Here is a 115343-nt window from a genome sequence, read left to right on the forward strand (position 1 = left end):
AAACGTTACCTAACTGCGACATTCGCTGCTGTAGGGGAGTTGGTTCACTTTCTACTCCTTGTAACATGGCGGCGATTTTACCGATTTCCGTATCCATTCCCGTCTTGGTAATCGCCACTTTCCCCCGTCCTTGTACTACTTCTGTACCCTGATAGACGAGGTTAATGCGATCGCCTAAAGAGGCATCTTCCGGTAAAACCTTCTGTGCTTGTTTATTCACCGATTCCGCTTCCCCCGTCAGGGCAGCTTCCCGGATTTGCAGATTTTGTGCTTCTAATAATCTGCCATCGGCGGCAATTTGTACCCCCGCTTCCAGTAACATGATATCCCCGGGGACAAGTTCCTTGGCCGCCACTTCAAAGGTGCTACCATTACGGATAACCCGGACTTTCGGCGAGGATAACTGCTTAAGGGCGGCTAAAGCCTTTTCTGCCCTGCTTTCCTGTAAATATCCTAAAATACCGTTTAAAATAACAATTGTAAAAATAGCGATCGCATCTTTGGGAAATTCCGCTTTTTTCAGGTCCAAAACCGCCGAAACCACCGCCACGGCAATCAGCATCACTAACATAATGTTAGTAAACTGTTCCCAAAGAATCATTAACGGGCTACGTCCCCCCGTTTCTTTTAGTTCATTTAACCCAAAAATATCCTTTCTTTTGACAATTTCAGCCTCGATTAAGCCGGTTTCCCCATTGGTTCTCAGTATTTCTAGGGTTTGTTCGCCAGTTAAATTATGCCAAGCACGATTATTCTCTATCTCCGAGACTTGGGGGGACGTAGTGGGAAAAGTCATAGCGATCGATTGAAGAGGGTGTATGCGTAAACTCAAAAGGTAAGCGAATTAAGCTAATTACATATCACAATATCAGTTATCAGTTATCAGTGACCAGTAATCAGTTATCAGTGACCAGTTATCAGTTATCAGTGACCAGTTATCAGTCAGCAGTTATCAAGGAAGTGGGGAAGTGGGGAAATGGGGAAGCTGTCTCATCACCCTATCACCCCAAAACCCCATCACCCCAAAACCCTATCACCCTATCACCCTATCTCCTCCTGCCACCTGCCGACCGCCTTCTCGATAAGCTGAAAAAAATGTAACGAAATGTGAAGTATAATAGCGAATGTGATAAAGACAAGACATTAGAGAGTAGATAGGAAACGATGCGAGTTGCGATCGCTGGTGCGGGACTAGCCGGATTATCTTGTGCGAAATACCTTGTCGATGCGGGACATACGCCCATCGTACTGGAACGTCGCGATGTATTAGGGGGAAAAATTGCCGCTTGGAAAGATGCCGATGGGGACTGGTACGAAACCGGTTTACATATCTTCTTTGGCGCTTATCCCAATATGCTGCAATTATTCCAAGAATTAGGCATAGAAGATCGCCTACAGTGGAAAGAACACTCGATGATCTTCAATCAGCCGGAAAAACCAGGGACCTATTCGCGGTTTGACTTCCCCGATATTCCCGCCCCAATTAACGGTATTGTTGCCATTCTTCGCAATAATGATATGTTAACTTGGGAGGAAAAAATTAAATTTGGACTCGGTTTAATTCCTGCCATTGTTAAAGGCCAAAGTTACGTCGAGGAGATGGATAAATATTCTTGGTCGGAATGGTTAGAGAAACAAAACATCCCCCCAGGGTAGAAAAAGAAGTATTTATCGCTATGTCGAAAGCCCTAAACTTTATCGATCCTAACGAGATTTCCGCCACGATTCTACTAACAGCCCTCAACCGCTTTTTACAGGAGAAAAACGGCTCAAAAATGGCTTTTCTCGACGGTTCACCCACGGAAAGACTCTGCCAACCTTTAGTCGATTACATCACCGCTAGAGGTGGCGAAGTGCGCTTAAATGCCCCTTTAAAAGAGATTCTCTTAAATGAAGATGGCACGGTTAAAGCCTTCTTAATGCGCGGTTTAGACGGGGCGAAAGATTATCTTTTTGAAGCCGATCTTTATGTGTCTGCGATGCCTGTAGATCCTTTAAAAGTTTTACTACCTAAACCTTGGCAAGAAGATAAATTCTTTCAAAAATTAGAAGGATTAGAAGGAGTTCCCGTCATTAATCTACACCTCTGGTTTGATCGCAAACTAACCGACATCGATCATTTATTATTCTCCCGTTCGCCCTTACTCAGTGTTTATGCTGACATGAGCAACACCTGTAAAGAATACGCTAACCCCGATCGCTCGATGTTAGAATTAGTTCTCGCTCCCGCTCAGGATTGGATTAGCAAATCCGATGAAGAAATTATCGCCGCCACGATGAAAGAATTAGAAAAACTCTTTCCTCAACATTTTACTGGCGATAATCCCAGTCAATTGTTAAAATATCATCTGGTGAAAACTCCTCGATCGGTTTATAAAGCCATCCCTGGCCGACAAGCTTATCGACCTTCTCAAAAAACTCCGATCGAGAATTTTTATCTCGCCGGTGACTATACCATGCAAAAATATTTAGGAAGCATGGAAGGAGCCGTTTTATCGGGGAAATTAGCGGCAGCAGTGATCAGCAAAGATCACCCCGCAGCACCGCTAAACCTGAATAAAACCCAATCTACACCAGTGTCCAGCGCTCGTTAATTCTCTGGCTAGGGACTAATGACGAAAATGGCCTTGAGTGAGACAATGCTATATCATTAGCCACAGTTCGCCGTTAATCTAAGTCAATCATTCCGCCCCAGCAGAATGCTCCAATTGCCAAAACCGACCCACCCCACCAAACCCCTCGTCTCCCTTGCGGAGTCCTACGAACTCTGTCGCCGGATTACAGAGAAGTATTCCAAAACGTTTTATCTCGGTACTCTCCTGATGCCGAAAGCAAAACGTCAAGCGATCTGGGCAATTTATGTCTGGTGTCGTCGTACCGATGAACTGGTCGATGGACCCCAAGCCCGGTTAACTACACCTGAAACCCTTGATTTATGGGAAAAACAGCTAGAAACAGTCTTTTCTGGGGTTGCCCTTGAGGATGCCGATGTCGCTCTCGTGGATACTCTAGAAAAGTTCCCCATGGATATCCAACCCTTTCGGGATATGATCGCTGGGCAACAGATGGATCTCTATCGCAGTCGTTATCAAACCTTTGATGAACTAAAACTGTACTGCTATCGGGTGGCGGGAACGGTGGGGTTAATGTCCAGCGCGGTCTTAGGATTGGAAGATGGCGATCGCTCGGCTCCTTGGCGACGCAATCAAAGCGTTTATATTCCCCAAGAAGAAGCGATCGATCTCGGTATTGCCAATCAATTAACCAATATTTTGCGGGATGTGGGGGAAGATGTCCATCGTGGGCGGATTTATCTACCTTTAGAGGATTTAGAGCGTTTTAACTACAGCGAAGATGATTTACTCAAAGGGGTTAATGATGACCGTTGGAAGGCGTTAATGCGCTTCCAAATTGAGCGGGCCCGTTATTACTATGATTCTGCCGAAAGGGGGATTCGCGCCCTTAATCCCGATTCCCGTTGGCCGGTTTGGGCGGCTTTACTGCTTTATCAAGGCATTTTAGACGTAATTGAAGCAAATAACTACGATGTCTTCGCCCGTCGTGCCTTCGTGCCTTTAGCCAAGAAAATGCTCTATTTACCCGTAGCTTGGCTGCGATCGCAGGCGTTGTAAAAATGCGACGGGTTTTGTCGCTTACCGACTCCACCCGTCGAGTCTTAACTAGGGTTGGCTTTTTCAGCGCGATTTAGGAGTCACCAACCAGAAAGGTCCGGTTTCCGTGCAGGGAACATCTCGATCGGTTTCGTAAACCACAAGGCTATCTTGGCGATCCAAAACCAGGGCTTCTCCTAGACGGACGTAGGATATAAATGGGCCAAGATAGCGGACAACAGGCTCATCGCTACAGGACGGCAATACCCGATCGTTAAAATACTCCCACCCCACATCCTCGACGCTTTCATAGTAGCGGATGCTGAGATCATCGATCGCTTTCCCCGGAAAACGTTCTCGGATAGCTGACCGGAGAAATTCTGGCAGCGGTCGATCGGGCGATAATAATGTGGCAGATTTCATGGCCTTTCCCCCTAAAACTAAAGGAAGCGGGAAACTCTGACAAATGCCTCCCCTATCGTGACTATTCACTTCCGCTCCCCACCCCGCCAATTTTTTACTAGGGATGGAAGCCAGCGCAGGGAGTCCCTTTGTATTTATTGTAACAAATTTCCCCGCAAAGGTTCAGGGCGATACCGTCAGAACAGTTTTTCTTGATTTTTCGTTACAAAGATTGACAAATTTATCCTTTTATTTCAGCGATAATAAGTAGGTAGGTATTAAAAACTTTCAGACACCCCCCTTATCAAGGGGGGCAGGGGGGATCCCCCCGCCTATCGGCACCCCCCTTATTAAGGGGGGCAGGGGGGATCGAACCTAAAATCCATTTTCAATTTAATTATAACCAGCTACTTAATAATTACCCGGCGACAAGCCAGAAAAAATAGTGGAAACAGGGAAAGACGGACGAGGCTGGGGCTAACTAACTAGCAATAATGATAGCGAGAAAAGAAGTGGTTTAGTAGTGCCGAATTCTCGTTCCCGATCATTTAGGAGGTAGGAAAGATGACAATTTATGTCACCCGCGAGGGAGATAAACTGGTGGCCGATTCCCCACTGGAATTGGTGGAAAAATTACAACAATGTCAGGGGAGAATGACGGAAACAAGACAGGACTTCATGACTCGGATGGCTGCACAGATGGTAGCCAGCCAAGGCGTTACTGTTCCCATCACCGATCCGGAGAATTTTATCGCCGAGCTAATCCACAACGATTTTCTGAGCGTGGTGGACAGTATTGATGGCTGAAAGTCGGCCGGGGAATTGGCGGCAAAACTTAGCCACTAGGGTTCCTAACACTCAACCCCACTACCCTAGGTCAAAAAGCAAAATTTCCGAGTCTTCTAGAGATTGAATAGCCAAGGAAGTTTCCTCGCTAATTGCCGCTCCATCCCCCGCTTGTAAATGCACGCTATTTAGGGTTATTTGCCCTCTAGCCACCTGTAACCAGGCATAACGACTGGGAGCTAAGGGATGAGTCAGGGACTGGCCTGGGGGCAGAATTCCCGAGTAGAGATTAACGTCTTGATGGACTTTAACCGCATTATCGGCACCGGTGGGAGAGGCGATTAATTGTAAGGTATGGGGAGAAAATGCGATCGCTTTTTGTTCATAACTGGGTTCTAGATTTTTTTGGTCGGGAATAATCCAAATTTGCAGAAGATGGAGGGGATTAGTGGCAGAATGATTAAATTCACTGTGTTTTATCCCTGTTCCCGCGCTCATCCGTTGAATTTCACCGTGTCGAATCACGGAACCTGTGCCGAGACTGTCTTGGTGTTCTAGTTCTCCCTCCAAAACATAGGTTAAAATCTCCATATCCTGGTGTCCGTGGGTGTGAAATCCTTTTCCCCCAATCACTTTATCCTCATTAATAACTCTTAGACTCCTAAAATTAATCTGTTGGGGATCATAATATTGGGCAAAAGAAAAAGTATGATAGGTATCCAACCAACCATAGTTAGCGTGGCCTCTTTCCTCCGCTTTGCGTATAGTAATCATCGGTTTTCCTCTTTTTTATTTCTATATTCCTAGTCTATAAAATATTGCCAAAAATGATAAGTAGGCACTAAAAGTCAGATAGTTACCTTGGAGTAATCATTATGGCAATGTTATTAAATTTTATGGATTTTGACTGGGATCCCCCTGCCCCCCTTGATAAGGGGGGTGCCGATAGGCGGGGGGATCCCCCCTGCCCCCCTTGATAAGGGGGGTGCCGATAGGCGGGGGGATCCCCCCTGCCCCCTTGATAAGGGGGGTGCCGATAGGCGGGGGATCCCCCCTGCCCCCTTGATAAGGGGGGTGTCTGACAATTTTTAACACCTACCTACTTAATAATTCTGATTCCTGTCAAGCTAAGGCTATTTTAAAAGCAATTATTCGTAGGAGTCTTGCCAGACAAAGCGGCTCTTCTAGGTTCTGTGTGATAAGTTTAACTTACTATAGAAGCGATCAATCTTTGTGTCCTTTGTGTCTTTGTGGTTCCTTCCACTCGCTCGTCAGCAGGACTGTATCTTAGAATACATTTTACCCACCAAACCTAAGAGAGCCTCCCTTTTCTGTCAGAGGAGGGATAGGAAGTGTAGATAGTCAGGGTAAGCGTATTTTAACAATCCTTGACAAAATAAACCTAGAGGGCGATTTGGGTATATTTGGGTAGAATTTGCCCTCTCAATTGTTAAGCAACAATCGACCAAATAGGTCGAGTTTGTAACTATTCTGATTGACTGCTATCATTTGAAATGCCTACACAGCAAGGGGCTGACAAAATTGGCGAATTGTCAACAGCGTTTGAGCTGCGCTTACCTGGGTAAATAGTGTAATAAAACTTAATAAATTATCCTGATTATAGATTACTGATGTTCTCGATTCTCTTCCTTTCGGATGACTTGACAAGAAAAATTCTTATTGTACAATTCGGGAAAGAATGTAGTTACTCGAAGGAGTTTCAGTCAAATGATTAATACTCGGTTAAAACCCGTCACTACGGGTCTCATTGGTGCTGTAGGTTTGGGGGTTGCTTTATTAGGGATGCCAGAAGCGGTGAAAGCTGCAACAGTAGTGGCAGGAACAGATTATCTTAGTTCACCTGCAGGCTCTAACTTTGTGACTATTGGTGGACTGGGAACAATCCAATTAAAAGGACTACCCTTTGGTCCTGGTAACACTGATACTACTGTTGAACGGCAAGCTGACTGTGTTTTTAATGCGGGTACTTGTAATATTCCTATTGAGATGACCAATCTCTCTTTAATAAGCATTGACCCGGTAGCTATTAATGGTCAGTTAGTTGATCTGTTTGTTAAGATTGCCCCCGGAAGCAGGTCAACTGGGATAATGACAATCAATCAGGATCATACATTTAGCTCTGTTTTAAACTTAGATTGGCAAGTTCTAGCTGCTCCAGTAGGTAGTGGGATGCAAAATGCTACATGTGTGGCTGAAATTGCTGCATTGCCTGGGTTTGAAGCTGACTGTTCTTTGCTTACCCCAGATCAATTAACGGCTAGTGGAAGTTGGGGATCAACACCTCCTCCTGGTGCTGTAATTGTCAAAGGACCGGTCGGTGATCAAACAGCGAATCTTCATACAAATCTGGGTGCTGATCAGATGGACTTTTTCTTGATAGGTGATGTTGAACACAATCACAGAGACTATGCTGCTAACCATACAGTGAGACAAGCAAAGGTTCCCGAACCTTCAGCTGTATTAGGCTTAATTGCGGTAGGTTTAAGCTCAATAGTCGGATTTAAAGGCAAAAAAGAGCCAAAATAAGCCTTCGATCGCTTCTTTTTTACCAAGAAAAAGCCCCCAATTGGGGGCTGAGGAAGAATGTAGTTACTTCTTGGAGTATAGCAAATCATGTCGAGAATTGGCAAATATAGCTCGATTTTTGTTTATTATCGCGGGAAAAACGCCTAACTGTAGCATTTGGGCAGATTACTTCATAAGTTGCAGTTCAGCTGGCTTGATCGAGATTTCAGGTCAAACTTAAGCCAAATCTCGCCAATCTATCCCTAAATCTTGTAACTTCCGAGCCATCTTTTCTGCCACTTCTTCAGGGGTGGGAACAAGTTTACCTTCAGGGGTAAAAAAGCGTAATTGGCTGTCATGAACCCCTAAAAATAATTCTAACTGTTGACTCCATAACCAGCCCTGTTCATTCGCTGCAATTTCTTCGTATTTTCCTACCATCAACTGAAAACCCTTAAATTCTAAACTATTGGGATCAAACCAAAAATAGTTAGGAGTCCGGAAAGTTTCCTGATAAATTTCTTTCTTGAGACCTCGATCGGTTTCTGCCGTTGAATCAGACAAAATCTCGATGATGACATGGGGATATTTCCCATCTTCTTCCCACACTACCCAACTTTTACGCGGTTTTCTTGCTACTCCCAAAACCACAAAAAAATCAGGACCTCTAAAATATTCTGATTTTCGTTGATTGGGACTGTAATAAATAGTCAGATTACCAGCCACAAAAAAATCATTTCTGTCTTGCCAATACCATTCTAAGCATTTTAGGAGCAGAATCATCTGTTGTAAATGCAAATAGGACTCCATAGGGGGTTCATCACTCAGTAAATCACTTTTGGGAAAGATAATTTCCTTTAACTCATCTTCAACAATAACCATGACAACCACTCAATTATTTAATCTTCCCTATTTTAGCTCTTCAGTAGAGCGTTCTACGGTTTCTTATCAACCTAACCGTTTAGCAGGATTACGACGCTTTGCTATAGCGATTACCTTTCTCAATATTTTAGGTCATACTGTCCTCGGATTTGAACAATCTTGGGCGCAACCTCTGGTGGCTTTAGCAACAGGTTACAGCGTAGAATTATTATTAGAAAGCGTTGATGCCGGGGTAAATGGCTTTAAACCTAGATATTTAGGAAGTATCGGTCAGTTTGTCGATTTTCTGCTTTCTGCCCATATTACCTCATTAGCGATCGCTATGTTACTCTATGCTAATGAGCGTTTATTTCCGATTATGTTTGCAGTAGCGGTGGCTATCGGATCTAAAGCAATTTTTCGGTTACAAGTGGCAGATAAAACCCGTCATTTTCTCAATCCTTCTAATTTTGGTATTAGCGTTACCTTACTCTTATTTCCTTGGATTGGCATCGCGCCGCCCTATCAGTTTACCGAGAATTTAAGCGGTTGGGCAGATTGGATTTTACCCGTCTTAATTGTTTGTACGGGAACGTTTTTAAATGCCCGTTTTACTCGTAAACTGCCTTTAATTGCGGGATGGTTAGGGGCTTTTATCTTACAAGCAATCCTCAGAAGTGCTATCTTTCAGACACCGTTAATCCCCGCCCTATTACCCATGACAGGGGTGGCTTTTGTCCTCTTTACTTTCTATATGGTGACGGATCCGGGAACAACACCAATTAACCCCCGTGAGCAGATAATTTTCGGGGCATCTGTAGCCGTTGCTTATGGCATTTTGATGTCCTTTCACATTGTTTTTGGGATGTTTTTCGGATTGACACTGGTGTGTTGTTTCAGAGGGTTGATATTAGCGGTTGAACCCTTAAAAGCAAAATTACCCCTAGTACAGGCTTCCGGCATTTTATCAACTCCTTAACAAGCAGTAGGCTTGTACTAGCAAAAAACTCGTGGGTGCAAGTTTCTGGCACTCCCTACAGTAACATTCTCCTGGTCATTGACTATGAAAGCTTCTCCTCAAATTGCTATTGTTGGTATGGCTTGTCTTTATCCTGATGCCGATTCTCCACAGGAATTATGGGAAAATGTCCTGTCTCAGCGTCGCGCATTTCGTCGCTTTCCCTCAGAGCGATTATCGTTAAGTGACTACTATTCTCCCGATAAAAGCGCCCCCGATGTCATTTATTCGACTCAAGCTGCCGTTATTGAGGGCTATGAATTCGATCGCATTGCTTATAAAGTGGTGGGAAGTACCTTCCGTTCGGCTGATTTAGCCCACTGGTTAGCGTTAGATATTGCGTCTCAGGCGTTGAATGATGCGGGATTTCCCGACGGAAAGGGGTTAAATAAAGAAACAACCGGGGTTTTACTGGGAAATACCCTCACAGGCGAGTTATCGCGGGCTAATACCTTAAGATTGCGTTGGCCCTATGTGCGTCATAGGGTAGAAGAACAATTATTAAAACAAGGATTATCAGACAAAGAACGGCAAATTTTCTTAAATGAATTAGAAAATCGCTTTAAAGAACCCTTTGAACCGATTGGAGAGGAGTCTTTAGCGGGAAATCTCTCGAATACGATAGCGGGGAGAATTTGCAATTATTTTGACTTAAAAGGGGGTGGATATATCGTTGATGGGGCTTGTAGTTCCTCTTTACTGGCAGTAGCGAATGGTTGTTCGGCTTTAGTCGCTGAAGATTTAGATATCGCTTTAGTCGGGGGTGTGGATATTAGTATGGACCCTTTTGAGTTGGTGGGTTTTGCCAAAACGGGGGCCTTAGCCTCTGGGGAGATGAAAGTGTATGATCAAGGGTCTAATGGGTTTATTCCGGGGGAAGGATGCGGTTTTTTGGTGTTAATGCGTCATGGGGATGCCCTAGCGCAAAATAAACGGATTTATGCTGTTATTCAGGGTTGGGGGATTTCTTCCGATGGCAAAGGCGGAATTACTCGCCCAGAAGTGGAAGGACAGTTATTGGCTTTAAATCGCGCCTATAAACGGGCTGAATTTACGGGAGATACTATAGCTTATTTTGAAGGCCATGGTACGGGAACGGCGGTGGGTGATGGAACCGAATTAGAGGTTTTATCTCGTATTCATCCAGATACGGTAAATAAAGCCGTTATTGGTTCAATTAAAGCGAATATTGGTCATACTAAGGCAGCAGCGGGGATAGCAGGGTTAATTAAAGCGACTATGGCGGTTCATCGTCAAATTTTACCACCAGTGACAGGATGCGATCGCCCTCAGGCTCGGTTAACCGAAGACAAGGCAAGGTTACAGGTATTAAAAGAGGGGCAAATCTGGCCAAATTCCTTACCTTTACGGGCAGGAGTGAGTGCCATGGGTTTTGGGGGCATTAACAGTCATATTATCATCGAGGGATTAAGTCAGATTCGTCGTCACACTTTAACGCCGCAGGAACAAAAATTAATCCATTCTCCCCAAGATGCGGAGTTATTCCTATTGAGTGCAAATAGTCAAGAAGACTTACAAGCACAGGTTAATCGGTTATTAAATATTGTTCCTCGCATATCCCAGTCAGAAATGACGGATCTTGCCGTTGAATTAGCGAAAAAGGTCAATCCTCATTTACCCTATCGTCTGGCCATTATTGCATCTTCCCCCGATAGCTTAACCAATCACCTTGTAGGAGCGCAAGCGTTGCGCTCGTTGATCCCCGCCGGTCAAAATTTAGATAATATCTTTACCAATAACGAAAAACAGATCAATAAAATAGGTTTTCTCTTTCCGGGGCAATCCGCACCAGTTTATCTTCATGGGGGACTCTGGGAAAGACGTTTTCCTGTGATTAAACAATTATATAACAAGGCTCAGTTGGCCAAGGGTAAGGATAACACGGTGACGAATATTGCTCAACCGGCGATCGTTACGGCTTGCCTAGGGGGGTTACAACTCCTAGAAAACTTAAATATTAAAGCAGATTTAGCCATAGGACACAGTTTAGGGGAATTATGCGCTTTATTTTGGGCAAATGCCTATGATAAGACTCAATTAATTAATCTAGCTAAAATTCGCGGTCAAGCAATGGCACAACTGGGCCACCCAACAGGTAAAATGGCCAGCATTAACGCCGATGCAGAAACGGTTAAAAGTTTATTAAATGGACGTATCGTTGAGATTGCGGGATTAAATTCACCCTATCAGACAATAATCTCAGGAGAGGAATTAGGGATTAAGGATGTTGTTGAAAAAGCCCAAAATAAAGGTATTAAAACCGTTTATTTGCCTGTCTCCCATGCCTTCCATTCTCCCCTAGTGGCCCGGGCTGTGCAACCCTTAGAAGATTATTTACAAACTTATCCCTTAAATTCCCTGGAAAAAACGGTTATTTCTACCGTAACGGGCGAAAAATTGCCATTAAATACCGACTGGCGCTCGCTTTTGTTAGAACAAATCACCTCACCCGTGCGCTTCATCGATGCAGTCAAGTCAGCAGAGAAAGAGGTTGATTTATTCATTGAAGTGGGTTCTGGTTCCATATTAAGCCGTTTAGTGGCAGATATAACGGATATTCCCGTAATTTCTCTCGATAGCAGCAGTGAGTCTTTACAAGGGTTATTGAAAACGGTTGCAGTGATGTTTGTTAATGGTGTCAAGGTTAACTATCAAGGGTTATTTGAAGATAGATTTAGTCGTCCCTTTAATTTAGACTATCAACCCCATTTTATTGCCAATCCATGTGAGATCAAGGCAAAGGGCAAAAGTCAACAGGCAAAAGTAGAAAATATTGATCTTTTATTGCCTAATCATAGCCAAAAACTCAAACCTGAAACCTCAAACCTGAAACCTCAAACCTCAAAAATTGAAGTTATTCGTCAATTGGTGGCACAAAAAACAGAATTACCCCTAGAAACCATTGAAAATCATCATCGCTTGTTGGCGGATCTGCACCTTAATTCTATCAGTGTCAGTCAATTAGTGATCGAAGCAGCGCGTCAGTTAGACTTATCTCCTCCCCATTCACCGACAGATTATGCGAATGCAACTATTCAGGATCTAGCAGCAGCTTTAGAAGAATTAGGCAAAAATAATCCCCAAATTCCTCAAGAATCAATCCCTATGGGTGTTGATAATTGGGTGCGTGCGTTTACGGTTGAATTAATCGAAAAACCGTTAATTAAATCAGATAAAAAGCAAATAAATCGAGAAAAAGCAGGAAATTGGCATATTATCGCCCATGCTGATCATCCTTTATTACCTAACTTATCTGTTTTACAACCCACCTTAAAGCATGAGCAGAAAAAAGGGATCATTATTTGTTTAAAACCCTATCCTGATGAATCAGAAATCGATTTGCTTTTAAAAGGGGCAAAATTATCTATAAAAGAGAAAAAACCCTTGATTTTGATTCAACAAGGAGGAGGATATGCGTCCTTTGCGAGAACTTTTTATCTAGAAAATCGTCAAATTCCTACCTGTGTGATTGATATTCCTTTTCATCATCCCAATGCAGTTAATATCATTCTCTCAGAAATCACTGCAACCGATAGCTATACAGAAGTTTATTATGATGAAAACGGAAAACGGTTTGTTCGTCAATTAAACTTGTTAGGGTTAGAAAAAGATACCGATAACCCTAAGCAGAAAAAAGCCCTAAAAAGTTCAAATAAAAGCAAAATCAAGGAGCTTCTTTTGGTGACGGGAGGAGGGAGAGGTATTGCCTCAGAATGTGCCTTATCCTTAGCTAAAGAAAGTAAAGCCACCTTAGCGATTTTAGGACGTTCTCAACCTGAAGATAACCGAGAATTAGCCGAAAATTTAGCAAGAATGAAGTCTGCAAACATCCAAGTCCATTATTATTCTTGTGATGTCAGTGATGCTGAGTCAGTTCAGCAAACTATCGCCGAAATTAAGACAAATTTAGGAGAAATTACGGGAATTTTACACGGTGCGGGGGTTAATACACCGAAATTAATTCAACATCTCGAACCAGAAGATTTTATAGCAACTTTAGCTCCAAAAGTCAAGGGTTTGCAACATATCTTAACGGAAATTAACCCCGATTCTCTCAACTATTTAATCACCTTCGGTTCAATTATTGCCGAGACTGGATTGAAAGGAGAAGCAGACTATGGGTTAGCCAATGAATGGTTAGGGAATATTGTAGCGGAATTTAGTCGAAAATACCCTAATTGTCGCTGTTTAAACCTAGAATGGTCGGTTTGGTCCGGTATTGGCATGGGAGAACGTTTAGGAACAGTTGAAAAGCTAAGAAATGAAGGTATTACCCCTATTTCTCCCGATATTGGCATTAAATACTTACATTTACTTTTAAATCAATCCCTACCCACTGCCTCTGTTATCATCGCCGGGCGTTTTGGTGAACCTCCGACTTTAAGCTTAAAACCGCAAGAATTATCTTTTTTACGCTTTTTAGAGACAAAGAAAGTTCATTACACGGGAATTGAACTGATTACTGAAGCAGAATTATCCTTAGACAATGATCCTTATTTACAAGATCATGTTTATCAAGGAGAATACATTTTCCCCGGTGTCTTGGGGTTAGAAGCGATCGCGCAGGTGGCCACTGCATTACTCCCCACCTTAGCAAGGAAGGAGGATCAAACCCTTAACAAGGGGGAAAACCAAGATCCCCCTTCCGTCCCCCTTAACAAGGGGGAAACTGGAGGATTAAGGTTTGAATCGGTTAAATTTAACCGTCCGATCGTGGTTTCTGCCGATAAACCATTAAAGATACAAATTGCTACCTTAATCACCGATTCTGGAAAGGTTAAGGCCGTTATTCGCTGTGCCAATACAGGGTTTAGTATCGATCATTTTGAAGCCATCATCAGCCATTCTTCTGTGGGGGCGCCAGACTGTCGCCCATTGATCCCCCCTGTCCCCCTTAAAGAAGGAAAAAATAACCCTCAAATTAACCCAGATACGGACTTATATGGTCATTTATTGTTCCATAAAGCAAGATTTCAACGAATTAAGGGTTATTCTCATCTCAAAGCAACCGAATGTATTGCAGAAATTAACATTGAGCCAAAAACTGCTTGGTTTAGTCGTTATTTACCTCAATCCCTGATTTTAGGCGATGCAGGGGCAAGAGATGCCGTTATCCATGCTTTACAAGCTTGTGTTCCCCATGCCACTATTTTACCCACTGGCATAGAACGCTTAACGGTATATTCTGTCAATTTAGGCGAAAATCAGTTTGTTTCAGCCAAAGAAAGACTGCATCAAGGAGATACCTTTGTCTATGATCTTGAGGTATTCAATAACGATGGCAATCTCTTAGAAGTGTGGCAAGGATTGGAATTAAAGGTGATTAAACACAGAAATCCTCAAGATCCCTGGATTCCAGCCCTTTTACCCTGTTATTTAGAACGAAAGATCAAGGAGATGATGCCTAATGTCGATTTAACTTTAATTCTCGATCGGGATGCAACGGTAGAAAGACGAGTCAGAAGCGATCGCAGTTTAGGGATGTTAACCTCATCCCCTAGTGTAATTCAGCGTCGGGGGGATGGCAAGCCCGAATTAAGCGATAACGAGACGGTTTCGGTATCTCATGCCGAAGATTTAACCCTTGTGCTTAAGGGTGCGTCAGGATGCGATCTGGAACCGATTATCCCCCGTGATGTGCAGATGTGGCGCGATTTATTGGGGGAAAATTCCTTTAATTTAGCGGAGGTAATTAGTCAAGAGAATCATGAGGATTTTAATATGGCAGCGACTCGCATTTGGTCTGCTAAAGAAAGTATTAAGAAAGCGGGTTTGAGTCTCGATATCCCGTTAACTTTATCGTCTTTCTCTCAACAATTAACCCCTTTATCCCCTATTTTGTGGTTATCTTCAGGAAAGGATTTAATCATCACTTTACCTGTTTCTTTCCGAGAAATCAAGACAGCTTTCATCTTGGCAATATTTGTCCAAACAGTTCAGAAAAAATCGGACTTACTTCAGACAGAACCAGCAAAGGTTTTCTGATAAAACTTATCCAGTTTTACCCTTTTTTAAACCACAGGAGAACCAAATCATGACCACAGTTCGACAAATTCCCAACCAAAGAAACCCTATTCAACCGATTTCAAATATCATCCGTTCTTTCGTTTATGCGATGAATGGACGCTGGCATAAATTGGGGATGCAAATCTTTATGATAGTGACTATTGCCCACATCTCAGAACATATTATTCAAGCTTATCAATTGTGGGGTTTAGGATGGCCGAGACCGGAGTGTTTAGGGTTATTAGGACTCTGGAAACCTTGGTTAATGCGCTCGGAATGGCTACACTATGGACACGCTCTTTTTATGTTATTAGGGTTAGCTATTTTTCGTCCTTCTTTTCATGGAAAAGCTCGTATTTGGTGGGATTTGGCCTTAGGATTACAATTCTATCATCATTTTGAACACGCTTTACTCTTAGGACAAGCTGTTATTGGTCAAAACTTATGGGATTCTCGCGTTCCTATTAGTATCGGACAAATTTGGTTTCCTCGGTTAGAACTGCATCTTTTCTATAACTTAATGGTTCTAATTCCCATGATGATTGCCATGTATTATCATCGTTTTCCACCTATGAATGAGGGGAGATTAGTTTAAATTTGAGTCAAAGTCAAAGAAAGTATTAGGAAAATGGGGGTAAATGAGTATTTACCCTATTCCTCTAGTTAATTGTGCTGAAAAGTTGTCTCTAGTCCTTAAAAAAGGCATGATTGCTCTCCTCCTCGTATTAATTAAGATAAAGAGTCATTAACTAGCTGTTGAAATTCCTCCAATGAATTAATAGTAATACTGGGAACAAAAAGACTCTCTAAGACAGACACATCCTCAATTTGGTTAATCGTTTCAATCAGGGAATTAGGAATCTCCCCAAAACGACTTTGTAAAGCTAAAATAATATACTTTTGGCTAGTTAATTTAGCTCCTGATTTAGCTCCTTCTTCGAGAGCCATTTCTTCTATGGTGCTTAAAAAAGGCATGATTGCTCTCCTCCTCGTATTAATTAAGATAAAGAGTCATTAACTAACTGTTGAAATTCCTCCAATGAATTAATAGTAATACTGGGAACAAAAAGACTCTCTAAGACAGACACATCCTCAATTTGGTTAATCGTTTCAATTAGGGAATTAGGAATCTCCCCAAAACGACTTTGTAAAGCCAAAATGATATGTTTTTGGTTAGTTAATTTAGCTCCTGATTTAGCTCCTTCTTCGAGAGCCATTTCTTCTATGGTGCTTAAAAAAGGCATTTTGTTTTCCTCCTCGTATTGACTGAGTTTTGTTTTAAAGTTAAGTTGAAGTTGCGGGGGTAAGGTCATCATTTTATCAATGAATTTCCCTAGATTGATAATCTCAAACTTGGTTAATCCCCTTTGATATAAACCTCTGACTAAGTTCCACTTCCATTGTTCACGCTCCCTGAGATTATTAGTCGTAGCCTTAGTTTTTAGGTGTGCCATGACTATTATAGCCCAAATATTCTCACTTTGTTCTAAGTCTTCCCATTGATAATCCAATAATTTGACCATTAAAAAATCGACTCTCACTTGACTTCCCCCTAACCCATATTGATAAAAATCCGGTCGCCAAGACCTACTTTCATCCCCTAAAATAGCTAAACTAATAACGGGTTTATGGTACAAATCAAAGGCTCGATAATTATAAATAAACATTCGTTGAGGGAATTTTAGATCATATTGACTTTGGACTTCAATATGAATTAAAAGCCAGATTTCCTGATTATCTAATAACCAAACTTTCAATAATTTATCAGCATAGCGTTGCTCAGTTTCCGCAGCTGCCGTAATTTTTTCTAATTCTTTATCAAGGGAAATAGGGGTTTGATTCCAGTCAATTTCTTGATAAATATTGGGATAAAAGAAGCTTAAGAACTCTGCCAAATAAGTGCTAATCGCTTCTTTCCATGTTTTGTCGTAATTAGCTGTCACCTCAGCCATGCCTTTCCCGCCTAATTGCTATATAATAAATAATATCCTAATCTTTCAAAAACAATGGACAATTCTAACCCTACTCCTATCCCCTGCGAAAATAGTGATACTTCTTCCTTAGGACTTTTTGCTATTGGTGGACTGGGATTAACCCAACTTAGCAAAAAACGTTAATAAACTTAACCTAGGGTGGGTTCTGCTCACCCTATTTCCTTAAGGGATGGCTATAATCAAAACATGACCAAACTTGGTAAACTGAACAAAAAATTTCTCTCGAAACTGCCAGAAGTTCATTAATTATATCAACAATTTTTGTATAATAAAGGTTATTTTAATATGCGTTGGGTTTCATGCTTCAACCCAACCTACGTTCTGCCAGAAGTTCATTAATTATATCAACAATTTTTGTATAATAAAGGTTATTCTAATAGTGATCGCTGAAAAATTACCTAATTCTTCAAATGACTAACCTAGAAAATATTAAAACTTGCTTGAAAAAGCAAGATTCCTATTTAAAGAAACAGTACCATATTCAAGCACTAGGAATCTTTGGCTCTTATGTTAGGGGAGAAGCAACACCAGACAGCGACCTTGATATATTAGTTGAATTTGAATCAGGCTATCACTTTGGTTTATTGACCTTTTGTCGCCTAGAAAACTATCTTAGTGATTTGTTAGGCGTTCAAGTTGATTTAGTCATGAAAGATAGTCTTAAACCGAAAATTGGCGAGCAAATTCTCTCAGAGGTTATTTATTTATGATTGAGCGATATAGTGAAGATTATTTAAGAGATATGGAAGAAGCAATTGGTTTAGCAATTGAATTCACAGAGGGAATGGATTTTGATGATTTTTGTCAAGATAAAAAGACGATTTTTGCCGTTACCAGAGCCATTCAAATTATCGGTGAAGCTGTTAAGAAAATTCCTGAGAATATTAGACAACAACATCCTCAAGTTCCTTGGAAAGATATCGCTAAAATGAGAGATAAAGTAACTCATCAATATTTTTCTGTTAAATTAGACGTGGTTTGGGATACTGTTAAGCAAGATTTACCTTTTCTTCATTCATTAGTGACTAGGATTTTGGCAAATAATACAGACTGGAATACAAAGTCAAAATAAAATAATTAATTGACTTTTTGAGCTACTTCTGCTAAACAATCAAAGTGACGACCATATTTAACAATAATCGTCATCGATCCTCGATAATCAATTAACCCTGTCATTACCGCTTTAACTGCACCAATTTCTTGATTAACGAATCGTTCCCAATTCTCTCTAGTCGCTGAAAAAATCGGTAAAGATTCATCCATTTCCTCAATCAGTTCTAAACTAACAATCTGACCCTGATCATCCCATTCTGAACAAACAGAAACCCCCTGACGATCACTAAACCAAAGAATTACTTTTCCCAATTTAGCGAACTTTTTACCTAAGTTTTCTTGTTCGTTCCATGTGGTTTGATAGACAGACCACCATTCTTGAGAAAAACGAGTTAACGGTTGATTCATGAGTTATAATCAGAAAATAAAAAACTTGTCTTTAGTTTATCATTATCAGGATAACCTATGATCATCTTAAAATTCCTACTATAACTCAGGGTAAGCGCATCTTAACAATCCTTGACAAAATGAACTTTATATGGTTTGCCTACCCAGAGCGCGGTTCAGACATATTGGAGTAGAATTTGTCATCGCAGTTGAGATCATAACTATTCTGATTGACTGGTATGATTGCAAATGTGTAGAGGACAAGCAGCTGACAAAATTGGTCAATTGTCAATAGCGTTCTTTTAAAACCGTTGTTAATCTCGAAAAAATTGCTAAATAATCATGATGAAAGCCTACGAATATCATCACATTGTCAGTTTTCAAGAAACCAATTTAGTTGGTAATGTTTATTATGCCAATTATGTGCAATGGCAAGGTCGTTGTCGGGAAATGTTTCTCAAAGATAATGCCCCAGATATTATCACAGAATTATCCCAAGGATTGGCTTTAGTAACGGTTCGAGTATCCTGTGAGTATCTGTCCGAATTATTTGCCTTTGATCATGTTATTATTCGGATGCGTTTAGGAGAGATTAAACAAAACCGAATTACCATGTTATTTGAATATTGGCGAGTGACTGATGAAGGTGAAGAATTAGTGGCAAAAGGAGAACAACAAACGGCCTGTATGCGACGAGAGGATAGTGAAACCAGACCCACTCCAATTCCTGCTCAACTGCAATTAGCTTTAGAGAACTATCACATCCCAATCTAAAGGATAACCCGAGGAATGTGAGATAAAAATAACCGATAAAAAATGACTCTCCTAAACTGGTTATAGCCAATTAGTGGTTTAAATGAGCTTAACCCGAAACTTCCGCCGCTTTCATTTATCCCGGTATGAGCCGACTCTTGTTGAGGCGGCTGGCCTAGATGACTACGCTACCCCTAACCCTTTTCAAACATCCTCTAAAAAATATCGGCAGGATCGGCGTATTGGAGCTTATTAATAGCCGTGGCTCCAGCAATCAAGGACATGAGCAAGGTTAAGCCAAAGACGAATATTGCTCTAGTAGGGGTCATTTCAATGGGAAGTAAGGTGTATTTTTGGGTAAAATAATACTGAATCATCCCTAATAAAAAGCCAGGAATATAACCCAATACTGCAATAATCAGAGCTTGCTGAAAGACAAGCCAGAGAAGATAACGATTGTGATATCCCATTGCTTTTAGAGTTGCATATTCTGCTAAGTGTTCTGCAACATTGGTATAAAGAATTTGATAAACCACCACAATCCCGACCACTAATCCTAAAAATACCCCCAAATTAAAAATAAAACCAATAGCTGTACTGGTTGCCCAATAATTTTTTTCAAAGTTAATCAACTCTTGCTTGCTTAATATTTTGACATCTTTCGGCAAATATTTCTTTAACTTTTTGAGTAAGGATTGCTGATCAATATCTGGTTGAAACTTAATTAAGCCAATATCAATGAACCGAGATGAACGATTCTGAAATATTCTTAAAAAGTTAGAGTAGCTCATTAGTAAGTTACCATCTGAACCAAAAGATGTCCCTAATTCAAAGAGACCAACCACTTCTATTTTTCGATTATTACCAGAATTTCCCACCTCAGTAATAATAGTTTTACCCTTCTGGAAATCTTCAGCAATATTTCCAAACTCCCTACGAGAATTTTGGTCAAATAAGGTGGTATATTTTATCTTTAATTTTTGCCAATTTTCTTTGATTCCCACAGCCTTAAATGCTTGATATCTTAAGTCAATTCCAATTACAAAAATATTACGCCAATAGTTTTTTGTATCGGGATTTTTCCATTGAGCATAGCCTACATAGATTGGACTGACTAATTCCACTTCATTAAAGGATAAGACTTGTAATAGTCTTCGCTCACTAAAACTTTCCATGGCAATTAAGGATGTAGAACGGGGACTAATCAGGAAAGCATCACCTTCTAAACTATTATGTAAATGAACAGCACTCTCAAATAAAGCATCTCGAATTCCCAACTGCATAAAAATAATCACAGTGGAAAAAATAATACCAGACAGCGCAACAATTAAACGAGTTTTTTTATGAGCTAATTGTAACCAAGCAGTGGGAATATTCATCTTATGAATGAGTTATTTAGTTAGGGTGAATGATCACATTAACCTTTAAGTTAGTTAACCGATTAACTTTAGCACTAGAGCGATGATCTAAGCTAATTTTTACCTCGACGACTCTAGCATCTGTATCGACAACAGGATCGGTTCCTAAAACATCTTGTCGTCCCACTTTCCAACCTATTTCTTCCACAGTTCCCTCTAAATCTCCGAGCAGTTTATCGGTTTTTATCGTTACAGATTGACCTAATTTAACTCGACTAATATCGGTTTCATACACTTCTGCTTTCACATACATTTTTTGGATGTTTCCCAAATCTAAAATCCCTTCATTTTTCACTAATTCTCCAGGAAAAGTATGAATTTTTAAAATTCTTCCTGCATGGGGCGCACGCACATAGGATAATTCTAATTCCGCCTGAGCGCGTTCTACATTAGCCTTAGCTGTCATTACTTCATCTTGAGCAATTTGAAGATCAACAGGACGAATTTCCGTAACTGCACTTAACATAGCTTGGTTTTCTTGAATTTGTTGTTCTAAAGTATTAAGAGTTCGTTGTAGATTGGCTCTGGCTTCCTGAATTTTTTGTTCTAAGGTAGTCGTAATGCGTTGCAAGTTAGCCTCAGCTTCTTGGAGTCTTTTTTGTGTAGTTGTCGCCTCTAAACAAAATCGCTCTTTTTCCCCTTGAGAAACTGCACCATTACGGTATAAAGATTGATAACGTTGACAATCTGTGAGAGAATTATTCAATTCTGCTTTAATTCTTTCAACGGTAGCTTTTTGTCCTAGTTTTTCCCCTTCAAGTTCCGATTCCAAACTAGAGATCGCTGCTTTTTGCCTCATTATTTGTCCCTCTAATTCCGCTTTGCTTTGACGCATACGGGAATCTTGAGCCATAATTTCGCCTTTTTTTGCCCCTTCTCTCACTTTTTCGAGTTTAGATGCTGCTAAATCCAGATTTGCTTGAGCTTGTTTCAGGGATGCTCGCAAACGGGCATTATTATCTAAAATAGCCAAAATTTCGCCTTTTTCAACTGTTTCTCCCTGTTTTACCAGTATTTTATCTACTCTACTTCCTTCCAAAAAGGCAGTAGCTGATATTTGAGTAATTCCACCTTGAGGTTCAAGATAACCAAGGGCAGCAACAGCTTCGGGAGTATCAGGAGAAACCATCGGGGAAATCGATAACTGGGAAGCTTTCAAGGATGATTCTGGTCTAAAATAGAAGATAATAACGGTTGTTCCCAAGCTAAATCCCATAAAAGCTCCTAAAAGACCCCAAAACCAATATTTTAAAGAATAGGAATTTTGAAGGCGAAAGTTAGCCATGGTTGTTAACAGGGATAAGGATTCATCAAATAAACTTTGTTTAAGGTAACATGAGGTCATATCTTCGGCCTCCCATCAAGGGTTGTCAACTTTGTCAACTTTTTTTAACAATGGCATCTAATTTCTCAGGCACACCCTTCGAGCATCCTGCTGTCAATTTTGATCACAAATTTTCTCCTAGGCAGGTAAATCGTTTTCCACAACGATTGTTGCTCCTTTCACCCCAAGCGGCAACCTTTAATCAGCGCGGATTCATCTGTGATACGCAAAGCGGCGGCCTGGCTGTTCAGCCTCAAAAACAGATATATTTGGAAACGATCGGGCAAACTTTTATCTATGGCTATAATGCAGCAATTATGGCTCATTCTCTCACGGACTTGTTTCCTCTTCTTGAAGGTGTCACGCTCAATTTGAGAGGATTTGCTTATGAAGGGGCAGCGATGGCTTTATCTTTGCTAGATTGTTTAACCCTGGGTAAGCGCAATCGCTTTGAGCATTTTTTAGCAAACGAGGGGAAAAAGCATATTTACATGGCCTATGTAGGGAAAGGATGGCAATTAGCCCGTATTCCTTTTTCTTTGCGCTTTTATCTCCAAAAATTAGAACATTCTGCCCAAAATTTTCCAGATTCCCTATTAGGTTGGTTAGCCCTTGACGGCTATGGATTTCATCAAGGATACTTTGCCTGGCCTAAGTATATCCGAGAGAGAAAGTCTCCTCAAGAATTATCGGGTTATGCGCGTCTTGTCTTTGCCCAAGGGTTAGGGCGCAGTCTTTGGTTTGTGAAAGGGGCAAATATTCCCGAAATTGCCGATCAGATCCAAAAATTCGACCCGCTGCTTCAACCCCATTTATGGAGTGGGATCGGCTTGGCTTGCACTTACGCGGGGGGAGTGTCTCCCGAAGAAATTCAACATTTAAAACAGCTGGCTGAACCTTATAGAGCAGAATTAGCCCAGGGAGCAGCTTTTGCGGCAAAAGCACGTTTACTAGCCGAAAACTGCCAGGAAAATACCGAAATAGCCTGTCAAATTTTGTGTGGAATGGCTATTACTGAAACAGCCAAGATCACTGATGATACCCTCATCGGCTTAGATTACCACGACCAAATCCCTGCCTATGAACAATGGCGACAAGCCATCCAAAGTCATTTTCGTACTTAATCCCCTAAACTGTCTTAAGCTTAGATTGAATGTAGTTACTTCTTTGAAACCATGAATCGTTTGGAAAAATTCATCCGACGCCATAGCAAGTCTATCTTGGCATTGGGGCTAATTTTAGTCTTATTCTCTGTTTCCCGTCTCCCTGCCCTATCAATGGCCGCAAGAGATGCGATCGCTTCTCGCTTTGCCTTTACTCGTTTTCCCTTACCTGAATTAGAAAATCAACCCTATCAAGTAGAAAGACCGACAAATCCCAGTTTAAGCCGTCATTCGGGCTGGATTTCGGCAGTTGGGGCGGCAGTTGCCCTGGGGGATCTCGATGGAGATGGCTTGGATAATGATCTCTGTCATGTAGAAACCCAAAGTAATCAGGTGATTATCTCCCCTGTTCCGAGTACGGGCAATCGTTATCAGCCCTTCACCCTGAATGTCACCGATTTTGACTATAACGACCAAACCATGGCCCCGATGGGATGTATTCCTAGTGATCTCAATGAGGATGGACTCAGGGATCTATTGGTGTATTATTGGGGACGAACACCGATCGCTTTTATCAAGCAAGATCAAGGTTATCTTCAGCAGCAAATCAGCCAAAAAAGGGAAAAATGGTACACCAATGCGGCAACCTTCTCGGATTTAGATGGGGACGGACACCCAGACTTAATCATTGGCAATTACTTCCCAGATAATGCCGAGATTTTGGATGTCAATTCCCAGAAAATCGAGAAAATGCAAGATTCGATGACCCGTGCTTATAATGGCGGTAAAAATCGAGTTTTCTTGTGGTCCGATGCCTCTACCACTGGAGTGACTTATCAAGAAGTCCAAGATGCTTTTGAGGAGAAAATTGCTCATGGTTGGACATTGGCCGTCGGAACAGCCGATTTAGACGGGGATTTATTGCCAGAGATTTATTTTGCCAATGATTTCGGATCCGATCGCCTCTTACATAATCGTTCTACTAGAGGACATCTCCAATTTGCCTTACTGGAAGGGCAAAAAGGGTTAACGACACCTAATTCTAAGGTACTGGGCCATGATAGCTTTAAGGGAATGGGGGTGGATTTCGGGGATATTAACCATGATGGACTCCTAGACATCTATGTGAGTAATATTGCTTCGGAATACGCCCTAGAGGAAAGTCATTTTCTCTTTACCAGTACGGGAGAAACGGAGAAAATGTCCCGAGGAATCGCCCCTTATGTCGATAAAAGCGAACCCCTGGGAGTCTCTCGTAGTGGCTGGAGTTGGGAAACAAAATTCGGCGATTTTGATAATGATGGGGAGTTAGAAGCGTTGCAAGCCACAGGATTTCGTAAAGGTGGCATCAATCGTTGGCCGGAATTACATGAGTTAGCCATGAGTAATGATCAAGTCCTGAAAATCCCCAATAGTTGGTTTCATTTCCAAGATGGAGACGATTTAAGTGGTCATCAACATAATCCCTTTTTTGTGCGGGGTAAAGATGGACGTTACTATGATTTGGCATCGCAATTAAGCTTAGATGATCCCTCTGTCACCAGAGGAATTGCCACCGCCGATGTGGATGGAGATGGGGATTTAGACTTTGTAGTGGCAAATCAGTGGGAAACCTCTTATTTTTATCGCAATGATAGTCCAAATATCGGTCAATCTCTGGAATTAGAGCTTTTAAACCCTGCGCTCTCCCCTAATCCCTCTTCAGAAAAAGGGAAAATGGGTATCCCCGCAATTGGGGCAGCGGTTAAGGTGTCTCTACCTGATGGCAGTCAGCTGGTGGCGCAGGTAGATGGGGGCAATGGTCATTCTGGTGTGAGAAGTCCAGTATTACACTTTGGTTTAGGCAAAATTGACCCTAATACCGCTTTACCCGTTGACATTCAATGGCGTAACCACAAGGGAGAAATTAAGCAAACCCAGTTGTTATTAACATCGGGTAAACAGACAATTTTGCTAGAGCAATCGGTTTAAAATCATTCTGTAAAGGGCGTAAGGTTTGCGCCCTTTATCGTTAGGTATGACGGGGACTGACCTCCCGACCCTTATTTAGCTCCGTCCGCCGCCTGGCAGTCGATGGACGTTAAGTTAAAATGCTTGTGGATTCGGTCTGACGGGGGCATAATTTTCGGATTATGTCTAGTTAAGTAGGGAGGCACAATTATTTGTAGGATGGGTTAGCGGTAGCGTAACATAATCGGGCGTTGGGTTTCATGCTTCAACCCAACCTACGTTCATCTTATATTTAATTCCACCCACCCACTTAAGAGAAGTAGAAGCGGCAATCTCCCATTATAGTCTATCTCAATGGAGCGAGAGGACTCCCGTTAAACCGCGTAGCGGTTAACGGGAGATGAATCACGACCAGAATGAAACTAACGCAGTAGCGTTTCCACTTTCGGGGAGTTTTGGTTCTCGACGTAAGTAGGGAGGCACAATTATTTGTAGGATGGGTTAGCGGTAGCGTAACCCATGCAGGCGTTGGGTTTCATGCTTCAACCCAACCTTGTATCTTGAGAAGTAGGCAACCCGTCCCAACCTAGGTAAAAAATACCGCTTTGTAGCTTGGGTGCCTATATTCTGAAAAAGGGCGTGGACATCCAGTTCAACCGAGGTGCTTGACACCGTTGGGTAGCCACCGGAGCCACGCCGTCATCCCGAGGAGACAAGCTCGAACAATCGCCCTTAGGATTAACCTCGTCTTCGCAAGGACGAGTTACCAAAGGGACAAAATAACTTAACCCCAGCATAAACGATGACAGAAGAAAAAACATGGGTAGGGATCGATGTCAGTAAAGAGGTTCTAGATATCTACGTGTTGCCGCAAGGTCTGACCTTGCAACAACCCAACAGCGACGTTGGCGTTCAATCGCTGATTGAACAATTACATCCTCTCTCACCGAGTTTGGTGGTGGTGGAATCGACGGGTGGATTAGAGCGCGCACTCGTATCGGGCTTACAAGCCGCCACCATACCGGTAGCGATCGCCAACCCCCGCAAGGTCAAAGGGTTTGCGACGGCATTGGGGAAAGCAAAAACGGACAAATTGGACGCACAGGTTCAAGGGGTGACAAGGCGACTAAAAGGCTTGCTGGATAAGGCGCATAGCCGTTAGACCCCTAGAAAAATCGGGGTGTTTTCCTGGCTTGAGGCGGATCAAAGAAAAGGCGAGTTCCGAGTACGCGTCCATCGACTCGATCCAGAAGCTCCCATAAGTACCTATCCAAAAATCGCGGCTCTTCTGGTTTTCGTGTGTTAATTTTTGTTATGAATTAAAGCAAGCAAACAGCTTAAGTCGAAGATGTTCAAAATTGGTAAATCCATAACTCATTCTTTTAATAAGCTTTATTTTGGTATTCATTCCCTCAATTAATCCGTTGGTTGTCTGATTTTCAAAGTAATTACAAATACCTGGCAAATGCTTCTGGATCATCCTGGCACTACTTTCATATAATATCCCGCCTATTCTTATCCATTTTTCCAATTTTCTCTCAGCACCTCTGAACGTTCTACTACTTTGATAAATTTGTCTAATTTCTTCTTTCATTTCCCAGGCTATTCCTAAGCATGGATGTTCTTTCAGAATAACTTCTAGTTGTTGTTTTTGCTCGTCCTTTAAGTCCTCTTTATTCTTCCATAATAAATGAGGTAATCCTTTTTCATGCACCCCCATTAACTTTCTCAATTTATTAAGCTCGTCATTGATGATAGCCATTACATGAAAACGGTCATAGATGATTTTAGCATTGGGAAATAATTCCTTGATCACTGCTGTAAATCCTGACCACATATCGACGCTCACTTCTTTCACTTTCTCCCGAACTGCGTCTGGCTGTGCTTTTAAGGCTTCCATTAATTCTTCTTGCTTATGTCCTTTAATCACATCTAGTAAAATTTTCTTGTCCATATCTACGACCGTTGTGATGAAATCTTTATGTCCTTTTAAGTTACTAAATTCATCTAAGCTTATTCGTTCTGGTGCTTCCCACTCTTCCTTTTCTAGTTCTTTAGCACAGTGATTAAATATTAACTCAACTTCTGACCATCCTAACCCTTCTTCTCGACTTATTTCTTCGATGCTACAATTTTTTACTCTCTCATAAATCATCGATTCATAGCGAATTGTATGATGCTGTCTTAATCTCATAAAACTCAGTCTTTCGCTGATATACTTTTGGCACTTTTGACAATGAAACTGACGGCGTGGTACTTCTAAATATACTGGATTACCTAATATTGACAAGTCTCTGACTAGATTATACTCTGTCTGATTGATTCTGTCTAAGGTTTGATGGCAATTCGGACATTCAATTGTTTCATTTAAAAGAGCAAGCTTTAGGAAAATTGTCTGAGCAATTTTTTGATAATTGACCACTGTTACATTTGGTAAATCGAGGAGTTGATCAAAATTTATCCACATAACCCACCTCCTGTTCTGTGTTACTATTATACCATGCTCACACAGAACCTAGAAGAGCCAAATCGCTATGTCTTTCCGGACCGCGTTTCGCTTCTTTGGAGCGACAAATATAATCGCGAGTTCCCGATTTCTTGAGATTTTGACCACGGGTTGTATTCAAAGAGTAAGCGATAGCGATTAATAAAATTAAGGCGAGAAAGCGAGGCTCGCTCACTTTCGTTTTTTCAAGATTATATCCTCCCGTTTGACAATCTTTGAACATCGCTTCAATCCCGAATCGAGATTTATATAACTTGAGAGTTATCTCTAAAGATTCTAGGTTGGTCAATAAATACCAAGGCTCTTTAGACCCTTTAGTTCGATAACCTCTTTTCCCATAAGTTGCTAGGTTGAACCCCTCGATCTCATGGCTTTTCGTGTGGGTCACTCCCCGAAAGAAGTTTCGCTCGCCCCGGTTCGGTTCTAACTCGGAAAGGGCTTGATAGTTTTCTCCATCTTTCAATCGCGTGTAGGTACTTTTCTTTTGACGGAAGATAAAAGCTACACCTCTGTCGTCAAGCCACTTCCCTAATTGCGCTGACTGAAATTCACGGTCTCCCATTACGACGAGCGGATAGGGTTTCAACAACCCTAAGACTGGCTTGAGGAATTTTTTCGGTTCCCCGAGAGCGCTACTTCCTTTTTTATTCAGTAACACCCAATATACGGGCAAAGCTCTCCGACCACAAATCACACTGGCGACGAATAAATTTCTACCCTTCCAATCGGTTCTATCTATGACGACTAATAATCTTCCCGCGTGTTTCAGTTTTTTGAGCCTTCTTCTTGGCTCTCGATTTTTATTTTTTCCGCTAAATTCTAGCTTGACGATCTGTTTGATCAAAGGAAACCACAAGAGTTTCACGTTTAGTTGCGGGAGCTTAAGAAATCTCTGCAAATTCCGTCTTCTACTTTCAAAGGTTATCGGTTGCGGGAAAAGAGCGGCCAGTTTCTCTAGTTGGACTATCCGATGACTTTGTAAGAGCAGGATTAGGAGCTGTAAGGCTGACTGACGGACACAAGTGGGTCAAAACCTGACAAGACAAGGGTTGCCAAAAAGAAAAATATCTGGGTAGATAGGGAAAAAGCAAGAATCCCTACAAGATGAAAACCGAGAACAGAATCTTCTCCCAAGTTTATTCCTATCTAGAACAAGGAAGCCGATTTGTGGATAAAAGACATTTAACCGTCCTCAGTTGGATGGTGACAGCCCTACTCAGTAGTCAAAGTCTCAATCAAGCCAGATGGGAACCCTTTGTACAAAGCAGAGCCGAACAAGCCAATAGTTATCAGAGACGGTGGAATCGCTTTTGCCAGAATGGAAGAGTAGCGGTGGAAAAGATATACATCCCCTTAATATTGAAAGCCATCGAGACTTGGAAGGAGAAGGGGGAAAGACTGTATCTAGCAATAGATACCACTCTGTTGTGGAATCAATACTGCTTTGTCTATCTAGCGGTGGTCTGCGGGGGGAGAGCCGTCCCCTTGATGTGGATGGGATTAGAACATGGTAGTGCCAGCCTAGCTTTTGAGAAATACGAACCCTTGTTGGACAGAGCCAAAGGCTATCTTCAGGGCTTTGAGAATGTCATGCTGTTAGCCGACCGAGGCTTTGCCAATCAGCAATTAATTCAATGGCTCAGGAAAAATACTTGGCATTGGTGTCTTCGCTTACCTTGCGATACCCTCATTTACGGTGTTCGCCGTCGGGGTTTTGGCTATGAGGTCAGAGAACTCTATCCTCCCAAACGGCAAGCCTGCTTTGATCGCAACGTTCAAGTCTGGCAGGAGGCTAGAATCACTGCTCATCTTGCTTTAGCCTCTGTTCCAGGGGTTAAGGATAATTGGGCAATTCTGAGCGATGAACCTCCTACCCTTGACACCTTCTGGCAGTATGGTCTTCGTTTTCCCATTGAACATCTCTTTCAAGGGCAGTAAATCGGGCGTTTTTGACTGGGAACATTCTCGTGTTCGCTCTGCTGCTTGTTTAGAACGTCTCTATCTCATTGTTGCCATTTCTATTCTCTTTGCTACTTTAACTGGCATGGCGGTTCAACAATCTGGCTCTCGCCGTCAGGTTGATGCTCATTTTCGGCGTGGTTTGAGTTATTTGAAAATTGGTTGACGTTGGCTGGCGGGAGTTGTTCATAAGGCGCGTCCCTTCTTGCGACTTGACCACTTATTTTCTGTTGACCCTTTTCCCTGTTGGCTCTTCTCGCAAAGCTCGTCAGGATTATTATGGCAAAATTACCTTTTCTTTTATTCAGGAGTTTGAGGCTTTCACATAACAGTACTTGTCTTTGTATTGAAAAATGTGTCCGTCAGTCAGGAAAATTACCTACACAGGGCCAGCAAAAAAGTAATAGATTGGTGTATTCTTGATCAAATAGGGAAGTTAATAATTGGGCATAATGAGGGGATAAAACAATCTCTTAATCTAGGAAAGACAGATATTATTTTGATGAAAGGCTATGGGTATCAGTATCCTGAGAATCTGGGTGATCGCAGCTAATGGTTTTCGCGAGGTTATCCGCGATCGCATTCTTTACTTTATCGGGTTTTTTGCCTTGTTGATGGCCTTCGCTTTGCGTTTATTACCAGAAATTGCGGTGGGAACCCATCAGAAAATCTTTCTTGACTTGGGATTAGCCGCTATCGGGTTATTAGGGGTAATTGTTGCGGTTTTTGTGGGTACAGGGCTAATTAATAAGGAAATTGACAAGAGAACTATTTTAGTTTTGATTCCCAAACCCCTGAGTCGGGCCGAATTTATCCTCGGTAAACACTTGGGTTTGTCCGGGGTTTTAGCGGTGATGTTGGGGGTAATGTTGGTGATTTACCTGCTGATGTTGCTGGGGATGAAAGTATCTTTTCAACCTTTACCCCTGATTGTCTCGGTTTTCTATCTCGGTTTGGAATTAATTCTCATCGCGGCCGTGGCGATCGCTTTTGGGGTATTTACCAGTTCGATTTTAGCCACGTTAATGACTTTTGGGGTCTATCTAATGGGTCACATCAGCAAAGATCTGATCCAATTGGGTATAATCAGCAAAAATCCCAATATCCTCGCTATCACTAAAAATATTTATCTAATTCTCCCAGATTTAGAGAGATTAAATTTTAGAAACGAGGCCGTTTATGGTTTGCTGCCTAGTGCTGATGTCTTAATCGCTAATGCCCTCTACAGTCTCGTTTATACTGGTCTATTATTGGGCATCTCCATCCTCATCTTTTCACGACGACAATTTTAAATAGCGTTGCTGAATCAAGGGATGAATGGCAACTGTGCAGGTTCCCGTGTCAAAGTTAGTTTCGGTTTAGGTTTTAAAAATCCCAGCCAAGAAAATTCAGATCTCAAATCAGCAACGCCTAAAATTGTACTGGCAGAAAAACCGCTCATCGCTGGTAGGAATGGTCAATATCGATTAGTTTATAGACATTATTAGCCATGAAATTAAAGGCACAACTGCATATTTTAAGTCGAGAAGCGGTCAATTACGGACTGGCAACCGTGGTCATGGAAGAAGCGGTTAATCCCGTCCTCGCGGCCATGGCCAGACAGTTAAAACATTTACAATACTATGTGCTTCAGAATAGCGAGGGTGATTGGTTGCTGACCACTTTAGCCCATCGGCAGCAGCCACAACAGGAGAAAAGGGTAATCTATGCCTTTGCTACGGAAAAAATGGCCATATCTGCTCAAAATACCCCCAATTCACCCCTATCAACGCTCCTGATTCCCGTAACCCATCTTTTATTCCAATTATTTGCCCTAGAAAAAGTAGATAGTATTATTTTTCTGGAAAATGCACACACTGCTCAAACGGGAAAAGAAATCTCCCGGACCCAATTAAAGGCCAATATTGAAAAACAACTGCAAAAACTAGCGGCAATTCCTCCCCATCTTGCTTAACCTAGTGTAACCAGAGAGATTTTTGAGAAAGGAGGGTGTCGCTAGTGTGGGCCACACTTCACCCCATCAGATATAGTAGAAGTACAGTATATAGATTCTCAACCGTAAAACGACGGGGTTTTAACCCAAATTTTCGATAAAACGGCCCTCGATTGTCAAGCTGTATCCCTAACAATGAAGCAGTTAAACTAGGAGCCGTCGGAGGCGAAAGTCTCACCCACGTTTCTCAAGGGGAGGAGATGGAGGTGACTCTATTCTCGAACCCTAATGGATAGATTGGACTCTATCAGTATCCGCCGCTACTAATATCTTAAATCTTAGCCAGAATGCCAGATTTACACTTGCTTAATCCTCATCCACGGGCCCTAGAAACCGCCTTCATCCCCACTGCCGACCGGTCTTTTTCCTCCCCTCTATCCCTCGACCTCGCTACAATTAATCAACGTTTTGACTCCGCTAACGCCGCAGAAATCGTCGCTTGGGCGGAAGCCACCTTTGGGGAAGGTTTGGTGATGAGTACCAGTTTCGGCATTCAAGCGGCGGTGATGTTGCACCTCGTCACCGCAATTATCCCCGATATTCCCATCATTTGGATCGATACCGGCTATCTTCCCCCAGAAACCTATCAATTTGCCGAAGACTTAAGCCAACGCCTCCATTTAAACCTGAAAGTTTATCAATCTCCCCTCAGTCCCGCCCGCATGGAAGCAATCCACGGTAAATTGTGGTCAAATAACGATCTCGACTCCCTCAATCTCTACGACAAAATCCGCAAGGTGGAGCCGATGCAACGGGCCCTGAAGGAATTAAAGGCCACCGCTTGGTTAGCAGGTTTACGTCGCGACCAAACCGACCACCGCAAAACTCTCCAATGGGTCAATCCACAGGGCGAACGTTACAAAATATTACCGATACTTGACTGGAATGCCAAAACCATCTATGACTATCTGACTAAATACGATCTTCCCTACCATCCCTATTTTGATCTAGGTTATGTCTCCGTGGGCGATTGGCACTCCAGTCGGCCTTTAACCGCCAATGATAGCAACGAACGAGACACCCGTTTCAAGGGTTTAAAACAAGAATGCGGTCTTCATTTACCCTTAACCCCCGGAGAAGCACAAAGTCTCGACGCAAGCTCCCTTTAACTGCTGGGGTGGGAAAATTGCCGGTGCGACGGTTCCTAGACGTTAGACAATGGTTATTAGACCTCTTGTAAAAATCAAAAATTGTTGTTAGGGTTAGGAGTCAGGAGCCAGTAGTCAGTAGTCAGGAGAATTAAGAAGGAGTAATAATCAGTTAAATGGTCTATTTACAGACTTTATGCCATTTAATCCTTATTTTTGCCGTTTTTGAACCCTGAAAAATTAATTATGCAAGAGGTTTATTGATTGTTAATCCCCCATTAACCATGGCTATTTTAGAAAATTTTCTCGAAGTCGGCTCTCTCAAGTGGTTCTATCGACAGGTTAACCCCGCTCAACAACCGGACACAACCCCCGTCATTCTACTCCATGGTTTACCCGCCCATGGCTATATTTGGCGGGAATTATTGACCAGTTTAGAAGAATATAACATTAATGCCATTGCCCCCGATTGGATCGGTTCCGGTTTATCCGCTAAACCCGATGCCAGAGATTTCGCCTACACACCTAACGCTTTTTGTCAAGCTTTGTCCGATTTTATTCAAGCTCTCCAATTGCCGAAAATCTCCCTCATTGTCCAGGGTTTTTTAGCCTCCGTCGGGTTACAATACGCCCTAGAAAATCCTGATAAAATTGAGCGCTTGATCATCTTAAATACTCCCCTCTCCAGTGATGTTAAATTACCCTGGATAATGAAACAATGGGGGATACCTTTCCTCGGAGATATGGCGACTCAAGATCCCTTATTAGTCGATCGTACTTTAGAAACCGGTAGCGGTTTTGTGATTAGTGATGCAGCTCTGGCTATTTTCCGTCAACCTTATCTAAAAACTTCGGCAGTAGGTCGCGCTTTAGTGGCTACGATTCGCAATTTAAACCTATCGAAAACCATGGCAGAAATTGAGACAGGTTTAGAGAACTTTGAAAAACCTATCCTTTTTGTCTGGGGAATGGGGGATCCTTGGTTATCTTCTGTCACTGTCGAAAAATTAGCCACTAAATCAGGAGTGGAATTAATCTCCCTCGCAGAAGCAAAACACTATCCCCAAGAACATTGGTCAAAAGAAATTAATCCCCAGATTATTAATTTTCTCGGACGCAAAACCTGAAGAGCTATTTAAGGTGATGCAGAAATTGTCTCAATTACCCTTCTCTGATTATAGTAGAAGCGGAGGCTTCGCTTTTTCAAAATTTCTGCGTTTAGGGCTAGTAATTTATCGATATAACAAAAAATTATTGAAGTTTAAATAGTGATAAAAATTTTTGTTCGTTCAAAACGATAGGTAAGGAGGAGATATAGGAATAATTCTCTACAAAGACAATTTTTGGAGATTTATTTATGCAATTTAGAGAATTTGACTGGGATCAGTCTAAAAGATATTCTAATATAGAGAAGCATGGGATAGATTTTGCGGCTGTTCCTCCTATTTTCGATGGTCACTGTCTAATCAGAGAAGATAATCGCCAAGATTACCAAGAAATAAGGATGTGTTTGCTGGGACAATTAAACGGGATAATCTGTTATGTTGTCTATACTATAAGAGGGGAAACTTGCCGATTGATTAGTGCTAGGAGAGCAAACGAACGTGAGCGAAGAAAGTATCAAGAGAGTATCCCCCAAGATGGGGATTGTTAACACAAAAGAGGAAAGGCAAGATTTAACCGATTGGGAGCGAGTTAAATCGATGAGCAATGCAGAAATCGAGGCTAATGCTTTGTCAGATCCCGATGCGCTTCCTTTTGATGATGATTGGGAAAATGCGGCGATTATTTCTGCTTACAATAAATTAACATCTCAATAATTGCTAAAACTGATAATTGTCTCAGGGTTACTTGTTATGAAAGTTTAATAGACTGTTGTTCAAGAAAATAGTGATAAAATTTTTTGTTAGCTCAAAACAATAAGCAGATAATCATTTGATAGTAATCATTCCACATTATCCTCAAATCGAATTACTTAATATTGATTATTTGAACCATATTTTAAAGTCTATGTATATAGGCTTGATGATATCTCCATGCTTCTAAAATACTTTGTAATAATTCATCTTTTGAAAAACAACCAGAATCAGCTACATCTTCAATTTGTCTGATTAGATCATCTTCTAACTCCAATTCTAGCATACTCACTTGTTTAGTTGTGTCTGCCATACTTTTATCTATCTAAAAGTTGATGGAACTATCATACCATAGGAACTCAGCACTGTGGTATCTATTAAACCCCACAATATACCCACATTACACCCATTGCTATGCCTTGCATATATGTATATGTAATACCACCTACTAAATACCCTATTATACCCCCTGTTGTACCTAAGCATGAATAAAACCTAAGATTATTTTAGTTAAAATTTGCGAAAAATAGCATTTTAATAACAAATAAGTCGATAAGTCGATGGTATTTGACCTATTGCACCCATTAAGTACCGTCAGGACTCGTTTATGTTGACTTAACATATCTGGTGCGATTGCTTGACATATCTGGTGTAATTAGGGTAAGATAGGATACTGTAGTTAGGATGCTAAGTTTCTAAAGGAAGACTACTATGGACATCTATAAGAAAGGACGATGACAACCCTTAAATCAGACTGTAGGGTCAATTCATGAATTGACCCTACTATAGTTCATGAATTGACCCTACTATAGTTCATGAATTGACCCTACTATAGTTCATGAATTGACCCTACTATAGTTCATGAATTGACCCTACTATAGTTCATGAATTGACCCTACTATAGTTCATGAATTGACCCTACTATAGCCCTCGATGGTAAAAATGGCTCTTCTCGACCTTACAGATACCACCATCGATATAATCAGTAATTCACTAAATTAACAAAAAAAAATGGCTACCAGACAATTTCGAGTAAATCTTAGTCAAAAGGACTCTGAATATCTTAAAGAAATAGCTAAAGAGCTAGACTTAACAGAGTCTGAAGTAATTCGCAAAGGATTAAAACTCATGGCTTTATATGCTAAAACTGAGACGGAGGAAGATACTCAATTAATACTGCAAAAAGGTAATGAACAGAGACCACTACTAATTGTTTAGTTATGACCAGTGATTCAAAAAATGAGACAGGGGAAGTTAACAATCCAAAAGATCCCAGCGCTTCTTTGGCTCTTCCAAAATCGGTAATTTTAGTACAAAGGCCAGAAATCTCAACCCCAGAAACCTTTCCTCCCCACTCTCCTATACTTTTAAAGTGGAATAAAGTTTTAGTTTAATTAATCTGGCTACAGGCCTGTTTTTACCGTCTCTAAATACCCCTGATAACTTGACCGGAACTTTTCGATCGATAAGTCCTTTGTCCAATATTCTACCAGAGCATGACCCCAGGCCCAAGCTTCCCTGTCGGCAGTGCTAGAATTTTCTAATAGTATTGGCCAAAGTGCCAATAAATCAAAACTTTTATTCTCCGTATTTAAGAGAGAAGAAAGCTCGTAGGCCATCTGTAATTTACCGATCGCTACTGGTAATTGTTCCACAGGAATTTGTTCAGCTAAAAGATAGGCTAAAGTCGGTCTTCCCGTGGCTAAAGTGGAGATAAAACCGAGAATAGGACTTTTTAATAGGGCCGTTAAACCTTGTCCCGTGGCCATCTGTAAAGTATAGCGATCGATTATTTTCGCCGCTGCCAGGGTTCGAGTTTCTAAATCGGCTAAAAAACGGGCCAAACGCAACTGTTTTGCGGGTGAAATTGCCCCCAGCAAAGCGATTGATAACTCCTCATCCCCCCAAGCTTCTCTATCTGGCTGTTGACTGACCATCGGCAAAATGCGATCGCAGAGATCCTCGAATAATTCCGCCCGATACTGCAAGCATTCGCGGATATTGACTTCTTTGGGACTTTCTCCCGTCAGCCAATTATAGGGGGGTTGCCACTCTCGCAGCGGACGCAGGCGATCGACTTGGGAAACACAGACTATAACTGGTAAATTGTCAATAGTTTGTTGCAAATCTTTAAGAAAAGCCTCATCCATAGCCAGGGCGGGATCGAGGGCGGGAGTTACCAGAATCAATAAATCGGCGTTTTTGGCGTAATTAAGAACCTTTTGCCGATCATCGGCCCGATTTGCCTGTTCGTAGCCCGGGGTATCCCAGAGGATTAACTCGTCCCCTTCTGGGGTTTGCCAATGGTAGGATTGGATCGCGTCGGTACTGGGCAATAGATCCACTTGGGCTAAATCGGCCCGAAAGAGAGTATTAATTAAACTGCTTTTGCCGGCCCCGGTGCGTCCAACCAGCAGAATGTTAACCGGTTGGCGATCGATTTCCGTGATCGGTTCCGCTTGGGCGAGAATTTCCTTGAGAGTAGTAGTGGCGATTTTGGTTTTGGTGGGGAGAGTGGGGGCGAGATTACTGCCACTGTAGAGTAACACCGCTTGGCGAGAGAGATTTCTTAGGGCATTTTCCCGCAAAACTTGCCCTAAATTGACTAATAATTGCTGATCCGCTCGATCGCTGTATTTTTGACTGGCCACTTTAGCCACAGCCGCGGCGGGATTGATTACCCATTGCGCCCAATTCCAGACCTGCCAAAGTTTCTGGGCCGAGGGTTGCAATTTTTGATAAACTTCGTAGGCCTGATAGGCTTGGCCGATGGTGATTTGATTCAGGGCCGGGGAAAGATTCTGCATCCAGCGATCGCTATCATCCACGGTTCCCCGAATTAAACCGTAGGCCTGGGGAATGTAAATATTTAATAAGGGGTACTTGACATCGGGGTAATAGATCTGAGCGATGGCACTGACCAAATCCTGACAGCGTTGCCAAAAAGTCGCCCAATCTTCCCAAACCGGCCGATCATTGCGGGCCTCGACGATAATCCTCTCGATAATTTCCTCGACATTGCCCCCGGAATCACCGTCAGGAGGGGTTAATTCTGCCTTAATTTCCCCAATGGTGGCTTCGATTTCCCCGACCACTGGGCGCGTCCATTTGACCAACAGGAAGCGCCAAGCGACAAAAATCAGGGTAAAAACTGCCCAAATCCAATTTAAACCCCATTGATTGATCTGGAAACTGGCGGCCACGATCAGAAAGATGACCACGGCGGCGATCGGAACTGCTAAAATCAATCCTTGCCAAGTTTTTAACCGTAACATTGCTCGATCTGGTTTTTTTCCATTCTACCGATCTCTGATTCTCGGTTAGGGGGCATAAATTAGACCGTGGCATCAATTTGGGCGAGGATTGCCGTGGACAACTGACAAAGTTGTTGATGACAAGGACCATTACTGGCCATGATCCCCCCCCATTGCCGCACATCGCCGCGATTATAGCGCACCGGTTGACCGTCAAAATAGGAAAATTTGCCGCCTGCTTCCGTTAAAATCAACTCTGGAGCGGCAAAATCCCAGTCTTTAGCCGCCGATTTCCCCGATAGGGAGATATAAACATCGGATTTTTGTTCGAGGATCGTGGCAATTTTACAGCCCACACTACCCACATAATTTTTATCCAAGAAGGGTATTTGACTTAATAAATTATCAAAACGTTGGTTGCGATGGGTACGACTAACCACCAGATAGAGGTCGGTAATTTTATCTTTATTGGCAACTTTTACCTGTGTAATATTGCCGTCGCTAGTTTCTAGAAAAGTGCCTTTTCCTTTTTGGGCAAAATAGAGTTTTTCTTGATCTGGTAGGGCAACCACGGCGATGATCGGTCTTCCTTGATAACATAAGGCGATATGTAGGGCATATTCTCCCGTTTTGTCGATAAAATCGCGGGTTCCGTCCAAAGGATCGATAATCCATACCCAATCTTTCGGGATAGCTTCATTACCCTGGTGGGTTTCCTCGCTTAGATAACCAAAGTCGATATCAGAGAAATTTGTTTGTAATTCCCCTAAAATATAGTGATTTGCCGCTAAATCCGCCGCTGTCACTGGTCCGCCTTTTTTCTTCTCGTTGATGGCTAAATCCTGTTCACCCCGGTGGTAGGATTGGAGAATTTTAGCACCACCCCAACCGACGGCACGAGTCACAGCTAAAATGCGATCGAGTGTTTCGGTATCTTGACAGGTTAAATTAATCATAAAATAGCCTCAGTTTTTCAGACTTATTATCCACTAAATTAACTGCGAAATTTAAAGACTGGCTTCTTATACCATTTTTCTAAAGTAATGACAGAGATGGTTAATTGCCCTCACCCCCCGACGTCGGGGGGGTGAGGAGGGGTAAGATACCTGCCAAGAATAAAGAAAAATGGTATTAGCTTATCATCCCTTGTTTCCTAACCTCCGACTTGCTTAATTTTGCCCTTGCCAAAAATAATCGGCGGGTTTTTTGGTTTCTGCTGGTGATGATTGAGGAGCGTCTCCTAAGAAAACCGAGCGCTGGCTGACGCGATCGCCTAATCTTCTTTGGACTCGACTGGGAATACCGTAACCGTAGGCAATATGACCTTTTCCTGCTAGGACGATGATCTGATATTCGGGATGAGCTTGCCAGAATTTAGCGATCGCATCGGCCATGGTTTCATCCCAGAGAACCTGTGCCAGAAAAAAGCGATCGAATCCCTGACTACTGCCCCCCGTGTGTTGCTCATAAACGGCTAAGATCTGTTGACGGTATTCCTCGTTATCCTGGTTTATTTCGCTTTTAGGGGGGATGTAGGTCATTTCTGAGGTGGAGAGGCTTTCTAAGCCCTCCCGTGCCACTTTTCTAGTGATTTCCGTGGGTGTATTTAGGGCGATAGCTGGTAGTTTTTTCGCCTTGGCCAAGCGCAGGATCGGGGCGTAAAATTCCCAATCAAATCCCCAACGTTGGTCGTATTCACTTTTTTCTCTCAACTGATTTTCGCTAATTTTGCCGGCTAAATACTGATCCAAATAGATTTGGTAAGGACGTTGAAACATCTCAAAAGCGATCGCTATTTGGGGATTATTAGCCTGTAAATACTCGATAATAGCTAATTGGGCCTGATGGTCGGCTTGACTATCGTGCCTTTCCCCCAGATAAATAATCTCGGCTGTTTTTAAATCGGCCAGAATTTGTTTTTGGCTATTAGTAAAACTCCAGGCCTGGGGCAGCAAAATAAACAGTAGGCAGAGGGCAAGGAAAACGGGAAAAAAGCGTCGAGAGAATTTCATCTTTTTAAAGGTCTTTTAAAAAACCTAAGTAGATAGGTATTAAAAACTTTCAGATCCCCCCGCCTATCGGCACCCCCCTTATTAAGGGGGGTAGGGGGGATCGAACCTAAAATCCATTTTTAATTTAATTATAACCAGCTACTTATCTTAACCGAAGCCAAGACAAAAAGGGTGGACAATGCCCACCCGCAAAAATTTTCAGAGAACCTTTCTGGTTTAGTAGGTTTCTACGTGCCAGCGATGTTCTTTTTTCAGTTGTTTCTGATAGACAGACCAATCGGTGCCATTTTTATTGGCAGCACCACTGATAGCATCGTCGATACCATCTTCCATCCCTTTAAGTCCGCACATATAAGCGTGGGTTTTGGGACTTTGGAGTAGATTCCAGATTTCGTCAGCGTGTTCGGCTACCCGGTGTTGAATATACATTCTGCCGCCCTGGGGATTTTGCTGTTCCCGGCTGATGGCATAGGTGAGACGGAAGTTATCGGGGAATTCCGCCGCGATTTTCTCTAATTCTTCTTGGTAGAGAATATTGGCCGTTTTGGGAACTCCGAAAATCAACCAAGCTAGACCTTTGAATTTATAATCTTCGTGTTGTTCCTTGAACATCCGCCAGAGGAAAGCTCGGAAGGGAGCGATTCCCGTCCCGGTGGCCATCATAATGATAGTGGCATCTTCATCACTGGGCAGCAGCATTTCCTTACCCACCGGACCAGTAATAGCCACATCGGCACCCACCCCTATATTACAGAGATGGGTGGAACAAACTCCATAAACGGTTTCCTTGGTTTCTGGATGTTGGTATTCTAACTGACGCACGCAGAGGGATACGGTTTTATCGTCTAATTTATCACCATGACGGGTGGAGGCGATCGAATAGAGTCTCAATTTATGAGGTTTGCCATTAGCATCGGTACCCGGAGGGATAATACCGATACTTTGCCCTTCTAAATAGCGTAAATCGCTCCCGGAAAGGTCAAAGGTGACGTGTTGTACGATGCCGATACCCCCCTCATCAACGAGAGGATAATTCTCGATACATTTGCCGATAAAGGGTTGATTCGGACGGTAGATGTTGACGGGGATATCTGTTTTTTCTTTCGCTTGAGTCATGGCCTTTTTCTTGGTCTGTTCGGGGACGGGCGATGATTGAGCGATTGGCTGTGGTGTGGAGGCACTAGAAACAGTTGCTACGGGGGCAATCCCATTGAAGGGTTTGATGCTGACGATACGACCACCTAAACGGGTAATCCGACGCATTTCTTGATTCATGCGACTGTAGGGAACCGTGAAAAACACGCTTCCACTCTGACGGATTGAATAATCCAAGCTGTCAGTATTGTCGTTTTGATTGAGACCCGCCACTTCGTAAACAAATAAACGGTTTCCCGCTAGTGTACTCGGACTGTACATTAAATATAACTCCCAACTCAAGTCACGATAATCGTTCCATAGTTTAGCCTATCATCGGTACACTACACCTAGGCCTAATTGAGAGTTATCTTAAAAAAACCACAGACATCGCTTTTATCCTTTTGGATAGGATAGGTCAAGTCTCTGGTTAAAATCTGTTACATTTGCAGCATTTTACTTTTTATTAAGATTTATGTTACTTTTGCCCATTTATGCTAGAAATCCCCCTGGTTGACCTGATGAGGACAAGAGCGGGGGACAGATATTAGCAATAATTATTTTATGAACTACTCGGCCGCAGCAGCGTTTAAGGGTTTAATGCTGACGATGCGAGCGCCTAAACGGGTAATCCGACGCATTTCTTGATTCATGCGGCTATAGGGAACGGTTAAAAAGACACTGCCACTCTTACGAATAGAATAATCTAGGTTATCAGTCTTGTCATTTTGACTCAAACCGACGACTTCATAGACAAAAAGGCGGTTTTCTTTGGCACTAGAGAGACTTTGCATCGAAATGGCTCCTACATTGATGTTATAGTTCTCTAGTTTAGCCTAGCAGGGAGACTAGCAATCTAGTTAGGGTTTGCGGCAAAAAGTTTCTCGTGGGGCCAGGGTGTGGGGTGTAGGGTGTAGGGTTCTATTTTAAGGCACTTTTCCCCTGAAATTTCCCCCCGATCCCTCCAATGGCTGGCACTTTTTGATTTCCCCAAAGTCTAAAAGTCTTAACCAACAAGGTTTTTAGATTTATTCAGCCAACGCTAGTTAATGGCCGATTTACGCCTGTTTATTGTACCATGACGCTCGATCGCAATTGTCCACAGGCCGCATCGGCCGCTAAACCTCTGGAATAACGGACAGTAACGGCGACTTTTTCCTGTTCTAAAATAGTTTTAAAAGCCTTAATTCTTTTTTCATCAGGCCGTTGATAATCCACCTCCTGAATGGGATTATAGGGGATGAGATTGACGTGAGATTGAAACCCTTTCACCAGTTTGGCTAATTCCCTTGCGTGTTCGGGTAAATCATTTACTCCCGCTAAAAGAATGTATTCAAATGTCACTCTTCGTCCCGTGATTTGAACGTATTCCTGACAGTCTTGGATCAGATTACTTAGGGGATAATGGTCGGCACTGGGGATTAATTTAGCTCGAACTTGTTGATTAGAAGCATGGAGACTAACAGCAAAAGTTACTTGCAAATTATGTTCGGCTAGTTGCTTGATTTTCTGGGGTAATCCCACCGTAGAAATCGTTAAACAACGCTGACCGATCCCCACATCTTGATTCAGGGAATGAATCGCTGTCACCACTTCGGGAATATTTAATAAAGGTTCCCCCATCCCCATAAACACCACATGACTAACTCGCTGTTGAAAATCCTCCTGTACTGTTAATACTTGGTCAACGATTTCATAGGCTTTTAAATTACGAGTAAAACCCCCTTTTCCCGTGGCACAAAAATCACAGGCCATCGGGCAACCCACTTGGGAAGAAACACAGACTGTCAATCTTTTTTCACTAGGAATTCCCACCGCTTCGATAATTAAACCATCGGCCAGTTTTAGCAGATATTTACGAGTGCGATCGGGTGCTACACTGCGATAATTTATAAGGGAACGACCGATAGGATAATCCGCCAGCTTGCTGCGCCATTCTTGGGGGAATACGGAAATATCCGCCAAAGAATGCACCCCTTTTTCGTATAGCCATTGGTGTAATTGTTTACCCCGATAAGCGGGTTGTCCCTGGTCTTTTACCCAGTCGGTCAGTTCCTCTAAAGATTTCGCTAGTAAAGTCATAATTGTTATCGTTGATCGCCTTATCATTCTAACCGATCAATCATCCCTAGTAGCAAAACCGTGACAAAATTGTATTGATTAATTGACATTTTTTCCCTTTGCTCCTTCTCTAGTCTTTGTTAGTCAATTAAATACTTAAAACTATAACTTAAGTAGGTAGGTGTTAAAAGTTTTCAGACACCCCCCTTATCAAGGGGGGCAGGGGGGATCCCCCCGCCTATCGGCACCCCCTTATCAAGGGTAGATCCCCCCGCCTATCGGCACCCCCCTTATCAAGGGTAGATCCCCCGCCTATCGGCACCCCCCTTATTAAGGGTAGATCCCCCCGCCTATCGGCACCCCCCTTATTAAGGGTAGATCCCCCGCCTATCGGCACCCCCCTTATTAAGGGTAGATCCCCCCGCCTATCGGCACCCCCCTTATTAAGGGTAGATCCCCCCGCCTATCGGCACCCCCCTTATTAAGGGTAGATCCCCCGCCTATCGGCACCCCCCTTATTAAGGGTAGATCCCCCCGCCTATCGGCACCCCCCTTATTAAGGGTAGATCCCCCCGCCTATCGGCACCCCCCTTATTAAGGGGGGCAGGGGGGATCGAACCTAAAATCCATTTTTAATTTAATTATAACCAGCTACTTAAACTTAGCCTGAAGACAAAAACAAATCTAGTCTTAAGCTTGATCCTTTTTACTTTTCATTTAACCCAACTGTTCAAAGGGAACTGTCAGCGCCATAATGATCGATGGACTTCGATCGAGAACAGAAATTTTATGAGTTGCCAGCCAAAAAAGTCAATATGGGAAAATAAAGAGCTATTCAGTTGTAAAAGCAATATTTAAGCGAAAATTTATGAAAATCGCTATTTTATCGCAAGACGCTTCTCTTTATTCTACCAAGCGACTGAAAGAAGCGGGAGAAGCTCAAGGCCATGAGGTACGAGTGATCAATTATTTGCGCTGTTATATGAACATCACCTCCCATAAACCCACGGTTGTCTATAACGGTAAACCCTTGGAGAGTTTCGACGCGATTATCCCCCGTATTGCCGCCTCAAAAACCTTCTATGGAACCGCAGTCGTCCGACAATTCGAGGTGATGAATGTTTTTACTGCCAACGACTCGCAAGCAATTTCTCGGTCGCGGGATAAATTGCGTTGTCTGCAAATCCTCGCTCGGGAAGGGATAGGTTTACCGGTGACGGGAATTGCTCACGCAACTCAAGATATCGATGGTTTAATCGAAACCGTCGGCGGCACCCCTCTAGTGATTAAATTATTAGAGGGAACCCAAGGTATTGGCGTAGTTTTAGCGGAAACCGACCAAGCAGCCAAGTCAGTTATTGAAGCTTTTCGGCAATTAGAAGCTAATATTCTAGTACAAGAGTATATTAAAGAGGCCAGTGGGTCAGATCTGCGCTGTTTTGTCATCGATGGAAAAGTGGTAGCCTCGATGAAGCGACAGGGGGCCGAAGGGGATTTTCGTTCTAATCTTCACCGCGGTGGCAAAGCAGAAAAGATAAAATTAACCCCGGAGGAACGCAGTACGGCTATACGGGCCACTAAAGCCATGGGTTTACGGGTTGCGGGTGTGGACTTATTACGGTCTAATCATGGGCCTGTGGTTATCGAGGTGAATTCCTCTCCGGGTTTGGAAGGAATAGAAGCGGCCACTGGTGTGGATGTGGCCAAAAAAATTATTGATTTTGTCGCTAAAAATGCCACCCTAGTCCTAAATCGCGATCGATATCAATATTAGCCATCAGCCTTGGCTCAGTTATCAGTTATCAGTTATCAGTTATCAGTGGGTAAGTTATCAGTGGGTAAGTTATCAGTCAATAGTATTAAGCGATAAGCTCGGAGCTGCCTTTTTACTGAAAAAGCTCCCCACACCCCACACCCCACACCCCACACCCTACACCCTACACCCCACACCCCACACCCTACACCCCTTAAACAGGATTTAGTATCAGTTATCAGTCAGCAAATACACGGACGCTATCGGGAATAATCGATAGTTTTACCTTTGTACCGATGTCTAATTGGGTGTTAATCGTTGTTCTAGCGTGGATTTGGCTGCCGGTAGCCGTTAGCAGACAATAACGGTATTCCCGCCCCAAAAATTGGCGATCGCAAATAACTAGCTCTCCCGTCTCATCCGGCTTAATTTTGACATCTTCCTCTCTCAGCATCAATTCCCCTTTGTCCAAATCTTGACCATCAGGAATTGTCCAGAGTCCTATCTCGGTTTGCCATTGTTCCCCCTTCCGTCTAGCGGGGAGAAAGTTAGCTTGGGTGACAAACTCAGCCACGAATCGCGAGGCCGGATGACTATAAATTTCTTCGGGATTGTTAATTTGTTCTAATTTTCCTTGACAAATGACCGCAATTGTGTCACTGATCACCATTGCTTCCTCCCGGTCGTGGGTGACAAAAATGGCCGAGATACCAGTCGCTTTCAGGATATGACGGATCTCGTGCCGTAACCGTTGCCGTACCTGGACATCGAGATTACTTAAAGGTTCATCTAAGAGGATTAAAGAGGGTTTTGGGGCTAAAGCGCGGGCAAGGGCGACTCTTTGCTGTTGTCCTCCCGATAGCTGATGGGGATAACGTTTTTCTAGTCCTTGCAGTCCGACTAAATCTAAAGTTTCCGCCACTCTAGCGTTAATAGCTCTGCTCGATAATTTCTCCCCAGAATTTTTTAACCCGAAGGCGATATTTTCAGCGATAGTTAAATGGGGAAAAAGAGCGTAATCCTGAAAAACCATGCCCGTATTGCGTTTTTCCGGGGGAATAAAGGTTTTTTCGTCGGCAACTATTCGCCCTCCCAATTCAATCACTCCTTGAGATGGTTTTTCAAATCCCGCAATCATCCGCAGCAGAGTAGTTTTACCGCAGCCCGACGGGCCCAATAATCCGAGAATTTCGCCCTCTGTTAAACTAAAACTGATATTATCAACAGCTAGAGTAGGAGAAGCAGGAAAACGCTTGTTAACCTCGGATAAACGCAGAATGACAGACTTTTTCATGGTGAGAAAGACAATCGCCCAGTCAGTGGCAGGGCCATTTACTTAAGAATTATTCCTAATTAGTTCACTACTATTATTTATAACATCTCAATGGACTAATTAGGAAACTTTCTCAAAAATTTCATGCTCACACCTGAAGATATTATTCTCGTTCCCCGGGGGGCCGAGCATAGCTCAATCCGCCGAGGATTAAGAAAAATCGGCGATTTAGCCCCGCAAATTATCCCCATTAACCTTGGCGCTCCAGAATTCCTCGACAGTTCCCCAGTCTCTAGGCAATCTCTAGAGTTTCTTAATAAGTTCGCGGGAAAAATTGTGCTGATGGGATTAGCGGGCAGTCTCAGCGATCGCTATCGGGTCGGAGATGGGGTAATCTATCAAGGTTGTGGCGCGGAAACGGGGAATTATTGGCAGTGCGAACCGGAAATAACCGCAGAAATCGCCCAATTAACCGGATATAGTCTTGTTAAAGGTTTAACCAGCGATCGCCTGATTAGCCGATCCGAGGAAAAACGACGTTTAGGACAAGGGGGCTATGAAGTGGTCGATATGGAAGGAGCAAGGATTTTAGCGGCTTTACGGGGGCAAAAAGTGGCAATGGTGCGCGTGATTAGCGATGAGGTGACACAGGATTTACCCGATTTAGCCCCGGCAATTGATAATCAAGGTCAGCTGCGACCATTGCCCCTAGCTCGACAAATGTTAATCCGTCCTGTCCCAGCCTTCCATTTGATTCAAGGTTCCCTAAAAGGTTTATCCGTACTAACTCAGGTGGTGCGAAAGTTGTGCGGCAGTAATTTTTAAAAGTTGCTTGCAGATTATTTTTTTTCTGTGCTATAGTGGTTAAGCTAAAATCAAGCGGATGTGGTGGAACTGGTAGACACGCACGTTTGAGGGGCGTGTGGCTTACGCCTTGCGAGTTCGAGTCTCGCCATCCGCATAAACTTTTATCTGCCCTCCGACAAGAATTGCCCTTGTCACCTTGAATGTTGGCATTCCTCCCCCGTTACACCCGTAGGGTTAGTGGGGGAGGAATGCCGAGCAATAGGAAACGCTCGCAGCCCATCGACTCGGGTTGACGGCAAAAAAGAGCGACTCTTCCTTGACGAGCGAGCAACTACCATCGGGGAAAACTTGCCTGGCAAAATCCCACATCCGACAAAAAACCCCCGCTAACGGCGGGGGAGATGGCATAGTTTTCCTGTGATGCCTAGTGGGACTTAGGCGTTTTCGGTCAGCAAAAAAGGCTCAAACCATTACGGGACAAAGGGTTAACCTCGATTTATGATTTTCCTTGATCTATCGGGGTTTCAGCGATTTTGGGCTTCTCGAAGTAAATCCCAAGCGGGGATTGGAGTTGAGGCTTTTCTAGATTTGTTTTTTGTCTAAGTCCCATTAGTCCTAAAACCCGGACTGTGAAATCGAATCAGGTTTCAGAAAGCCCGTTGACAAGGGGACTAAGTACCTAACCCCCTTGCCCGGACTTGTGGTCAGATTTAAATGATGACGCACTCTAGTTTAATAACCTATCTGGCGCGATTCTAAGCCGCAAAGATATTGTCCTCCGTTAAGCTAAGACCAGGAGTCAAGGTCGCCAACAGAGTCTGAACCGATGAACCATTACCATCCACATCAAAGAAGAGTTGGCCTGTCGGTTGATTAAAGATAAAGCGATGGCTGGCCGTTGTTGCGACGGTTCCCAAGACAAATTGAGCCGCCGCAATACTTTCACCGGCGATTAATCCGCCACCAAAACCCGCCGCCGAGACTTGGAGCGTATCTTGGAAAACGTTGAAGTCCGTAATCGTATCTTGGCCCTCACTGGCAAGGCTATAGGCAATTACGTCAAAACCGACACCAGAGGTAATTTTGTCGTTACCGACACCACCGACTAGCACCTCACTCGCACTAGAACCAAGGAGGATATCATTGCCCGCTCTTCCACTCAGGGTACGAGTGGTTCCGGCTTCCACCACATCATCGCCCGTTGTGCCCTGTTGATTGATCACGCCGTCATCATTGATGATGGTAGTGACAACCGGGCTAGTAGTACCAATCGTGTAACCACTGCCGCTGGTAATGGTCAAGGAGACTGTTTCATTGGGTTCTTTAACGGTGTCGGCGGTGGGGTTAATGGTTAAGCTGGCGGTACTTGACCCAGCGGCGAAAGTGATGGTAGCTGTGCCTGGGGTTGCGCCGGTGTAGTCGGCAGCATTAGCAGTTCCGGCAACACTGAAGTTGACGGCGAGGGCGCTGGTGGTCGGACCGGAACGGGTAAAGGTATAGATCAGATTGGCTACGCCGTCTTCACTCACCCCGCTATAGTTACTGGCTAATGTCACCACCGGAGTCGCAGTACCCGTATTCAGAATTAACTGCACATCCCCTACAAAACCTCCTGAAAAACCAAAGACGTACTCGCTGTTGTCAATCGTATCCAGAGTTGTCAATAAACCACCCAGGGCAAAGGCTTGACCACTTTTGGCTGTCAAGGCACTGATGGCGGCGCCGTTGAGGTCAATAGTGCTAAACTTGTTATCGTCTGCATTGGTGTAGGTTCGGCTGCCATAAATAGCACCATCTCCCAAGTCAGCATAGATTGCCGTTTTACCGCTTCCCCCCGCCGTTAAGGTGGGTACCGCCGTCGTTACATCGCGTAACTCATAGGTTTCGCTGGGTTGCAGACTATCGTAGTCATAGGTGTTCACCTTCAGTTGAGCGCTGATAATCGGGGCGGTCAACGTCGGCAGATTGAAAGTAAACCAGTTGCGGTAGAGCTTCCCATCAGCAATGTTATTATCTCCTGCAGCGTAATTGGTATTGGTAGGACCGTGGAATCCCGTGCTATCGTACCATCCCGTATCTGCAGCATTCAGGGTAATTGTCCCCCCTGTGTCATTGTCGGCAATGCTTACGGTTGCACTAGAAGATGGTGTGACATTGCCTTGACTTGCTGTAGCAGAGCCGGACTTATTGTCTAAACTGCCGGGGGTATAACCAGAGCCGGCTAAGACGGTTAAGGTAGCAGTTTCGGTGCCTTCTACGAGGGTGTCGTCAATGACATTGAGGTTGACCACTGCCGTGGAAGAACCCGCTAAGAAGGTTACGGTGGTAGGAATGGTCGTGTAATCCTTGCCATTGGTTGCTGTACCACTCATGGCGATGTTCACCGTCAAGGCGCTGGTGGTGGAACCAGTGCGGGTGAGGGTATATTGACCATTGTTGGCGGGTTCGCCAGCCACGGCATCGGTGGCTGCTACTGTCACCACCGGAGTCGCAGTACCCGTATTCAGAATTAACTGCACATCCCCTACAAAACCTTCTGAAAAACCAAAGACGTACTCGCTGTTGTCAATCGTATCCAGAGTTGTCAATAAACCACCCAGGGCAAAGGCTTGACCACTTTTGGCTGTCAAGGCACTGATGGCGGCGCCGTTGAGGTCAATAGTGCTAAACTTGTTATCGTCTGCATTGGTGTAGGTTCGGCTGCCATAAATAGCACCATCTCCCAAGTCAGCATAGATTGCCGTTTTACCGCTTCCCCCCGCCGTTAAGGTGGGTACCGCCGTCGTTACATCGCGTAACTCATAGGTTTCGCTGGGTTGCAGACTATCGTAGTCATAGGTGTTCACCTTCAGTTGAGCGCTGATAATCGGGGCGGTCAATGTGGGCAGATTGAAGGTAAACCAGTTGCGGTAGAGCTTCCCATCAGCAATGTTATTATCTCCCACAAAGTAATTGGTATTGGTAGGACCGTGGAATCCCGTGCTATCGTACCATCCCGTATCTGCAGCATTCAGGGTAATTGTCCCCCCTGTGTCATTGTCGGCAATGCTTACGGTTGCACTAGAAGATGGTGTGACATTGCCTTGACTTGCTGTAGCAGAGCCGGACTTATTGTCTAAACTGCCGGGGGTATAACCAGAGCCGGCTAAGACGGTTAAGGTAGCAGTTTCGGTGCCTTCTACGAGGGTGTCGTCAATGACATTGAGGTTGACCACTGCCGTGGAAGAACCCGCTAAGAAGGTTACGGTGGTAGGAATGGTCGTGTAATCCTTGCCATTGGTTGCTGTACCACTCATGGCGATGTTCACCGTCAAGGCGCTGGTGGTGGAACCAGTGCGGGTGAGGGTATATTGACCATTGTTGGCGGGTTCGCCAGCCACGGCATCGGTGGCTGCTACTGTCACCACCGGAGTCGCAGTACCCGTATTCAGAATTAACTGCACATCCCCTACAAAACCTTCTGAAAAACCAAAGACGTACTCGCTGTTGTCAATCGTATCCAGAGTTGTCAATAAACCACCCAGGGCAAAGGCTTGACCACTTTTGGCTGTCAAGGCACTGATGGCGGCGCCGTTGAGGTCAATAGTGCTAAACTTGTTATCGTCTGCATTGGTGTAGGTTCGGCTGCCATAAATAGCACCATCTCCCAAGTCAGCATAGATTGCCGTTTTACCGCTTCCCCCCGCCGTTAAGGTGGGTACCGCCGTCGTTACATCGCGTAACTCATAGGTTTCGCTGGGTTGCAGACTATCGTAGTCATAGGTGTTCACCTTCAGTTGAGCGCTGATAATCGGGGCGGTCAATGTGGGCAGATTGAAGGTAAACCAGTTGCGGTAGAGCTTCCCATCAGCAATGTTATTATCTCCCACAAAGTAATTGGTATTGGTAGGACCGTGGAATCCCGTGCTATCGTACCATCCCGTATCTGCAGCATTCAGGGTAATTGTCCCCCCTGTGTCATTGTCGGCAATGCTTACGGTTGCACTAGAAGATGGTGTGACATTGCCTTGACTTGCTGTAGCAGAGCCGGACTTATTGTCTAAACTGCCGGGGGTATAACCAGAGCCGGCTAAGACGGTTAAGGTAGCAGTTTCGGTGCCTTCTACGAGGGTGTCGTCAATGACATTGAGGTTGACCACTGCCGTGGAAGAACCCGCTAAGAAGGTTACGGTGGTAGGAATGGTCGTGTAATCCTTGCCATTGGTTGCTGTACCACTCATGGCGATGTTCACCGTCAAGGCGCTGGTGGTGGAACCAGTGCGGGTGAGGGTATATTGACCATTGTTGGCGGGTTCGCCAGCCACGGCATCGGTGGCTGCTACTGTCACCACCGGAGTCGCAGTACCCGTACCAATAAGCAGTGACCAACCACCAGCAATAGTTCCCGCGTCTCCCCCCGCGTCATCCACAACGTAGAGACTCCAGGTTCCATTGGGGTTGATGCCGTTAAAGACCGAGAAGTCCGTACCGTAGGGGCCACCGGGAGCGGGCGCGTTAAAGAAATCACCGGTTTCAAAGTCTGTGGCCTTATAACTGCCACTGGTAATTAGCCCTGAATCAGGCAAGGAGGAGGTGGCCGTCGGATCAAAGGTGAGAGTGACATTATTGACACCACTTGAGCCACCCACATCGGACATTAATAAGGCTTTGGTTCCCGTCGGACCGACCAGTAATACATCAATATCATCGGGCCAAGTATGGCTCAGGTTTGTCAGCGTTACTTTCAGGCTATTAATATTACCGCTCAAGCCTGAAACATTAATAGTGGAAGGATAGGGGGTACTCGTACCACTACTAGGTATAGTAATCGGGTTGGGGTTACTAAAAATCGGTAGGGTTTCTTCGGAAATAATCGTTCCTGTGGCTGTTCCTGGTGAACCGCCAATATAACCGGTTCCACTATTAACCGTGAGAGCCACTGTTTCGTTAGCGATTTCGGCAATAGTGTCAGCAATCGGATCAACCACGACCGTTGCCGTTGTCGCACCAGCAGCAAAATTGACGGTTCCCAGTTTTGTCGTCGGGTTGAAGGTGACAGCACTACCTGTTAATACGTTGTAATCGGCTGGGTCACTTCCCACTGGGGCGGCGTTGGCTATGCCACTCGCCCCGAAGTTAACGGTCAGGGGAGAACTCAGGTTTAAGTTAGTGCGAGTAAAGGTGTAAACTAAGTTAGTCGTCCCGTCTTCCTGCACACTGGCCGGGCTGACACTGACGGTTACGGAAGGTAAGTTAGCCCCCGCCAAGGCGTTAAACACATTGAGCCGCTTACCAGAAACCGTTTTACCGGCAAGGGATGCCAGGGGGTCGCCCGTGTTCATTAAGGCGTTTTTCACCTGTTGGGCTGTCCAGGTAGGATTTTGTGACCACAACAAAGCCGCCGCCCCTGCCACATGGGGACTGGCCATGGATGTCCCTGAAAGGGTCGCGTATCCACCACCAGGAGCTAGACTGTAAATGTCTGAACCAGGCGCACCCAAATCTACGCTGTTTAAGCCATAGTTAGAAAACCACGAGAGATCATCGGTGCGGGTGGTGGAAGCAACACTAACAATGTTGTCAAGGTTGTAGGCAGCGGGATACATGGGATTGATATCTGCGTTAGCCGAACTATTACCAGCCGCCGCAATAAATAAAGCCCCCGCCTGACCCGCCGCGTTAATCGCATCGTAGAGCGCTTGACTATAGCCTCCACCTCCCCAGGAATTATTGGTGAGCTTAACTCCTTTGTCCGTCGCATAGTTAATTGCCAAAATAGCATTGGAGGTAGAGCCTGATCCTTGATCATTCAAAAACTTCAGGGGCATGATTTTGGCATTCCAGGCCACCCCCGTCACGCCGACCCCATTGTTACCTTTGCCAGCAATGGTTCCAGCCACATGGGTTCCGTGACCCTGAACATCACTGGGGTTATTGTCGTTGTAGGCAAAGTCCCAACCGCGAATGTCATCAACGTAGCCATTGCCATCGTTGTCAATGCCGTCGTTGGCAATTTCCCCTGGGTTTGTCCAGATATTACCAGCCAAATCGGGATGATTGTAGTCAACCCCCGTATCAATAACCCCAATCACTAAATTAGGATTGCCGGTTTGAATATCCCAAGCTTCAGGGGCATCAATATCCGCATCGGGAGTACCGCCACTTTGTCCGGTGTTATGCAATCCCCAAAGTTGATTAAAACTGGGGTCATTGGGGAATGTCGCCTTCGGAGTAATTGTGCCTTTTGTCAGTATATAGTCGGGTTCAATGTATTCAAAAATCGGATTGGAGCCATATTGTGCCAGAATCTTCTCCACAGAGAGCGACCCGGATAAATTCCAAATCTCTGACCCCGTTAGTTTAATCGTCTGGGTGCTGACAGCACCAAAGAGAGACCGAAACTGAGCAACTTCGGCACTGGTGATCCCTTGCTTAAACTTGAGAATCAGTTGATTGGGAGCATGGGGGGCAAGGGTGCTAGTTGCTGCCGGTCTTAGCTCTGAGGTGACGGGGGCAGCGGTGGGTACAGAGGCAGGACCAGGCGCTGGACTGGTGGAATAACCAGAAGAGTCAATACTGGGAGAAGCGGGAAAGTCCACTTGACCCGTAGCAGCAGGGGAGACTGGAACCGTAGGAGCCTCCGAGGAGACTGTAGATGGGAAGGGGTTAGAGTTCAGGACTGCTAAGGGAGAAATTTCCCTCGATACAGTTAAATCGTCGGAACCGGTTAAATCAAAGGTGATTGGGGAGGCTCCATCAAAACTCAAAGAATCTTCTAGAGATGACATATCTGTACTAGATAAATTGGAACTTACTTATGTTGTCTTCATCACCAATCACACCCCATTTTCCGAAAATTAATCGGTCAATTACCTGGGGGTGTTGGATTTTTTCTGTTTATGGTTAGGGAAAAGGACTAGCCCAACTTTTCTGCCCTGGGGCTAAATCTCTCATCTAGCAGTAATTATAAATCAACAAGTTAAAAAAATAAGAAAAATTTTTTGGCTCTTCGGTTTGTGTTATGCAATGGACGGGGGATATAAGGGATGGAACCCTTATGTAGAAAAGCATTTGGCCATTTTTGTCAATTGTTTTTGATCTAGAGCGAACTAATCAATTAAATCTCTTACCAGATAAGGATTTAGTCGATTTATGCCCCCATATCGAATCATACCAAGTAACGAAGAACCAATTTTTTTAAATTTATCCAAGAGCCTGATTATTCACCGCAATAAGGACAGTATTATTGAGAATAAGGTAACATAGAAGTATTACTTAGGGTCTGCTGAAAAAGTTTTTCGTGGGTGTGGGGTGCAGGGTTTTAACCATTTTCAGGGGGTCAATTACCTAGTAATGATTTGGTAGTAGTGCCGTAGCCCTCTTGCTTATCCAGCATGAAGTATGTAAAATATTTATTAATAAAAATAATTGGAACCCAATCAGTCTTTAAACCTCTAGCTTGATCATGACTTTTCTGATAAGTATCTTTTTGTGGCTCCTGTCTGGCTTACTCAAATATCAGTTTAGCACAGAACAAAATCCCCCCTTCGCCTGTATTTACTTGTCTGGCGTTGTGGTTCTCCCCATACTAAGTAGGGTTTGCGGCAAAAAGTTTATTGGTGGGGTTAGGAGTCAGGAGTCAGTAGCCGGTCGTCAGGAGTCGGGAGTCGGGAGTCGGGAGGGGAAGTCGGAATAACAGAATGACCTCGCACGTCTGGAAGCGGCTCCCTTCGAGATCGAAGAGCGAAAGTGCAAGGGTTTTGAGTCCCTCGGATCGATTTCCCAACGTTTGTCTCTTGCACTTTTTTGACTAAAAAAGTCCCTAAACCGTTTTCTAGCAAGGCTTACAGTAATATTCAGCCAACCCTAAGTAGGGTCTGCTGAAAAAGTTTTTCGTGGGGGTCGGGTGTGGGGTGTGGGGTGTGGGGTTCTACCAGTTTTGAGGGGGTCAGTTACCTAATTTTCAGGGAAAAAGTCCCGGAATTTTACCCCCGATCACTCCAATGGCTGGCACTTTTTGAGGGAAAAAAGTCTAAAAGTCTTATCCAACAAGGTTTTGAGATTTATTCAGCCAACCCTAAGTAGTCGGACATAAGTTTTCGCTGCTGTATAAAGTTTTGTAAATAGGGTAGAAAGCTGTATGCAGCAGCGAAAACTGCCTATTTTACATTCCTTAACATAGTGTTGTTTATTTAGGGCTTGCTGAATAATGGTAAAACCCTTTTAAAATAAGGCTTTTGACCTGTTAAAGTCCGATGTTCATGCTGCGAAAATCGGATTGGGACTCTCAAAAACCTTGCATTATCCTTCTTATAGTACATAAGTTGGTACGAAAAACAAGGGCAACAAAGCCTGAAACTCCCGACTCCTGACGACCGGCTACTGACTCCTGACTCCTTAACCCCACCAACAAACTTTTTCAGCACACCCCAATTAAGCCCAAAAGAGTTTAATCTCATAGATTCTGAAAGACCCCTAGTGGCAGTAGGAGAAGAGTCTCCTACTGCCGGCAAACTTAAATGATCTCTCAATCTAGATCACTACCACTGGTGTAGCGGCAGCAATGTTGTAACCACTCAGTTGAATGATCGCATCACTAGCGGCTTGGAAACCAGCCACTCCATTATTGAGAGCGATAAAAGTACCACTTTGACCTGTCACTTTAAAAGCCGCCGCCGTGTTAGCAGCAAATTTAGTGGCGGTTAAGACGGCTTGAATAGCGGCTGCGCTTAAATTCGAAGCTGTCCCTTTCGATGCGGTCAAAGTGATGGGCGCAATAGACCCAGGGGCATTAATGCGATCAAGACTAGCACCTGTGCCACTGTAGCCTTGAATAACATCAAAGCCACTGAGCAGCGACTCACCGAGGGAATTGTAGGTCAAAGTATCCAATCCCGTGCTTCCTGTTAGGGTATCTTTGCCAAGACCGCCTGTCAGGTTATCATTACCCGCTCCACCGTTGAGATTGTCGTTACCTGCTCCACCATCGAGGGTGTCGTTGCCTGCTAAACCGCTAAGGGTGTCATTACCTCCCACTCCAGCCAGGGCATCGGCAAGGCTTGTCCCGACCAAGTTGTCATTGCCCGAGTTACCATCATTATCAAGAATGGTGGCCGTAGCCGTGTCGGGTCCACTGATAGTGTAGCCGGCGGGGGCGGTAATTTTGGTGATGATCGTTTCGCTGGGATCACTCAAGAGGTCATCTTTGGTGGGCAGAGTGATGGTAGCTTTGGAGAAACCTGCCGCAAAGGTGGCTTTGCCGGCTCCAGGGTTGGTGTAGTCAACACCTGGAGTGGCTGTACCAGCCAAGGTGTAGTTGACGGTTAAGGCACTGGAGAGGTCGCCGGTGCGGGTCAGGGTAAAGACACTGCTCACTGAACCGGCTTCCTTACCGTCGGTGGTTTTGGCGATTGAGATTGATTTTGTCGGACCCGTATTCAGAATTAACTGCACATCCCCTACAAGACCTTGAGAATAACCAAAGACATATTCCTCATTGCTTAGTGTATCCAGAGTTGTCAATAAACCACCCAGGGCAAAGGCTTGACCGCTCTTGGCTGTCAAGGCGCTGATGGCGGCGGCGTTGAGGTCAATGGTACGAAACTGGTAATCGTCTCCATTGGTGTAGTCCTGGCTGCCATAAATAGCACCATCACCCAAATCGGTATAGATCGCCGTTAAACCGCTTCCCCCCGCTGTTAAGGTAGGTACCGCCGTCGTGACATCCCGTAACTCATAGGTTTCACTTGGTTGCGGACTATTGTAGTCATAGGTGTTCACCTTCAGTTGAGCGCTGATAATCGGGGCGGTCAATGTCGGCAGATTGAAAGTAAACCAGTTGCGGTAGAGGCCATAGTAGTCTCCTACAATGTAATTAGTATTACCAGGATCGTGGTATCCTGTGACATCGTACCATCCCGTATCTGCCGCATCCAGGGTGATTGTGTTCGGAGGCGGCTCATCGTCAGCAATGCTTACAGTTGCACTGGCGGCTAGGTTGCCATTGCCTTGGCCTGCCGGAGAACCGGAAGCGGTAGAAGTGCCTAAACTGCCGGGGGTATAACCAGAGCCAGCTAAGACGGTTAAGGTGGCGGTTTCCGTGCCTTCTGGGAGGGTGTCGTCAATGACATTGAGGTTGACCACTGCGGTGGGGGAACCAGCTAAGAAGGTTACGGTGGTAGGAATGGTCGTGTAATCCTTGCCATTGGTTGCCGTGCCGCTCATGGCGATGTTAACCGTCAAGGCGCTGGCGGTGGAACCGGTGCGGGTGAGGGTATATTGACCATTGTTGGCGGGTTCGCCGGCATTGGCATCGGTGGCTGCTACTGTCACCACCGGAGTCGCGGTACCCGTATTCAGAATTAACTGCACATCCCCTACAAGACCTTGAGAATAACCAAAGACATATTCCTCATTGCTTAGTGTATCCAGAGTTGTCAATAAACCACCCAGGGCAAAGGCTTGACCGCTCTTGGCTGTCAAGGCACTGATGGCGGCGGCGTTGAGGTCAATGGTACGAAACTGGTAATCGTCTCCATTTTCGTAGTTCTGGCTGCCATAAATAGCACCATCACCCAAATCGGTATAGATCGCCGTTAAACCGCTTCCCCCCGCTGTTAAGGTAGGTACCGCCGTCGTGACATCCCGTAACTCATAGGTTTCACTTGGTTGCGGACTATTGTATTCATAGGTGTTCACCTTCAGTTGAGCGCTGATAATCGGGGCGGTCAACGTCGGCAGATTGAAAGTAAACCAGTTGCGGTGAAGTAAACTCAAATCTCCCACAAAATAATTAGTATTACCAGGATCGTGGTATCCTGTGACATCGTACCATCCCGTATCTGCCGCATCCAGGGTGATTGTGTTCGGAGGCGGCTCATCGTCAGCAATGCTTACAGTTGCACTGGCGGCTAGGTTGCCATTACCTTGACTTGCTGTAGCGGAGCCAGACTTATTGCCTAAACTGCCGGGGGTATAACCAGAGCCGGCTAAGACGGTGAGGGTGGCGGTTTCCGTGCCTTCTGGGAGGGTGTCATCAATGACATTGAGGTCAACCGTTGCGGTGGAAAAACCCGATTTAAAAGTTACCGTGGCTGGAATGGCAGTGTAATCCTTGCCATTGGTTGCCGTGCCGCTCATGGCGATGTTAACCGTCAAGGCGCTGGCGGTGTCACCAGTGCGGGTGAGGGTATATTGACCATTGTTGGCGGGTTCGCCGGCATTGGCATCGGTGGCTGCTACTGTCACCACCGGAGTCGGGGTACCCGTATTCAGAATTAACTGCACATCCCCTACAAGACCTTGAGAATAACCAAAGACATATTCCTCATTGCTTAGTGTATCCAGAGTTGTCAATAAACCACCCAGGGCAAAGGCTTGACCGCTCTTGGCTGTCAAGGCGCTGATGGCGGCGGCGTTGAGGTCAATGGTACGAAACTGGTAATCGTCTCCATTTTCGTAGTTCCGGCTGCCATAAATAGCACCATCACCCAAATCGGTATAGATCGCCGTTAAACCGCTTCCCCCCGCTGTTAAGGTAGGTACCGCCGTCGTGACATCCCGTAACTCATAGGTTTCAATTGCATCTTCACTACTAAATTCATAGGTGTTCACCTTCAGTTGAGCGCTGATAATCGGGGCGGTCAATGTCGGCAGATTGAAGGTAAACCAGTTGCGCCAAGAAGAGCCATAGTAGTCTCCCACAACGTAATTAGTATTACCAGGATCGTGGTATCCTGTGACATCGTACCATCCCGTATCTGCCGCATCCAGGGTGATTGTGTTCAGAGGCGGCTCATCGTCAGCAATGCTTACAGTTGCACTGGCGGCTAGGTTGCCATTGCCTTGGCCTGCCGGAGAACCGGAAGCGGTAGAAGTGCCTAAACTGCCGGGGGTATAACCAGAGCCAGCTAAGACGGTTAAGGTGGCGGTTTCCGTGCCTTCTGGGAGGGTGTCGTCAATGACATTGAGGTCAACCGTTGCGGTGGGGGAACCAGCTAAGAAGGTTACGGTGGTAGGAATGGTCGTGTAATCCTTGCCATTGGTTGCCGTGCCGCTCATGGCGATATTAACCGTCAAGTCGCTGGTGGTGTCACCGGTGCGGGTGAGGGTATATTGACCATTGTTGGCGGGTTCGCCGGCATTGGCATCGGTGGCTGCTACTGTGATTACAGGTAAGGTAACACCGCCATCACCATAGATTTTGACATCATCAAGGTTCCACGAACTTACTGTATATACACCACCGCTAGTAACATTGAACCCGAAACGAATTTGAGTTGAGGCACTCTTGTGGGCGCTAATATCAAATTGTTGAGGGGTCCAAGCGTTATCAGTGACACCAGGGGAATCGTCGAAATTGCTGGGCAAAAGATTGACCCAGCTAGAACCGTTGAAGATTTCAACTGTGTTCTGCATATAGGGAGTGTGGTCACTATTGAGCCAACGGGCAAATTCAAAGAACAACTGATTGGCCGTGCTGGTGTTGATAACCGGACTGGTTAAATAATAGAAGTCGTGCAAGGCTGTAGAGGCATTTCCACCAATAACAACCCCAGCTACACCATTATCGGCTGTGGGAGTATTGTCCATTCCGGGATCAGGGTTCCCATAATTTTGACCTGTAGAAGCTGTGGCAGCACCGATTTGCCATTCTGTACCCAGAGTCCAACCCTTGCTGTTATTGGCAAAATCATCCGAGAAGTAGGTGGTAAATCCTTCCTCAGAAATAATAGTTCCCGTTGCTGTACTAGGAGAACCACCAATGTAGCCCGTCCCAGAATTGACGGTTAAAATAACTGATTCGCTGTTTTCCTGTACGGTGTCAGCAATCGGATCAACCACGACCGTTGCCGTTGTCGCACCAGCAGCAAAAGTGACGGTTCCCAGTTTTGTCGTCGGGTTGAAGGTGACAGCACTACCTGTTAATACGTTGTAATCGGCTGGGTCACTTCCCACTGGGGCGGCGTTGGCTATGCCACTCGCCCCGAAGTTAACGGTCAGGGGAGAACTCAGGTTTAAGTTAGTGCGAGTAAAGGTGTAAACTAAGTTAGTCGTCCCGTCTTCCTGCACACTGGCCGGGCTGACACTGACGGTTACGGAAGGTAAGTTAGCCCCCGCCAAGGCGTTAAACACATTGAGCCGCTTACCAGAAACCGTTTTACCGGCAAGGGATGCCAGGGGGTCGCCCGTGTTCATTAAGGCGTTTTTCACCTGTTGGGCTGTCCAGGTAGGATTTTGTGACCACAACAAAGCCGCCGCCCCTGCCACATGGGGACTGGCCATGGATGTCCCTGAAAGGGTCGCGTATCCACCACCAGGAGCTAGACTGTAAATGTCTGAACCAGGCGCACCCAAATCTACGCTGTTTAAGCCATAGTTAGAAAACCACGAGAGATCATCGGTGCGGGTGGTGGAAGCAACACTAACAATGTTGTCAAGGTTGTAGGCAGCGGGATACATGGGATTGATATCTGCGTTAGCCGAACTATTACCAGCCGCCGCAATAAATAAAGCTCCCGCCTGACCCGCCGCGTTAATCGCATCGTAGAGCGCTTGACTATAGCCTCCACCTCCCCAGGAATTATTGGTGAGCTTAACTCCTTTGTCCGTCGCATAGTTAATTGCCAAAATAGCATTGGAGGTAGAGCCTGATCCTTGATCATTCAAAAACTTCAGGGGCATGATTTTGGCATTCCAGGCCACCCCCGTCACGCCGACCCCATTGTTACCTTTGCCAGCAATGGTTCCAGCCACATGGGTTCCGTGACCCTGAACATCACTGGGGTTATTGTCGTTGTAGGCAAAGTCCCAACCGCGAATGTCATCAACGTAGCCATTGCCATCGTTGTCAATGCCGTCGTTGGCAATTTCCCCTGGGTTTGTCCAGATATTACCAGCCAAATCGGGATGATTGTAGTCAACCCCCGTATCAATAACCCCAATCACTAAATTAGGATTGCCGGTTTGAATATCCCAAGCTTCAGGGGCATCAATATCCGCATCGGGAGTACCGCCACTTTGTCCAGTGTTATGCAATCCCCAAAGTTGATTAAAACTGGGGTCATTGGGGAATGTCGCCTTCGGAGTAATTGTGCCGAGCGTCCGAATATAGTCGGGTTCAATGTATTCAAAAATCGGATTGGAGCCATATTGTGCCAGAATCTTCTCCACAGAGAGCGACCCGGATAAATTCCAAATCTCTGCCCCCGTTAGTTTAATCGTCTGGGTGCTGACAGCACCAAAGAGAGACCGAAACTGAGCAACTTCGGCACTGGTGATCCCTTGCTTAAACTTGAGAATCAGTTGATTGGGAGCATGGGGGGCAAGGGTGCTAGTTGCTGCCGGTCTTAGCTCTGAGGTGACGGGGGCAGCGGTGGGTACAGAGGCAGGACCAGGCGCTGGACTGGTGGAATAACCAGAAGAGTCAATACTGGGAGAAGCGGGAAAGTCCACTTGACCCGTAGCAGCAGGGGAGACTGGAACCGTAGGAGCCTCCGAGGAGACTGTAGATGGGAAGGGGTTAGAGTTCAGGACTGCTAAGGGAGAAATTTCCCTCGATACAGTTAAATCGTCGGAACCGGTTAAATCAAAGGTGATTGGGGAGGCTCCATCAAAACTCAAAGAATCTGCTAGAGATGACATATCTGTACTAGATAAATTGGAACTTACTTATGTTGTCTTCATCACCAATCACACCCCATTTTCCGAAAATTAATCGGTCAATTACCTGGGGGTGTTGGATTTTTTCTGTTTATGGTTAGGGAAAAGGACTAGCCCAACTTTTCTGCCCTGGGGCTAAATCTCTCATCTAGCAGTAATTATAAATCAACAAGTTAAAAAAATAAGAAAAATTTTTTTAAATTTATCCAAGAGCCTGATTATTCACCGCAATAAGGACAGTATTATTGAGAATAAGGTAACATAGAAGTATTACTTAGGGTCTGCTGAAAAAGTTTTTCGTGGGTGTGGGGTGCAGGGTTTTAACCATTTTCAGGGGGTCAATTACCTAGTAATGATTTGGTAGTAGTGCCGTAGCCCTCTTGCTTATCCAGCATGAAGTATGTAAAATATTTATTAATAAAAATAATTGGAACCCAATCAGTCTTTAAACCTCTAGCTTGATCATGACTTTTCTGATAAGTATCTTTTTGTGGCTCCTGTCTGGCTTACTCAAATATCAGTTTAGCACAGAACAAAATCCCCCCTTCGCCTGTATTTACTTGTCTGGCGTTGTGGTTCTCCCCATACTAAGTAGGGTTTGCGGCAAAAAGTTTATTGGTGGGGTTAGGAGTCAGGAGTCAGTAGCCGGTCGTCAGGAGTCGGGAGTCGGGAGTCGGGAGGGGAAGTCGGAATAACAGAATGACCTCGCACGTCTGGAAGCGGCTCCCTTCGAGATCGAAGAGCGAAAGTGCAAGGGTTTTGAGTCCCTCGGATCGATTTCCCAACGTTTGTCTCTTGCACTTTTTTGACTAAAAAAGTCCCTAAACCGTTTTCTAGCAAGGCTTACAGTAATATTCAGCCAACCCTAAGTAGGGTCTGCTGAAAAAGTTTTTCGTGGGGGTCGGGTGTGGGGTGTGGGGTGTGGGGTTCTACCAGTTTTGAGGGGGTCAGTTACCTAATTTTCAGGGAAAAAGTCCCGGAATTTTACCCCCGATCACTCCAATGGCTGGCACTTTTTGAGGGAAAAAAGTCTAAAAGTCTTATCCAACAAGGTTTTGAGATTTATTCAGCCAACCCTAAGTAGTCGGACATAAGTTTTCGCTGCTGTATAAAGTTTTGTAAATAGGGTAGAAAGCTGTATGCAGCAGCGAAAACTGCCTATTTTACATTCCTTAACATAGTGTTGTTTATTTAGGGCTTGCTGAATAATGGTAAAACCCTTTTAAAATAAGGCTTTTGACCTGTTAAAGTCCGATGTTCATGCTGCGAAAATCGGATTGGGACTCTCAAAAACCTTGCATTATCCTTCTTATAGTACATAAGTTGGTACGAAAAACAAGGGCAACAAAGCCTGAAACTCCCGACTCCTGACGACCGGCTACTGACTCCTGACTCCTTAACCCCACCAACAAACTTTTTCAGCACACCCCAATTAAGCCCAAAAGAGTTTAATCTCATAGATTCTGAAAGACCCCTAGTGGCAGTAGGAGAAGAGTCTCCTACTGCCGGCAAACTTAAATGATCTCTCAATCTAGATCACTACCACTGGTGTAGCGGCAGCAATGTTGTAACCACTCAGTTGAATGATCGCATCACTAGCGGCTTGGAAACCAGCCACTCCATTATTGAGAGCGATAAAAGTACCACTTTGACCTGTCACTTTAAAAGCCGCCGCCGTGTTAGCAGCAAATTTAGTGGCGGTTAAGACGGCTTGAATAGCGGCTGCGCTTAAATTCGAAGCTGTCCCTTTCGATGCGGTCAAAGTGATGGGCGCAATAGACCCAGGGGCATTAATGCGATCAAGACTAGCACCTGTGCCACTGTAGCCTTGAATAACATCAAAGCCACTGAGCAGCGACTCACCGAGGGAATTGTAGGTCAAAGTATCCAATCCCGTGCTTCCTGTTAGGGTATCTTTGCCAAGACCGCCTGTCAGGTTATCATTACCCGCTCCACCGTTGAGATTGTCGTTACCTGCTCCACCATTGAGGGTGTCATTGCCTGCTAAACCGCTAAGGGTGTCATTACCTCCCACTCCAGCTAGGGCATCGGCAAGGCTTGTCCCGACCAAGTTGTCATTGCCCGAGTTACCATCATTATCAAGAATGGTGGCCGTAGCCGTGTCGGGTCCACTGATAGTGTAGCCGGCGGGGGCGGTAATTTTGGTGATGATCGTTTCGCTGGGATCACTCAAGAGGTCATCTTTGGTGGGCAGAGTGATGGTAGCTTTGGAGAAACCTGCCGCAAAGGTGGCTTTGCCGGCTCCAGGGTTGGTGTAGTCAACACCTGGAGTGGCTGTACCAGCCAAGGTGTAGTTGACGGTTAAGGCACTGGAGAGGTCGCCGGTGCGGGTCAGGGTAAAGACACTGCTCACTGAACCGGCTTCCTTACCGTCGGTGGTTTTGGCGATTGAGATTGATTTTGTCGGACCCGTATTCAGAATTAACTGCACATCCCCTACAAGACCTTGAGAATAACCAAAGACATATTCCTCATTGCTTAGTGTATCCAGAGTTGTCAATAAACCACCCAGGGCAAAGGCTTGACCGCTCTTGGCTGTCAAGGCGCTGATGGCGGCGGCGTTGAGGTCAATGGTACGAAACTGGTAATCGTCTCCATTGGTGTAGTCCTGGCTGCCATAAATAGCACCATCACCCAAATCGGTATAGATCGCCGTTAAACCGCTTCCCCCGCTGTTAAGGTAGGTACCGCCGTCGTGACATCCCGTAACTCATAGGTTTCACTTGGTTGCGGACTATTGTAGTCATAGGTGTTCACCTTCAGTTGAGCGCTGATAATCGGGGCGGTCAATGTCGGCAGATTGAAAGTAAACCAGTTGCGGTAGAGGCCATAGTAGTCTCCTACAATGTAATTAGTATTACCAGGATCGTGGTATCCTGTGACATCGTACCATCCCGTATCTGCCGCATCCAGGGTGATTGTGTTCGGAGGCGGCTCATCGTCAGCAATGCTTACAGTTGCACTGGCGGCTAGGTTGCCATTGCCTTGGCCTGCCGGAGAACCGGAAGCGGTAGAAGTGCCTAAACTGCCGGGGGTATAACCAGAGCCAGCTAAGACGGTTAAGGTGGCGGTTTCCGTGCCTTCTGGGAGGGTGTCGTCAATGACATTGAGGTTGACCACTGCGGTGGGGGAACCAGCTAAGAAGGTTACGGTGGTAGGAATGGTCGTGTAATCCTTGCCATTGGTTGCCGTGCCGCTCATGGCGATGTTAACCGTCAAGGCGCTGGCGGTGGAACCGGTGCGGGTGAGGGTATATTGACCATTGTTGGCGGGTTCGCCGGCATTGGCATCGGTGGCTGCTACTGTCACCACCGGAGTCGCGGTACCCGTATTCAGAATTAACTGCACATCCCCTACAAGACCTTGAGAATAACCAAAGACATATTCCTCATTGCTTAGTGTATCCAGAGTTGTCAATAAACCACCCAGGGCAAAGGCTTGACCGCTCTTGGCTGTCAAGGCACTGATGGCGGCGGCGTTGAGGTCAATGGTACGAATCAGGTTATCGTCTCCATTGGTGTAGTCCTGGCTGCCATAAATAGCACCATCACCCAAATCGGTATAGATCGCCGTTAAACCGCTTCCCCCCGCTGTTAAGGTAGGTACCGCCGTCGTGACATCCCGTAACTCATAGGTTTCACTTGGTTGCGGACTATTGTAGTCATAGGTGTTCACCTTCAGTTGAGCGCTGATAATCGGGGCGGTCAATGTCGGCAGATTGAAAGTAAACCAGTTGCGGTAGAGGCCATAGTAGTCTCCTACAATGTAATTAGTATTACCAGGATCGTGGTATCCTGTGACATCGTACCATCCCGTATCTGCCGCATCCAGGGTGATTGTGTTCAGAGGCGGCTCATCGTCAGCAATGCTTACAGTTGCACTGGCGGCTAGGTTGCCATTACCTTGACTTGCTGTAGCGGAGCCAGACTTATTGCCTAAACTGCCGGGGGTATAACCAGAGCCGGCTAAGACGGTGAGGGTGGCGGTTTCCGTGCCTTCTTGGAGGGTGTCATCAATGACATTGAGGTCAACCGTTGCGGTGGAAAAACCCGATTTAAAAGTTACCGTGGCTGGAATGGCAGTGTAATCCTTGCCATTGGTTGCCGTGCCGCTCATGGCGATGTTAACCGTCAAGGCGCTGGCGGTGGAACCGGTGCGGGTGAGGGTATATTGACCATTGTTGGCGGGTTCGCCGGCATTGGCATCATTCGCTACTACTGTCACCACCGGGGGAGCAGTACCGCCCAAAGCATTAAAAACATTGAGCCGCTTACCAGAAACCGTTTTCCCGGCAAGGGATGCCAGGGGGTCGCCCGTGTTCATTAAAGTGTTTTTCACCTGTTGGGCTGTCCAGGTAGGATTTTGTGACCACAACAAAGCCGCCGCCCCGGTGACATGGGGACTGGCCATGGATGTCCCTGAATAGGTGGCATAGGTATTGCCTGGAGTGGTGCTGTAAATCTCTGAACCAGGTGCGCCTAAATCTACGCTGGTTAAGCCATAGTTGGAAAACCACGAGAGGGAATCGGTGCGGGTGGTGGAAGCAACGGAAATAATGTTAGCGAGGTCGTAACTGGAGGGATAATGCGGGGAAACATCAGTATTCAAGGCATCATTACCAGCCGCCGCAATAAATAAAGCCCCCGCCTGACCCGCCGCGTTAATCGCATTATAGAGCGCTTGACTATAGCCTCCACCTCCCCAGGAATTATTGGTGAGCTTAACTCCTTTGGCCGTCGCATAGTTAATTGCCAAGATGGCATTGGAGGTAGAGCCATATCCTTGATCATCCAAAAACTTCAGCGGCATGATTTTGGCATTCCAGGCCACCCCTGTCACACCGACCCCATTATTTCCTTTGCCAGCAATGGTTCCCGAAACATGGGTTCCGTGACCATAAACATCACTGGGGTTATTGTCGTTGTAGGCAAAGTCCCAACCGCGAATGTCGTCAACGTAGCCATTGCCATCGTTGTCAATGCCGTCGTTGGGAATTTCCCCTGGGTTTGTCCAGATATTGCCAACTAGGTCTTGGTGATTGTAGTCAACCCCTGTATCAATAACCCCAATCACTAAATTAGGATTGCCTTTTTGAATATCCCAAGCTTCAGGGGCATCAATATCCGCATCGGGAGTACCGCCACTTTGTCCAGTGTTATGCAATCCCCAAAGTTGATTAAAACTGGGGTCATTGGGGAATGTCGCCTTCGGAGTAATTGTGCCGAGCGTCCGAATATAGTCGGGTTCAATGTATTCAAAAATCGGATTGGAGCCATATTGTGCCAGAATCTTCTCCACAGAGAGCGACCCCGATAACTTCCAAATCTCTGCCCCCGTTAGCTTAATCGTCTGGGTGCTGACAGCACCAAAGAGGGACTTAAACTGAGCCACTTCGGCGCTGGTGATCCCCTTCTTGAACTTGAGAATCAGTTGATTGGGAGCATAAGGGGCAAGGGTGCTAGTTGCTGCCGGTTCTAGCTCTGAGGTGACGGGGGCGGCAGTGGGTACAGAGGCAAGACTCGACGCTGGACTGGTGGGATAACCAGAAGAGTTAATACTAAGAGAAGCGGGAAAGACCACTTGACTCGTAGCAGCAGGGGAGACTGGAACCGTAGGAGCCTCAGAGGAGACTGTAGATGGGGAGGGGTTAGAGTTCAGGACTCCTAAGGCGGGGGGAAGGGTTTCAATCGATACACTTAAATCGCCAGAATCTGTTAAATCAGCCGTGATTGGGAAGGATTGCTCAAAACCCAAAGCATCGTTTAAGGACGGCACATCTATACTTGATGAATCAGAACTTACTTGTGTTGTCTTCATGACTTTACCTACCTAATTGTCCGAAAATTAATCGGTCAATTACTTAAGTTTGTTGAATTCTTTCTGTTTATGGTTAGGGAAAAAGACCAGCCCAACCTTTCTGCCTTAGGGCTAAATCTCTCATCTACTTATGATTATAAATAGATAAGTTTAACAAAAAAATAAATTTTTTCTTAAATTAATTTATCCAAGAGCCTGATTAGTCACAGCAATAATAACAGCATTATTGAGAATTAAAAAACCTAGAGGTATTAAGCTGCCCGTGCATTTAAATTACTTGTTGAGACGCAGTTAAAATTCGTTGCGTAAATGCGTCCTAGCTTACTAGGTCAGGGTTTCTCAATCAACAGAGGAAATACTAAGACTATTTTTCAAAAACTGTAGCCCAATTATAGAAAAGATAATTAAGTGTATAAATCGGCTCTTATTGTTTCTTTGTGTAAGGGAGAAGAATAGAAATAATTCTCAAAAACATTGTCTTTAAAGCCTTGCCTAGCAAGACTTATATAAATAATAACTACTAATAAATATACCAAGTTTGTCAGAGGTAATAAATGGGTAATATTTGGGAATAAAAAATAATTTTTGTTCAAAAATTGGCAAAATTTTTTATAGTTTTTAAACTAATTTACGAATTAAATTTTTTAAATATAAATCAATAATTTTCGGCTCTTCTAGGTTCTGTGTGAGCATGGTATAATAGTAACACAGAACAGGAGGTGGGTTATGTGGATAAATTTTGATCAACTCCTCGATTTACCAAATGTAACAGTGGTCAATTATCAAAAAATTGCTCAGACAATTTTCCTAAAGCTTGCTCTTTTAAATGAAACAATTGAATGTCCGAATTGCCATCAAACCTTAGACAGAATCAATCAGACAGAGTATAATCTAGTCAGAGACTTGTCAATATTAGGTAATCCAGTATATTTAGAAGTACCACGCCGTCAGTTTCATTGTCAAAAGTGCCAAAAGTATATCAGCGAAAGACTGAGTTTTATGAGATTAAGACAGCATCATACAATTCGCTATGAATCGATGATTTATGAGAGAGTAAAAAATTGTAGCATCGAAGAAATAAGTCGAGAAGAAGGGTTAGGATGGTCAGAAGTTGAGTTAATATTTAATCACTGTGCTAAAGAACTAGAAAAGGAAGAGTGGGAAGCACCAGAACGAATAAGCTTAGATGAATTTAGTAACTTAAAAGGACATAAAGATTTCATCACAACGGTCGTAGATATGGACAAGAAAATTTTACTAGATGTGATTAAAGGACATAAGCAAGAAGAATTAATGGAAGCCTTAAAAGCACAGCCAGACGCAGTTCGGGAGAAAGTGAAAGAAGTGAGCGTCGATATGTGGTCAGGATTTACAGCAGTGATCAAGGAATTATTTCCCAATGCTAAAATCATCTATGACCGTTTTCATGTAATGGCTATCATCAATGACGAGCTTAATAAATTGAGAAAGTTAATGGGGGTGCATGAAAAAGGATTACCTCATTTATTATGGAAGAATAAAGAGGACTTAAAGGACGAGCAAAAACAACAACTAGAAGTTATTCTGAAAGAACATCCATGCTTAGGAATAGCCTGGGAAATGAAAGAAGAAATTAGACAAATTTATCAAAGTAGTAGAACGTTCAGAGGTGCTGAGAGAAAATTGGAAAAATGGATAAGAATAGGCGGGATATTATATGAAAGTAGTGCCAGGATGATCCAGAAGCATTTGCCAGGTATTTGTAATTACTTTGAAAATCAGACAACCAACGGATTAATTGAGGGAATGAATACCAAAATAAAGCTTATTAAAAGAATGAGTTATGGATTTACCAATTTTGAACATCTTCGACTTAAGCTGTTTGCTTGCTTTAATTCATAACAAAAATTAACACACGAAAACCAGAAGAGCCTAATTTTCCTTTAGTTTTCTAGTAATTACCAGCCAAATATACACCTTTATCTTCTTACAATAAACCAGCCACAACATTCAAATCAATACCTATTGCTTAAATTGAACATTCTCCTCACCTCAGTCCGGTTAATTTTTGCTTTAACGTTTTCTGCGGTTTGATTGCTTACTGTCACTAACCGAAGAAATCTTACCTTTAGATGAGCCTACTTTTACCTCAATCTGCTTAAACCGAACTCAGGTTAAATTAATCTTTTTTTCCTAATACCATTTTTCTTTATTTGCGTCACAACGAATGCAGGCTTGGCAAGCATTCGAGCGTGGATGTCTGTCATGGATTTAGAAATTTGGTATAAGTTCCCTGGAAAGATTAAGGTAAAAATTAGATCTATCGGCCTTTAGATTGACTGATCATGGCTATTTGCCACTGGTTCAGAGCTATCCTCGCCAATCCAAGCTCTGACTAACTCGTAGCAGAGACCGAGCAGAACTGGCCCGACGAACAAACCAATAATCCCATAGGCGATCACTCCCCGAACACCCCTAGCAGAATCACCACCATGGGAATGGGCAGACCGCGCCCCATTAAGATCGGTTTGAGGAAATTATCCACCAAGGTGGCGGGAATCATCCAGAGGGTAAACAAGAGGGCGATGGAATTGGGTAATGTTACCCAAGCGTGAATGATCGCCCCCAAGACAATCAAACCGGGGCCAATTTGGAGAATGCCCAAAATTAGGGTGAGGAAAGTTAATAAACCGGCCGCAGGCGTTCCCACCGTGACTAAACCGATGCCGATCAAAAGACTCTGGATAATGGCAACGCCAATAATACCGCGGCTAACATTGCGGACGGTGGAGGCGGTCAGACTGGCCAGCGCGATGCCTCGACCTGGGGCAATCTTTTCCGCTAACCGGTTCATCAGGTGAGTCAGATTTTTAGCGGAGAGGGTGAGGGCTGCCGCAATCACAATTGAGACGATAAATTTCAGCACCGTCAGACCAGTACTGGTGGCTAGGGAAAGGGAAATTTTCCCCAGTTCTTTTAATTGTGGCTCGAAGCGTTGAAAAAATTGACCCGTGTTATCCGATGCCTGCTGCCAGAGACTCGCAATCCTTTCGCCGATTAGCGGCCAGGTGGCCACATCGGTGGGGGGAGGGGGAATCACCGCCGCACCAGTATCGATATATTCGGCCAGCGTTCGCAGATTACCGGCCAGAACCGCTGCGATGGCACTCACCGGACCGATAATGATCCCTAGACAAATTAGGGTGAGGAGAACTGCGGCCAGTTTCGCTCGGCCAGCGAGTAACTTTTTTAACCAGAGAAAGAGCGGATACCAAGCGATCGCCAGAATTGCTCCCCAGAGGATCATGGTTAGGAAGGGACGCAGCAGGGTAAAACCAGCAAATAACAACAGGCCGAGAAAGAACAGCCGGATGACGAGATCGATAATTTTAGCGTCATTTTTCATCAATAGCGATCGCCTTTTGGCTAGATGAGGACATTGCTGCAATTATGGCAGTTTTTCGTTATATATTTGGCTACAGTGGATCAGTCTTGATACCTTGACATCCTCACCGCCGTAAACGGACGGTGATTCCCAAACCTCACGATTTGGGTTTCTGCTTCTTTCCCTTGCGGGGTTCCGCACCTGCCTTAACAGATTTACTCTGTTCTGGTCTTATGGTCGCTCTACAGACTGACACCGCAAGCCCTGCGGCCAAAATGTTTTTACTAGCGTTAACATCTCGGTCATGGTGAGTCCCGCAGTCTGGACAATCCCACTCTCGAATATTTAACGGCATTTTTTCAGCAATATACCCGCAATTACTACACCTTTTAGAGCTAGGAAACCATCTATCTATTTCGATGTAATTTCTCCCATACCAACGGCATTTATAGGCTAATTGTCTAGTGATTTCTCCCCAGCTTACATCACATATTGCCTGAGATAATTTCGGGTTTTTGACCAGATTCTTGACGGCTAAATTCTCAACCACAATCGTTTGGTTTTCACGAACTAATTGAGTGGTTAGCTTATGTAAATGGTCTTTTCTGCTATCGGTGATTTGAGCGTGAATCCTTGCTACTTTGATTCTTGCCTTTTCCCGATTTTTTGACCCTTTCTGTTTTCTAGAAAGACTTTTCGATGCTCTTCGCAGTCTCCGATAATGCTTTTTAAAATGCTTGGGATTAGATACTTTGTCACCATCGCTGGTAATCACAAGGCTACTAATTCCTAAGTCAATTCCAATGGCTTTATCTGTTACTGGTAAAGGCTTAATCGTTGGGTCATCAAATCTAATTGAGATATGCCAACGTCCAGAAGGATGTAATCTGACTGTTACTGTGCTTGGTTCACAGCTTTCTGGGATTTGTCTTGACCATCGAATAGGTAAGGGTTCTGTGCATTTAGCTAAATAGATTTGTTTGTCTTTGAACTTAAAAGCAGATTTGGTAAATTCGGCACTTCCTCCTTGATGTTTTTTCTTAAAGCTAGGATACTTAGTACGACCAGCAAAGAAATTAGTGAAAGCTGTTTGTAAATGTCTTAACCCTTGTTGTAAAGGTACACAGCTAACTTCGTTTAAAAACTCTAATTCTTCTTGTTTTTTCCAATCGGTTAGCATTGAAGAAGTTTCAGTATATCCTACTCTTTCTTGTCTTTCGTACCATGCTTGTGTTCGTTCGTGGAGAGCTTTGTTGTAAACTAATCTTACACAGCCCAAAGTGCGCCGCAATAGCGACTCTTGTTCGGGTGTGGGGTAAAATCGAAACGAGTAGGCTTTTTCCATACCTCACGTTTTAGCATATATTTCGTAAACGATGCTCATATTTAACAGTAAAGCCGTCGTAGAACGACGGCTTTACGTTAGAATTAAAAGGCCAGTCTCGAAAACCAAGTGGACGGCGCAGCACCTTGAAAACTCGGCTTAGGGGGTTCCGACCAGAAAAGCTTGGCCGGGTAAAAAGTCGCGCGCAACAAGTACAAGAAGCTATAGGCGGTCAACGTACCGTGGGACACAAGGAATCGGGCTTCTGAAATGGGGCGAAAGTCTGTGGACTCTGTGTAAGACAGTACATGGTTTTTTAACTGTGGTATGCGACGGTGGTGGAAGCAGAAACTTAAATCGTGAGGTTTAGGAATCGCCGCACTTTTAGGGCGGCGAGGATGTCAAGGGGCCATGTCCCTAACTAAATCCTTTGTGGGATTATTGGGAGAAATGTTAGTGGCCGAAAATAAATTAGAGGAAAATAAACTGGTTAGGGATTATATTCCCGAACTGACGAAAAGCGGCTTTGGCGATGCCACGGTGCGTCAAGTTCTCGATATGACCACGGCCCTAGATTATAGTGAAGATTATGCCGATCCAAGGCGGGGGTCTGGCAACACGCGGCCGCCTGGAATCCTTTACCGAAACCAGAAGGTTATACTGGCCCCAGCACTTATTTTCAATTCCTGCAAACTGTCCAAAAAAAAGGAGAACACGGTCAGAGTTTTGGCTATAAAACTATTAATACTGATGTTCTTGGTTGGTTAATTGCTAGAGTCACGGGGCAACCACTGACGGAAGTTCTCTCGGAAAAAATTTGGAGTCAAATCGGTGCCGATATTGATGCTTACTTTACCGTAGATTCGATCGGGACTCCCTTCGCCGGTGGCGGCTTAAATGCGGGTTTAAGAGACCTGGCGCGCTTCGGCCAAATGATCCTCGACGAGGGCAAGGTTGGCGATCGCCAAGTAGTGCCGCCAGAAGTCATCCGCAAGATTGGCAAGGGGGGAGATCCACAGGTATTTGCGAGAGCGTCATACTCGGCCTTGAAGGGATGGAGTTATCGCAGTATGTGGTGGATTACTCACAACGAGAATGGTGCTTTTATGGCGCGGGGAGTTCACGGTCAATCCCTCTACATCGATCCCCGTGCAGATATGGTAATCGCTCGTTTTGCTTCCTATCCCGTAGCAGGTAATGCGGCCAACGACCCTACCACTCTACCAGCTTACCAAGCTGTGGCAGATTATCTGATCAAGCTCGATCGGCCTTAGGGTAAGCTAAGACGCATTTTGATTCGCTAGTAGTGGTGAGCCGTCTTGTTTATCCAGTTAGGATTGTGTAAAGTATTTCCTAATCAAAATAATTGCCCAATAAATCTTTAAAACTGATTCTTTCAGGGTGACTCTCCTGACAATTATCTTTTTTTGGTCGGTGCAATGCTTACTTGCAATCGTCTTGATCGATTGACATACTCCCACCGTCAAGCTACGCTGTGACGGGGGATTCTTGACCTATCACTATCGGAAATTCCTTGTTCAACGAGACGGCTTAGATTCTCAATGTCTCCATTAAGAACCCAGAGGCCGGACTCTCTATTATGCGTTTGGGTCGGTTTCTGTTTGCCCAACAGTACCGTTGACACTTCGACTTCGCTCAGTGTCAATGCCGAGCGAAGTCGAGGCATTGAGATGATTTCCCAAATATTGTAACCCTTTTTTAAGAATATTTATTGCTGCATTATGATCCCTATCTAAGACTGTTTGACAATTGGGGCATTGATGAGTTCTAGTGCTTAATGTTTTTTGAACTCTCGTCCCACAAACTGAACAATCTTGGCTAGTAAAATGGGGAGGGACAGCAACACAGACAATCCGATAAATCTTGGCAAAATAATTCAACCATTCGGTGAATTGATACCAAGAAGCATCACTAATTGACTTGGCAAGCTTACGGTTTTTGACTAAGTTTCTTACCTTTAAAGCTTCATAAACTACCAGATCATTAGACTGGACTAACGCCAAAGCGTCTTTAATTGCTTTGTCTTTACGTTGTCTTGATACTTTAAGATGAAGCCTAGCTACTTTTATCCGTTGCTTGTGATAGTTTTTAGACTGTTTGTTTCCTTGACAAAATCGTTTTGATAATCTCCTTTGTGCTTTTTTCAGTCGTTTTTCTGACTTTCTTAAATAACGTAGATTCTCTACAGTATTGCCTTGGGCATCGGTATAAAACTCTTTTAACCCTAAGTCAATTCCTGTTATTTGTCCCGTTGGTTTATAGTATTCTTGCCGTTCTACGTCAATCAAAAACTGGCAATAATAACCGTCAGCACGTCTAACAACTCTTACCCGTTTAATCTGTTGTTCTGAATAATAAACCAATGTTTTTTGACTACACCATAAATCAAATTCTCCTGCTTTAAAGCCATCAGTGAACTTGATTTTACGTCGATCATCTGATAGTTTGTAGCCTGTTAGTTTATATTCAACCGAACGGCTATGCTTTTTGAACCGAGGAAAACCCTTTTTTTCCGGTATCTTAGCATGACAATTCTGGTAAAACCTAGTAATTGATTGCCAGGCTCTATCAGCAGCCGATTGACGAGCTTGAGAGTTTAATTTATTAACCCAAGGGGTTTCTTTATTGTTAGCTATACTTTGCACGGCTACAACTTGCATTTTTTACTCAAGGACAATAATATAGTTTAAGAGTCATAATTAGAAGCAAAGCACTCATTAAAAACATGATTAACCTAGAATTCACGGAAGAAGAAAAGAACTCACTGTATTATGAAAGATTTCATCATCCCCATCCCCGGGTTCAACTGAAGATGGAAGTTCTCTGGTTAAAAAGCCAAAAGATACCGCACCAAAAAATTTGTCAGTTAGCAGGAATCTCGCCAAATACCTTATTAACCTATCTTCGCGATTATCAAGAAGGCGGAATAGAAAAATTAAAAGAAATCAACTTCTATCGCCCTAAAAGTGAATTAGAGTTTCAAAAAGAAACCCTCAAAAAATACTTCGAGAAAAATCCACCAGCCACAATAAATGAAGCTGTATATAGGATAGAAGAATTGACGGGAATAAAACGAAGTCCTACCCAAGTGAGAAAATTTTTAAAATCAATGGGAATGAAATGTTTAAAAGTAGGTTCTCTTCCTTCTAAAGCTGACCCAGATGAACAAGAGGACTACAAAGAAAAAAAGCTAGAACCCAGACTAAATGAGGCTAAAGAAGGAAAAAGGGCTGTTTTTTTTGTTGATGCCGCTCACTTCGTCATGGGAGCATTTCTCGGTTTTGTTTGGTGTTTTGAGAGACTTTTTGTTAAGTCACCGAGCGGGCGTAAACGCTTCAATGTTTTAGGAGCATTAAATGCAATAACTCATGAAGTTATTCTGGTAACATATGACAATTATATTACGGCAACTCAAGTCTGTGAACTCCGGTCAAAAATAGCTGCTTTAGGACTAATGATTCCCATCACTCTAGTCTTAGATAATGCCCGCTATCAAAAATGTAAAATTGTTGAAGAATTGGCTCTTTCTTTGTCAATAGAGCTGCTCTATCTGCCGTCTTATTCACCTAATCTAAATTTAATTGAAAGGCTGTGGAAATTGGTCAAAAAGAAATGTTTATATGGTAAATATTATGAGAACTTTTCTGACTTTTCTTCAGCTATTTATGAATGTCTGAATGATGCCCATCTGAAACATAAAAAAGAACTGGATTCCTTGCTGACTCTACGATTTCAGAAGTTTAATAAATCTCAGATTATGAACGTCTAAAGTATAGTACCGCACAAAGCTTTTGGAGGTCATTGCGGGTTGTTCCTTTATTGGTAATGATTCGGTAGTAGTGGCGTAGCCCTCTTGCTTACCTGGTATGAATTGTGTAAAATATTTATTAATAAAAATAATTGGCTCGAATCAGTCTTTAAACCTCTAGCTTGCTCATGACTTTTCTGATAAATATCTTTTTCTGGCTCCTGTCTGGCTTACTCAAATATCAGTCTACCACCGAACAAAGTACCCCCTTCACCTCTATTCCCTTGTCCTAATTGTGGTTCTCACCATACTATCAAGAATGGTTCTATTCCTAAGGGAAAACCCAAACGTCAAGGTAAAGAATGTGGTCGTCAGTTTGTGATCAATCCCACTAATAAAACCGTCTCTGACGAAACCAAACAATTAATTGATCAACTCTTGCTCGAACGAATTTCCTTGCGAGGAATTGCTAGAGTAACAGGGGTAAGTTGGTCATGGTAACAAAACTATGTCAACAATAAACTGGCGGCTGTCCCCCGTCAAATAAAGGTTTCGGACAAACCAAAAGGTAAATTGGTTAGAGAATGTGATGAGATGTGGTCTTGGGTTTTTTCTAAGACGATAAAGGTCTATATTTGGCTGGCAATTGATAGAAATACAAGGGAAATTATTGGTGGCTATGCGCGGAGATAGAAGTCGTCAATCAGCCAAAAAACTTTGGGCTAGTTTACCAGGCGTTTACCGACAATGTGCGGTTGCTTACACAGACTTTTGGGAGTCCTATAAGACAGTAATTCCTAGTAAACGTCATCGGGCAGTAGGTAAAGAAACTGGTCAAACTAATCCTATTGAAAGATTAAATAATACCTTTCGACAAAGGATTTCTCGGCTAGTGAGAGAGAGTCTATCTTTCTCTAAAAAAATGGAGAATCACGTTGGGGCTGTTTGGTATTTTATCCATGACTACAACGCACAGCACAGCAAAGGATTAAGCCGCCATCACTACTACCGAATCACCACCCCTTTATTTTCTATCCAATAACGAACACAAGAATTACGCACAAACTGAGAAGTTCTGATAGCTTCATCAAGCCTGTGATATTGCTCTGGTGTTCCGTTTTTTAGCTTCACTTCTACGACTAGCATTTAACAATTCTGGCTCTTCGGTTTGTGTTATGCAATGGACGGGGGTTATAAGGGATGGAACCCTTATATAGAAAGGCATTTAGCGATTTTTGTCAATTGTTTTTGCTCTAGAGCGAACTAATCAATTAAGTCTCTTGCCAGATAAGGATTTAGTCAATTTATGCCCTCCTATCGAACCATACCAAGTAACGAAGAACCACAATTCTCGACCATTGGCTAAGTTAAGTATAACACAGTTTACCCACAGATGGTACAATTAAACCGATGCTCTGGGGTTGACCCTTCGGCTCTTCGGCGGAGCTTCGGGAGCCACTTCGCTCAGGGTCATCGAAAATTTGGATCTGAAACCCCGTCGTTCTACGACGGCTTTACTGTTAAATATTAGCGCATTTACACGATATATGCTAGAATGCGAGATATGGAAAAGCTATCGCTACCGATTTTACCCAACACCAGAACAAGAGTCGCTATTGCGGCGCACTTTGGGCTGTGTAAGATTGGTTGACAATAAAGCTCTCCATCTCAGAACACAAGCTTGGTACGAAAGACAAGAAAGAGTAGGATATGTTCAAACTTCTTCAATGCTAACCGAGTGGAAAAAGCAAGAAGAATTAGACTTTCTCAATGAGGTAAGCTGTGTACCTTTACAACAAGGGTTAAGACATTTACAAACAGCTTTCACTAACTTCTTTGCTGGTCGTACTAAGTATCCTAACTTTAAGAAAAAACATCAAGGAGGAAGTGCCGAATTTACCAAGTCAGCCTTTAAATTTAAAGACAAACAAATCTATTTAGCCAAATGCACAGAACCTTTACCTATTCGATGGTCAAGACAAATACCAGAAAGCTGTGAACCAAGCACAGTAACAGTCAGATTACATCCCTCTGGACGTTGGCATATTTCAATAAGATTTGATGACCCAACAATTAAGCCATTACCAGTAACAGATAAAGCCATCGGAATTGACTTAGGAATTAGTAGCCTTGTGATTACCAGCGACGGCGATAAAGTATCTAATCCCAAGCATTTTAAAAAGCATTATCGGAGACTGCGAAAGGCCCAAAAAAGCCTTTCTAGAAAACAGAAAAGGTCAAAAAATCGGGAAAAAGCAAGAATCAAAGTAGCCAGAATTCACGCTCAAATCACCGATAGCAGAAAAGACCATTTACATAAGCTAACCACTCAATTAGTTCGGGAAAACCAAACGATTGTGGTTGAGAATTTAGCCGTTAAGAATATGGTCAAAAACCCGAAATTATCTCAGGCAATATCTGACGTTAGTTGGGGAGAAATCACTCGACAATTAGCCTATAAATGCCGTTGGTATGGGAGAAACTACATCGAAATAGATAGATGGTTTCCTAGCTCTAAAAGATGTAGTAATTGTGGGCATATTGCCCTTGAAAATGCCGTTAAATGTTCGAGAATGGGATTGTCCAGACTGTGGAACACACCATGACCGAGATATTAACGCTAGTAAAAACATTTTGGCCGCAGGGCTTGCGGTGTCAGTCTGTAGAGCGACCATAAGACCAGAACAGAGTAAATCTGTTAAGGCAGGTGCGAAAAATCCTTCGGGAAAGAAGCAGAAACCTAAATCGTGAGGTTTGGGAATCGCCGTCCGTTTTACGGCGGCGAGGATGTCAATGATATTATGGTCGGATTTCATCCCCCGCAAAGGTGAGTATCTTGTCGAAAAATGTAGCGGGGGCATTCATCCGACATTTTAGGTAAAATCGACTAATTTAACCTATTAACAGGAATGCAAGCAAATTTATTAGAAGTGCGGGGGGCCACCCGTCGATTTGGGGGATTAGTCGCTGTCGATGGGGTTTCCTTTCAGGTACAAAAAAACGAGATTTTTGGCTTAATTGGACCTAATGGGGCGGGAAAAACAACTTTATTTAATCTGATCACTGGTTTAATTCCCCTATCCAGTGGTGATTTAATTTATCAAGGCGACAGTCTGGCTAATTATCGTCCTCACCAGATTGCTCAGGCGGGAATTGCCCGTACTTTCCAGAATTTGCGCTTATTTGGTGAATTATCGGCTTTAGAAAATGTGGCGATCGCTGGTCATATTCACAATAGCTCCAATCTTTGGACGGGAATTTTGGGTTTACCAGTTTCGAGAAGGGAGGAGGAAAAAACCTATAAAAGAGCGGCAGAATTATTAGATTTAGTCGGATTAACCGACCAAAGCAATCGCAAAGCCCGTAATTTAGCCTATGGTGATCAAAGACGCTTGGAAATTGCCCGCGCTTTAGCTTTGCAACCCCAGTTATTACTGCTCGATGAACCAGCAGCCGGGATGAATCCCAGCGAAAAGGGGTCATTAAGTCAGCTAATTCGACAAATTCGCGATAATTTAGCTCTAACCGTCCTGTTAATCGAACATCATGTGCCTTTAGTGATGGGATTATGCGATCGCATTGCTGTATTAGATTTCGGTAAGTTAATCGCTTTGGGAGATCCAGCCACAGTCAGGGAGAATCCTGCGGTGATTGAAGCTTATTTAGGGGATGAATAAGGATTTGAGATAATTCCTCTTCAGGTTAATGGGAGATAAGTAGGTAGGCGTTAAAAATTATCAGACACCACCCTTATCAAGGGGGACTAAGGGTAGGGTTGATTCATGAATCAACCCTACTATGAATCAACTCTAGGACTGAGGGGGAATCGAACCTAAAATCCATTTTTAATTTAATTATAACCAGCTACTTAACAATGATTATTTAATTACCAGAGATAGTCAAAAAAAGGTTTAAAGTTTCTCCCGATCAATATTTTGTCATAAGTAGGGACGCACAATTATTTGTAGGATGGGTTAGCGGTAGCGTAACCCATGCTAACTCATCCAGTCGCTTAATTCCTTTAATCTTGTTAGTGCGTAACAACCCTCGACGCACCTCATAATCAGCAATTTCTGGAAGAATAACCCTAATAGCTGCTTTAATTAGGGTTTGTAGCCAACAATTACAAGCTAGACTTTCATGCGATCGCTTAGGATTAGTAATTAAACCGATAATTCCCGTATCTAATAAAACTACTCTATTCACCAAGTTACTCCCTTTAATTCAGCCGGAAATAAAGGACGCTCAGATAAGCGATCTTGGTCAAGTGCTTCGATTAAATATTCACCGGTTTCTTGTTGTTCTTGTTCATCTTCTTCATCAATCCAAGATTGAAGTAAATTAACCAGTTTGGTCTGTTTTTCTTGTTCTAAAATAGTATCTTTAAGTAGCTTGAGGACATAATCTTCTAGAGAAAGACCTTTCTCCCTCGCTTTTTGGCTGAGATATTGTTCGATTTCCGATGTTAAATTAAGAGTTAGTGGCATGGGCTTGACTTGAATCAATTTATCGTGTCTTTAACTATTATAAACAAAAAAGCGATCACACTCTAAAAATATAGCGCAATCGCCCCTAATTTAAGACTTCAATTGTTGCTCGATTTGCCAGTTTTCTATTAAACACTAACTAGCAAAGTCAAATACTGGTGTTTCAATTACCCGTTTTGGTCGCTTATTTTCCCAGATAATTTCCTGCAAGCGTTCGACAGTTTCTGGTGCAAAAAAACGCTCTCCTGTTTCTACACAGACTCTAGCGGGGACATTTTCTATAATAAAAAAATTGCCATTGATTTCAAGGGTATAGGTAACTTCTTGTTCAATTAAGGTTTCTGGTCTAGAATTAGTTGACATCTGGTGTTCTCCTTGATTTAAAATCAATCCATAAATTTGGATCGGGTTCATATAGGGTAATAATTTTGAGCAAAGGGCGAGAGGGATAGCTACAATGAATGTGTAAGGCTCTATTAATTAGAGTAAATCCCAAAAGTAAACAGCTTGCACCATACTTATCAGCTGGATAATCTTCAATAATTTCGCTTTGTTCCATCGCCTCCCGTAATTCTTGAACACTGATCTGACGCAGGATACTTTGATTGACAGCGTGTTGAGAAAATTCAAATTGGTTTTGTCTAACTTTTTGACGAATTTCCTCAATCATTTCAGGGATAGCCGCCTTTAGTTTGAACGTAAATATCCGTCGCTGTCATTTCACCAAATAACTGATCTTTAATTTCTAAATAATTTAGAGGTTGGGATGCTGTTTCTCTTAGAAAGAAAGCCGCTTTAGCAATTCCCAATCTCTCTACTAGAGCTTTAGCTCCCTCTTTTCTAATTTCATCAATCTCAGGAATCGTCAAATCTGTTTGAACTTTCATAACAATTTTTCTCAATTCAAGCGTTGAAAATAATGGCGACAAACTCCCCATTTGATAGTCTAGTTATTTCATTCTCTCAAGTCAATGACATCAATAAGTAGTCATGCAAAATTAATTACCTGCCCGATCGAGCTAAAACCCTTACGGGGCAATGATCGTCATGTGTAAATAATTTTGCCTAGGTACTTAACATCAATACTTTTTAAGCGATGTATTATTCTATAATAAACTTTTAGATGGTTGACAATAAATACTTCAATTCTTTCGGGAGCGCCTGTTTGAAAATCTTCTCTCTGGAGTGATAAATCATGCAACAGACCGCGGATTTTGTGATAAGTTTCAGGGTCATCTTGTTTTAAATTGCTCAAAAAGTCTCTAGTACTTAAGGACAACCAGATATCATACGCCATCTTACGTTAAAATCGATATTTGATAATTTTCCCTTGCGCTTGTTCTGCTAACGCTTGCTCTAGTGCCTGCTGTTCAGAAAGAGGGATATCTGCAAAGCGAATGACCGATGTTTCCTGACAAATGAGATAATCTGGATTAAGCTGCGTTAACAGTTCCTCAGATGCAGATGCGATCGCTTGTTTAATCTCTTCATCTGAAGCAGGTTGAGTCGTCTGGAAAAGATCAGATTGCATAAAAAGTCTCAGCCAATCAAAACACTATGGTTTCCTCTATTCTAACACCAAAAAAGCTATCACGCTATATTTATAGAGGGCGATCACTTCTAAGGTCGGTATTGCAGCCTAAGTCGTTTATTATCAGCAACGCCCAGGTAATTTACTCGCTATTTAAGGGCGGACTGCTAATAACTGGACTTGTACCGTTTCAGGAAGTTTTATTATGACAAAATGATTTTCTGGATACAAATAATCTTCGCCAGATTCATCAATCACTCGCAAACATCCCACCTCTTGCGCTTTAGCATCAGGTAACACTTGATAAAGTTTACAAACCTCTAAATCTCCGCCTTCTTCAGCGGTAATACAGATAGCAAATTCAATGTTAGATGCTGGTGTTTGCATAAATATTTAGTCCAAAACTCGTTTAACTTTCATTTTTCGCCGACCAATACCATGAGACTCATACCAGTGTAGTTCAGCTTTGCGGATTTCTCCATTAGGAAATTGAACTAAGCCGACTCCTTTTAGCTTTCGCCATCGACGACCCCCAAACTGCGCTTTTAGCCTTCTGAGTTCACGAATAGAGAGGTTGACGGCGATAATCTCTATTTCGGTTAGTTCTCCAATCAACTCAAAGCCATTACCCATCTCATCATTCTAACAAAGATTAATAAAAATTTGGAATGCCCAAAAAAAAGCGATCGCACTTTATCAATGTAGTGCGATCGCTGCTAATTTAAGGCTAGATTTGCCAGTTTTTTATTTTAATTTGCGCTTCAAGGCTGAACCCGCACCTAAAACACCAATGGCGAGTAAACCTAAGACTGAAGCAGGTTCGGGAACAGCAACAGCAGTCTGGTTCAACCGCACAGAATAGCCCGCAGGAAGGCCGCCGGGGAAAGTAGATGATGGTGCTAATGATAGAGAGTAACTTCCTGGTCCGAAGAGTAGAGAAGCCGAACTGTAAGTACTTGCGGCCGCCCAGTCAGCATCAAGTCCAGGATTGCCACTCGGCAGATAGGGGAATGGGGGTGTTTTAGGTGTAAAGTCGCTACTACCTAAAAGAGTAGCCCCATTGTAAATGTCGTAAACATCTCCAGCAATAAATTGATCGACCAAATCAAAGGCGCCCTGGAATCCCGGTGCAATCGTAAAGTCCCACGAGGTGGGGTTGTTGGATGCTGGATCACTCTCAATTTGCCCGGATTGCCACACACCGTTGGGCAATAAGACTACCGCTACTGCTTGTTGTGCATTAAGTACCACAGTTCCAGCAAAGAATGCTATGCCAGCAGCAGTCATTGACAGTTTTTTAATTGCAGTCGAAGTTTTCATGTTCAGAAAGTTTCCTCAAAACAAACAAACAAACAAATGTTCTGACTGACCTTTAAAGGAGAAAATCTCAAATTAAGCGACATTGGCAAGGGAGAAAAATTGGTTGTTTCAAAATTGCCAATCACTAAATTTTAAGTTAGTTCCTCTAATGACAAGACAGAGCCATAACGCTATTCTACCCCCCCGATTTTGTCAAGTGTAAACCAACACAAATTTACAAAAATTTATAATTATTGTTACCCTTGAGAGTAGGCTAGTAAAAAAATCTTTTAACGGGTTAGTCTTGGATTATTAGAATCTCTCGTTTCTAGGCTCTGCCTAGAAATGTTTAATGAGAGTCTCTGCCTCCTGAGTAATCTTTACAGAAGGCAGAGCCTTTAAAAATCATTCCCAGGCGGAGCTTGGGAATGAGACGGCGAAAATCATTGCCTCTTGCCTATCCTAACCATTACTTATAAGTAGGTAGGTGTTAAAAGTTGTCAGACACCCCCCTTATTAAGGGGGAGCCCCCCGCCTATCGGCACCCCCCTTATCAAGGGGGCAGGGGGGATCGAACCTAAAATCTATGTTTAATTTAATTACAACCAGCTAATTAACAGCTAATCCCTAATCTCTCAATAACAGATATTCACGAATCTCAAAAAAGTTATCCCAAGGAATATAGGGTTGATTTTCCGCTTGCAGATAATCGATTAAACGATCCCTAGCAAAAACTAGATCGGCCTTTCTAGCCATGGTAATATCGGTAACAGAATCACCGATCGCAATAGTTTCTACTCCCGAATATTTGGCCATAATCAAGGCTTTAGCTACTAATTCCGTCTCATTTTCCCAATCGGAGTGAACTTGCAGATATTCCCCTTGCGTATAAAGATTGACCCCATAAATTGCCGTCACCTTATCTAATAGTCCCTCCCGTTTTAAGACCGTTTCAATCATGCCTTGGAGACCACCGGAGATAATAATAAAAGGGATGGCTCGCTCCTGTAAAAAAGCGAGTAATTCAGCTAATCCGGGGCGAATTGGCTTGCTTTCGGCATAGGCAAGAATATCGGCGTATTTTTGGCTCGGTATCGACTCTAGCAGTTGACGGACACCCCGGCGCAAACTGAGAGTGCGAGCGTACATTTGGGGCATAATTTGGGCTGATAAATCGGGGGCGAATTCTTTGAGCATACCCGCAAAGGTTTCCACGGCGGTGATAGTGCCATCAAAGTCACAGAAAACAATTTTACTCATGGGGTGACAAAATATCTGAAATTGGATATAATCGAAGGTTATGATTAATTTTACAGAGATTATCCGACTCTAGAGCTTCAACCCCCATGAAATCCTATCTCGCCGCCGCCATTCAAATGACCAGTCAGCCGGATTTAGAGAAAAATCTCGCTGCCGCTGAAGAATTGATCGAACTTGCCGTGGGTAAAGGGGCGGAATTAATCGGTTTACCGGAAAATTTCGCTTTTATGGGGGCAGAAAGCGATAAAATCGCCCAAGCCGAGACTATTGCTCTCAAAGCCGATAAATTCCTCCGCACCATGGCCCAACGGTTTCAAGTGACCATTTTAGGGGGTGGTTTTCCCGTGCCGGTGACGGGTATTGCCGATAAGGCTTATAATACCGCTATTTTAGTCGATGGCAACGGTGCGGAATTAGCCCGTTATCAAAAAGTCCATCTCTTTGATGTCAATGTCCCGGATGGTAACACCTATCAGGAATCGAGTACAGTCATGGCAGGGATCGATTTACCGCCGATTTATGGCTCCGATAGCTTGGGCAAAATTGGCCTCTCGATTTGCTATGATGTGCGTTTTCCCGAACTCTATCGCTATTTATCGCAGCAAGGAGCCGATGTTTTATTTGTACCTGCGGCGTTTACAGCTTTTACGGGGAAAGATCATTGGAAAGTTTTGTTACAAGCGCGAGCGATCGAGAATACTTGTTATATAATAGCTCCCGCTCAAACGGGCAATAATTACGAACGCCGTTACACCCACGGTCACGCTATGATTATCGATCCTTGGGGTGTGGTTTTAGCCGATGCGGGGGAAGAAGCGGGAGTGGCAATTGCCGAAATTAATCCGCAACGTCTGCAACAAGTGAGACGACAAATGCCTTCCCTACAGCATCGTGTTTTTGTTTAAAATTCGATTCGACAATTTTGTCGATAAAAACGCCTAATTTTGGGATTTAACTCGGTTTTTTTGCGTAACATTGCTCCCCGATAACAAGGGCCGAATCTCAAACCTAATTAGGGTCTGCTGAATAATGGTAAAACCCTTTTAAAATAAGGCTTTTGACCTGTTAAAGTCCGATGTTAGTGCAAGAAAATAGGATTGGGACTTTCAAAAACCTTGCATTATCCTTCTTGTAGTACATAGCTTGGTACAAAAAACAATGGCAACAAAGCCCGAAACTCCTGACTCCTGACTCCTGACTCCTACCCCCAGGAAAAACTTTTTCAGCAGACCCTAATTAGTTAAGCTAAAAGCTTTGATGTACTGAGTTTCTAACCTTCTTTGCCAGATTCTCAGGGTAAGCTCATCTAATAAGGATGTAGTCGATTTATGCCCCCCGATCAAACCATACCAAGTAACGGCTCTTCTCGACTTTGTGTGATAATTTTTGCTTATGGAATCGTGAAATGCTTATCAGGCAAGACTTTTAGTGCTATTTGGCGGAATAAACTATCAGTATAGACCTCGTTTCCACACAGAAACCAGAAGAGCCAAGTAACGAAGAACTAGGTAAAAATATCCGTAAACTTTATTAACAATCTTCCTTGAAAATCTCTTGACTATCGCACCCCGAATTAGGGATCATATGAAGATGTAGCGTTTCTCATCAAGGTGAACTGTAAATTAAACCTTGCCGAAGTAAGAATTCTCAGTTGCGAAAACATACCTCATATATCCGAGAAACGCTGTAGAGCAGACAGGGATGCAATTCAGACTTGAATTGGCGAAATTCAAGTCTTGACTCTATTTATTGTCAACTTGAGTCCAAAAATACTCTGATGGTTGGACAAATATGCTCTCTGGACTTGTTCTAACAAGATTCCGGGCTAAATGAGAAATAATCCCATTTAGCTTCTCTAGACCGTTAAGGAGAAACCGATGTCATCTTATACCACAGAATCAGAAAAAATTGATTTTCCGAAAACCCTAGATATAGCCACCGTTTGCGTCTATGGGCTAGGAATCCTCTCGGCGGGCCTATTTTTATTTCTGCCCTTCGTCAACCTGCTGCATCCGAGTCCGTGGCAGCGATGGCTAGGCACAATTCACGGTTTTGGTTCCCTATTAGCCCTAGTCGTGATTGTTTACGCTGGTCATCTCGCTTTTCCGCTGCTCAGAGGTTCTGGCAAAATTTTGCAGCAAATGCGAACCCTCACCTTCTGGTCCACCGTCCTCGCTTCTTTGGCGATCGCCACTGGCAATTTAGCCTATATGCGCTATCGGGCCGGTTCAGAGTTTGGCGGTGCGCGGGCATGGCTAAAGGAAAATTCGCCCCTCGGTCAATACGTCCTCATGGAATACCACGAATTCAGCGTCCTTTTTACCCTACCCCTAGGGGTGGCCTGCACTTGGATTCTCTGGAAATACGGCGACTCAATCCTAGACAAAGCTAATAGACCGGTGTTAACGGTCACTTGCATTGGCCTGATGGCGATGATGTTTTTTGCCATGGGTGGACTCGTTAGCGGCCTCGGTGTTGCCAAAATTCACGCCCTGTAAACCCTTATTTAGCTACTTTACCTCAAAAGTGAACAAAATTCAACTTTTGCTCGTTTTAGCTACGGTTTTCGGGTTATCTATCACCGCTCCCGCCCTAGGGGGTGTAAACTTAGCCCCGATGGTACGGATACGAGGGCGGCCAGCATTAGCAACCAAAGTCAAATCGTCGGTCATTTCCCTACTGCTGGTAATACGGCTGGGGACTTTTAGCGGTGGGACTTTGCGGTTTTACACACTTACGAACTCTGAAAAAATAGGAACAAATCTGATGACTCAACGTTACATCGATAGTCCTTGGTACGGAAAAATCTGGGCTTTTTTAAAACAATTTCCCCAAGGTTTAGCCGAAGGTGCCAAACGTTCCCCCGCCACTTCTGGCCCAGCAGCGGCGGCGATTATTAGTGCTGGTATTGGCTGTTTTTTAATGATGGTTGCTCACCATTTTTCCGATGCAGACCATTCAAAAACCGTAGAAACTTTTCTTTGGAATTTGGGTAGTTGGATACCTGGCAGTAAAAATCCTAGCAAAATGTGGGGCAATATCGGCAGTTATAGCGGCAAAGAAACGATGTTATTAATTGGCTGGTTAGTCAGTTGGCCGATACTGCATTATCTTTGGAAAGATCGCCAGATAAAAGCTAAGACCATTCTCTTTTGGTTTTTTGCCCTCATGATTGCCGCCACGGCCATGTCATGGCATCCACTATTTCCCTATTTACCTTTAACTTAAAGCCTAGGAGGTGACAAAATGAACGCTCAAGTTAGAAAGGTTTCCTCGCGTAAAATGCACGATATCGTCTGGATATTAGTGGGACTTTTTGGTTTATTTGCTATTACTTTTCCCCTGGCTATGTGGCGAGTGAGCAATATGGAAAAGTTTCAAGGTTCTCATGTGAAATCTTTAGTCGTAGAAGGAGAAAACGCTCCCCAATCTTCACAGCTTAAAACTAAATAAATCTGAGTTGTGGATAATCTGAGTTTTGGATAAGTCAAAACCCTGAGACTCAATCGGAATCTAAAACTCTGATTAACAGACAAAACTCTCAAAACTGTGAACAATTGCTAAGTAGGTAGGCGTTAAAAGTTGTCAGATGCCCCCCTTATTAAGGTAGGGCTGTTTCATTCTCCCATCAGAATATCAAAAGTAAAAGCGATCACTATCAGGTAAAATGAGAAGTGACCGCCAACTTTTTAAATATATGTTGAGCTTAATAGAAAAACTAAAACAAGTCAAGGACTTTCGGAAAGATAAAGGAAAAAGACACCCTTTATGGATAGTATTAGTAGTAATAATACTAGGAACAATGCTAGGATACTCAGGTTATAGAGAACTAGGAGAGTTTGCTAAAAATAATCGGCACAGGCTGAGTAAAGAATTTAACATAATTCCAGAAAGAGTCCCATCCTATTCAACAATTAGAAGGGTAATGATGGGAGTTGACTGGCAGAGTTTGTTAAAAATGTTTAATGAATGGGCATTACAAGAATATGGACAAAGAGATGATATAAATTGGCTAGGCATAGATGGAAAAAGTCTCAAAAACACCCTAAAGAATCCTAACAATGAACAACAAAATTTTATCATGTTTATCTCATTGTTTAGTCAAGAAAGTGGCTTGGTATTACACTTAAAAAGAATCGAAAACAAAAAAGGGTCTGAAATCGACGAAGGGCAAGCTATAATTGAGGATTGCTCTCTCCAAAATAAAGTTTTTACTGGGGATGCTTTACACTGTCAGAAGAAAACAATCAGCTTAATAGCCAAGACTAAAAATGACTATGTTATCACCGTTAAAGGAAATCAGAAAAATCTTTATAAGCGAATACAAGACCTGAGTAATTCCTCAAAGCCAGAAAGTTGCTTTCTCGAACAAGATAATAGTCATGGACGAAAAATATCAAGAAAAATAGAAGTTTTTAAAGTGAGGAAAAATGAAAGAAAAGGGTTTGAAAATCTGCGAAGAATTGTTAAAGTAGAAAGAAAGGGTAGTCGCGGGGATAAAACTTATGAGGAAACAGCTTACTATATCAGTAGCCTAACCGAATCCGCCGAAGTATTTGCTAAAATTATTCGAGGACATTGGAAAATAGAAAATCAGTTACATTGGGTAAAAGATGTAATTTTTGAGGAAGATAAAAGCGAGATCAGTGATTTTCAAGCGGCCAGCAATTGGTCAATTCTCACAACTATAGGATTGAATCTTTTCAGAGGTTTGGGTTTTCTCTCAATCACAGAGGGACAGAGGTGGTTAGCTGAACGTTGGGAAAAACTGATAGTTTTATCGACGTAAGAAGCAGAAAAATTAGCTAAATTAACAGGATGTACTCTCAGAAAATTTGAAGAGAGATAGGCTTTTAGTGGCTTGGGAACAAGCTTTATCAATTTATTCATAATAAATTTGGCAGAAGATTAAAGATTAGTTATTGTGACTAACTATTTTGATTAGAAAAAGATAAACTTGAGAATCTTCAGTCAAATTTATTGACTCAAAATTAGCTGTACTTAATTTAAATGAATCAACCCTACCCTTATTAAGGGGGGATTAAGGGGGGATCGGCACCCCCCTTATCAAGGGTAGATCCCCCCGCCTATCGGCACCCCCCTTATCAAGGGTAGATCCCCCCGCCTATCGGCACCCCCCTTATCAAGGGTAGATCCCCCCGCCTATCGGCACCCCCCTTATCAAGGGTAGATCCCCCCGCCTATCGGCACCCCCCTTATCAAGGGTAGATCCCCCCGCCTATCGGCACCCCCCTTATCAAGGGTAGATCCCCCCGCCTATCGGCACCCCCCTTATCAAGGGGGGCAGGGGGGATCGAACCTAAAATCCATTTTTAATTTAATTATAACCAGCTACTTATAATAACTTTTTAGCAAAATCGATCGCCTCCTGAAAAACTGTAACTTTGCCTTCAATTTGGGCAATTTGTACCTCGGTTAATAACTTACCGATAATCGGACTAGGTTTCAGGTGTAAATGGTTAATTAAATCATCGCCCCTTAATAAAGGTCGGGGATGGGCGATAATATTATCGGGATCGAGATAGGAAGTCAACAGAGAAGCGACGATATTTTTGTTAATCCCCATCGATAAAGCAAAAAGGGCAAAGACAGGAAATACTTTTCCCGTATTTAGATAAATAAAATACTGTTCCCGCAGACTCAAATTATCTGGCTCCTTGAGGGGAGGTAAACACTTAATCACCGTGATTACCGTGCGAATTTCCCCCCTGGAATACTTGAGATCGATTAACTCTTTTTCCGCTTCTGCTAAGATATCCGATACCAATAGGGCCAATTTTGTCAACTGTAACTGAGAAGGGGAAAAGATAAATTTTTCTGGTAACAAAGATTCTAAAAATCCCGCTGCCGCTTCCACCCCCATAACTCGCTCCATTTTTGCGGGGGTAATCCGACGCAACCAGAGGGATAATAAGCCATCTTCCCAGGCACTTTTTAGCCATTTATTGCCACGGGAATTGAGCAAAAGGTAATTCAACTCGGATTGTACCCTTTCGGCGGCTACACGGCGCAATAAAGGGGCAAGAGAACGAATAGTTGCACGGGTATGGGGTTCGATCTCAAAGTCCAATTGAGCCGCTTGTCGATAAGCCCTTAATAATCTTAGGGGATCATCTTGGAGATTTTCCCTAGAAATCATCCGCAGAGATTGGCAGCCTAAATCTTTTAATCCCCCTAAAGGATCGAAAATTTCTTGGGTGTGGAGATTATAAGCGAGAGCATTAACGGTGAAATCCCGTCTTTTTAGGTCTATTTCCAGAGATTCTCCCTCCTGTTGCGCGAAATCAAGAGTCCCCTGCGGAAAAACGACGCGAGCAATTTGACGAACCGCATCTAAAACCACAAAACCGGCTTTATAATGATGGGCAATAGTTTGGGCAATTTCGATCGCTTTTTCGGGAACCACAAAATCTAGGTCAATATAGTCTTTCTGACGGTTTAATAAAGCGTCTCGCACAGCACCACCGACTAAATAAGCATTTTCTGGCAATTCTTGCTGATTAATCGCAAAAACTTCTTTAACTAAACTATCTAGGTTTTTTTGACAAGACATCGAGAAGATAAATTTACAAAAATATAATTTTTACCGGCCCTATTTGGGGAGAGACTGAGCTAGATTAACGGAAAAGACTTATAGAGTTAAACCTATGTGTATTTGTATTAACTGCTATTTTGTTGATCGCTGTCTCACCTATCATGCCGTAGAAACACAACATCAGGAACGTCATCTCACCGAGACACCGGACTTTGAAGCGAAGAACCCTTCTATTAACGTTAACATTCGCACCAAGGAAGATTATATCGAAATGGAATGGGATGTGGTGGGTTGCGACAGCTTTTTACGGGAAACTGGTAAATGGTCTAGTTTGCGTCCGGGTGAACCAATTCCCACCTAAAACACCTGAATTTACCCCCATACATATTTACTACAAAAGCCGAAAACCCTTATCCAGCAATAGATAGACCGGTTAAATTTTCTTGCTGTACTCGTGCAATAGTGGTCATGTACATGGAAAAAGTTCCGATTGAGTCGATGTGGATTGTTGAAGCTAAAGGACGCAGAGATGAAGCGAGAAATAGTTCTGTTCAGCTAATTTCAGGCGAAGAGGCTTTAGCGCAAGTCAGACGGCTGTAAGTGCGTTCGCCATGTTACAGGATAAAATAATTAAACCGAGTTGAAATCGAAGTCAAGGATATGGTAATTCGACAACCCCGCTACAGCAAAAAAGAATTTGCCCGACGTGGCAATGAACTCTATGAATCCCAAGTGCGCTCTCAAGTTGAAGAAGGCAATTATGGCAAAATTGTGGCGATTGACATTGAAACCGGAGCGTTTGAAGTTGCCGATGATTTGTTGACAGCATCGAAACAACTTTCTGCACGAGTACCTGATGCTCAGACTTGGTTTATTCGGATTGGACATCTAGCAGTCGATCACTTTGGTACAAGGAGTTTGAGAACAAAGCAATGATGCAAGGTCCTGTGAATCAAAGGTGTGAAGCGACCTTATCGATCGCGCTCAGGAATAATAAGACAGCGCAGATGGTAGATGCTGTAATTGATACAGGATTTTCGGGTTTTCTCACTTTGCCGTCTGACATAATTGCCACATTGGGGTTGAGTTGGGAGGGCCGAGATATTGCCACATTAGGTGACGGAACTTTCTGTACGTTTGAGGTTTACATCGGGCGCGTGATTTGGGATGGGCAATATCGTGAGATTTACATCAACGAATCAGAGACACTTCCACTAATCGGGATGCAGCTATTGCGAGGTTACGATCTGCGGATTCAAGCGATCGAGGGTGGTCTAGTCACGATTGAGGCTTTGGAGTAGAGTGCGATCGCCATCTTACACGATAAAATGAAGGAACCGAGTTGAAATCGAAGTCATACGGATCACCAACTCAGTTTGCGTCCTGGTGAACCAATTCCCACCTAAAATACCTGAACTTTCCCAATACATATCTACTACAAGAGCCAAAAACCCTTGTCCAGCAATGGATAGACCGGTTAACTTTTCTTGATGTACCCGTGCAATAGTGGTCATGTATATAGAAAAAGTTCCTAAGCGTTGTGTCTGGAATGGTTTTTATCAATGAGCATTGCTTAAAAGCAAATAATTCATAATTTAAGAGCGAGGTATTTATGGATAAAGAAGAAGAACTACTTGAACAATGGCGAGAATTGACACCGGAAAAGCAACAAAAAGTTTGGCAATTTGTTCAAATACTTAAATCTGAGTCACAAACAACACCAGAAGCTAAATTTATTCCCCAAACACCATTAAGCAAAAAGTTATGGGAAATCCGACAGAGGGCAATTTCGGCTGGATTGCAACTGCTCAATGAAGACGAAATAGAACAAGAACTTGCTGCACGTCGAGGAGGATGCAGTGAGTCATGAAATTGCTGGCACTTACGGTTTAGCGGCGATGGATGCACTTCATGTTGCTGCTGCGCTGCAAATTCAAGCTGATGAACTAATCACCACCGAAAAGCCAACCAAACCAATGCACCGAGTCAGGGAAATTCAGATTGTTTCAATAGACATCTCTTTTGCATGAGTAGAAAACGGGTTTCTCCGAGAAACCCGTTTTCTGTGCGTTACTCAGTCTCAACTTAGTTGGGGTTTAACAACCTTTCTAGATTTTGTTCACAGTTCTCTTTATGGGAGAGAATATTTAATTTTTCAGAAAGATGTAAGGCGCGTTGCCAGTGATTAATAGCTGATTTAAGATCATGGGTTTTTTCTTCAAATTCGGCCAAAACAATTAAAGTCTCTAGTTCTATATATCTTTCTCCAATATCGAGGGCAATATCTAAAGCTTGGTTAAGATATTGATAGGCTAGATCATCCTTTCGAGTGATACTATAAATTTCTCCTAATCCAGCGCAAGCATGGGCAACACTTGCTACATCTGAAATAGCTAAAGCTTTTTTCTTTTGTTGCTTAAAGTATTTTTCAGACTCCTGAAAATTTGCTTGTTGCCCATAAATTGAGGCTAAATTTCCCAAGGATAAAATAATTCCTGCTTCATCGGTTATTTGCTCAGATAAGTTAAGACTTCTTTGAGTATAATCGATAGCTGGATTTAAATCATTGATTCGCCGGTATGCTTCTCCTAAATTTCGTAAAGCCGTTGCTTGATAAATAAGGTTTTTTATTTTTTCTGCCCATTTTAAGTATTTTTCTAAACAAGCAATAGTCTGGTCAATTTTTCCCTGATAACCATAACAATTACCCAGATTTAAATAAGCAACATTAATAATCTCAAATTTTTCGTCACAATCAGGAATAATCTCGGCTAGATTTAAAACTTCATTCAGTCCTATTTCAGCGCTTAAATATTCCCCTTTTATTCCATCAATTGTTGCTATATTTTGTTTTCCTCTTGCTTTCCAAAGAGGATTATTTAATTGCTCGGCTAAGGATAAGAGTTTCTCCGCATAATTTTTTGCTTGGTCTAATTGTCCTAATTCTCGATACATATAACCAAGTTCACTTAAACAGAGAAAATCGGTTTCATTGTCAAGATTTCCTAATAATTCTTTACACAGTTTTATGCCCTCTTCATAGCGTCCCCAGATGCGTAATTGTTTGTGCAAAGGGAAAGAAGTTGGATCATGAATTTCTAAGGGTAAAGAAAATAAAGATTTAGCTTCTTTATACCAACCTAATCGACATAGACAGAGAAATGCTTCCACATAACGACTTGCCCGTTCTTGAATAGAGAGATGCTGTCCCATTTTATCCTTAATATGGCGTTCATAACCAATTAAATGCCAGATAAATGCGCCAAAATGTGCTTTTTCAAAATGACTTCCTGTCGCTCCTAAAATTTCCCCTTTTTGTTTAACTTGAGCGAGTTCTCCAAAAACAGTAAAATCGATACTTGTGAGACGTTCTTTGACTCTTAATTGAGGAGATTGAAAATCATTCATGATTTGGTTTTCCTTCTTTTCTTTGGGTAGATACTAGATGCTTGAAAGCAACATTGCGAATTAAGCTGTGCTGTTTGATATGTGGTTCATATCCCAGTTGTTTTTGAGTTTCTACTAAATAACGGTTAAACAAGGTAAAAAGAGCTAGGTCTAAATCTTGTTCCTCGTATTCTGAGAATAATTGAAGATTTTCAAACCACGCATTTTTAAATTCAAAAGATGAATAAGTGGAGCCATAGATAAGCAATAAATAAGCAGTTTTAAAAGTTTTTTCAAGTCGCTCTATTGTTCTTTCGATTTCCTCCTCTAACAGTTGTTTTCGTAATTGTTTGGTCATTAAGTTGACTTTGTAATAATCATCAGGATTGGCTTTTTGAGCTTCATCAATCATTTCTCTTAATCGTCGAAATCGGGATTTATTCTCCTCATAATAAGTGCTGATATTTCCATTCATTCTATCAATAATATCACCGGAAATTAAGCGGATAGCGAGAGGATGTCCTTCATAAAGTTTTCCGATCTCTTTAAGGTAAGCAAGGTTACGTCCATGAAGAATTAATTCGACTTCTGCTTGTTGAAATAAACGTTCAAATAACTGTAAACTTTCCTGCTCTTCTAATCCCATTAATGGCTGAATATGCCAATATTGAGCTTGACTAAAAGTTTCAAAATCTTCAGGCTTATCCTGCGAAGTTATCACAATTCGAGTCTGACAATCTTCGGCTTCTAATATCCTTTGAAAAAAGACTCGCCAGAGGGGGTCTTTAAAGCGATTACTGCCATCTTGTTGTTCTCCTTGTAAAAGATTTTCCATTGAATCAAACCAAATCAATCGACGATTATTGCTCAGATGATTAACCAGTTGAGTTAATAATTGTTCTGGGTTTTTTGCTTGTTTTGCCGTAACAGGTTCATCGCCACGATTGAGTAAATCAATAGCTGTGCTGATAAAGTTTTGTGCTTCTGATTGCGACTGTTGATCCTCCCGTTGATTAAACCCATCAAAATCAATAGGCAGTTCAGGAGGAAACCCTTCTTGACACAAAGCTAAGGCTAATTTGTAGGCGAGGGCAGTTTTCCCAATACCTGTTATTCCTGTAATTACGACAATACGACAATCGCCTCTTAGTTTTTCCAGTAAATCACTTTGAAGAGACTCTCGCCCCACCCAAATAGGCTCGATATCTTGAGTCAGTTTTTGCAAAAGATTATCTAGATCTGCGACTTTTGAAGGGTCGATGTTCAAAGCTCGACAAAAGGCGAAAAAACCTTCCGATTGAATGTTTTTACCCCTCAAAAAATGATCTAAAGTCTCTGGTGAGCAGGAATTGGCATAGGAAAATCGGTAATCCAGATCTTCTACCCAGTCTATACGAGGTTGACAAAATTGACTAGCTTCCTTACATAAATGCCCTCTAGTCCAGCCTTCTTTTTGTTTTTGCGCCCATCGGGTTTTGACTTGCTCAAGTCCCGCTACGGAGAGTTTTAACTTCATTGCTCTCTATTCAATCTACATAAGTTTACTTCTCTATTGTTGATCAATTATCCCCAGAAATTCTCATTTTTTGAAAAACTTTCTCTCAATGTGACTAAGTACATATCAGCTATTTGCTCAATTATAGGTATAGGAAGCCATTCAAGCTTTCTAATTCTTTCTAATTCCAGCTTCTTTTGCTTTTTGCGCCCAAAAATCATCGTTTTGCTTGCTTATCCGTAGAAATCTAAGGATTTCTATCGCTTTACTCCCAATGAAGAGAGCCTCATTGCTCGTTGTCCTCTTCTTAAGGGTAGCAAAATGGCTATTTCTCAAATAATCAACCAAACCAATGGTAAACAGTTTATCTCATTATCATCTACATCGGTGCGGCTACTGTCGTCGGATGGAGTTGATGTCAATCACTTATTTAGCGGTCAAATACCAGAGCGTCACTATGAGCAACTTTCTTGTTGGCTTAATTTAAAACCAAACGAGGAAAAGGATTTAACGGCACAAACATTTGCAACGCTAAAGACCACAAATTACACCCAAAAAGATCCCCTATTCACTTTAAGGACTGTCCGAAGAATGTTACAGGATAACGGTCTTCTCTTTGTCTATGATATATCCCAAACCCCTGATATTGAGCAATATGTGAAGATTCTGTTTTCTTGTGCTGGATTTATTGTATTAAATAACATTGGCAACTGCTGGATTCTTTGCAAAAGAGCCTTACTTTGTTTTGATGTGCCAAAGGTCAAAGGTTATCTGGTCAAGGAAGCGGAAACACTGGCAGAAATTGAATCCTATTTCTTATTTCTCAAGAATCGCTATCCTGAGTCACAAAATTATTGCAAAGAAATCGACGATTTATTTACTCACCAATCGGTTATTTTTCTAGCCTATCCTGAACAGAATCCCTCTCAGGTAATCGGTGTTGCACGTTATACCTATTCTCTGCCTGAATATGGCTACTATTTGCCTTGTCAACTGGCAACATTTTGTGAAGGAAAACACACAGGAAAGCATTTGATGTTACCCAAAAATGTAACAAGCATCGGAGAAAGTCTCTCTCTGTATGATGAAAAGGGAACTGGCAAAAAAGGAACAAGTTATCTTGTTTATCAGCAATTGATTCGAGCTATCTTGACTTACAAATATGATATCGCCCACACTGAAATTTCCTACACGACTTATCCAAAAGGGGACGAAACCATTGAAGCACTGTATAAAGAACGTTTTGGATTTAAGCACACTCTACACGATCATGAAAAAGTTTGCTTAAAATATGGAACATTTGCCGGTCAATGGTATCTCATTGAACTGGAGCAGTGGATGATTAAGCATCAGTACCACAACGCTGACCAGATTTTTCATAAACAAAAGGAAGCGTTTGCGGTGTGAAGTCTAGCTTAATAGTTTGCCGATAAATACTAGATTTTGGGAACTTAAGGTAAATTATCCTGAAAATTGGCTATATCCTTAAGTGTCCCGAAGTCAATCTCAGCTTTAGATGTCATATTCCTTACTCTATAAGGGTTTGAGGCTATTTTAAAATTGATACCAGTTTGGGTAGATTCCCAAATTATTCTCAAGCTATACTGGCATACCAGATGCGGCCTGTTCAGCCGAAACTTAGAAATAAGTGGATGATTGGCTTTTGTTGAGTAGCTGATAGGGTAGAGTTAGCACTTTACCTGAATAAATTGTATGGTTTTGGTGTATTATGTATCAACAACAAGTTCAACTTTTGGGAAATCCTTTAACGCTTAAAGTCAGCAATCCAGATGTTAATCAGTCCTGTAATATTATTGGAATTGATAACAATGGAGAAGGGAAATCTTTATACGTCTATAATGTCGTAGCGGATGCGTTAGAATCTAATAAACGCAATATTGAAGACTTAATCAAGGAATATGAAAGACAGACAAATATTGCTTTAAAAGTTTTGATTGCGCTATCCGATGGCGTTATTTGGGTACTAACCACTGTTATGAATATCTTTACCTCTATCTTCGGAGGAGTTGGTGGTGCTGGAATTTATGGCATCATGTTTGTCTTAATTATCCTTGCTTTGTTGGCGATAGCATGGATTTATGCCTTAATGGTAATTCTACCTCTTATGGCAATTTCTTATGGTACTAGACTGTGGTTAGAACAAGTTTCTAAAAAAGCCATAGAACAATTAAGCAGAGACGCAAGAGAGGTGGCGCGTAAATCTTTAAAAGGAACTCAAGATTCTTTACAATTACCTGAAAATAATTCGTAATTTACCTCAAAAATTATCTTTTTTCTAAGCCAATAAGAGGATTTAATGAACAGTTTCTGGCAAGACTTTTTTACCTTTCGGAAAATGGTCAGCATTACCATTATCAAGTTTCTCTATATCTTAGGCTTGTTTCTGATTACCCTAGGAGGTTTAAGTGGACTATTTCAGCAACCTTTAGCAGGAATCGCTACTTTAATTATTGGTAATTTATTCTGGCGAATTTTCTGTGAATCATTGATTCTAGTTTTTAGTATTCACCAAGAATTAGTCAAGCTTAACAGTAAGTAATGTTTTCAGCAATTGACCATCTTGCCAATTGAAAATCATGAAAGAAATTAACTTCATCTTATCTATTTTTATCCTGAGTCAGCTAGGGTTTAGCTTACCACTTAAAGCTCAATCTCGCTGTCAAGCAACCATTAATTCTGTTGTTAATGAAATAGAATCTAAAGGAGTTAGAAAGGTGATAGTAGAAAAAGGAAGTGTAACAAATCAGGGGAATCCCACTAATAGAAAGAATGAATTAATGCTGTTATTAAGTTCTTACTTAGATAATACTGGTACCTCTGGTGATCAAAGAAGTGGTTGGATTGTTTCAAACATTATGGCTTCCCGTGTTTTAATGAAAAGTTATGCCGATAGAATTGTTTCTAATTGTCAAGATATTGCTGTTGTTGCGTTTGTTGCAGGTGGCTCAGATTGGAGAATAGAGTTTGCTATTCAATCTGATGGAAAAACTCGCCTACGGGATTGTATTCCTTCTGGTAGTAATTTAACTGCTAATTGGAATCAGACGTATTGTCATTAAGCTTCTAAAAGTCTTAATTAACCTCAAATATTTCTTTCATTAATTTAGCAAAAAATATGAAAATTACTCATTTATTTTTTATCACCTGTCTTGTCAGTTTAACCAGCTTAGTCTTACCAGTAAACGCTCAAACATGGCGTCGTCATCAAGAAAATAACTATCGTAATGTGGTAGCTATTGTTAAACCTCATCGGAGTGGATATTGTAGCAATCATTTTATTCGACAAGATGGCAGGGTTTATGACGCAAGAAAGGGGACTCGTGGAAGTTATTTAATTGTTGATCAAGTCGTCTCATTGACAGGTGTTATTAACACCAATAATAGAGGTGATAAAATTTGGCCAGTTTTCTATCAACCCTCACGCACAACCATGTGGTTACATGACTGTGATTTATCTATTCCTCAACTCGTTGATTAATTAACAATAACCCAGAGGTTTAAACATGAAAACAATTCAAAATTCGATTGCTCGTATGATTGCTAATAGAGAGCAAATTTGGCAACAATATGATCGGGCTGATTCTAATCGAAAAGACCTAAGTAAACGCTTTGCTAAATATTATAGTAATACAAGTAAAGTTACGACTATTTCCCCCTTAACTTCTCAACAATTAGCCCCTGCTGAAATTGAAGCTTGTCTGGATAAATTAGAAGAAACAGACCGTAAAATTAACCAAGAAAAGTCTAACATAGAATCTCATAAAAATGAGATAAAGTCTTTAAAAATTAAGGCTCGTAACCTAATCATTGGGCTAAGTGTAGGAGGCGCTTTCTTGTTGTTTACTTTATTTGTTTTTATTAAAGGTAACTCCTCTGATGACTCTAATTCTTCTCAACTGTATCAGTTAAATACTCAAAAAAATGTTTTAAAATTATCTAAACAAGGAGAATAATGCTTATGTTTTGGCAACAACAAATTGAAGGGTTAAACCAAAAAATTGAACAAAGTAGTCAACGCATAACCGACTATTTAGGGTTTTGTGCTTCTTTGTTCAATCATGGTAAATTAAACGGCGAACAATTACCTAATTATTTTGGAAAATTTCTCCAAGATAGCTATCTATCGACTCAATCCTATTTAGAACAGCAACCATTAGAAATAATAGGAAGTTGGCAAGATTATCGTTGGGAAAATTGGAACATTAACGATCATTTATTATCCTCATTAGAGCCTACAGAATTAATTCGTATTGGTCAATTAGTTGAACAAAGATCGAGTAATAACACTTTTTGTGTTCCCGAATTTGCTCCCTTTGTTGGTGGGAATAAAACTATTATTATTCGCTGTAGCAATAATACCCGTAATATGGGGCTAGAATTACTGCAATCTCTTGTGATTCGTACCGCTATTTTACTTCCTTATCAAATACGTTATACCTTCTGTGATCCCGTTAATAATGGGGGTGCATTTTTAATGCGTCGTTCCCTTCCTGAGGCTTTGATTAGAGAAAATAGTGGCGAAGTTTATCGAGATTTATTAGAAGTAACTCAAGATATTCGTCGCGTCAAAGAAACCTATTTAGATCCTCAGTCTCCTGCCTTACATTTACTCCCCCCAGATATTCGAGTCAATGAAAGATTTGAGGGTATTTTTGTCGCAGATTTTCCTAAAAGATATGACCGTAGAGATATTGAAGAATTACAAAAAATTGGTAATAGTGGACCAGAAGCTGGAAGATATGTGTTTATTCACTATAATCAAGATATTGATCTCCCTAGAGATATTAATATGAGTGGGTTTGAAAATGCCTTTTATATTGATCTCAGTCAACAGTCAAAGACAGCAACATCTTGTCAACTTCAATTTAAAGCGGATAGTATTCCCGACGCGGATTTACAAAAACAATTACTTGATAAAGTTAAACAAGCTAAACCCCCCGAACGAAAATTAGATTGGGATGATATAGTAGGAATTGATCCGCAAAATTGGTGGAATTATAGTAGTGAAGAATGGATAACCACACCTATCGGTGGAAGAGGAAGTTCTGATCAATTAAATATTTGGTTTGGTAAAGATAGCGAAGGTCATCAATGCGCTCATGGTATGCTAGGAGCAATGACTGGATCAGGAAAATCTACCCTGTATCATGGGCTTATTTTAGGCTTGGCAACTCGTTATAGTCCCTCAGAATTAAGATTTTATCTCATTGATGGCAAATATGGCGTAGAATTAGCCCCCTATCGCAATTTGCCCCATACCGAAGTAGTTTCCTTACATTCCTCCCCTGAATTATCCCGTAGTGTTTTAACTGAATTAATCGCCGAAAAAGAACGACGTAACGCCTTATTTAAAAGATTAGGGGTGTCAGAATTGGCAGGTTATCGCCGCCTAGGACAACCAGAGGGCAAAATGCCCCGTATTCTTCTAATTATTGATGAATATCAGGAGTTATTTTTTAACGACAAAGAGGATACTGCTTCCAGTCAACTACTGATTTTAGCCCAACAGGGGCGGAGTGCGGGTATTCATATGTTACTCGCTTCCCAAAGGTTTGGGGCTGAAGGAATGCGGAATCAAACGGGAATTTTGGGTAATATTCACCTGAGAATGGGAATGCAGATGTCAAAAACAGAAATTCAAGCCCTGACAGAATTTGGAAAACGAGGAAAACAATTATTAATGACCTGTGATTTGCCGGGGAAAATTGTTATTAATGACCGTAGCGGCGATGATAACTCTAATTATTTTGGGAAAGTGGCATTTATCGAAAAATCTCGCCGAGATATGATCATTAACGCTTTATCTCAAAAAGCTGATCAACTCTCCCCAGAAGATTACACGGAAACAGTGGTCTTTGATGGAGATTCTCAGCCTAATTTAGCAGATAATCCTCAATTACGCCATATTTTAGATTACGGTAAATGGTTAACCTCAGAAGATTGGGAAAAAATCGCCCGTTTACCTTTCTACAAAGGAGGATTAGGCATTTCTGACTGGTTTAGTGCAGAATACCCGGTCTTAACATGGCTAGGACAAGAATTTAGTGTAAGGCAACAGGCAAGGCTGATATTACGCCGTCGTCCAAGTGAAAACGTTCTAGTTATCGGTGGAGACTATAATACAGCCCGTTATGGAATTCTATCGGCTATTTTGACCAGTCTTGCTATTAATGGCAATCTTCAACAAACTCGTTTTGTTGTGGTAGATCGCAGTGTATCCGGTACACAATGGCATTTAGCATTGGAAGAAGTGTGTCAGATTATTCTAAAACCTTTGGGCTTTACGACGGCATTTAACCGAGAAAATCGAATTATTACGGCAATTTTGAACAATTTAATTGTTCAACTTGACGAAAGAAACCAACTCAGTGAAGCAGACTTGATGACTCAACCTTCTATTTTCGTCATCATGACGGAATTAGATAGAGTAGATGACTTAAGACGGAGCAATGAGCAGTCTTATAGCCCAGAAAGTCACTTAACTACTCAAATTAAGCGATTATTGAAGGAAGGACCGAGTAAAGGTATTCATCTCATCCTCAGTTTTTCAGGGATCAAGGCTTTCTCTAATGTCCTTGATATTCGGCGAAATTTAGCTTATTTTCGCCATAGAGTCGCTTTACAGATGTCAGAAGATGATTCTTTCACCTTTGTTAGTGATCGCCAAGCCTCACGTTTACAAGCAGATGGAGATGTTCCAATTAAAGCCCTTTATCGGGATACGGATAGCGATCGCACTACTCTTTTTAAACCTTATAGTACGGAATCTACACCCGAATTTAAGCAACAAATAGAGAAAATTGCTAATAGTTTAATCAAAAGAGCTTAAAGCTTAATTTAACCATGGATGACTCATTTTTACAACTCAAACACTTTCAACAGACCCTCGAACAATTCCATGATCGCGTTCAATCGGCGTGGCGAGAAGTGGAAACCACCTATGAGGATCTTTCTCCCCATTGGCAAGACCAAAAACGACAAAAACATGATGAAATGTGGCTTGATTTGCAAGAAAAGACTAATAATTATTATAGTCGCCAAATTCCCACCTATAATGATTTTTTAAACCATAAATTACAAGTATTAGAGAGGTATTTAAACGGTGGATAATTCCCGAAAAACAGCCCTTTTAGCCTATCAAACTGCACTCAATCAATATTATTTGATTTTAAGCGAAGAATTGGAATTTCTCGATACGGCATGGCGATCGCTTGATGAAGTTTTTCAAGGATCAGTCGCCGAAGAATTTACAGGTTTTTGGACAAGAACCTTGGCAGAAATGGAAGATTCAAGGCTAGAAGTTCAGAAAATCCTCAATTTTATCCAAGAAATCCCCGATAAATCTTAATCATTATGACTATTCAAGATCCCCGTATTCTCATTAACCTTCTCAATGACTTAATTGAAGAACTTAGATACTGGAAAATAACCGCCCGTGATACCCTGGATCAAATGTCATGGCATCAAAGGCAAAGTGAAGAAAAAGTCAGTCAAGCTCTGTATCATGCTTCAATTATTCAAGATCAGGCTAAAAATGATCAAAAATTAGTTGATCAGGCTAATGATGAACTTGCTCAATTGTTGTCTAATTGTTATCAAGTTTTAGAAAAAGCTCAACAAAATTTGGCAGCAGCTCAAAATACCCAAAATCAGGCGCAATCAACCTTAAATCACTGGCAAACTCAGCTAAATCTTGCGTTAGCTTGGTTAGAAAGGGCAGAAGACCGATTACAACGTGCCATAAACGAAAGAGAGCAAGCAGAATTTACTTTACGCAGTGCAGAATCTGAATTACAAAGCGCACAATCCGCCCTCACCAGTTGCCAAAATTCAGGCTATACTGACAAGGATGGACAATATCATGCGCCCAATTGTTCTGGTCAGCAAGCTAAGGTTAGTCAAGCCCAAAATGCGGTTCAAGCTGCAATCCAACGCTTAAATAAAGCCATTGAAGAAGAAAAAGCAGCAAGAGAAGAAGTCGCACGAGCGCAAGCTAGGGTTAATTGTTGTCGAAATGCCATCGGATATGCTCAAACAGCCGTCTATCAGGCGAATATTACTTTAAATTATGCCCATAATGCCCTGAGTTTTGCCGAACGTAGTTTAGAAAACGCAGATGCAGCTAGACGGGAAGTTGATAGAGCGCAATTAGAGGCAAGCAATGAGCAGGAAATGGCAGATTTAATGTCTTTAGCCGTAAATAATGCCCGCAATTTCACCGAAGAAGCCCGAAATGATTTCAAAGGAGCGGAAAAGCAAGGAAACTCCGCTCAATGTTTAGAAATTGGGGTAACAAGAGAAATAGAATATCGAGTAGAAAGTCTGATTGAATTCAACCGTCCTTTTCAATTTTAGTGATTTTTGGAGGATAAAAAATGATGGAAGATATTGTTTGGAAGATGCAGCAGCGATCTCGCACTCTGCAAGACTATCGTAAAGATATTCGAGGCCTATGGCAAGATGAGGCTGCCAAAACCCTTAATCGTCGTTATCTTGACCCCCATGAAGATGACGATCAGAAAATGATAGAATTTTTGCAGAAACAGGTACAAGGCTTAGAAAAAACTAATGAGGAGTTGGTTAAAGCCAAAGATTATGCTTTAGAGGCTGAACGCTATTCCCAACAAGTTGAACATTTCTTAGAACGAGAAAAACAGGAAGTTAAACAAGCTTATTATTCTTATGATCGATCTATCGAATATTACGGCTTAACTCAAGCAGAATTACCTAATATTCACAGATTAATTCAACAAGCTAATCGCAGTTGTAACTAAAAAAGATATTTATATTACGAAATTTTATTAAAATAAATGTTTGATAAATATCTATCTTAGACAGAAAAAAAGATGAATAACTAAGAGAATAAAAACAATGTTAAGTTACCAGAATATCAAAACTATTTTTTCTCAGAAATCATTTTTAGCTATTGCAGCTGAAACTTATGAAAGCTATAAAACAGAAACAGGTGGCATTTTTTTAGGAATTAGAAACCCTAATAAATGGTATATTTTAGAAACCTTAGATTCGGGTTTAAATCCTATCTTTCGCCCCGGCTATTTTGAGTATGATAATGCTTATATCAACCACCTGTCTAACAAAATTGCCAGATTTTATCGAGAACCCATAGAAGTTCTTGGACTTTGGCATAGACATCCTAGTAGTTTTGATTGTTTTTCACAAACTGATGATATAACGAATAAAAAATATGCTTCTCAAAATTCTGATGAAGCTATTTCTGCCCTAGTTAATCTTGACCCTGATTTCCGATTAACGATGTACCATGTTTTAATTGAACCCGATTCTTTATCACGCCCTCAATATACTAAAATTCCTATAGAAGTAGGCGACCACCTCATCCCAGAAAAATTTTTAACCCTCAAATCCTTCCCAGATTCCTTAGAAAATATTAATCAACATTGAAAATAGAGCTATAATGAGAAAAATTATCTTCATAGATTATGCCAAGACTAAATACAAGTGATACAGTTAAAGAACAACTCTCTCTTTTGTTAAGAAGATTATTAACGTATGTAAACGGTGAATCAGTAGAGCAAGCTGATTGGTCAGATAAAATAATCTATAACTGGTTGAAATATGATAAACCTCACCCAAAACTAATTGTCAAAACAGAATTAAAGGTTTTGGTAGATTTTTGCAACGCTGATACTAAAAAAACATCAGTTATTTCCCTCACTACAATTCAGATGAGAAATGTTCTTGATGTTTTAAAAGATTGGGGAATCCTTACAGATAATCGCACGAATCCTCAAGGATCACGACAAAGGCACTTCACCCTCAACCTTTGGAGTTCATTTACAGAAGAAAATTTGTGGAAGTTTGAAGAAGAATGGGATAAGCGTAAATCTCCCGGTCTTGAAAACTCATCAATTAAAACAGAAATAAATTATGGTTCTTCGTTACTTGGTATGGTTCGATAGGGGGGCATAAATCGACTAAATCCTTATCTGGCAAGAGATTTAATTGATTAGTTCGCTCTAGACAAAAAACAATTAACAAAAATCGCTAAATGCCTTTCTATATAAGGGTTCCATCCCTTATAACCCCTGTCCATTGCATAACACAAACCGAAGAGCCTAAATTATGATAATTTCGGATTAATTCCTGATACTTCTCAGATTTATGGGAGAGAAAAAGAACTAGAATTATTAAAACAAAAGTTTTTTCAAAATAGTCCCCCGTGTAAAATTATCGGAATTTTCGGAATAGCAGGAATCGGAAAAACATCTCTTGTCTGTAAACTGATTGAGCAAATTCAAGAGGAATTTTATCGTGTTATCTATTGGTCTTTTTTGAATCCCCCTTTACCCCTAGAATTTCTTGAAAATATAAGTAATATTATTTCACAGAATATTAGTTTTAAGACAGAAGATAAATTTAAAATAAAACTGATAAAATTTATCAAGATACTAGCCAAATATCGTTGTTTATTATTTTTAGATAATATTGATGCGATTATTGAGCATGAAAACTATCGAGAATATAGTGAAATTTTACAAGCAATTGGTCAGTCAAAGCACAATAGCTGTTTAATTATAACCAGTCGAAAAATTCCTCAAGAACTTGAATCGTTAGTGGGAAATAAAACTTCAACTTATTTCCGAGAGTTACAAGGACTTGACTATCAAACTGGACGACAAATTTTGGGAGATATTGACACCTTTCATGGTTCAGAGGATGAATGGCAATTTTTAATTCAACAAGTCTGTCACGGCAATCCTTTATTCATCAAATCTATCGCTCATCATATTCAAGAAGTTCATCATAATAATCTCTCGGATTTTCTTTTAAAAGGGAATCTTCTGATAGAAAAAGTCGAGTCTATTTTAAATTCTTACTTTCAGCAACTATCTAATTTAGAAAAAGCGATTATTTTTGAGTTAGCGATTAATCGAAATCCAGTTTCTTTGTCGGAACTAGAACATAATATTATCATTGAACCTGACGGTAAAAGTATCCAAGAAGGGATCAGATCATTATCTAGCAAAATTCTGTTAGATAAAAAAGATGACTACTTTACCATACATCCTCTACTGATTGAATATTTCACTCAAAAAATTATTACCATAGCAACCGAAGAAATCAAAACTCAAAAATTCCAATTATTAAGAAGTAACTCCTTGACTAAAACTACTGTTCCTGATTATCTAAGAAAGATTCAAATTAATGTTATTTTACACCCAATAATCAATAACTTAATTCATAACTTTCAAGAAAATAATCTAGAAAGCAAACTAATTGATTGTTTAAAGACATTAAAAAATGAACCTTCTGGACAAATTGGCGGCATTGCTGGCAATATCATTAACTTACTTAATATACTGAAAAATGGTCACTTAATCGGCTACGATTTTTCCCATATCCCTATTCGACAAGTCGATTTATCAAACATTAGACTCAACCAAGTAGATTTTTCCTATTCACAGTTTTTTGACTGTATTTTTCCTCAAACTTGTGGCAGTATTTTATCAATTTCTTGCAGTCAGTTTAATCGCTCTTTTCCAAGAGAAGATCTTTTAGCAACTGGTGACAGTCATGGGATGATTTACCTCTGGAAAGTCAAACAAGACGGAAAATTAGAATTAAGCAAAAGTTTTCCTGCTCACGGAAGTTGGGTGTGGTCAGTAGCCTTAAATTCCGAGGGACAGTTACTAGCGAGTGGGGGACAAGACGGAATTATTAAAATTTGGTCTATTACAACAGATCTATCTATAAATTGTCATTCTTTGCCCCACCCTTCTCAAAAACATTATGCTCCTATCAGAGCCGTTACTTTTAGTGCTGATAGTAAGTTTTTAGCCACAGGAAGTGAGGACAAAACCATCAAAATATGGTCAGTTGAAACAGGAGAATGTCTCCACACCCTTGAAGGACATCAAGAACGAGTGGGTGGTGTTACTTTTAGTCCAAATGGTCAACTTTTAGCCAGTGGCAGTGCTGATAAAACCATCAAAATATGGTCAGTTGACACAGGAAAATGTCTCCATACTCTTACAGGACACCAAGATTGGGTTTGGCAAGTTGCCTTTAGTTCCGATGGTCAACTTCTAGCCAGTGGAAGTGGGGATAAAACCATTAAAATATGGTCTATTATAGAAGGAGAATATCAAAATATTGATACTTTAACGGGACACGAAAGCTGGATTTGGTCAATTGCTTTTAGTCCGGACGGTCAATATATAGCCAGTGGGAGTGAAGATTTTACACTGCGGTTATGGTCAGTAAAAACCAGAGAATGTCTTCAATGTTTTAGGGGATATGGCAATCGATTATCATCGATTACTTTCAGTCCCGATAGTCAATATATCTTGAGTGGTTCTATAGATCGATCGATCCGATTATGGTCTATCAAAAACCATAAATGTCTTCAACAGATTAATGGTCATACTGACTGGATCTGTTCAGTAGCTTTTAGTCCCGATGGAAAAACATTGATAAGTGGAAGTGGAGATCAAACGATTAGATTATGGTCAGGGGAAAGTGGCAAAGTAATTAAAATTTTACAAGAAAAAGATTATTGGGTTTTATTGCATCAAGTCGCAGTTAGTCCGAATGGTCAACTGATTGCTAGTACCAGTCACGATAACACCATCAAACTTTGGGATATTAGGACAGATGAAAAATACACTTTTTCCCCAGAACATCAAAAGCGCGTATGGTCGATCGCTTTTAGTCCTAATAGTCAAATGCTGGTAAGTGGTAGTGGAGATAATTCTGTTAAGCTTTGGTCGGTTCCGAGAGGATTTTGTCTCAAGACTTTTGAGGAACATCAGGCCTGGGTATTATCAGTAACTTTTAGTCCTGACGGAAGATTAATAGCAACTGGTAGTGAAGATCGAACTATAAAACTCTGGTCTATTGAAGATGATATGACTCAATCTTTGCGGACTTTTAAAGGTCATCAAGGAAGAATTTGGTCTGTTGTCTTTAGCTCTGACGGTCAGCGATTAGCCAGTTCAAGTGATGATCAAACGGTCAAAGTTTGGCAAGTCAAAGATGGTAGATTAATTAATAGTTTTGAAGGTCATAAGTCTTGGGTATGGTCAGTAGCTTTTAGTCCCGATGGGAAGTTACTAGCAAGTGGAGGGGATGACGCAACAATCCGAATTTGGGATGTTGAAACAGGTGAACTTCATCAACTCCTGTGTGAACATACTAAAAGTGTCAGGTCAGTCTGTTTTAGTCCCGACGGTAAGACATTGGCCAGCGCAGGTGAAGACGAGACGATTAAACTTTGGAACCTAAAAACAGGAGAGTGTCAGAACACTTTACGCTCTCCTAGACTTTATGAACAAACAAATATTAAGGGAGTAGAAGGGTTGAATTATGAAACGAGCAACACCATGAAAATTTTAGGAGCTTTTCTGTCACGTTGAAAAAAAGATAGAAGTTAGCCAAGGGAGTCTCAATGAGAGGTAATCCCGATCTGAAAATCCCTAAAACCACACTTCATAATTCAGGCTCTTCGGTTTGTGTTATGCAATGGACGAGGGTTATAAGGGATGGAACCTTTATGTAGAAAGGCATTTGGCGATTTTTGTCAATTGTTTTTGCTCTAGAGCGAACTAATCAATTAAGTCTCTTGCCAGATAAGGATTTAGTCGATTTATGCCCCCCTATTGAACCATACCAAGTAACGAAGAACCCTAACTCTTTTGGTTAGAAAAAGATAAACTTGAGAATCTTCAGTCAAATTTATTGACTCAAAATCAGCTGTACTTAATTTAAATGAATCAACCCTAGGGGTTTGGGGGGTTCTACCCCCCAAAGACGTGGATTGAGTGATAAAATCGGAAGTAATTAAGTACCTAAGCAAAATTAATTACACATTTCGATAAAGCTTTTGCCTCTTGCCTATTGCCTCTTGCCTGTCTTCACTAGGAAATTTATTTTGCATGACTACTTACCAATTTTAGAAGACAGTTTACATTTAAAAATCCCAACTCAACAGATTTACAAAAATGAGATGCACCGAGGGTTGAACAGGTTGCAACCCCGATAATTAATTACAGAACCCGGAAAATAAAAGGATAACGGAAAACCTTATAAGCATCGTTCCAGACTTGCAGGATAGCAAGAATGGGGAGAACAATATTCACCACAGCAAGAATCGGTAAGAGCAAATAACCGATTAAAACCCAAACTAGAATCCCAGCAATTAGGTAGTATAACCACATATTCAGGTGAAAGTTTAAAGCTTCTTTGGCGTTTTCCTTCACCGTTTCATCATCAGAAATGAAATAAATAGCTAAGGGAATCCCCACCGATACCAGCGTAGCACTCAAAAAGATCGAAGCATGACAAGCCACGGATAGGAGTCTTTTTTTGGTTAAATCTTCACTCATGACCATCGGGTTTATCCCCCTAAAATTGTCGTAGAAAGCGGATATCGCTATTATAACAACGGCGAATATCGTCTATCTCATGTAATACCATAGCAAATCTTTCCACGCCAAAACCGGCAGCAAAACCCGTATAGATTTGGGGGTCATAACCGACTGCTTTTAAGACATTGGGATCCACCATACCACAGCCCATCACCTCCAACCATTTGCCTTTCCACTGTACATCTACCTCGGCCGAGGGTTCGGTAAAAGGGAAGTAGGAAGCGCGGAATTTAACCGGTAAATCAGCCCCAAACATTTGCTTAAGAAATTCTTTAATTGTTCCTTTCAAATCCGTAAAAGTTAATCCCTTATCCACCGCTAATAATTCCACTTGATGGAAAACCGCGGAATGGGTTGCATCCACGGTATCACGACGATAAACCCGGCCCGGGGCCACAATCCGAATCGGGGGTTCGTGACTTTCCATGTAGCGAATTTGGACCGGGGAGGTATGGGTCCGCAATAAACGACCATCCCTCAAGAAAAAAGTATCCTGCATATCCCGGGCCGGATGGTCAGCAGGGATATTTAAAGCCTCAAAATTATAATAATCGCTTTCTACCTGCGGCCCAGTGGCGATGCTGTAACCCAGACCGACGAAAATATCGATCATGCGATCAACTGTGCTATTTAAGGGGTGAATTCGCCCTAAAGGACGGCTAAGAGCAGGTAGGGTGACATCGAGGGTTTCCGCCGCTAATTTCGCTTGAATTTGGGCATTATTTAGACTTTCTCGCCGGGATTCCAGCAGCGATTGTACTAATTCTTTGACCTCATTAGCGATCGCACCGAGGCGCGGTCTCTCTTCGGGGCTTAATTTGCCCATTTCCCGTAAAATCTGCGATAATTCTCCTTTCTTACCCAGATAATTCACCCTTAGCTGTTCTAAGTCTTCTAGGGTTGTTGTTTCTTCGATGGAATTTTCCGCTTTCCCTGCTAAGGTTTTTAGGGCAGTTTCGATCGGATGGGGGATAAACTCATAATTAGGGCATTTTATAGGGCAGCATTCTAGTCTAGTTTATCTGCTCCCGTGGCGAGACAGGCAGAATCGATAAAAGCTAATAAGTAGCTGGTTATAATTAAATTAAAAATGGATTTTAGGTTCGATCCCCCCTGCCCCCCTTGATAAGGGGGGTGCCGGTAGGCGGGGGATCTCCCTTGATAAGGGGGGTGCCGGTAGGCGGGGGGATCTCCCTTGATAAGGGGGGTGCCGATAGGCGGGGGGATCCCCCCTTAATCCCCCCTTAATAAGGGGGGCATCTGACAACTTTTAACGCCTACCTACTTAGCTATGTGCTAGGATGGAGGTTGAGAATAAAAGTCGGCACTGCGGCTCGTTGTCAGTATTAATGGTCAAAGCGTTTCTGTTTAGTATTGGTTCAGCTAGTTCCCGAAATCTTGGTTCTCTACAAATCTGTTGTTTTTATCTGTGCAAGGATAGGTTTTATGTCAATTTATGTTGGTAATCTCCCCTTCGAGGTTGACCAAGGCGACGTAGTTGAGGTTTTTAACGAATACGGTAAAATTAAGCGCGTTCACCTCCCCATGGAGCGGGAAACGGGAAGAAAACGCGGGTTCGCTTTCGTGGAAATGGAAACCCCAGAGGAAGAAGCTGCCGCTATTGCCGCTCTTGACGGCGCTCAATGGATGGGACGAGAATTAAAAGTCAATCAAGCTCGTGAAAAAGAACCCAGATCTTCCTTCGGTGGTGGCAATCGCAATCGAGATCGTCGCTACTAATCCCCAATCGTAACCATTCTAGGCTATGATTACCTAACTTGTTTTCATTGTCAATAGGGGGAGCGAGCGCTCGTTTCCCCGCTTGTCTATCTAACATCCCAAGGAGATTCTTGTGGCTAAACGTCGTAATTTGAAAAAAGAAAAAGCTGAACGCAACCGTGCCTACGCGCGTCAATTCCGGGCTGCCTCTAATCGTACCACCACCAGAGGAGGTAGAGGCGGTTATTCCAGCGATCAAAGACAATCTTCGGAAAATGAAGGGGCAGCCGATACCTAATCTGCTGACTTAGTTAAACTAGCAATAAAAGCCATAGCTTCGCTTTTATTGCTGACTATTCCATCTAAAGTCGCCCCCAACACCGCCGCAAGTAACGATTTAAACTGGGGACCGGGTTGATAACCCAAAGCTTTTAGGTCATTGCCGTCGATAGGAGCCTCAATCTGCGACCATTTAGTTAAATATTGCCAGATTAAACCCCTAATCCTAGTCTGACTCCTCACCGCCACCAATAACAAACTAGGAACCTGATAACCATTGAAAAAGCTGACAATTTGACTAACGGGTCGATCATAAGCAAAATTATTGCTAATCTCCCTTTCCATAACTTCTAGTTTTTGTAAACGCCCCACAGTATCTTTAGGCAATTGTAAGTTATTAGCGATCGCTATTCTTTCCCCCACAGCCAGAGAAGCGATTAATAATTCCAACCGCATTAACCAAACATTCACCGGCAATTCCAGACTTAAACAATCTAACCAACGACTGAGACAGCGCAATTGTCGCCATAAAGCCCGATTTAAACTTAAATCCCCGTGTAAACAGTGCAAAGCCCCCAAATCAGCCAACTTTTCTAAGGCACTTTCCCAGTAATCCGCCTCTAAAATATAATTCAACTCCGCTTTTAAACGGGACTGTAAAGCGGGTGCATTCTGATTTTGTTGCCGTGAGCGATCATAAACCCCACTTTCGATCGCATACCTAATATAGTTTTCTGTCAAGGGTTCAATAACAAATCTTAAGCGAGTGGCAAAACGCACCGCTCGATAGATGCGCGTTGGATCCTCAATAAAACTATTAGCGTGGAGAACCCGGATGTGTTGGGCGCGTAAATCCAACATACCGCCAAAAAAGTCGAGTAATTCTCCCTCTTTCGGCGAAGTTAGGCGAATTGCCAGAGCATTAATCGTAAAATCCCTTCTATACAAATCCTGTCGAATCGAACTAGCCTCCACTTGGGGATTACTGGCAGGATAGGGATAGAATTCCGTGCGTGCCGTGGCGATATCCACCCATAACGAGCCAAAACGCTCATCTTTGTGCCATAACAAAGCCGCCGTCTGAAATTCCCCGTGAATCGATAACCGGGCCCCCGGATAAATTTCCTGTAAACAATTAGCCAAATCCACCCCCGCACCCACACCGGCGGCACGATGGCAGCCATCCACCACTAAATCGATATCCTGTAACAATAAAGAATCCCTTTCTGTGGCTAACAATAAATCCCGCACCGCACCCCCAACCAGATAGAGATGCCAACCGCGTTTTTGAGCGGCAGCGGCGGCAGCTTGCAGGAATGACCATAAAATCGGCTCTAAACGCTCTTTAATCGCTGGTAAAAGACAAGAAACCAACGCAACCCCTTCAAAACGCACCCGCTCATTTTGATGAATCTGTCTTAATACATCTGTACGAGTGACGATACCGACTAACTGCCCATTTTCTAGTACAGGTAAACGCCCCAAATCATACGTTACCATCAGCGACTCGATTTCCTGAAGAGAAGTGTCGGGGGTAATAGTTTTCGGATTACAAGTCATGTATCCCTTCACAGGAGAGCGAGAAAAGCCGTGATGGAGAGCTAAATCGAGGTCACGACGAGAAATCACCCCAACTAAGCGATCCTGCTCATCTACCACCGATAACCCCGAATGGCCGTAACGAAAAAGGATGCGCTCGGCTTGAGATATGGAAGTATCGGGACGAATTGTCCGCACCGGAGAAGACATTAAATCCCTAGCGGTAGGAGAAGGGGGAATTTGAGCAATTAAGTCCCCCAGTAGTTGATTTAACTGTTGAACTGGCTGAACATCGCGAAAACTCACCGAAGCGGCCTGAGCATGACCACCGCCGTTATAGGGGGAAAAAAGCTGATATAGATTCACTCCATCGATCCTAGAGCGACCAATCACAGTTAAACGCTGTCGGGAATTATCTTCCTCGTCTTTACTATAACTATGGCCAAAAAGTAACGCATCACTATCGGATAATTCCAGTAGGCGCTCGGCTACACTAGACAAACCCGGGATAAAATCGGCAGTATGGAGGAGAACGTGGGCGATTTTACGGTCATGGATCGTTTTAATCTCTAGATTTTCCCAAGCAAGGCTAAATAACTCCTGTAAGCGCGGGGAAAAACTCGGTTGACAGTATTGGGCGATCGTTTTAATGTTAGCAGCACAGGTCATTAACCAAGCCAAAGCATAGGCATCCCTGGGGGTACTACCGGCAAAAGTCAGGGAACCCGTGTCAACGTGAATACCGAGCGCCATTACCGTCGCTGCCATCGAGTTTGGTTTAATCTGGGCTTTTTGTAAAGCTTCCACAATTAAAGTCGTGGTGGCTCCCACCGCTTCTAAATGGACGCTAGAGGCGTGAATATCACTTTCACTATCCAAATGATGATCATACAATTCGATCGCCTGTAAATGCCCTAAATCGAGCCACTGGGAGGCTTTTCCCAGACGCTCTCGCCACTGATTATCAACGATAATTAAAGAGCGAATACTGGCCGGATTGACACTACGCAGTTCAATTAAAGCGAATTCATCCCGATGCAGGGCCAAAAATTCCCTTACTGTTGGGTGCGCTCCCCCCGTTAACACAATGCGACTACCCGCTTTCAGCAACGATAAACCCACCGCTGCCCCCAAAGCGTCAAAATCCGCCGTTTGATGACATAAAATTAAATCCATAGTTTTTTTGAGGTTTTAGGGGTTGGGGGTTAGGGGTTGAGGGTTGGGGGTTTTGGGGTTTTAGGGTTTTGGGGCATTAGTTGAATTTCCCCATTTCCCCACCACCTATCCCCTATCCCCTAATCCCTATCTCTTATTTCCATTAAGTAACAAAATTTGGTAGGGTTGAAAACTGCGAGAGTAAGTTGCTCCAAAAGAGGTAAAATCAGGATACATCCGAGAGCCGATGACCTTGAAGATGGGCGCAAGCAACCCGTAAATCCATAACCTAAATGGTTCAAAAATATGGTAGTAGCGAAGATGTTGATCTTTCAAGCGAGGTAGTCAATTAGGATATGTGCAAAA

The 115343-nt window shown here is 42.8% G+C and carries 94 protein-coding genes, 1 tRNA gene and 13 pseudogenes (1 of these 108 running past the window's edge); 65 read left to right on the plus strand and 43 right to left on the minus strand.

What is annotated here, in order from left to right:
- On the minus strand, positions 1–796 hold the 5' end (the start) of the coding sequence (locus VL20_RS07845) for a cation-translocating P-type ATPase (protein WP_052276151.1). 1985 nt of this gene lie to the left of the window's left edge; the window shows 796 of its 2781 coding nt (coding positions 1–796); it begins with the start codon at positions 794–796; its stop codon lies beyond the left edge, outside the window.
- Positions 797–885: 89 nt separating this feature from the next.
- On the opposite strand from VL20_RS07845, the gene VL20_RS07850 reads away from it, so the two are divergent.
- The 3 genes and pseudogenes from VL20_RS07850 (at position 886) to crtB (ending at position 3632) form a co-directional block, all read left to right on the plus strand.
- Positions 886–1101: a hypothetical protein gene (locus VL20_RS07850; RefSeq protein WP_158499328.1), complete on the plus strand. Its 216-nt coding sequence runs from the start codon at positions 886–888 to the stop codon at positions 1099–1101.
- Between the two features lie 63 nt (positions 1102–1164).
- Positions 1165–2594, plus strand: a pseudogene (pds, locus tag VL20_RS07855) (15-cis-phytoene desaturase).
- Positions 2595–2699: 105 nt separating this feature from the next.
- A complete protein-coding gene (gene crtB, locus VL20_RS07860; protein ID WP_052276152.1) occupies positions 2700–3632 on the plus strand; it encodes a 15-cis-phytoene synthase CrtB in 933 nt (310 codons plus the stop codon).
- Between the two features lie 63 nt (positions 3633–3695).
- Here crtB and VL20_RS07865 read toward each other — a convergent pair whose 3' ends face one another.
- Positions 3696–4172, minus strand: coding sequence for a hypothetical protein (locus tag VL20_RS07865; protein WP_052276153.1), 477 nt, complete (start codon positions 4170–4172; stop codon positions 3696–3698).
- Between the two features lie 405 nt (positions 4173–4577).
- Between VL20_RS07865 and VL20_RS07870 the strand changes: the two genes are divergently transcribed.
- Positions 4578–4820 (plus strand): hypothetical protein, encoded by a 243-nt coding sequence (locus VL20_RS07870; RefSeq protein WP_002740673.1) that lies wholly within the window; start codon positions 4578–4580, stop codon positions 4818–4820.
- Between the two features lie 60 nt (positions 4821–4880).
- Here the strand turns inward: VL20_RS07870 and VL20_RS07875 are convergent, their stop codons facing one another.
- Positions 4881–5573: a pirin family protein gene (locus tag VL20_RS07875; protein WP_052276154.1), complete on the minus strand. Its 693-nt coding sequence runs from the start codon at positions 5571–5573 to the stop codon at positions 4881–4883.
- A gap of 954 nt (positions 5574–6527) precedes the next feature.
- Between VL20_RS07875 and VL20_RS30865 the strand changes: the two genes are divergently transcribed.
- On the plus strand, positions 6528–7346 hold the full coding sequence (locus VL20_RS30865) for a hypothetical protein (protein WP_052276155.1): 819 nt from the start codon (positions 6528–6530) through the stop codon (positions 7344–7346).
- A gap of 216 nt (positions 7347–7562) precedes the next feature.
- Here the strand turns inward: VL20_RS30865 and VL20_RS07890 are convergent, their stop codons facing one another.
- Positions 7563–8207 (minus strand): Uma2 family endonuclease, encoded by a 645-nt coding sequence (locus VL20_RS07890; protein ID WP_052276156.1) that lies wholly within the window; start codon positions 8205–8207, stop codon positions 7563–7565.
- Between VL20_RS07890 and VL20_RS07895 the strand changes: the two genes are divergently transcribed.
- The 3 genes from VL20_RS07895 (at position 8206) to VL20_RS07905 (ending at position 15826) form a co-directional block, all read left to right on the plus strand.
- The gene (locus VL20_RS07895) at positions 8206–9165 is read left to right on the plus strand and encodes an enediyne biosynthesis protein UnbU (protein WP_052276157.1); all 960 of its coding nucleotides are present in this window, start codon (positions 8206–8208) and stop codon (positions 9163–9165) included. The genes VL20_RS07890 and VL20_RS07895 overlap by 2 nt on opposite strands.
- An 84-nt stretch (positions 9166–9249) precedes the next feature.
- Positions 9250–15210 (plus strand): type I polyketide synthase, encoded by a 5961-nt coding sequence (locus VL20_RS07900; protein ID WP_052276158.1) that lies wholly within the window; start codon positions 9250–9252, stop codon positions 15208–15210.
- A 49-nt stretch (positions 15211–15259) separates the two neighbouring features.
- Positions 15260–15826 (plus strand): hypothetical protein, encoded by a 567-nt coding sequence (locus VL20_RS07905; protein WP_052276159.1) that lies wholly within the window; start codon positions 15260–15262, stop codon positions 15824–15826.
- 134 nt (positions 15827–15960) lie between these two features.
- Here VL20_RS07905 and VL20_RS07910 read toward each other — a convergent pair whose 3' ends face one another.
- Positions 15961–16206 (minus strand): hypothetical protein, encoded by a 246-nt coding sequence (locus VL20_RS07910; RefSeq protein ID WP_052276160.1) that lies wholly within the window; start codon positions 16204–16206, stop codon positions 15961–15963.
- 23 nt (positions 16207–16229) lie between these two features.
- Positions 16230–17183 carry an RpnC/YadD family protein gene (locus VL20_RS07915; protein ID WP_052276161.1) on the minus strand — a complete coding sequence of 318 codons (954 nt, stop codon included), beginning with the start codon at positions 17181–17183 and terminating at the stop codon, positions 16230–16232.
- 452 nt (positions 17184–17635) lie between these two features.
- On the opposite strand from VL20_RS07915, the gene VL20_RS07920 reads away from it, so the two are divergent.
- Both VL20_RS07920 and VL20_RS07925 read left to right on the plus strand, forming a co-directional pair.
- Positions 17636–17935 carry a nucleotidyltransferase family protein gene (locus VL20_RS07920; RefSeq protein ID WP_002787344.1) on the plus strand — a complete coding sequence of 100 codons (300 nt, stop codon included), beginning with the start codon at positions 17636–17638 and terminating at the stop codon, positions 17933–17935.
- Positions 17932–18297: a HepT-like ribonuclease domain-containing protein gene (locus VL20_RS07925; protein ID WP_002787346.1), complete on the plus strand. Its 366-nt coding sequence runs from the start codon at positions 17932–17934 to the stop codon at positions 18295–18297. The genes VL20_RS07920 and VL20_RS07925 overlap by 4 nt, the downstream gene beginning before the upstream one ends.
- 5 nt (positions 18298–18302) lie before the next feature.
- Here VL20_RS07925 and VL20_RS07930 read toward each other — a convergent pair whose 3' ends face one another.
- Entirely contained in the window at positions 18303–18686 is a 384-nt protein-coding gene (locus VL20_RS07930; protein ID WP_052276162.1) for a hypothetical protein, read from the minus strand.
- A 321-nt stretch (positions 18687–19007) separates the two neighbouring features.
- On the opposite strand from VL20_RS07930, the gene VL20_RS07935 reads away from it, so the two are divergent.
- Positions 19008–19439, plus strand: coding sequence for an acyl-CoA thioesterase (locus tag VL20_RS07935; RefSeq protein WP_170863911.1), 432 nt, complete (start codon positions 19008–19010; stop codon positions 19437–19439).
- A gap of 194 nt (positions 19440–19633) precedes the next feature.
- Here VL20_RS07935 and devC read toward each other — a convergent pair whose 3' ends face one another.
- Positions 19634–20797 carry an ABC transporter permease DevC gene (devC, locus tag VL20_RS07940; protein WP_052276164.1) on the minus strand — a complete coding sequence of 388 codons (1164 nt, stop codon included), beginning with the start codon at positions 20795–20797 and terminating at the stop codon, positions 19634–19636.
- A 16-nt stretch (positions 20798–20813) separates the two neighbouring features.
- On the minus strand, positions 20814–22181 hold the full coding sequence (locus tag VL20_RS07945; RefSeq protein WP_052276165.1) for an ABC exporter membrane fusion protein: 1368 nt from the start codon (positions 22179–22181) through the stop codon (positions 20814–20816).
- A gap of 50 nt (positions 22182–22231) precedes the next feature.
- Between VL20_RS07945 and VL20_RS07950 the strand changes: the two genes are divergently transcribed.
- The 3 genes and pseudogenes from VL20_RS07950 to VL20_RS07960 form a co-directional block, all read left to right on the plus strand.
- Entirely contained in the window at positions 22232–23284 is a 1053-nt protein-coding gene (locus tag VL20_RS07950) for a DUF1702 family protein (protein ID WP_052278408.1), read from the plus strand.
- 51 nt (positions 23285–23335) lie between these two features.
- Positions 23336–25234 (plus strand): CRTAC1 family protein, encoded by a 1899-nt coding sequence (locus tag VL20_RS07955; RefSeq protein ID WP_052276166.1) that lies wholly within the window; start codon positions 23336–23338, stop codon positions 25232–25234.
- Positions 25235–26015: 781 nt separating this feature from the next.
- Positions 26016–26321 (plus strand): annotated as a pseudogene (locus VL20_RS07960) (IS110 family transposase); the annotation flags it as partial.
- Between the two features lie 204 nt (positions 26322–26525).
- On the opposite strand, the gene VL20_RS07965 reads toward VL20_RS07960, so the two are convergent.
- The gene (locus tag VL20_RS07965; RefSeq protein ID WP_052275466.1) at positions 26526–27680 is read right to left on the minus strand and encodes an ISL3 family transposase; all 1155 of its coding nucleotides are present in this window, start codon (positions 27678–27680) and stop codon (positions 26526–26528) included.
- Between the two features lie 37 nt (positions 27681–27717).
- On the minus strand, positions 27718–28710 hold the full coding sequence (locus tag VL20_RS07970) for an IS4 family transposase (RefSeq protein WP_369800472.1): 993 nt from the start codon (positions 28708–28710) through the stop codon (positions 27718–27720).
- 113 nt (positions 28711–28823) lie between these two features.
- Between VL20_RS07970 and VL20_RS32385 the strand changes: the two genes are divergently transcribed.
- From VL20_RS32385 to VL20_RS08005, 8 genes are all read left to right on the plus strand, one after another.
- Positions 28824–29657 (plus strand): transposase, encoded by an 834-nt coding sequence (locus VL20_RS32385; RefSeq protein WP_284525807.1) that lies wholly within the window; start codon positions 28824–28826, stop codon positions 29655–29657.
- Entirely contained in the window at positions 29632–29844 is a 213-nt protein-coding gene (locus VL20_RS27700) for a hypothetical protein (RefSeq protein WP_052275239.1), read from the plus strand. The genes VL20_RS32385 and VL20_RS27700 overlap by 26 nt, the downstream gene beginning before the upstream one ends.
- Before the next feature lie 346 nt (positions 29845–30190).
- The gene (locus VL20_RS07980; RefSeq protein ID WP_081417917.1) at positions 30191–30970 is read left to right on the plus strand and encodes an ABC transporter permease; all 780 of its coding nucleotides are present in this window, start codon (positions 30191–30193) and stop codon (positions 30968–30970) included.
- A gap of 197 nt (positions 30971–31167) precedes the next feature.
- Complete coding sequence (locus VL20_RS07985) at positions 31168–31632, plus strand: hypothetical protein (protein WP_052276167.1); 465 nt, start codon at positions 31168–31170, stop codon at positions 31630–31632.
- A gap of 326 nt (positions 31633–31958) precedes the next feature.
- Positions 31959–32780 (plus strand): phosphoadenosine phosphosulfate reductase, encoded by an 822-nt coding sequence (cysH, locus tag VL20_RS07990; protein WP_052276168.1) that lies wholly within the window; start codon positions 31959–31961, stop codon positions 32778–32780.
- Positions 32781–33019: 239 nt separating this feature from the next.
- Positions 33020–33886: an alpha/beta fold hydrolase gene (locus VL20_RS07995; RefSeq protein ID WP_081417916.1), complete on the plus strand. Its 867-nt coding sequence runs from the start codon at positions 33020–33022 to the stop codon at positions 33884–33886.
- A gap of 230 nt (positions 33887–34116) precedes the next feature.
- Positions 34117–34413: a BrnT family toxin gene (locus VL20_RS08000; RefSeq protein WP_043995702.1), complete on the plus strand. Its 297-nt coding sequence runs from the start codon at positions 34117–34119 to the stop codon at positions 34411–34413.
- A complete protein-coding gene (locus VL20_RS08005) occupies positions 34400–34579 on the plus strand; it encodes a hypothetical protein (RefSeq protein WP_052276170.1) in 180 nt (59 codons plus the stop codon). The genes VL20_RS08000 and VL20_RS08005 overlap by 14 nt, the downstream gene beginning before the upstream one ends.
- A gap of 181 nt (positions 34580–34760) precedes the next feature.
- Here the strand turns inward: VL20_RS08005 and VL20_RS31645 are convergent, their stop codons facing one another.
- Positions 34761–34928 (minus strand): hypothetical protein, encoded by a 168-nt coding sequence (locus VL20_RS31645; protein ID WP_167341541.1) that lies wholly within the window; start codon positions 34926–34928, stop codon positions 34761–34763.
- A gap of 698 nt (positions 34929–35626) precedes the next feature.
- Here VL20_RS31645 and VL20_RS08010 point away from each other — a divergent pair.
- Both VL20_RS08010 and VL20_RS31070 read left to right on the plus strand, forming a co-directional pair.
- Positions 35627–35833: a hypothetical protein gene (locus tag VL20_RS08010; protein ID WP_002762605.1), complete on the plus strand. Its 207-nt coding sequence runs from the start codon at positions 35627–35629 to the stop codon at positions 35831–35833.
- Between the two features lie 2 nt (positions 35834–35835).
- Positions 35836–36009, plus strand: coding sequence for a hypothetical protein (locus VL20_RS31070; protein ID WP_158499331.1), 174 nt, complete (start codon positions 35836–35838; stop codon positions 36007–36009).
- A gap of 9 nt (positions 36010–36018) precedes the next feature.
- Here the strand turns inward: VL20_RS31070 and VL20_RS08015 are convergent, their stop codons facing one another.
- From VL20_RS08015 to rlmN, 6 genes are all read right to left on the minus strand, one after another.
- Complete coding sequence (locus VL20_RS08015) at positions 36019–37890, minus strand: GTPase family protein (RefSeq protein WP_052276171.1); 1872 nt, start codon at positions 37888–37890, stop codon at positions 36019–36021.
- Positions 37891–37949: 59 nt separating this feature from the next.
- Positions 37950–38825, minus strand: coding sequence for a 3'(2'),5'-bisphosphate nucleotidase CysQ family protein (locus VL20_RS08020; RefSeq protein ID WP_052276172.1), 876 nt, complete (start codon positions 38823–38825; stop codon positions 37950–37952).
- 213 nt (positions 38826–39038) lie between these two features.
- The gene (locus VL20_RS08025) at positions 39039–39881 is read right to left on the minus strand and encodes a ChaN family lipoprotein (RefSeq protein WP_052276173.1); all 843 of its coding nucleotides are present in this window, start codon (positions 39879–39881) and stop codon (positions 39039–39041) included.
- 216 nt (positions 39882–40097) lie between these two features.
- Positions 40098–41297 carry a bifunctional rod-capping linker CpcD/ferredoxin--NADP reductase PetH gene (gene petH / locus VL20_RS08030; protein ID WP_052276174.1) on the minus strand — a complete coding sequence of 400 codons (1200 nt, stop codon included), beginning with the start codon at positions 41295–41297 and terminating at the stop codon, positions 40098–40100.
- Positions 41298–41584: 287 nt separating this feature from the next.
- Positions 41585–41809, minus strand: a complete 225-nt coding sequence (locus VL20_RS08035; RefSeq protein WP_002772199.1) for a rod-capping linker protein CpcD — start codon at positions 41807–41809, stop codon at positions 41585–41587.
- 274 nt (positions 41810–42083) lie between these two features.
- The gene (gene rlmN, locus VL20_RS08040; protein ID WP_052276175.1) at positions 42084–43097 is read right to left on the minus strand and encodes a dual-specificity RNA methyltransferase RlmN; all 1014 of its coding nucleotides are present in this window, start codon (positions 43095–43097) and stop codon (positions 42084–42086) included.
- An 847-nt stretch (positions 43098–43944) separates the two neighbouring features.
- Here rlmN and rimK point away from each other — a divergent pair.
- A complete protein-coding gene (rimK, locus tag VL20_RS08045; RefSeq protein WP_002772203.1) occupies positions 43945–44850 on the plus strand; it encodes a 30S ribosomal protein S6--L-glutamate ligase in 906 nt (301 codons plus the stop codon).
- 217 nt (positions 44851–45067) lie between these two features.
- Here the strand turns inward: rimK and VL20_RS08050 are convergent, their stop codons facing one another.
- Positions 45068–46123 (minus strand): ABC transporter ATP-binding protein, encoded by a 1056-nt coding sequence (locus VL20_RS08050; RefSeq protein ID WP_052276176.1) that lies wholly within the window; start codon positions 46121–46123, stop codon positions 45068–45070.
- Between the two features lie 123 nt (positions 46124–46246).
- On the opposite strand from VL20_RS08050, the gene VL20_RS08055 reads away from it, so the two are divergent.
- The gene (locus tag VL20_RS08055; RefSeq protein WP_052276177.1) at positions 46247–46927 is read left to right on the plus strand and encodes a nucleoside phosphorylase-I family protein; all 681 of its coding nucleotides are present in this window, start codon (positions 46247–46249) and stop codon (positions 46925–46927) included.
- 54 nt (positions 46928–46981) lie between these two features.
- Positions 46982–47063 (plus strand) — tRNA-Leu (locus VL20_RS08060).
- A 601-nt stretch (positions 47064–47664) separates the two neighbouring features.
- Here VL20_RS08060 and VL20_RS08065 read toward each other — a convergent pair.
- Positions 47665–53676: a S8 family serine peptidase gene (locus tag VL20_RS08065; RefSeq protein WP_284526043.1), complete on the minus strand. Its 6012-nt coding sequence runs from the start codon at positions 53674–53676 to the stop codon at positions 47665–47667.
- 233 nt (positions 53677–53909) lie between these two features.
- Here VL20_RS08065 and VL20_RS33650 point away from each other — a divergent pair.
- Together VL20_RS33650 and VL20_RS33655 are read left to right on the plus strand one after the other, a co-directional pair.
- Positions 53910–54089 (plus strand): annotated as a pseudogene (locus VL20_RS33650) (hypothetical protein).
- 264 nt (positions 54090–54353) lie between these two features.
- A pseudogene (locus VL20_RS33655) lies at positions 54354–54478 on the plus strand (ISNCY family transposase); the annotation flags it as partial.
- Between the two features lie 942 nt (positions 54479–55420).
- Here the strand turns inward: VL20_RS33655 and VL20_RS32390 are convergent.
- Positions 55421–61531, minus strand: coding sequence for a S8 family serine peptidase (locus VL20_RS32390; RefSeq protein ID WP_052276178.1), 6111 nt, complete (start codon positions 61529–61531; stop codon positions 55421–55423).
- A 482-nt stretch (positions 61532–62013) separates the two neighbouring features.
- On the opposite strand from VL20_RS32390, the pseudogene VL20_RS33660 reads away from it, so the two are divergent.
- A pseudogene (locus VL20_RS33660) lies at positions 62014–62138 on the plus strand (ISNCY family transposase); the annotation flags it as partial.
- Between the two features lie 942 nt (positions 62139–63080).
- Here the strand turns inward: VL20_RS33660 and VL20_RS32395 are convergent.
- Together VL20_RS32395 and VL20_RS08080 are read right to left on the minus strand one after the other, a co-directional pair.
- Positions 63081–64208, minus strand: a complete 1128-nt coding sequence (locus VL20_RS32395; protein WP_284526044.1) for a bluetail domain-containing putative surface protein — start codon at positions 64206–64208, stop codon at positions 63081–63083.
- A gap of 17 nt (positions 64209–64225) precedes the next feature.
- Positions 64226–67387 (minus strand): S8 family serine peptidase, encoded by a 3162-nt coding sequence (locus VL20_RS08080; RefSeq protein WP_128575170.1) that lies wholly within the window; start codon positions 67385–67387, stop codon positions 64226–64228.
- Positions 67388–68113: 726 nt separating this feature from the next.
- On the opposite strand from VL20_RS08080, the gene VL20_RS08085 reads away from it, so the two are divergent.
- Positions 68114–69268, plus strand: a complete 1155-nt coding sequence (locus VL20_RS08085) for an ISL3 family transposase (protein ID WP_052275466.1) — start codon at positions 68114–68116, stop codon at positions 69266–69268.
- Between the two features lie 428 nt (positions 69269–69696).
- Here the strand turns inward: VL20_RS08085 and VL20_RS08090 are convergent.
- Positions 69697–70772: pseudogene (locus tag VL20_RS08090) on the minus strand (AI-2E family transporter).
- A 136-nt stretch (positions 70773–70908) separates the two neighbouring features.
- Positions 70909–72096 (minus strand): RNA-guided endonuclease InsQ/TnpB family protein, encoded by a 1188-nt coding sequence (locus VL20_RS08095; RefSeq protein WP_052276180.1) that lies wholly within the window; start codon positions 72094–72096, stop codon positions 70909–70911.
- 429 nt (positions 72097–72525) lie between these two features.
- On the opposite strand from VL20_RS08095, the gene VL20_RS32400 reads away from it, so the two are divergent.
- On the plus strand, positions 72526–72843 hold the full coding sequence (locus tag VL20_RS32400) for a serine hydrolase (RefSeq protein ID WP_284526159.1): 318 nt from the start codon (positions 72526–72528) through the stop codon (positions 72841–72843).
- Positions 72750–73349 (plus strand): annotated as a pseudogene (locus tag VL20_RS08100) (serine hydrolase domain-containing protein); the annotation flags it as partial. The gene VL20_RS32400 and the pseudogene VL20_RS08100, both read left to right, overlap by 94 nt.
- 209 nt (positions 73350–73558) lie before the next feature.
- Here VL20_RS08100 and VL20_RS08105 read toward each other — a convergent pair.
- Positions 73559–74756 (minus strand): annotated as a pseudogene (locus VL20_RS08105) (RNA-guided endonuclease InsQ/TnpB family protein).
- 65 nt (positions 74757–74821) lie between these two features.
- On the opposite strand from VL20_RS08105, the gene VL20_RS08110 reads away from it, so the two are divergent.
- Together VL20_RS08110 and VL20_RS27770 are read left to right on the plus strand one after the other, a co-directional pair.
- The gene (locus VL20_RS08110; protein WP_052276181.1) at positions 74822–75865 is read left to right on the plus strand and encodes an IS630 family transposase; all 1044 of its coding nucleotides are present in this window, start codon (positions 74822–74824) and stop codon (positions 75863–75865) included.
- Between the two features lie 219 nt (positions 75866–76084).
- Positions 76085–76886: pseudogene (locus tag VL20_RS27770) on the plus strand (IS1 family transposase).
- Here VL20_RS27770 and VL20_RS33665 read toward each other — a convergent pair.
- Positions 76865–76990: pseudogene (locus VL20_RS33665) on the minus strand (transposase); the annotation flags it as partial. The pseudogenes VL20_RS27770 and VL20_RS33665 sit on opposite strands and share 22 nt — an antisense overlap.
- Positions 76991–77067: 77 nt before the next feature.
- On the opposite strand from VL20_RS33665, the pseudogene VL20_RS33505 reads away from it, so the two are divergent.
- The 3 genes and pseudogenes from VL20_RS33505 to VL20_RS08125 all read left to right on the plus strand — a co-directional run bounded on the left by VL20_RS33505 (position 77068) and on the right by VL20_RS08125 (position 79521).
- Positions 77068–77250, plus strand: a pseudogene (locus tag VL20_RS33505) (hypothetical protein).
- A gap of 141 nt (positions 77251–77391) precedes the next feature.
- Positions 77392–78595, plus strand: a pseudogene (locus tag VL20_RS08120) (RNA-guided endonuclease InsQ/TnpB family protein).
- Between the two features lie 158 nt (positions 78596–78753).
- On the plus strand, positions 78754–79521 hold the full coding sequence (locus tag VL20_RS08125) for an ABC transporter ATP-binding protein (protein WP_052276183.1): 768 nt from the start codon (positions 78754–78756) through the stop codon (positions 79519–79521).
- A 250-nt stretch (positions 79522–79771) separates the two neighbouring features.
- Here the strand turns inward: VL20_RS08125 and VL20_RS08130 are convergent, their stop codons facing one another.
- The 10 genes from VL20_RS08130 to VL20_RS08180 all read right to left on the minus strand — a co-directional run bounded on the left by VL20_RS08130 (position 79772) and on the right by VL20_RS08180 (position 84421).
- On the minus strand, positions 79772–80050 hold the full coding sequence (locus VL20_RS08130) for a hypothetical protein (protein ID WP_052276184.1): 279 nt from the start codon (positions 80048–80050) through the stop codon (positions 79772–79774).
- Positions 80047–80331, minus strand: a complete 285-nt coding sequence (locus VL20_RS08135) for a hypothetical protein (RefSeq protein WP_052276185.1) — start codon at positions 80329–80331, stop codon at positions 80047–80049. Before VL20_RS08135 ends, VL20_RS08130 begins: the two co-directional genes overlap by 4 nt.
- Before the next feature lie 135 nt (positions 80332–80466).
- Positions 80467–80745, minus strand: coding sequence for a YgiT-type zinc finger protein (locus tag VL20_RS08140; protein ID WP_128575172.1), 279 nt, complete (start codon positions 80743–80745; stop codon positions 80467–80469).
- Positions 80684–81001, minus strand: a complete 318-nt coding sequence (locus VL20_RS08145) for a DUF4258 domain-containing protein (protein ID WP_002779213.1) — start codon at positions 80999–81001, stop codon at positions 80684–80686. The genes VL20_RS08140 and VL20_RS08145 overlap by 62 nt, the downstream gene beginning before the upstream one ends.
- 1 nt (position 81002) lies before the next feature.
- Positions 81003–81218 (minus strand): hypothetical protein, encoded by a 216-nt coding sequence (locus VL20_RS08150; protein ID WP_052276187.1) that lies wholly within the window; start codon positions 81216–81218, stop codon positions 81003–81005.
- A gap of 416 nt (positions 81219–81634) precedes the next feature.
- On the minus strand, positions 81635–81862 hold the full coding sequence (locus VL20_RS08160) for a hypothetical protein (RefSeq protein ID WP_052276189.1): 228 nt from the start codon (positions 81860–81862) through the stop codon (positions 81635–81637).
- 153 nt (positions 81863–82015) lie between these two features.
- Positions 82016–82249 carry a hypothetical protein gene (locus VL20_RS08165; protein WP_002745620.1) on the minus strand — a complete coding sequence of 78 codons (234 nt, stop codon included), beginning with the start codon at positions 82247–82249 and terminating at the stop codon, positions 82016–82018.
- 6 nt (positions 82250–82255) lie between these two features.
- Positions 82256–82495, minus strand: coding sequence for a hypothetical protein (locus VL20_RS08170; protein ID WP_002755261.1), 240 nt, complete (start codon positions 82493–82495; stop codon positions 82256–82258).
- Between the two features lie 111 nt (positions 82496–82606).
- Entirely contained in the window at positions 82607–83182 is a 576-nt protein-coding gene (locus tag VL20_RS32405; RefSeq protein ID WP_052276190.1) for a PEP-CTERM sorting domain-containing protein, read from the minus strand.
- A 606-nt stretch (positions 83183–83788) separates the two neighbouring features.
- The gene (locus VL20_RS08180) at positions 83789–84421 is read right to left on the minus strand and encodes an HAD-IB family phosphatase (RefSeq protein WP_052276191.1); all 633 of its coding nucleotides are present in this window, start codon (positions 84419–84421) and stop codon (positions 83789–83791) included.
- Between the two features lie 86 nt (positions 84422–84507).
- Here VL20_RS08180 and VL20_RS08185 point away from each other — a divergent pair, with 86 nt between their 5' ends.
- The 5 genes from VL20_RS08185 to VL20_RS08205 all read left to right on the plus strand — a co-directional run bounded on the left by VL20_RS08185 (position 84508) and on the right by VL20_RS08205 (position 89210).
- A complete protein-coding gene (locus VL20_RS08185) occupies positions 84508–85326 on the plus strand; it encodes a carbon-nitrogen hydrolase family protein (protein ID WP_052276192.1) in 819 nt (272 codons plus the stop codon).
- Between the two features lie 972 nt (positions 85327–86298).
- Positions 86299–86919 (plus strand): hypothetical protein, encoded by a 621-nt coding sequence (locus VL20_RS08190; RefSeq protein WP_052276193.1) that lies wholly within the window; start codon positions 86299–86301, stop codon positions 86917–86919.
- Positions 86920–87187: 268 nt separating this feature from the next.
- Positions 87188–87649: a hypothetical protein gene (locus VL20_RS08195; protein WP_052276194.1), complete on the plus strand. Its 462-nt coding sequence runs from the start codon at positions 87188–87190 to the stop codon at positions 87647–87649.
- 18 nt (positions 87650–87667) lie between these two features.
- Positions 87668–87874 (plus strand): hypothetical protein, encoded by a 207-nt coding sequence (locus VL20_RS08200; RefSeq protein WP_002779193.1) that lies wholly within the window; start codon positions 87668–87670, stop codon positions 87872–87874.
- A gap of 244 nt (positions 87875–88118) precedes the next feature.
- Positions 88119–89210 carry an ISAs1 family transposase gene (locus tag VL20_RS08205; RefSeq protein ID WP_128575418.1) on the plus strand — a complete coding sequence of 364 codons (1092 nt, stop codon included), beginning with the start codon at positions 88119–88121 and terminating at the stop codon, positions 89208–89210.
- Positions 89211–89777: 567 nt separating this feature from the next.
- Here VL20_RS08205 and VL20_RS08210 read toward each other — a convergent pair.
- A complete protein-coding gene (locus VL20_RS08210; RefSeq protein WP_052276196.1) occupies positions 89778–90995 on the minus strand; it encodes a tRNA nucleotidyltransferase/poly(A) polymerase-related protein in 1218 nt (405 codons plus the stop codon).
- Between the two features lie 94 nt (positions 90996–91089).
- Here VL20_RS08210 and VL20_RS08215 point away from each other — a divergent pair, with 94 nt between their 5' ends.
- The 6 genes from VL20_RS08215 (at position 91090) to VL20_RS08235 (ending at position 93007) form a co-directional block, all read left to right on the plus strand.
- Positions 91090–91338, plus strand: coding sequence for a Ycf34 family protein (locus tag VL20_RS08215; protein WP_002745598.1), 249 nt, complete (start codon positions 91090–91092; stop codon positions 91336–91338).
- A 113-nt stretch (positions 91339–91451) separates the two neighbouring features.
- Positions 91452–91577, plus strand: a complete 126-nt coding sequence (locus tag VL20_RS32410) for a hypothetical protein (protein WP_284526046.1) — start codon at positions 91452–91454, stop codon at positions 91575–91577.
- Positions 91578–91637: 60 nt separating this feature from the next.
- Positions 91638–91913 carry a hypothetical protein gene (locus VL20_RS08220; protein WP_052276197.1) on the plus strand — a complete coding sequence of 92 codons (276 nt, stop codon included), beginning with the start codon at positions 91638–91640 and terminating at the stop codon, positions 91911–91913.
- Positions 91910–92278 carry a clan AA aspartic protease gene (locus VL20_RS08225; RefSeq protein ID WP_052276198.1) on the plus strand — a complete coding sequence of 123 codons (369 nt, stop codon included), beginning with the start codon at positions 91910–91912 and terminating at the stop codon, positions 92276–92278. Before VL20_RS08220 ends, VL20_RS08225 begins: the two co-directional genes overlap by 4 nt.
- Before the next feature lie 311 nt (positions 92279–92589).
- Positions 92590–92847, plus strand: a complete 258-nt coding sequence (locus VL20_RS08230; RefSeq protein ID WP_052276199.1) for a hypothetical protein — start codon at positions 92590–92592, stop codon at positions 92845–92847.
- On the plus strand, positions 92813–93007 hold the full coding sequence (locus tag VL20_RS08235) for a PIN domain-containing protein (protein WP_052276200.1): 195 nt from the start codon (positions 92813–92815) through the stop codon (positions 93005–93007). The genes VL20_RS08230 and VL20_RS08235 overlap by 35 nt, the downstream gene beginning before the upstream one ends.
- A 55-nt stretch (positions 93008–93062) precedes the next feature.
- Here the strand turns inward: VL20_RS08235 and VL20_RS08240 are convergent, their stop codons facing one another.
- Together VL20_RS08240 and VL20_RS08245 are read right to left on the minus strand one after the other, a co-directional pair.
- Positions 93063–94385: a tetratricopeptide repeat protein gene (locus VL20_RS08240; protein ID WP_052276201.1), complete on the minus strand. Its 1323-nt coding sequence runs from the start codon at positions 94383–94385 to the stop codon at positions 93063–93065.
- Positions 94378–95880: an nSTAND3 domain-containing NTPase gene (locus tag VL20_RS08245; RefSeq protein WP_052276202.1), complete on the minus strand. Its 1503-nt coding sequence runs from the start codon at positions 95878–95880 to the stop codon at positions 94378–94380. The genes VL20_RS08240 and VL20_RS08245 overlap by 8 nt, the downstream gene beginning before the upstream one ends.
- A gap of 300 nt (positions 95881–96180) precedes the next feature.
- Here VL20_RS08245 and VL20_RS08250 point away from each other — a divergent pair, with 300 nt between their 5' ends.
- The 14 genes and pseudogenes from VL20_RS08250 to VL20_RS08315 all read left to right on the plus strand — a co-directional run.
- Positions 96181–97266: a hypothetical protein gene (locus VL20_RS08250; RefSeq protein WP_052276203.1), complete on the plus strand. Its 1086-nt coding sequence runs from the start codon at positions 96181–96183 to the stop codon at positions 97264–97266.
- A gap of 322 nt (positions 97267–97588) precedes the next feature.
- The gene (locus VL20_RS08255; protein ID WP_002803048.1) at positions 97589–98131 is read left to right on the plus strand and encodes a hypothetical protein; all 543 of its coding nucleotides are present in this window, start codon (positions 97589–97591) and stop codon (positions 98129–98131) included.
- 45 nt (positions 98132–98176) lie between these two features.
- Positions 98177–98419 carry a DUF4282 domain-containing protein gene (locus VL20_RS08260; protein WP_052276204.1) on the plus strand — a complete coding sequence of 81 codons (243 nt, stop codon included), beginning with the start codon at positions 98177–98179 and terminating at the stop codon, positions 98417–98419.
- 37 nt (positions 98420–98456) lie between these two features.
- Positions 98457–98939, plus strand: coding sequence for a hypothetical protein (locus VL20_RS08265; RefSeq protein WP_052276205.1), 483 nt, complete (start codon positions 98457–98459; stop codon positions 98937–98939).
- A gap of 56 nt (positions 98940–98995) precedes the next feature.
- Positions 98996–99358 carry a hypothetical protein gene (locus tag VL20_RS08270; protein WP_052276206.1) on the plus strand — a complete coding sequence of 121 codons (363 nt, stop codon included), beginning with the start codon at positions 98996–98998 and terminating at the stop codon, positions 99356–99358.
- Positions 99359–99383: 25 nt separating this feature from the next.
- Positions 99384–99833, plus strand: coding sequence for a hypothetical protein (locus tag VL20_RS08275; RefSeq protein ID WP_052276207.1), 450 nt, complete (start codon positions 99384–99386; stop codon positions 99831–99833).
- A gap of 5 nt (positions 99834–99838) precedes the next feature.
- Positions 99839–102709, plus strand: coding sequence for an FtsK/SpoIIIE domain-containing protein (locus tag VL20_RS08280; protein WP_052278411.1), 2871 nt, complete (start codon positions 99839–99841; stop codon positions 102707–102709).
- Positions 102710–102723: 14 nt separating this feature from the next.
- The gene (locus VL20_RS08285) at positions 102724–102990 is read left to right on the plus strand and encodes a hypothetical protein (RefSeq protein ID WP_002741504.1); all 267 of its coding nucleotides are present in this window, start codon (positions 102724–102726) and stop codon (positions 102988–102990) included.
- Positions 102983–103228 (plus strand): hypothetical protein, encoded by a 246-nt coding sequence (locus VL20_RS08290; RefSeq protein ID WP_002779144.1) that lies wholly within the window; start codon positions 102983–102985, stop codon positions 103226–103228. Before VL20_RS08285 ends, VL20_RS08290 begins: the two co-directional genes overlap by 8 nt.
- Positions 103229–103233: 5 nt before the next feature.
- Positions 103234–104235 carry a coiled-coil domain-containing protein gene (locus tag VL20_RS08295; RefSeq protein ID WP_052276208.1) on the plus strand — a complete coding sequence of 334 codons (1002 nt, stop codon included), beginning with the start codon at positions 103234–103236 and terminating at the stop codon, positions 104233–104235.
- Between the two features lie 20 nt (positions 104236–104255).
- Positions 104256–104654 (plus strand): hypothetical protein, encoded by a 399-nt coding sequence (locus VL20_RS08300; protein ID WP_002779140.1) that lies wholly within the window; start codon positions 104256–104258, stop codon positions 104652–104654.
- A gap of 97 nt (positions 104655–104751) precedes the next feature.
- The gene (locus VL20_RS34050) at positions 104752–105300 is read left to right on the plus strand and encodes a Mov34/MPN/PAD-1 family protein (protein ID WP_052276209.1); all 549 of its coding nucleotides are present in this window, start codon (positions 104752–104754) and stop codon (positions 105298–105300) included.
- A 38-nt stretch (positions 105301–105338) separates the two neighbouring features.
- Positions 105339–105818, plus strand: coding sequence for a hypothetical protein (locus VL20_RS08310; protein ID WP_052276210.1), 480 nt, complete (start codon positions 105339–105341; stop codon positions 105816–105818).
- A 156-nt stretch (positions 105819–105974) separates the two neighbouring features.
- Positions 105975–109274, plus strand: a pseudogene (locus VL20_RS08315) (NB-ARC domain-containing protein); the annotation flags it as partial.
- Positions 109275–109904: 630 nt separating this feature from the next.
- Here the strand turns inward: VL20_RS08315 and VL20_RS08320 are convergent.
- Both VL20_RS08320 and pheS read right to left on the minus strand, forming a co-directional pair.
- Positions 109905–110249, minus strand: coding sequence for a DUF4870 domain-containing protein (locus tag VL20_RS08320; RefSeq protein WP_002762429.1), 345 nt, complete (start codon positions 110247–110249; stop codon positions 109905–109907).
- Positions 110250–110262: 13 nt separating this feature from the next.
- Positions 110263–111258 carry a phenylalanine--tRNA ligase subunit alpha gene (pheS, locus tag VL20_RS08325; protein WP_052276211.1) on the minus strand — a complete coding sequence of 332 codons (996 nt, stop codon included), beginning with the start codon at positions 111256–111258 and terminating at the stop codon, positions 110263–110265.
- A 473-nt stretch (positions 111259–111731) separates the two neighbouring features.
- On the opposite strand from pheS, the gene VL20_RS08335 reads away from it, so the two are divergent.
- On the plus strand, positions 111732–112025 hold the full coding sequence (locus tag VL20_RS08335) for an RNA recognition motif domain-containing protein (protein ID WP_052276213.1): 294 nt from the start codon (positions 111732–111734) through the stop codon (positions 112023–112025).
- Between the two features lie 112 nt (positions 112026–112137).
- Entirely contained in the window at positions 112138–112302 is a 165-nt protein-coding gene (locus VL20_RS31670) for a hypothetical protein (protein WP_002733784.1), read from the plus strand.
- Here VL20_RS31670 and VL20_RS08340 read toward each other — a convergent pair.
- Complete coding sequence (locus VL20_RS08340; protein WP_052276214.1) at positions 112299–114998, minus strand: CBS domain-containing protein; 2700 nt, start codon at positions 114996–114998, stop codon at positions 112299–112301. The genes VL20_RS31670 and VL20_RS08340 overlap by 4 nt on opposite strands.
- Positions 114999–115343: the final 345 nt, after the last annotated feature.

It is taken from the genome of Microcystis panniformis FACHB-1757 (assembly GCF_001264245.1).
Classification (GTDB): Bacteria; Cyanobacteriota; Cyanobacteriia; order Cyanobacteriales; family Microcystaceae; genus Microcystis; species Microcystis panniformis.

Bases quoted from the DNA above. Each gene is read 5' to 3' on its own strand.
- crtB (WP_052276152.1), top strand. From the start codon at position 2,700: ATGCTCCAATTGCCAAAACCGACCCACCCCACCAAACCCCTCGTCTCC.
- VL20_RS07870 (WP_002740673.1), top strand. From the start codon at position 4,578: ATGACAATTTATGTCACCCGCGAGGGAGATAAACTGGTGGCCGATTCC.
- VL20_RS07875 (WP_052276154.1), bottom strand. From the start codon at position 5,573: ATGATTACTATACGCAAAGCGGAGGAAAGAGGCCACGCTAACTATGGT.
- VL20_RS30865 (WP_052276155.1), top strand. From the start codon at position 6,528: ATGATTAATACTCGGTTAAAACCCGTCACTACGGGTCTCATTGGTGCT.
- VL20_RS07895 (WP_052276157.1), top strand. From the start codon at position 8,206: ATGACAACCACTCAATTATTTAATCTTCCCTATTTTAGCTCTTCAGTA.
- VL20_RS07890 (WP_052276156.1), bottom strand. From the start codon at position 8,207: ATGGTTATTGTTGAAGATGAGTTAAAGGAAATTATCTTTCCCAAAAGT.
- VL20_RS07900 (WP_052276158.1), top strand. From the start codon at position 9,250: ATGAAAGCTTCTCCTCAAATTGCTATTGTTGGTATGGCTTGTCTTTAT.
- VL20_RS07905 (WP_052276159.1), top strand. From the start codon at position 15,260: ATGACCACAGTTCGACAAATTCCCAACCAAAGAAACCCTATTCAACCG.
- VL20_RS07910 (WP_052276160.1), bottom strand. From the start codon at position 16,206: ATGCCTTTTTTAAGCACCATAGAAGAAATGGCTCTCGAAGAAGGAGCT.
- VL20_RS07915 (WP_052276161.1), bottom strand. From the start codon at position 17,183: ATGGCTGAGGTGACAGCTAATTACGACAAAACATGGAAAGAAGCGATT.
- VL20_RS07920 (WP_002787344.1), top strand. From the start codon at position 17,636: ATGACTAACCTAGAAAATATTAAAACTTGCTTGAAAAAGCAAGATTCC.
- VL20_RS07925 (WP_002787346.1), top strand. From the start codon at position 17,932: ATGATTGAGCGATATAGTGAAGATTATTTAAGAGATATGGAAGAAGCA.
- VL20_RS07930 (WP_052276162.1), bottom strand. From the start codon at position 18,686: ATGAATCAACCGTTAACTCGTTTTTCTCAAGAATGGTGGTCTGTCTAT.
- VL20_RS07935 (WP_170863911.1), top strand. From the start codon at position 19,008: ATGATGAAAGCCTACGAATATCATCACATTGTCAGTTTTCAAGAAACC.
- devC (WP_052276164.1), bottom strand. From the start codon at position 20,797: ATGAATATTCCCACTGCTTGGTTACAATTAGCTCATAAAAAAACTCGT.
- VL20_RS07945 (WP_052276165.1), bottom strand. From the start codon at position 22,181: ATGACCTCATGTTACCTTAAACAAAGTTTATTTGATGAATCCTTATCC.
- VL20_RS07950 (WP_052278408.1), top strand. From the start codon at position 22,232: ATGGCATCTAATTTCTCAGGCACACCCTTCGAGCATCCTGCTGTCAAT.
- VL20_RS07955 (WP_052276166.1), top strand. From the start codon at position 23,336: ATGAATCGTTTGGAAAAATTCATCCGACGCCATAGCAAGTCTATCTTG.
- VL20_RS07965 (WP_052275466.1), bottom strand. From the start codon at position 27,680: ATGTGGATAAATTTTGATCAACTCCTCGATTTACCAAATGTAACAGTG.
- VL20_RS32385 (WP_284525807.1), top strand. From the start codon at position 28,824: ATGAAAACCGAGAACAGAATCTTCTCCCAAGTTTATTCCTATCTAGAA.
- VL20_RS07980 (WP_081417917.1), top strand. From the start codon at position 30,191: ATGGGTATCAGTATCCTGAGAATCTGGGTGATCGCAGCTAATGGTTTT.
- VL20_RS07985 (WP_052276167.1), top strand. From the start codon at position 31,168: ATGAAATTAAAGGCACAACTGCATATTTTAAGTCGAGAAGCGGTCAAT.
- cysH (WP_052276168.1), top strand. From the start codon at position 31,959: ATGCCAGATTTACACTTGCTTAATCCTCATCCACGGGCCCTAGAAACC.
- VL20_RS08000 (WP_043995702.1), top strand. From the start codon at position 34,117: ATGCAATTTAGAGAATTTGACTGGGATCAGTCTAAAAGATATTCTAAT.
- VL20_RS08005 (WP_052276170.1), top strand. From the start codon at position 34,400: ATGGGGATTGTTAACACAAAAGAGGAAAGGCAAGATTTAACCGATTGG.
- VL20_RS31645 (WP_167341541.1), bottom strand. From the start codon at position 34,928: ATGGCAGACACAACTAAACAAGTGAGTATGCTAGAATTGGAGTTAGAA.
- VL20_RS08010 (WP_002762605.1), top strand. From the start codon at position 35,627: ATGGCTACCAGACAATTTCGAGTAAATCTTAGTCAAAAGGACTCTGAA.
- VL20_RS31070 (WP_158499331.1), top strand. From the start codon at position 35,836: ATGACCAGTGATTCAAAAAATGAGACAGGGGAAGTTAACAATCCAAAA.
- VL20_RS08015 (WP_052276171.1), bottom strand. From the start codon at position 37,890: ATGTTACGGTTAAAAACTTGGCAAGGATTGATTTTAGCAGTTCCGATC.
- VL20_RS08020 (WP_052276172.1), bottom strand. From the start codon at position 38,825: ATGATTAATTTAACCTGTCAAGATACCGAAACACTCGATCGCATTTTA.
- VL20_RS08025 (WP_052276173.1), bottom strand. From the start codon at position 39,881: ATGAAATTCTCTCGACGCTTTTTTCCCGTTTTCCTTGCCCTCTGCCTA.
- petH (WP_052276174.1), bottom strand. From the start codon at position 41,297: ATGTACAGTCCGAGTACACTAGCGGGAAACCGTTTATTTGTTTACGAA.
- VL20_RS08035 (WP_002772199.1), bottom strand. From the start codon at position 41,809: ATGCAAAGTCTCTCTAGTGCCAAAGAAAACCGCCTTTTTGTCTATGAA.
- rlmN (WP_052276175.1), bottom strand. From the start codon at position 43,097: ATGACTTTACTAGCGAAATCTTTAGAGGAACTGACCGACTGGGTAAAA.
- rimK (WP_002772203.1), top strand. From the start codon at position 43,945: ATGAAAATCGCTATTTTATCGCAAGACGCTTCTCTTTATTCTACCAAG.
- VL20_RS08050 (WP_052276176.1), bottom strand. From the start codon at position 46,123: ATGAAAAAGTCTGTCATTCTGCGTTTATCCGAGGTTAACAAGCGTTTT.
- VL20_RS08055 (WP_052276177.1), top strand. From the start codon at position 46,247: ATGCTCACACCTGAAGATATTATTCTCGTTCCCCGGGGGGCCGAGCAT.
- VL20_RS08065 (WP_284526043.1), bottom strand. From the start codon at position 53,676: ATGTCATCTCTAGAAGATTCTTTGAGTTTTGATGGAGCCTCCCCAATC.
- VL20_RS32390 (WP_052276178.1), bottom strand. From the start codon at position 61,531: ATGTCATCTCTAGCAGATTCTTTGAGTTTTGATGGAGCCTCCCCAATC.
- VL20_RS08080 (WP_128575170.1), bottom strand. From the start codon at position 67,387: ATGAAGACAACACAAGTAAGTTCTGATTCATCAAGTATAGATGTGCCG.
- VL20_RS08085 (WP_052275466.1), top strand. From the start codon at position 68,114: ATGTGGATAAATTTTGATCAACTCCTCGATTTACCAAATGTAACAGTG.
- VL20_RS08095 (WP_052276180.1), bottom strand. From the start codon at position 72,096: ATGGAAAAAGCCTACTCGTTTCGATTTTACCCCACACCCGAACAAGAG.
- VL20_RS32400 (WP_284526159.1), top strand. From the start codon at position 72,526: ATGTTAGTGGCCGAAAATAAATTAGAGGAAAATAAACTGGTTAGGGAT.
- VL20_RS08110 (WP_052276181.1), top strand. From the start codon at position 74,822: ATGATTAACCTAGAATTCACGGAAGAAGAAAAGAACTCACTGTATTAT.
- VL20_RS08125 (WP_052276183.1), top strand. From the start codon at position 78,754: ATGCAAGCAAATTTATTAGAAGTGCGGGGGGCCACCCGTCGATTTGGG.
- VL20_RS08135 (WP_052276185.1), bottom strand. From the start codon at position 80,331: ATGCCACTAACTCTTAATTTAACATCGGAAATCGAACAATATCTCAGC.
- VL20_RS08140 (WP_128575172.1), bottom strand. From the start codon at position 80,745: ATGAACCCGATCCAAATTTATGGATTGATTTTAAATCAAGGAGAACAC.
- VL20_RS08145 (WP_002779213.1), bottom strand. From the start codon at position 81,001: ATGATTGAGGAAATTCGTCAAAAAGTTAGACAAAACCAATTTGAATTT.
- VL20_RS08150 (WP_052276187.1), bottom strand. From the start codon at position 81,218: ATGAAAGTTCAAACAGATTTGACGATTCCTGAGATTGATGAAATTAGA.
- VL20_RS08160 (WP_052276189.1), bottom strand. From the start codon at position 81,862: ATGCAATCTGATCTTTTCCAGACGACTCAACCTGCTTCAGATGAAGAG.
- VL20_RS08165 (WP_002745620.1), bottom strand. From the start codon at position 82,249: ATGCAAACACCAGCATCTAACATTGAATTTGCTATCTGTATTACCGCT.
- VL20_RS08170 (WP_002755261.1), bottom strand. From the start codon at position 82,495: ATGGGTAATGGCTTTGAGTTGATTGGAGAACTAACCGAAATAGAGATT.
- VL20_RS32405 (WP_052276190.1), bottom strand. From the start codon at position 83,182: ATGAAAACTTCGACTGCAATTAAAAAACTGTCAATGACTGCTGCTGGC.
- VL20_RS08180 (WP_052276191.1), bottom strand. From the start codon at position 84,421: ATGAGTAAAATTGTTTTCTGTGACTTTGATGGCACTATCACCGCCGTG.
- VL20_RS08185 (WP_052276192.1), top strand. From the start codon at position 84,508: ATGAAATCCTATCTCGCCGCCGCCATTCAAATGACCAGTCAGCCGGAT.
- VL20_RS08190 (WP_052276193.1), top strand. From the start codon at position 86,299: ATGTCATCTTATACCACAGAATCAGAAAAAATTGATTTTCCGAAAACC.
- VL20_RS08195 (WP_052276194.1), top strand. From the start codon at position 87,188: ATGACTCAACGTTACATCGATAGTCCTTGGTACGGAAAAATCTGGGCT.
- VL20_RS08200 (WP_002779193.1), top strand. From the start codon at position 87,668: ATGAACGCTCAAGTTAGAAAGGTTTCCTCGCGTAAAATGCACGATATC.
- VL20_RS08205 (WP_128575418.1), top strand. From the start codon at position 88,119: ATGTTGAGCTTAATAGAAAAACTAAAACAAGTCAAGGACTTTCGGAAA.
- VL20_RS08210 (WP_052276196.1), bottom strand. From the start codon at position 90,995: ATGTCTTGTCAAAAAAACCTAGATAGTTTAGTTAAAGAAGTTTTTGCG.
- VL20_RS08215 (WP_002745598.1), top strand. From the start codon at position 91,090: ATGTGTATTTGTATTAACTGCTATTTTGTTGATCGCTGTCTCACCTAT.
- VL20_RS32410 (WP_284526046.1), top strand. From the start codon at position 91,452: ATGGAAAAAGTTCCGATTGAGTCGATGTGGATTGTTGAAGCTAAAGGA.
- VL20_RS08220 (WP_052276197.1), top strand. From the start codon at position 91,638: ATGGTAATTCGACAACCCCGCTACAGCAAAAAAGAATTTGCCCGACGT.
- VL20_RS08225 (WP_052276198.1), top strand. From the start codon at position 91,910: ATGATGCAAGGTCCTGTGAATCAAAGGTGTGAAGCGACCTTATCGATC.
- VL20_RS08230 (WP_052276199.1), top strand. From the start codon at position 92,590: ATGGATAAAGAAGAAGAACTACTTGAACAATGGCGAGAATTGACACCG.
- VL20_RS08240 (WP_052276201.1), bottom strand. From the start codon at position 94,385: ATGAATGATTTTCAATCTCCTCAATTAAGAGTCAAAGAACGTCTCACA.
- VL20_RS08245 (WP_052276202.1), bottom strand. From the start codon at position 95,880: ATGAAGTTAAAACTCTCCGTAGCGGGACTTGAGCAAGTCAAAACCCGA.
- VL20_RS08250 (WP_052276203.1), top strand. From the start codon at position 96,181: ATGGCTATTTCTCAAATAATCAACCAAACCAATGGTAAACAGTTTATC.
- VL20_RS08255 (WP_002803048.1), top strand. From the start codon at position 97,589: ATGTATCAACAACAAGTTCAACTTTTGGGAAATCCTTTAACGCTTAAA.
- VL20_RS08260 (WP_052276204.1), top strand. From the start codon at position 98,177: ATGAACAGTTTCTGGCAAGACTTTTTTACCTTTCGGAAAATGGTCAGC.
- VL20_RS08265 (WP_052276205.1), top strand. From the start codon at position 98,457: ATGAAAGAAATTAACTTCATCTTATCTATTTTTATCCTGAGTCAGCTA.
- VL20_RS08270 (WP_052276206.1), top strand. From the start codon at position 98,996: ATGAAAATTACTCATTTATTTTTTATCACCTGTCTTGTCAGTTTAACC.
- VL20_RS08275 (WP_052276207.1), top strand. From the start codon at position 99,384: ATGAAAACAATTCAAAATTCGATTGCTCGTATGATTGCTAATAGAGAG.
- VL20_RS08280 (WP_052278411.1), top strand. From the start codon at position 99,839: ATGTTTTGGCAACAACAAATTGAAGGGTTAAACCAAAAAATTGAACAA.
- VL20_RS08285 (WP_002741504.1), top strand. From the start codon at position 102,724: ATGGATGACTCATTTTTACAACTCAAACACTTTCAACAGACCCTCGAA.
- VL20_RS08295 (WP_052276208.1), top strand. From the start codon at position 103,234: ATGACTATTCAAGATCCCCGTATTCTCATTAACCTTCTCAATGACTTA.
- VL20_RS08300 (WP_002779140.1), top strand. From the start codon at position 104,256: ATGATGGAAGATATTGTTTGGAAGATGCAGCAGCGATCTCGCACTCTG.
- VL20_RS34050 (WP_052276209.1), top strand. From the start codon at position 104,752: ATGTTAAGTTACCAGAATATCAAAACTATTTTTTCTCAGAAATCATTT.
- VL20_RS08310 (WP_052276210.1), top strand. From the start codon at position 105,339: ATGCCAAGACTAAATACAAGTGATACAGTTAAAGAACAACTCTCTCTT.
- VL20_RS08320 (WP_002762429.1), bottom strand. From the start codon at position 110,249: ATGGTCATGAGTGAAGATTTAACCAAAAAAAGACTCCTATCCGTGGCT.
- VL20_RS08335 (WP_052276213.1), top strand. From the start codon at position 111,732: ATGTCAATTTATGTTGGTAATCTCCCCTTCGAGGTTGACCAAGGCGAC.
- VL20_RS08340 (WP_052276214.1), bottom strand. From the start codon at position 114,998: ATGGATTTAATTTTATGTCATCAAACGGCGGATTTTGACGCTTTGGGG.